Source organism: Rosettibacter primus, assembly GCF_036860675.1.
Lineage (GTDB): Bacteria > Bacteroidota > Ignavibacteria > Ignavibacteriales > Melioribacteraceae > Rosettibacter > Rosettibacter primus.
The window spans coordinates 57,672-173,014 of sequence record NZ_JAYKGK010000002.1 but is presented as its reverse complement, the minus strand read 5'-3'; the positions used below and the strand labels follow the sequence as shown (position 1 = coordinate 173,014).

115 protein-coding genes, 2 tRNA genes, 1 pseudogene and 2 riboswitches (2 of these 120 cut by a window edge) are annotated in these 115,343 nt (G+C 30.9%); of the genes and pseudogenes, 90 read left to right on the top strand and 28 right to left on the bottom strand.

Going from position 1 to position 115,343, the window contains the following annotated elements:
* Positions 1-77 carry the 3' portion of a Dps family protein gene (locus VJY32_RS03910; protein ID WP_353676581.1) on the top strand. Its footprint begins 409 nt before the window's first position, so only the last 77 of its 486 coding nucleotides appear in the window; the start codon falls outside the window, past its left edge; the stop codon is at positions 75-77.
* Positions 78-230: 153 nt separating this feature from the next.
* The gene (locus tag VJY32_RS03905) at positions 231-881 is read left to right on the top strand and encodes a peroxiredoxin (RefSeq protein WP_353676580.1); all 651 of its coding nucleotides are present in this window, start codon (positions 231-233) and stop codon (positions 879-881) included.
* A gap of 160 nt (positions 882-1,041) precedes the next feature.
* Here VJY32_RS03905 and VJY32_RS03900 read toward each other — a convergent pair whose 3' ends face one another.
* The 15 genes from VJY32_RS03900 to VJY32_RS03830 form a co-directional block, all read right to left on the bottom strand.
* On the bottom strand, positions 1,042-1,413 hold the full coding sequence (locus VJY32_RS03900; RefSeq protein ID WP_353676579.1) for a NifB/NifX family molybdenum-iron cluster-binding protein: 372 nt from the start codon (positions 1,411-1,413) through the stop codon (positions 1,042-1,044).
* A 20-nt stretch (positions 1,414-1,433) separates the two neighbouring features.
* Positions 1,434-3,314 carry an FAD-dependent oxidoreductase gene (locus VJY32_RS03895; protein WP_353676578.1) on the bottom strand — a complete coding sequence of 627 codons (1,881 nt, stop codon included), beginning with the start codon at positions 3,312-3,314 and terminating at the stop codon, positions 1,434-1,436.
* A 7-nt stretch (positions 3,315-3,321) separates the two neighbouring features.
* On the bottom strand, positions 3,322-3,933 hold the full coding sequence (locus VJY32_RS03890; protein ID WP_353676577.1) for a class I SAM-dependent methyltransferase: 612 nt from the start codon (positions 3,931-3,933) through the stop codon (positions 3,322-3,324).
* Positions 3,934-4,126: 193 nt separating this feature from the next.
* Positions 4,127-5,020, bottom strand: a complete 894-nt coding sequence (locus tag VJY32_RS03885) for an EamA family transporter (RefSeq protein ID WP_353676576.1) — start codon at positions 5,018-5,020, stop codon at positions 4,127-4,129.
* Between the two features lie 46 nt (positions 5,021-5,066).
* Positions 5,067-7,439 (bottom strand): TonB-dependent receptor, encoded by a 2,373-nt coding sequence (locus VJY32_RS03880; RefSeq protein ID WP_353676575.1) that lies wholly within the window; start codon positions 7,437-7,439, stop codon positions 5,067-5,069.
* A 44-nt stretch (positions 7,440-7,483) separates the two neighbouring features.
* On the bottom strand, positions 7,484-7,912 hold the full coding sequence (locus tag VJY32_RS03875) for an acyl-CoA thioesterase (protein WP_353676574.1): 429 nt from the start codon (positions 7,910-7,912) through the stop codon (positions 7,484-7,486).
* Positions 7,913-7,943: 31 nt separating this feature from the next.
* Positions 7,944-8,513 (bottom strand): class I SAM-dependent methyltransferase, encoded by a 570-nt coding sequence (locus tag VJY32_RS03870; protein ID WP_353676573.1) that lies wholly within the window; start codon positions 8,511-8,513, stop codon positions 7,944-7,946.
* A complete protein-coding gene (locus VJY32_RS03865) occupies positions 8,513-9,352 on the bottom strand; it encodes a putative manganese transporter (protein WP_353676572.1) in 840 nt (279 codons plus the stop codon). The genes VJY32_RS03870 and VJY32_RS03865 overlap by 1 nt, the downstream gene beginning before the upstream one ends.
* Positions 9,353-9,402: 50 nt before the next feature.
* On the bottom strand, positions 9,403-9,948 hold the full coding sequence (locus VJY32_RS03860; RefSeq protein WP_353676571.1) for a pyruvoyl-dependent arginine decarboxylase: 546 nt from the start codon (positions 9,946-9,948) through the stop codon (positions 9,403-9,405).
* Positions 9,949-9,998: 50 nt separating this feature from the next.
* The gene (locus tag VJY32_RS03855; RefSeq protein ID WP_492008316.1) at positions 9,999-10,274 is read right to left on the bottom strand and encodes a NifB/NifX family molybdenum-iron cluster-binding protein; all 276 of its coding nucleotides are present in this window, start codon (positions 10,272-10,274) and stop codon (positions 9,999-10,001) included.
* Positions 10,275-10,321: 47 nt separating this feature from the next.
* A complete protein-coding gene (locus tag VJY32_RS03850) occupies positions 10,322-10,822 on the bottom strand; it encodes a nucleotide-binding protein (RefSeq protein ID WP_353676569.1) in 501 nt (166 codons plus the stop codon).
* 51 nt (positions 10,823-10,873) lie between these two features.
* On the bottom strand, positions 10,874-11,185 hold the full coding sequence (locus tag VJY32_RS03845; protein WP_353676568.1) for a 4Fe-4S binding protein: 312 nt from the start codon (positions 11,183-11,185) through the stop codon (positions 10,874-10,876).
* Between the two features lie 15 nt (positions 11,186-11,200).
* Entirely contained in the window at positions 11,201-11,587 is a 387-nt protein-coding gene (locus VJY32_RS03840; protein ID WP_353676567.1) for a NifB/NifX family molybdenum-iron cluster-binding protein, read from the bottom strand.
* A gap of 36 nt (positions 11,588-11,623) precedes the next feature.
* Positions 11,624-12,025, bottom strand: a complete 402-nt coding sequence (locus VJY32_RS03835; protein ID WP_353676566.1) for a NifB/NifX family molybdenum-iron cluster-binding protein — start codon at positions 12,023-12,025, stop codon at positions 11,624-11,626.
* A 31-nt stretch (positions 12,026-12,056) separates the two neighbouring features.
* Positions 12,057-12,278, bottom strand: a complete 222-nt coding sequence (locus tag VJY32_RS03830; RefSeq protein ID WP_353676565.1) for a DUF5320 domain-containing protein — start codon at positions 12,276-12,278, stop codon at positions 12,057-12,059.
* Positions 12,279-12,465: 187 nt separating this feature from the next.
* Here VJY32_RS03830 and VJY32_RS03825 point away from each other — a divergent pair, with 187 nt between their 5' ends.
* The 19 genes from VJY32_RS03825 to VJY32_RS03735 all read left to right on the top strand — a co-directional run bounded on the left by VJY32_RS03825 (position 12,466) and on the right by VJY32_RS03735 (position 30,230).
* Positions 12,466-14,241: a sigma 54-interacting transcriptional regulator gene (locus tag VJY32_RS03825; protein ID WP_353676564.1), complete on the top strand. Its 1,776-nt coding sequence runs from the start codon at positions 12,466-12,468 to the stop codon at positions 14,239-14,241.
* Positions 14,242-14,375: 134 nt separating this feature from the next.
* Entirely contained in the window at positions 14,376-14,801 is a 426-nt protein-coding gene (locus VJY32_RS03820) for a hypothetical protein (protein ID WP_353676563.1), read from the top strand.
* Between the two features lie 60 nt (positions 14,802-14,861).
* On the top strand, positions 14,862-15,995 hold the full coding sequence (locus tag VJY32_RS03815; RefSeq protein WP_353676562.1) for a hypothetical protein: 1,134 nt from the start codon (positions 14,862-14,864) through the stop codon (positions 15,993-15,995).
* An 88-nt stretch (positions 15,996-16,083) separates the two neighbouring features.
* The gene (locus VJY32_RS03810) at positions 16,084-18,087 is read left to right on the top strand and encodes a sensor histidine kinase (RefSeq protein WP_353676561.1); all 2,004 of its coding nucleotides are present in this window, start codon (positions 16,084-16,086) and stop codon (positions 18,085-18,087) included.
* A 7-nt stretch (positions 18,088-18,094) separates the two neighbouring features.
* The gene (locus tag VJY32_RS03805) at positions 18,095-19,453 is read left to right on the top strand and encodes a sigma-54-dependent transcriptional regulator (RefSeq protein ID WP_353676560.1); all 1,359 of its coding nucleotides are present in this window, start codon (positions 18,095-18,097) and stop codon (positions 19,451-19,453) included.
* 89 nt (positions 19,454-19,542) lie between these two features.
* The gene (locus VJY32_RS03800) at positions 19,543-19,947 is read left to right on the top strand and encodes an ArsR/SmtB family transcription factor (RefSeq protein WP_353676559.1); all 405 of its coding nucleotides are present in this window, start codon (positions 19,543-19,545) and stop codon (positions 19,945-19,947) included.
* 90 nt (positions 19,948-20,037) lie between these two features.
* Entirely contained in the window at positions 20,038-21,339 is a 1,302-nt protein-coding gene (locus VJY32_RS03795) for a permease (protein ID WP_353676558.1), read from the top strand.
* Positions 21,340-21,397: 58 nt separating this feature from the next.
* Positions 21,398-21,769 (top strand): GxxExxY protein, encoded by a 372-nt coding sequence (locus tag VJY32_RS03790; protein ID WP_353676557.1) that lies wholly within the window; start codon positions 21,398-21,400, stop codon positions 21,767-21,769.
* Between the two features lie 63 nt (positions 21,770-21,832).
* Positions 21,833-22,261, top strand: a complete 429-nt coding sequence (locus tag VJY32_RS03785; RefSeq protein ID WP_353676556.1) for an arsenate reductase ArsC — start codon at positions 21,833-21,835, stop codon at positions 22,259-22,261.
* A gap of 106 nt (positions 22,262-22,367) precedes the next feature.
* The gene (locus VJY32_RS03780) at positions 22,368-22,610 is read left to right on the top strand and encodes a thioredoxin family protein (protein ID WP_353676555.1); all 243 of its coding nucleotides are present in this window, start codon (positions 22,368-22,370) and stop codon (positions 22,608-22,610) included.
* A 50-nt stretch (positions 22,611-22,660) separates the two neighbouring features.
* Positions 22,661-23,776, top strand: coding sequence for an ACR3 family arsenite efflux transporter (gene arsB / locus VJY32_RS03775; RefSeq protein WP_353676554.1), 1,116 nt, complete (start codon positions 22,661-22,663; stop codon positions 23,774-23,776).
* Positions 23,777-23,806: 30 nt separating this feature from the next.
* Positions 23,807-24,361 (top strand): thioredoxin family protein, encoded by a 555-nt coding sequence (locus VJY32_RS03770; RefSeq protein WP_353676553.1) that lies wholly within the window; start codon positions 23,807-23,809, stop codon positions 24,359-24,361.
* A gap of 115 nt (positions 24,362-24,476) precedes the next feature.
* Entirely contained in the window at positions 24,477-24,785 is a 309-nt protein-coding gene (locus VJY32_RS03765) for a DUF2703 domain-containing protein (protein WP_353676552.1), read from the top strand.
* A 2-nt stretch (positions 24,786-24,787) separates the two neighbouring features.
* Positions 24,788-25,033 carry a thioredoxin family protein gene (locus VJY32_RS03760; protein WP_353676551.1) on the top strand — a complete coding sequence of 82 codons (246 nt, stop codon included), beginning with the start codon at positions 24,788-24,790 and terminating at the stop codon, positions 25,031-25,033.
* Between the two features lie 71 nt (positions 25,034-25,104).
* Positions 25,105-25,479, top strand: a complete 375-nt coding sequence (locus VJY32_RS03755) for a thioredoxin family protein (RefSeq protein WP_353676550.1) — start codon at positions 25,105-25,107, stop codon at positions 25,477-25,479.
* 102 nt (positions 25,480-25,581) lie between these two features.
* On the top strand, positions 25,582-26,283 hold the full coding sequence (locus VJY32_RS03750; RefSeq protein ID WP_353676549.1) for a cytochrome c biogenesis CcdA family protein: 702 nt from the start codon (positions 25,582-25,584) through the stop codon (positions 26,281-26,283).
* A gap of 88 nt (positions 26,284-26,371) precedes the next feature.
* A complete protein-coding gene (locus tag VJY32_RS03745) occupies positions 26,372-27,253 on the top strand; it encodes a substrate-binding domain-containing protein (RefSeq protein WP_353676548.1) in 882 nt (293 codons plus the stop codon).
* Between the two features lie 6 nt (positions 27,254-27,259).
* A complete protein-coding gene (locus VJY32_RS03740) occupies positions 27,260-28,771 on the top strand; it encodes an ATP-binding protein (protein ID WP_353676547.1) in 1,512 nt (503 codons plus the stop codon).
* Positions 28,772-28,874: 103 nt separating this feature from the next.
* Positions 28,875-30,230 (top strand): sigma-54-dependent transcriptional regulator, encoded by a 1,356-nt coding sequence (locus tag VJY32_RS03735; protein ID WP_353676546.1) that lies wholly within the window; start codon positions 28,875-28,877, stop codon positions 30,228-30,230.
* A gap of 80 nt (positions 30,231-30,310) precedes the next feature.
* On the opposite strand, the gene VJY32_RS03730 is transcribed toward VJY32_RS03735, so the two are convergent.
* Complete coding sequence (locus tag VJY32_RS03730) at positions 30,311-30,652, bottom strand: hypothetical protein (RefSeq protein ID WP_353676545.1); 342 nt, start codon at positions 30,650-30,652, stop codon at positions 30,311-30,313.
* 221 nt (positions 30,653-30,873) lie between these two features.
* Here VJY32_RS03730 and tatA point away from each other — a divergent pair, with 221 nt between their 5' ends.
* The 39 genes and pseudogenes from tatA (at position 30,874) to VJY32_RS03535 (ending at position 64,747) form a co-directional block, all read left to right on the top strand.
* On the top strand, positions 30,874-31,032 hold the full coding sequence (gene tatA / locus VJY32_RS03725; RefSeq protein WP_353676544.1) for a twin-arginine translocase TatA/TatE family subunit: 159 nt from the start codon (positions 30,874-30,876) through the stop codon (positions 31,030-31,032).
* 23 nt (positions 31,033-31,055) lie between these two features.
* The gene (locus VJY32_RS03720; RefSeq protein WP_353676543.1) at positions 31,056-32,153 is read left to right on the top strand and encodes a porin family protein; all 1,098 of its coding nucleotides are present in this window, start codon (positions 31,056-31,058) and stop codon (positions 32,151-32,153) included.
* A gap of 57 nt (positions 32,154-32,210) precedes the next feature.
* Positions 32,211-33,119 carry a 4Fe-4S dicluster domain-containing protein gene (locus VJY32_RS03715; protein ID WP_353676542.1) on the top strand — a complete coding sequence of 303 codons (909 nt, stop codon included), beginning with the start codon at positions 32,211-32,213 and terminating at the stop codon, positions 33,117-33,119.
* Between the two features lie 8 nt (positions 33,120-33,127).
* Positions 33,128-34,285, top strand: coding sequence for an NrfD/PsrC family molybdoenzyme membrane anchor subunit (gene nrfD, locus VJY32_RS03710; RefSeq protein ID WP_353676541.1), 1,158 nt, complete (start codon positions 33,128-33,130; stop codon positions 34,283-34,285).
* Complete coding sequence (locus VJY32_RS03705; protein WP_353676540.1) at positions 34,282-37,527, top strand: molybdopterin-dependent oxidoreductase; 3,246 nt, start codon at positions 34,282-34,284, stop codon at positions 37,525-37,527. Before nrfD ends, VJY32_RS03705 begins: the two co-directional genes overlap by 4 nt.
* A 19-nt stretch (positions 37,528-37,546) precedes the next feature.
* A riboswitch (molybdenum cofactor riboswitch) is annotated at positions 37,547-37,814 on the top strand.
* Positions 37,815-37,997: 183 nt separating this feature from the next.
* A complete protein-coding gene (locus VJY32_RS03700) occupies positions 37,998-38,315 on the top strand; it encodes a carboxymuconolactone decarboxylase family protein (protein WP_353676539.1) in 318 nt (105 codons plus the stop codon).
* Positions 38,312-38,836 (top strand): chromate transporter, encoded by a 525-nt coding sequence (locus tag VJY32_RS03695; RefSeq protein ID WP_353676538.1) that lies wholly within the window; start codon positions 38,312-38,314, stop codon positions 38,834-38,836. Before VJY32_RS03700 ends, VJY32_RS03695 begins: the two co-directional genes overlap by 4 nt.
* 108 nt (positions 38,837-38,944) lie before the next feature.
* Positions 38,945-39,940 (top strand): GTP 3',8-cyclase MoaA, encoded by a 996-nt coding sequence (gene moaA, locus VJY32_RS03690; RefSeq protein ID WP_353676537.1) that lies wholly within the window; start codon positions 38,945-38,947, stop codon positions 39,938-39,940.
* Positions 39,937-40,416 (top strand): cyclic pyranopterin monophosphate synthase MoaC, encoded by a 480-nt coding sequence (gene moaC, locus VJY32_RS03685; RefSeq protein ID WP_353676536.1) that lies wholly within the window; start codon positions 39,937-39,939, stop codon positions 40,414-40,416. Before moaA ends, moaC begins: the two co-directional genes overlap by 4 nt.
* Positions 40,417-40,599: 183 nt before the next feature.
* The gene (locus tag VJY32_RS03680; RefSeq protein ID WP_353676535.1) at positions 40,600-41,097 is read left to right on the top strand and encodes an MOSC domain-containing protein; all 498 of its coding nucleotides are present in this window, start codon (positions 40,600-40,602) and stop codon (positions 41,095-41,097) included.
* A gap of 86 nt (positions 41,098-41,183) precedes the next feature.
* The gene (locus VJY32_RS03675) at positions 41,184-42,386 is read left to right on the top strand and encodes a molybdopterin molybdotransferase MoeA (protein ID WP_353676534.1); all 1,203 of its coding nucleotides are present in this window, start codon (positions 41,184-41,186) and stop codon (positions 42,384-42,386) included.
* Entirely contained in the window at positions 42,371-42,979 is a 609-nt protein-coding gene (gene mobA / locus VJY32_RS03670) for a molybdenum cofactor guanylyltransferase (RefSeq protein WP_353676533.1), read from the top strand. The genes VJY32_RS03675 and mobA overlap by 16 nt, the downstream gene beginning before the upstream one ends.
* 525 nt (positions 42,980-43,504) lie before the next feature.
* Positions 43,505-43,798, top strand: a complete 294-nt coding sequence (locus VJY32_RS03665) for a permease (protein WP_353676532.1) — start codon at positions 43,505-43,507, stop codon at positions 43,796-43,798.
* Positions 43,725-43,976 carry a permease gene (locus VJY32_RS03660; protein ID WP_353676531.1) on the top strand — a complete coding sequence of 84 codons (252 nt, stop codon included), beginning with the start codon at positions 43,725-43,727 and terminating at the stop codon, positions 43,974-43,976. Before VJY32_RS03665 ends, VJY32_RS03660 begins: the two co-directional genes overlap by 74 nt.
* Before the next feature lie 43 nt (positions 43,977-44,019).
* The gene (locus VJY32_RS03655; protein ID WP_353676530.1) at positions 44,020-44,232 is read left to right on the top strand and encodes a thioredoxin family protein; all 213 of its coding nucleotides are present in this window, start codon (positions 44,020-44,022) and stop codon (positions 44,230-44,232) included.
* 8 nt (positions 44,233-44,240) lie between these two features.
* Entirely contained in the window at positions 44,241-44,648 is a 408-nt protein-coding gene (locus VJY32_RS03650; RefSeq protein ID WP_353676529.1) for a thioredoxin family protein, read from the top strand.
* 26 nt (positions 44,649-44,674) lie between these two features.
* Entirely contained in the window at positions 44,675-45,109 is a 435-nt protein-coding gene (locus tag VJY32_RS03645) for a cytochrome c biogenesis CcdA family protein (protein ID WP_353676528.1), read from the top strand.
* Positions 45,110-45,330: 221 nt separating this feature from the next.
* A complete protein-coding gene (locus VJY32_RS03640; protein WP_353676527.1) occupies positions 45,331-45,621 on the top strand; it encodes a NifB/NifX family molybdenum-iron cluster-binding protein in 291 nt (96 codons plus the stop codon).
* Positions 45,622-45,902: 281 nt separating this feature from the next.
* Positions 45,903-46,292: pseudogene (locus tag VJY32_RS03635) on the top strand (class I SAM-dependent methyltransferase).
* Between the two features lie 217 nt (positions 46,293-46,509).
* Positions 46,510-46,797, top strand: a complete 288-nt coding sequence (locus VJY32_RS03630) for a rhodanese-like domain-containing protein (protein ID WP_353676526.1) — start codon at positions 46,510-46,512, stop codon at positions 46,795-46,797.
* Between the two features lie 98 nt (positions 46,798-46,895).
* A complete protein-coding gene (locus VJY32_RS03625) occupies positions 46,896-47,810 on the top strand; it encodes a patatin-like phospholipase family protein (protein ID WP_353676525.1) in 915 nt (304 codons plus the stop codon).
* Between the two features lie 35 nt (positions 47,811-47,845).
* Positions 47,846-47,922, top strand: a riboswitch (Fluoride riboswitch).
* Positions 47,923-47,947: 25 nt separating this feature from the next.
* Positions 47,948-48,331: a fluoride efflux transporter CrcB gene (crcB, locus tag VJY32_RS03620; protein WP_353676524.1), complete on the top strand. Its 384-nt coding sequence runs from the start codon at positions 47,948-47,950 to the stop codon at positions 48,329-48,331.
* Position 48,332: 1 nt separating this feature from the next.
* Positions 48,333-48,686, top strand: a complete 354-nt coding sequence (locus VJY32_RS03615; protein WP_353676523.1) for a DUF190 domain-containing protein — start codon at positions 48,333-48,335, stop codon at positions 48,684-48,686.
* Positions 48,687-49,261: 575 nt separating this feature from the next.
* Positions 49,262-50,695: a Fe-S cluster assembly protein SufB gene (gene sufB, locus VJY32_RS03610; protein WP_434968526.1), complete on the top strand. Its 1,434-nt coding sequence runs from the start codon at positions 49,262-49,264 to the stop codon at positions 50,693-50,695.
* Between the two features lie 30 nt (positions 50,696-50,725).
* Entirely contained in the window at positions 50,726-51,490 is a 765-nt protein-coding gene (gene sufC / locus VJY32_RS03605; RefSeq protein WP_353676522.1) for a Fe-S cluster assembly ATPase SufC, read from the top strand.
* An 18-nt stretch (positions 51,491-51,508) separates the two neighbouring features.
* Positions 51,509-52,855, top strand: a complete 1,347-nt coding sequence (gene sufD / locus VJY32_RS03600; RefSeq protein ID WP_353676521.1) for a Fe-S cluster assembly protein SufD — start codon at positions 51,509-51,511, stop codon at positions 52,853-52,855.
* Positions 52,856-52,883: 28 nt separating this feature from the next.
* Entirely contained in the window at positions 52,884-54,134 is a 1,251-nt protein-coding gene (locus tag VJY32_RS03595; RefSeq protein ID WP_353676520.1) for a SufS family cysteine desulfurase, read from the top strand.
* Between the two features lie 3 nt (positions 54,135-54,137).
* A complete protein-coding gene (locus VJY32_RS03590; protein WP_353676519.1) occupies positions 54,138-54,452 on the top strand; it encodes an SUF system Fe-S cluster assembly protein in 315 nt (104 codons plus the stop codon).
* Between the two features lie 20 nt (positions 54,453-54,472).
* Positions 54,473-55,006, top strand: coding sequence for a BrxA/BrxB family bacilliredoxin (locus tag VJY32_RS03585; protein WP_353676518.1), 534 nt, complete (start codon positions 54,473-54,475; stop codon positions 55,004-55,006).
* A 141-nt stretch (positions 55,007-55,147) separates the two neighbouring features.
* A complete protein-coding gene (locus tag VJY32_RS03580) occupies positions 55,148-55,618 on the top strand; it encodes an RrF2 family transcriptional regulator (protein WP_353676517.1) in 471 nt (156 codons plus the stop codon).
* 258 nt (positions 55,619-55,876) lie between these two features.
* Complete coding sequence (gene panB / locus VJY32_RS03575; protein WP_353676516.1) at positions 55,877-56,665, top strand: 3-methyl-2-oxobutanoate hydroxymethyltransferase; 789 nt, start codon at positions 55,877-55,879, stop codon at positions 56,663-56,665.
* Entirely contained in the window at positions 56,665-57,429 is a 765-nt protein-coding gene (panC, locus tag VJY32_RS03570; protein ID WP_353676515.1) for a pantoate--beta-alanine ligase, read from the top strand. The genes panB and panC overlap by 1 nt, the downstream gene beginning before the upstream one ends.
* A complete protein-coding gene (gene coaBC / locus VJY32_RS03565) occupies positions 57,416-58,675 on the top strand; it encodes a bifunctional phosphopantothenoylcysteine decarboxylase/phosphopantothenate--cysteine ligase CoaBC (protein ID WP_353676514.1) in 1,260 nt (419 codons plus the stop codon). The genes panC and coaBC overlap by 14 nt, the downstream gene beginning before the upstream one ends.
* Positions 58,659-59,447: a type III pantothenate kinase gene (locus VJY32_RS03560; protein WP_353676513.1), complete on the top strand. Its 789-nt coding sequence runs from the start codon at positions 58,659-58,661 to the stop codon at positions 59,445-59,447. Before coaBC ends, VJY32_RS03560 begins: the two co-directional genes overlap by 17 nt.
* Entirely contained in the window at positions 59,444-59,809 is a 366-nt protein-coding gene (panD, locus tag VJY32_RS03555; protein WP_353676512.1) for an aspartate 1-decarboxylase, read from the top strand. Before VJY32_RS03560 ends, panD begins: the two co-directional genes overlap by 4 nt.
* A 43-nt stretch (positions 59,810-59,852) precedes the next feature.
* Positions 59,853-60,545, top strand: a complete 693-nt coding sequence (gene cmk, locus VJY32_RS03550) for a (d)CMP kinase (RefSeq protein WP_353676754.1) — start codon at positions 59,853-59,855, stop codon at positions 60,543-60,545.
* A 104-nt stretch (positions 60,546-60,649) separates the two neighbouring features.
* Positions 60,650-62,485: a 30S ribosomal protein S1 gene (gene rpsA / locus VJY32_RS03545; protein WP_353676511.1), complete on the top strand. Its 1,836-nt coding sequence runs from the start codon at positions 60,650-60,652 to the stop codon at positions 62,483-62,485.
* 154 nt (positions 62,486-62,639) lie between these two features.
* The gene (mtaB, locus tag VJY32_RS03540; protein ID WP_353676510.1) at positions 62,640-63,989 is read left to right on the top strand and encodes a tRNA (N(6)-L-threonylcarbamoyladenosine(37)-C(2))-methylthiotransferase MtaB; all 1,350 of its coding nucleotides are present in this window, start codon (positions 62,640-62,642) and stop codon (positions 63,987-63,989) included.
* Complete coding sequence (locus VJY32_RS03535) at positions 63,986-64,747, top strand: hypothetical protein (protein ID WP_353676509.1); 762 nt, start codon at positions 63,986-63,988, stop codon at positions 64,745-64,747. Before mtaB ends, VJY32_RS03535 begins: the two co-directional genes overlap by 4 nt.
* 43 nt (positions 64,748-64,790) lie before the next feature.
* On the opposite strand, the gene VJY32_RS03530 is transcribed toward VJY32_RS03535, so the two are convergent.
* A complete protein-coding gene (locus VJY32_RS03530; protein WP_353676508.1) occupies positions 64,791-66,029 on the bottom strand; it encodes a RagB/SusD family nutrient uptake outer membrane protein in 1,239 nt (412 codons plus the stop codon).
* Between the two features lie 17 nt (positions 66,030-66,046).
* Complete coding sequence (locus VJY32_RS03525) at positions 66,047-68,950, bottom strand: TonB-dependent receptor plug domain-containing protein (RefSeq protein ID WP_353676507.1); 2,904 nt, start codon at positions 68,948-68,950, stop codon at positions 66,047-66,049.
* 249 nt (positions 68,951-69,199) lie between these two features.
* Here VJY32_RS03525 and truA point away from each other — a divergent pair, with 249 nt between their 5' ends.
* From truA to VJY32_RS03500, 5 genes are read left to right on the top strand one after another with little or no spacing between them, the layout of a single operon-like run.
* Complete coding sequence (gene truA / locus VJY32_RS03520; protein ID WP_353676506.1) at positions 69,200-69,934, top strand: tRNA pseudouridine(38-40) synthase TruA; 735 nt, start codon at positions 69,200-69,202, stop codon at positions 69,932-69,934.
* Complete coding sequence (locus VJY32_RS03515) at positions 69,934-70,683, top strand: SDR family NAD(P)-dependent oxidoreductase (RefSeq protein ID WP_353676505.1); 750 nt, start codon at positions 69,934-69,936, stop codon at positions 70,681-70,683. Before truA ends, VJY32_RS03515 begins: the two co-directional genes overlap by 1 nt.
* 35 nt (positions 70,684-70,718) lie before the next feature.
* Positions 70,719-71,174, top strand: coding sequence for a DUF2231 domain-containing protein (locus VJY32_RS03510; RefSeq protein ID WP_353676504.1), 456 nt, complete (start codon positions 70,719-70,721; stop codon positions 71,172-71,174).
* 6 nt (positions 71,175-71,180) lie between these two features.
* Positions 71,181-71,774, top strand: a complete 594-nt coding sequence (locus VJY32_RS03505; protein WP_353676503.1) for a hypothetical protein — start codon at positions 71,181-71,183, stop codon at positions 71,772-71,774.
* Positions 71,775-71,826: 52 nt separating this feature from the next.
* A complete protein-coding gene (locus VJY32_RS03500; protein ID WP_353676502.1) occupies positions 71,827-72,891 on the top strand; it encodes a hypothetical protein in 1,065 nt (354 codons plus the stop codon).
* A 2-nt stretch (positions 72,892-72,893) separates the two neighbouring features.
* Here VJY32_RS03500 and VJY32_RS03495 read toward each other — a convergent pair whose 3' ends face one another.
* Genes VJY32_RS03495 through VJY32_RS03485 form a run of 3 tightly spaced genes read right to left on the bottom strand, consistent with a single transcriptional unit; the run spans position 72,894 to position 76,761 of the window.
* A complete protein-coding gene (locus VJY32_RS03495) occupies positions 72,894-74,261 on the bottom strand; it encodes a M16 family metallopeptidase (RefSeq protein ID WP_353676501.1) in 1,368 nt (455 codons plus the stop codon).
* A 2-nt stretch (positions 74,262-74,263) separates the two neighbouring features.
* The gene (locus tag VJY32_RS03490; RefSeq protein ID WP_353676500.1) at positions 74,264-75,538 is read right to left on the bottom strand and encodes a M16 family metallopeptidase; all 1,275 of its coding nucleotides are present in this window, start codon (positions 75,536-75,538) and stop codon (positions 74,264-74,266) included.
* A gap of 8 nt (positions 75,539-75,546) precedes the next feature.
* On the bottom strand, positions 75,547-76,761 hold the full coding sequence (locus VJY32_RS03485) for an alkaline phosphatase family protein (protein WP_353676499.1): 1,215 nt from the start codon (positions 76,759-76,761) through the stop codon (positions 75,547-75,549).
* A gap of 299 nt (positions 76,762-77,060) precedes the next feature.
* Between VJY32_RS03485 and VJY32_RS03480 the strand changes: the two genes are divergently transcribed.
* Complete coding sequence (locus VJY32_RS03480) at positions 77,061-80,276, top strand: TonB-dependent receptor (protein ID WP_353676498.1); 3,216 nt, start codon at positions 77,061-77,063, stop codon at positions 80,274-80,276.
* A gap of 80 nt (positions 80,277-80,356) precedes the next feature.
* On the opposite strand, the gene VJY32_RS03475 is transcribed toward VJY32_RS03480, so the two are convergent.
* Entirely contained in the window at positions 80,357-80,854 is a 498-nt protein-coding gene (locus VJY32_RS03475) for a YajQ family cyclic di-GMP-binding protein (protein ID WP_353676497.1), read from the bottom strand.
* Positions 80,855-81,056: 202 nt separating this feature from the next.
* On the opposite strand from VJY32_RS03475, the gene VJY32_RS03470 reads away from it, so the two are divergent.
* Together VJY32_RS03470 and VJY32_RS03465 are read left to right on the top strand one after the other, a co-directional pair.
* Positions 81,057-82,268, top strand: a complete 1,212-nt coding sequence (locus VJY32_RS03470) for a YjbH domain-containing protein (RefSeq protein ID WP_353676496.1) — start codon at positions 81,057-81,059, stop codon at positions 82,266-82,268.
* A 25-nt stretch (positions 82,269-82,293) separates the two neighbouring features.
* Positions 82,294-83,622 carry a hypothetical protein gene (locus VJY32_RS03465; RefSeq protein WP_353676495.1) on the top strand — a complete coding sequence of 443 codons (1,329 nt, stop codon included), beginning with the start codon at positions 82,294-82,296 and terminating at the stop codon, positions 83,620-83,622.
* Positions 83,623-83,820: 198 nt separating this feature from the next.
* On the opposite strand, the gene VJY32_RS03460 is transcribed toward VJY32_RS03465, so the two are convergent.
* A tRNA-Pro gene (locus VJY32_RS03460) sits at positions 83,821-83,895 on the bottom strand.
* 70 nt (positions 83,896-83,965) lie between these two features.
* Here VJY32_RS03460 and VJY32_RS03455 point away from each other — a divergent pair.
* From VJY32_RS03455 to VJY32_RS03410, 10 genes are all read left to right on the top strand, one after another.
* Positions 83,966-85,057: an OmpA family protein gene (locus VJY32_RS03455; protein ID WP_353676494.1), complete on the top strand. Its 1,092-nt coding sequence runs from the start codon at positions 83,966-83,968 to the stop codon at positions 85,055-85,057.
* 179 nt (positions 85,058-85,236) lie between these two features.
* A complete protein-coding gene (gene pyrR / locus VJY32_RS03450; RefSeq protein ID WP_353676493.1) occupies positions 85,237-85,785 on the top strand; it encodes a bifunctional pyr operon transcriptional regulator/uracil phosphoribosyltransferase PyrR in 549 nt (182 codons plus the stop codon).
* A gap of 10 nt (positions 85,786-85,795) precedes the next feature.
* Positions 85,796-86,719, top strand: coding sequence for an aspartate carbamoyltransferase catalytic subunit (locus tag VJY32_RS03445; RefSeq protein ID WP_353676492.1), 924 nt, complete (start codon positions 85,796-85,798; stop codon positions 86,717-86,719).
* A gap of 10 nt (positions 86,720-86,729) precedes the next feature.
* Positions 86,730-88,019, top strand: coding sequence for a dihydroorotase (locus tag VJY32_RS03440; RefSeq protein ID WP_353676491.1), 1,290 nt, complete (start codon positions 86,730-86,732; stop codon positions 88,017-88,019).
* Between the two features lie 139 nt (positions 88,020-88,158).
* The gene (locus VJY32_RS03435) at positions 88,159-88,986 is read left to right on the top strand and encodes a fibronectin type III domain-containing protein (protein WP_353676490.1); all 828 of its coding nucleotides are present in this window, start codon (positions 88,159-88,161) and stop codon (positions 88,984-88,986) included.
* A 120-nt stretch (positions 88,987-89,106) separates the two neighbouring features.
* On the top strand, positions 89,107-89,553 hold the full coding sequence (locus VJY32_RS03430; RefSeq protein WP_353676489.1) for a DUF4783 domain-containing protein: 447 nt from the start codon (positions 89,107-89,109) through the stop codon (positions 89,551-89,553).
* Between the two features lie 7 nt (positions 89,554-89,560).
* Positions 89,561-93,349: a sensor histidine kinase gene (locus VJY32_RS03425; protein ID WP_353676488.1), complete on the top strand. Its 3,789-nt coding sequence runs from the start codon at positions 89,561-89,563 to the stop codon at positions 93,347-93,349.
* A 2-nt stretch (positions 93,350-93,351) separates the two neighbouring features.
* A complete protein-coding gene (locus tag VJY32_RS03420) occupies positions 93,352-96,888 on the top strand; it encodes a UvrD-helicase domain-containing protein (protein ID WP_353676487.1) in 3,537 nt (1,178 codons plus the stop codon).
* Positions 96,855-97,937 carry an N-acetylmuramoyl-L-alanine amidase family protein gene (locus VJY32_RS03415; RefSeq protein WP_353676486.1) on the top strand — a complete coding sequence of 361 codons (1,083 nt, stop codon included), beginning with the start codon at positions 96,855-96,857 and terminating at the stop codon, positions 97,935-97,937. The genes VJY32_RS03420 and VJY32_RS03415 overlap by 34 nt, the downstream gene beginning before the upstream one ends.
* Positions 97,938-97,981: 44 nt before the next feature.
* The gene (locus tag VJY32_RS03410) at positions 97,982-98,998 is read left to right on the top strand and encodes a guanosine monophosphate reductase (protein WP_353676485.1); all 1,017 of its coding nucleotides are present in this window, start codon (positions 97,982-97,984) and stop codon (positions 98,996-98,998) included.
* A 20-nt stretch (positions 98,999-99,018) separates the two neighbouring features.
* Here VJY32_RS03410 and VJY32_RS03405 read toward each other — a convergent pair whose 3' ends face one another.
* From VJY32_RS03405 to VJY32_RS03385, 5 genes are all read right to left on the bottom strand, one after another.
* Positions 99,019-101,241, bottom strand: coding sequence for a heavy metal translocating P-type ATPase (locus VJY32_RS03405; RefSeq protein WP_353676484.1), 2,223 nt, complete (start codon positions 101,239-101,241; stop codon positions 99,019-99,021).
* A 2-nt stretch (positions 101,242-101,243) separates the two neighbouring features.
* Positions 101,244-101,447, bottom strand: coding sequence for a heavy-metal-associated domain-containing protein (locus VJY32_RS03400; RefSeq protein WP_353676483.1), 204 nt, complete (start codon positions 101,445-101,447; stop codon positions 101,244-101,246).
* A 94-nt stretch (positions 101,448-101,541) separates the two neighbouring features.
* Positions 101,542-102,129: an AraC family transcriptional regulator gene (locus tag VJY32_RS03395; RefSeq protein ID WP_353676482.1), complete on the bottom strand. Its 588-nt coding sequence runs from the start codon at positions 102,127-102,129 to the stop codon at positions 101,542-101,544.
* Positions 102,126-102,629 (bottom strand): hypothetical protein, encoded by a 504-nt coding sequence (locus VJY32_RS03390; RefSeq protein ID WP_353676481.1) that lies wholly within the window; start codon positions 102,627-102,629, stop codon positions 102,126-102,128. Before VJY32_RS03390 ends, VJY32_RS03395 begins: the two co-directional genes overlap by 4 nt.
* Before the next feature lie 135 nt (positions 102,630-102,764).
* Entirely contained in the window at positions 102,765-103,247 is a 483-nt protein-coding gene (locus VJY32_RS03385; protein WP_353676480.1) for a hypothetical protein, read from the bottom strand.
* Positions 103,248-103,523: 276 nt separating this feature from the next.
* Between VJY32_RS03385 and VJY32_RS03380 the strand changes: the two genes are divergently transcribed.
* The 12 genes from VJY32_RS03380 to VJY32_RS03325 form a co-directional block, all read left to right on the top strand.
* Positions 103,524-103,826, top strand: coding sequence for an HU family DNA-binding protein (locus tag VJY32_RS03380; protein ID WP_353676479.1), 303 nt, complete (start codon positions 103,524-103,526; stop codon positions 103,824-103,826).
* Positions 103,827-103,838: 12 nt separating this feature from the next.
* Positions 103,839-104,564: a tetratricopeptide repeat protein gene (locus VJY32_RS03375; protein WP_353676478.1), complete on the top strand. Its 726-nt coding sequence runs from the start codon at positions 103,839-103,841 to the stop codon at positions 104,562-104,564.
* 117 nt (positions 104,565-104,681) lie between these two features.
* Positions 104,682-104,754: transfer RNA gene (locus tag VJY32_RS03370), tRNA-Thr, on the top strand.
* 614 nt (positions 104,755-105,368) lie between these two features.
* On the top strand, positions 105,369-105,818 hold the full coding sequence (gene mraZ / locus VJY32_RS03365) for a division/cell wall cluster transcriptional repressor MraZ (protein WP_353676477.1): 450 nt from the start codon (positions 105,369-105,371) through the stop codon (positions 105,816-105,818).
* On the top strand, positions 105,815-106,735 hold the full coding sequence (gene rsmH / locus VJY32_RS03360) for a 16S rRNA (cytosine(1402)-N(4))-methyltransferase RsmH (protein WP_353676476.1): 921 nt from the start codon (positions 105,815-105,817) through the stop codon (positions 106,733-106,735). Before mraZ ends, rsmH begins: the two co-directional genes overlap by 4 nt.
* Before the next feature lies 1 nt (position 106,736).
* Positions 106,737-107,057, top strand: a complete 321-nt coding sequence (locus VJY32_RS03355) for a hypothetical protein (protein ID WP_353676475.1) — start codon at positions 106,737-106,739, stop codon at positions 107,055-107,057.
* Positions 107,050-109,080: a penicillin-binding protein gene (locus VJY32_RS03350; RefSeq protein WP_353676474.1), complete on the top strand. Its 2,031-nt coding sequence runs from the start codon at positions 107,050-107,052 to the stop codon at positions 109,078-109,080. The genes VJY32_RS03355 and VJY32_RS03350 overlap by 8 nt, the downstream gene beginning before the upstream one ends.
* Entirely contained in the window at positions 109,077-110,555 is a 1,479-nt protein-coding gene (locus VJY32_RS03345; protein WP_353676473.1) for a UDP-N-acetylmuramoyl-L-alanyl-D-glutamate--2,6-diaminopimelate ligase, read from the top strand. The genes VJY32_RS03350 and VJY32_RS03345 overlap by 4 nt, the downstream gene beginning before the upstream one ends.
* A complete protein-coding gene (locus VJY32_RS03340) occupies positions 110,543-111,931 on the top strand; it encodes a UDP-N-acetylmuramoyl-tripeptide--D-alanyl-D-alanine ligase (protein ID WP_353676472.1) in 1,389 nt (462 codons plus the stop codon). The genes VJY32_RS03345 and VJY32_RS03340 overlap by 13 nt, the downstream gene beginning before the upstream one ends.
* Entirely contained in the window at positions 111,931-113,040 is a 1,110-nt protein-coding gene (gene mraY, locus VJY32_RS03335; RefSeq protein WP_353676471.1) for a phospho-N-acetylmuramoyl-pentapeptide-transferase, read from the top strand. The genes VJY32_RS03340 and mraY overlap by 1 nt, the downstream gene beginning before the upstream one ends.
* Positions 113,037-114,389: a UDP-N-acetylmuramoyl-L-alanine--D-glutamate ligase gene (gene murD, locus VJY32_RS03330; RefSeq protein ID WP_353676470.1), complete on the top strand. Its 1,353-nt coding sequence runs from the start codon at positions 113,037-113,039 to the stop codon at positions 114,387-114,389. Before mraY ends, murD begins: the two co-directional genes overlap by 4 nt.
* On the top strand, positions 114,386-115,343 hold the 5' portion of the coding sequence (locus VJY32_RS03325) for an FtsW/RodA/SpoVE family cell cycle protein (protein WP_353676469.1). Its footprint extends 161 nt past the window's final position; 958 of the gene's 1,119 nt are visible here — the first part of the coding sequence; the start codon lies at positions 114,386-114,388; its stop codon lies beyond the right edge, outside the window. Before murD ends, VJY32_RS03325 begins: the two co-directional genes overlap by 4 nt.

Below are 115,343 nucleotides of genomic sequence, written 5' to 3'. Positions count from 1 at the left end.
TATACAGTGTTGCTGAACGATATGAAAAACATGTATGGTTATTAAAATCAATCTTAGAGAAGGAGGAAAGCCAATGATTTGTGATTGCAGCTATGGTCGTAAATTATTTTTAAAAAGTATTTATAAATTTTTTAATGTTATATTTACAAAAGTTTCTTCTTCATTCTTTTCTGAAAGACAAATTTCACAATTAGCAAAAAAATAATCATTAAAAATCAAAAGGAGAAAATATGGAAGAAGTAAAAAGAGGAATTCCATTGCTCGGTGAAAAGATGCCAAGTTTGGAAGTTCAAACTACACACGGATTGAAAAAAATCCCGGAGGATTATGCAGGAAAATGGATTGTATTATTCAGCCATCCTGCGGATTTTACTCCAGTATGCACAACTGAGTTTGTTGCATTTGCAAAAAGAAATGATAAGTTCAAAGAACTAAATGCAGAATTAATTGGACTTTCAATTGACCAGGTATTTTCTCATATCAAATGGGTTGAATGGATAAAAGAAAAAATTGGTGTCGAAATTCCTTTCCCGATTATAGCCGATGATATGGGAAATGTTTCGAAAGCACTCGGAATGGTTCATCCAGGAAAAGGAACAAACACAGTTCGTGCTGTATTCATAATCGATCCAAAAGGAATTATCAGATTAATGGTTTATTATCCACAAGAAGTAGGTAGACAGATTGATGAAATCCTGCGTGCATTAAGAGCTCTACAGATTTCTGATATTAATAAAGTTGCTATGCCAGAAAATTGGCCTAATAACGAATTGATTCATGATAAAGTAATAATTCCTCCACCTAAAGATATTGTTGAAGCTGAAAAAAGAAAGAAAGTTGCTGAAGGATACGATTGGTGGTTTACATATAAGTCATTGTAATTTATAAAGAGGCTGACTAAAAAGTAAGATTATTGACCGCTGATGACTAAGATTTGAACAGATTTACACGGATTTAAAATTCAAAAATTACTTTTTTAGTCAGTCTCTTAGTTATCAAATAATTAATAAGCAAATTTAACTTAATTCTTCTTAATTAAGCTTATTTATCGTGATGTATATTACTATGTCCTATACTTTTTTTTACTGTTGGTTCATTTAATTGTAAAAGTCCACCCTGCAAAAATTTATCAATTGCTTCCTGAACCGACATTTTTCTTGCAAGAAATACTTTGCTCTTTTCTGTATTAATTACTTCAAATGCGTGGGGACCAATATTGCCAACAATAAAAGTCTCGATGCCTTTTTTAGTAAGTTCGTTAAGATTCTCATGATGATGTCTTCCTTTTATATTTTCTATTGCTTCAAAAGATTTTGTTTCAGTGTTATAAACAATGTAATAATTTGCATGCCCGAATCTTTTAGCAACAGGAGAAGTTAAATTATTTGAGTCAGCTCCAATTAGTATTAACATAAAACCACCTTTTATTTTGTTTATAATTCTTTTGCAATAAAATATCCACTTTGAATTGCGGAAACTGCATCACCTATATTATTTGCATCACCAACTGTATAAATTGGAATTTTCCCCTCAAGTTTTTCAATTAGTTTTTTATCTGGCAGCATTCCAGCTGCAATAACATAAAAATCAATATTTTTTAGCATAATTTCTTTCTCAGTTCCACTTGTCTGAACAAAATAAAGTTTGTCATTTTCAATCTTTGTTACTTTTGAATTTGTGAAAATCTGGACATTTGCTTCCTTAAGTTTCATCAAGTTTAATTTTCGAGTAACCATTTCCATATCTCGTGCAATATCTTCGCGCATTTCTATAATTGTTACTTTGTTGTGATAATCAATCAAAGTGCTTGCAATTTCAACTCCAATTAATCCTCCACCAATTATTACTACATTTTTATTTCGAGGGATATTAAATTCATATAGAATTTCAGCCCAGTGATAATCTTTTAATCCATCAATTTGTGGAATGAATGGTTGAGAACCAGTTGCAATAATCACTCCATCATACTTGTCAATTAAATCATCTTCGGTTGCTTCTTTATAAATAACTTCAATGTCAGCATCATTAATTTCATCAACAAAATAATCAATTTGCTTTTGCAAAGATTGTTTTTGTGATGGAAGTGGTGCGAAATTAAATTGTCCTCCAAGTTTATCTTTCTCAAATAATGTAACTTTATGGCCACGTAGTTTCAAAGCTAAGGCAGTTTGCATTCCAGCTAATCCACCGCCAACTACTGCATAATTTTTCTTTTGATTTGCAGGTGTAATTTCTTCAAGCTCTCTACCAACAAGCGGATTGATTTCGCACTGAAGTCCTTTTCCAATTTTTATTCTTCCTAAACAGCCGGTTAAACAAGAACTGCACGGACGAATTCTTCCTTCTACTTGTTTTAAATATTTCCCAACAAAATCTGGGTCTGCAATTAGTGCTCTGCCTATTGCAATAAAATCTGCAGCATTATTTGAAAGAATTTCATCAATATCTTGTGGTTCATTAATTTGTCCGACTGTAATAATTGGGAGCGAAACATGTTCTTTAATCTTTTTTGATAATGCCCATGTTTTCTTTTTTGGTATGAAATGATGTTGATAATACCATGCAGGGCTCATACATACATCACCACTTGTTATGTGTAAAGCTGCAATATCTTCCTGTTCAAGAATTTTTGCAATTTGAATTGTGTCATTAATCGTTAATCCGCCTTCATACTTTTCATCGCTGCTTAATCTTACAATTACAGGTAATCTTACAGAGGATTTTATACCTCTTAAAATTTCTAATCCAAAACGCAAACGATTTTCAAAGCTCCCACCGTACTCATCATTTCTTTTATTTGTGATTGGAGAAATGAATTGAGCAATTAAGTAACCAAGTCCAAATTGAAGTTCAATAAAATCATAGCCTGCTTTTTCTGCACGAATAGCTGCATCAATATATTGTTGTTGAACAATTTTAATTTCATCGAGAGAAAGAGCTTTTGGTTTTTGTCCACCATTCGGGCATTCTATATCTGATGCCGATAAATAAACATTGCCGGGCAATTTTGGATTAGCCATTCTGCCAGGATGATTAATATGAGCAACAGCTTTTGCGCCATTACGATGAACTGTTTCAACTAATTTTTTATGACCATCAATTTTGTTGTCCTCTTCAATTCCTATTTGAGTGGGAAGTTCTCGAACTTTCTTATCAATAAAAAATGGTTCAAAAATTATTGCTGCAATGTGTCTGGAACGTCTTTCCCAGAAAGCAATGTGGCGTTCGGAAATATTACCTTCAGAATCCCCATAACCAGTTTTAACTGGCGACATAAAAAAATTATTTCTCAATTCAATGTTTTTTATTTCCATAGTTAACTCACTTAGTTAAAACAATAATGTGACTTGTTAATGGTTCGTTCTTAATTTCTTTGATGATTTTTAATGAAGACTTTTCAGCTAAATATTTCAAGCCACCATTTTGAACATAGTTTTTATAATTTCTGAAATGCTCTTTTCCTGCAGCAAATTCAACTACTTCATTTAATATACTCCAAAATCCAGCTAATCTGGGGACAAGATAATCACCAATGATTATTTTATTTGCAATCACTGATAAATCATTGATTAACTTTAATCTTTCATCTTCGTTAACTTCATGTATAACATAAGTCACTACTGCATAATCAAAGTGAAAATTTTTTGAGATTATTTCTGAAATGTTTGTATGCAAAAAAGAAATTTTATCAACTGGAATTTTTTTAAGATTTCTGTTTGCTTTCTCTATATTTTTTGATGATAAATCAATTCCAAGAATAAACTTACATTTGTCTGCAACTGAGAAAGAGAATCTTCCTGTTCCACATCCAACATCAATAATTGAAGAATTTGGTTCTATAAGATTTTTTATTTGAGAAAATAATCTATCCTGGTTTGGGGCAATAAAAATATCATAAAACCAGCCGTCGTACCAGTGAGTTTTGTTAATCATCTTATATTAAAATTATTTTGTCAATTAAATGAAGTGGAATTATAAAAGATTCCATTGAGAAATGTAATTTATATAGTCTGAATGAATGAAAATTATATTAAAATGTTGCAAGAAGAAAAGTTATTATATGTTCAAGAATTGCTTCAACTACAGAAATGATTTCTTATTAATAAAAGTTCTGTGACAGAGTTTTTTATTCTCGTAATATCAAAATAGCTCCAATAAGAATGAAAATAACTGCAATTGTCTTCTTGAGCAAATTTGAGTCCTTAAAAATCTTTCCCCCGATTATTGTAGCCCATAAGACAGAAGTTCGTTTGACTGCAAGGGCTAAAGCAACAGATGCAAGTTTTACCGAAACTACTTGAGTGAATCGATAACCAATTGTAAGAAATGATATTAAAATTATCCAACCCAAATCTTTCTTTTGAAATATAGCTAAAGTATTTTCATATATATTTTCATTTTTGTAAAAAAGAAACACAACATAAACTATGGTAAAAAGTATTGCAAAGAATAAATGCTGAATTGCTGTTAAAGAAATTGGTGAAAGATTCAATTTAACAAGAAGTAATTTATCGAGTATCGATGAAGCTGTAAAAAGAAGCAATGCAAGTAAGATATAATGATGATACTTTGATTTTAAGAATACAACGAATGGGGATAAAATTTCTTTTAGATTTTTACTTTCAAGAATGTATGTACCAACAATTAATGAAATTAAACCTAACACTTCCGTAGTTTTTAATGATTCTCCAAGAATAAAAAATGCAAAAACGGCAACAAAGCCAGGTGTTAATGCAAGCAACGGCAATGCATTGCTTATTTGAAGATTTTTTAATGCAGTCATAACACACAAAAATGCTGCAACTCCAATTATTGATTTTAAAAAAAGAATGGTGATATTAAATGTGTTGATTGTACTAAAGTCGATCAAAAAGAATAATGGGATTGAAAGAAGAAAGTTGATAATCGAAAGCAGAAAAGAAAATTCCAGTGCATCTCTATTATAAAGAACTTTCTTTTGTGTTATTGCTGCAAATGCTGAAAGCAAAGAAGAAAGCAGGGCAATAGAAAACCAGAGCATATAATAATTTTTGATTAGTTAAAAATAATATGTTGTTAATATAAGATTAAAAATCAGCTATTAAATTTATAAAGAAATTTCTTCCTGGTTCTATTGTTATGCTTCCTCTTGTTGTTGATAAATGATTGCGATAATTCTTGTTAAAAATATTTTCTACACCAGCATATACGCGCAATTTTAAAGATGAAAATTTTAGAGTATATGTATTTAATGATAAATTAAATACAGCATAACCAGGCGTTGTCATTTCATTAGCTGCAACTTTATTTTGTGCTGTAAAAATTGTTGAAGAAAAATCAGCTTGAAGTTTTTCAAATAAATCAATTTTGATCCCGATAATTCCATTCAATGGTGGAATTGCTGGCAAATTTGAGTTAGCAGTAATATCATCTCCTTTAACATAAGATGCAGTTGCATATAAAATATGATTGTGATAAAAATTATAATCTGCATTAAAATCAAATCCATAAATTCGTGCTTCGCCGATGTTTGTTTTTATGAAAGCATTTCTCCCTTCAAATTTTCCAGGCATTTCTGAAACAAGATTGTTAAAATAATTGAAGAAAATGCTTGAAGTAATTTTCAAGTGAGACGAATAATAACGTAATCCAAAATCAATTGATTTTCCTTTTTCAGATTTAAGATTTGGATTGCCAACACGCACATAACTACCCTGATCTATGTATTGAAATCTTTCTTCGAGTGAAGGTGAACGAAAAGATAAACCAAGACTTAATGTAAAGTCGAGATTCATATTTGTTGAATATTTTAATCCAACATTTCCACTATAAGAATCATCATTTGCATCAGTTTTATTCCAGATTATTTTTTGACCCGAAGGGGAATAATTAATTACACCGTTTGTAATTTCATAAACTGGATTTAAAGTTTGTTCACCACTAATATTAATTTTGTCATAACGAGCTCCTATTGAAAGAGATAATTTGTTTTTAATCAATTCTGCATCATCCTGAACAAAGATTCCAAAACTTTTGTACTTTGAATCGGGCAAAGGTTTTTCTCCAATAATTTTGTTAGTGGTGTTTACAACATTACCCTGTGCATTTAGGACTTCTATCAGTTGATATTTTTCACGATGACCTTTGTAACTTCTATCCCAGTAATCTATACCGAGAATAAGATTATTATTTTTTGTTAATAAAAGATTTCCCTGAATTTGAGCATTATTATTTTTATGGTCAGCTCCGGGAGTGATTTTAAGAACACTAACTCTTCTTGCAGGTGTTGTTTCACTTGCTGGAATATTCTGAACGGTATGAGGTATATTTTCAACGTTTCGTTTTATGTATTGATACGAATATTTTGCCGAAAGTTTGTAAAGGATCTTAGAAATATTTTGTATTTCATAACCAACTGAAATTAATTCTCTTTTCTCATCGGGATAACGGACATCTGCATTGCTCGGGAACACTGATGCCCCTGGAATACCAACATCTTTTGCTTTGAATAATTGGTAAACGATTTTAAGAGTGTGATTATCAAACGGCAAAACATTCAAAGCACCTGAAAAACTATAATCTTCAAATTGACTGTTCTTTAATTCTCCAATGGGAGTTTGAACATTTTGAGCTTTTCTGTAAGAACCGGAAAATTTTGAAGACCAAAATGAACTGCCGCTATAAAGTGATGCAGATAAAACAGATAAATTGTTGACCGAGTTATAGCCAGTCGAAATATTACCGTTAATAGAAAATTTATTATAAAACTGAGGAGCTTTTGTAATAATATTTACAATACCGCCTGTAGCACCAGAACCGTAAATAGAAGAAGATGCTCCTTTAATGACTTCAATTCGATCGATATCATTTAAATCAATCAATGATAATCTTGCAGCAATATCGGTTGATGTAACAATTCTATTTCCATCAATAAGAGTAACAACATTTTCGCGGTTGAGTCCGCGAATGCTCACTTCGGTTCCCCAGATGCCATCGCGTATAAGTGAAATTCCAGGTTTTTCTTTTAGAATATCCGATAGAGATTGAAATGGTTTGTTTTGAATTTCTTCTTTTCCAATTAGCAATTCAGAGTAAGGAGAATTGCGAAGATATTTGTCGGTTCTATTGGTGCTTACAATTACTTCATCGAGTTCAATTGGTGATGGTTCTAAAATGAAATCTTTCGTAATAGAAGCGGAATCAATCTTAATATTTACTGTAATAGGTTTATAACCGAGCCTGGAAATTTTTATAGTATAATATCCTTTCGGTATTTCTTTAATTGTGTAGCTGCCATCATTGTTTGTATATGCCATGTAATTGTAATTAATAAAAACTATAGCCCCCTGAATGGGGTTCCCGTTTTTGGAATCTGTTACCTTTCCTTTAAGGATTAATGTTTGTCCCGTTGTATTGATTATTATTAATAATGAGAACAGCAAGAAAAATTTAATCTTCATAGTATCACCTTGAAATGAATTTCATTCTTAATTTATTTTTTTAATTAATAATTTACTAAACTCAGAATTAATTCATTGTTAATCATCTTAGAAATTTTGAGGTCCATAATAACACATTTCTGCTCTGCTGTAGCATAAATTTGTTCCCCAACTTTTATTTGAGCATTCAAAGTTATAACTCCATGCTTAAGATTATCAAATTTCATTATACCCGTTGGTGAATCAAATAATTTTAGTTGCTTTTTATAATTTATAAATGTTGAAATAACAACTGGATAGAAACCATTTTCGAACACTCTCTTAGAATCACATATACTCGAAAAAAGTTTTGTTCTCAAATCCTCAAGCCAGCGGATATAAACAGTATTGTTAACATGACATGCAATTTTTATATCATAAGTATTTATCGACAAGGGGATTTCAATTAAAAGAGACTTAATTTTATCTAATTGCGATTCTTTATCGTTTTGCATTTCTTTTCCCCCATGCAGTAAATCCTTTATTTTATTTTGTGTTAATTATTTTTATTCCACAATAATTCCTGATTAAAACACTTTCTAAGTTTGTTAATGATATTTTTCCTCTTGTGTGTGGTTTGTTGTATTTAATTTTATATAGTTTATCCATCACATCAAAGTCTTTAGAATTAAAATCGGCAATCAATAATTTTCCATTGGGAGAATGAATGCGAATAATTTCATTTAAACATAAGAACGGATTATTAAGCTCGTGAAATGTATTGATACATATAATATTTTTAACAGAGTTATCCTTGAAAGGAATTTTTTCAAGATTAAATTTGATATAGTTTACTTTATTGAGATACTCTTTTGTAATTCTGTTTTCGCTTTCATATTTGAAATCATAATTATAATCACCAGTAATAACATTGTATCCCATTCTTGATAATTTAGATGCTGCTCTGCCTGTTCCTGTAGCAATATCAAGCACAAAATATTCGGCTGAAAATTTTGTTGCATTAATCAACTCAAAATATTCTTCCATTAAATCATAGCCCCACTCACTTAGAATAAAATCATTTTCATTTTTTGGAATAGATTTATAATTAATCATCAATACCCCAATAAGTATATTATCAGTCCAATTGTTAATCCAAAGAATAGATTAAAAGTTTTTATAAGCAAAGAATCTTTGACTGAGTAAGATAGCATAGGCAGCATACCGTGACCATCTTGAACAATCGAACTGGTGAATAGAACTGAGAAGGGAATTAATCCTTTTGCAAAAAGCATTACAAAAATTAAATGGGGACCGGATTCTGGAATAATTCCTATTAGTGCACTAAGCAGCAAAATCCAAATAGTATATTCAGCAGTAATGTTTTTGAGGTCTACAAAGCTCATTGCATATTCTATGATTAACAATGCACCGAAGGTCCAAAGAAATACTTTTATGAGATGTCCTTTAATAATGTGTGACCAGATATGGTCCTTAAAATAATGTTTGTAACCTTTTTTTTCCGGATGATATTGTTTGAACTCACAATCAGTACAAGTTTTTATGTTGAATTTTTGTATGAGGTAATCGGTTAAATACCCGGCAATAATTCCAAGCAGAAAAAGAATTGCAAACATAATCAGTGCTGTTTTGGGAAACATAGCAAGCATAATAAATTGTTCATCACCTGCAGTTGAAATCATTAATCCAGTCAATGCACCGAAACTAATCATTCCATGAATATAAAGAGAAACACCAGCAAAAGAACCAAGACAACCTGGCGCAGCGCCAAGCAGAGAAGCAACAATATACTGTTTCCACTTTTTGCCGCTTTTGAGTATTAATTCTAATCTACCTTTTGTTTTAACATTTATATAATCAACAGCAACCATCATAATTAGAACAAAGAGTGTAATTCTAAATGATTCATTAAAAACATGAAATAAAATTTCCATTGGAATTACTCTTATTAATATTACTAAACCTATTAGATTCAAAAATTTAATTAAGGTAACAAAATTGCTGCAGCAACAACAGTTGTCCATAAACCATTTTTATCACCTTCGGCAGTTTGAGTAATGTTAAATGTTTTTACAATTTTACCGGACATCTTAAAAACTTGTTCACGCTCATTCCAATTGGTTTCAGAGTCGAATTCTACTCCAAGTGTTGTGGCAAGCATTTGAGCAGCTAAATCTTCTGCATAATCGCCGGCAATTTTTTCCTTTACGCCAAATGAATGATATTCAGATAGATAACCATAGTGATGGCCATCTGCAGGGATTGCCACACCAATTGATGCTGCTATTAATCGATTTGGTTCGTTTGTAGAGTTTCTTGCCATAACTGTAAAGGTAATTTGTCCGGCTTTTATTTCTTTTAGCCCCTGTTGTTTAGAAATTATCTTGCAACCTGGAGGATAAATGCTGCTGACATTTATCAAATTACATTTCTCAATCCCGGCTTTTCTAAGAGCTAATTCAAAAGAGCTAAGATAATCTTTGTGTCTACCGACACCTTTTGTAAAAAATATTTTTGTTGGAACGTACATTTTTACTCCTCTTTATTTTGACAGGTAACTGGTAACTGCTTCCTTAACTTTTATCGTTCCTTTAATCCGTCAACGATTTTAATGCCTGCTCTTTTAAGAACTTCCTCAGCTCTATCACCAACATGTCCAGTGAGCAAGACTTCAACACCTTTACTTATTATTAATTCTGCTGCTTTAGGACCAGCTCCGCTTTGCATTTGCTCACCTAAATTTGATATTGCTTCAAACTTCATAGTTTTGGGGTCAATAATTAAAAAATATTGGCAGCGTCCAAACTGTTCACTTAAAAGCGCATCCATAGAGCCGCCTGTTGATGTAACTGCAATTTTTGCAGTTTTATGGGATTTTGTTTCATTTAACTTAATTACTCCTGTTAGTTAATTGATATTTCAATTTGTAATTCGAGCTGCTGCCAAATTGTTTTAATCTCTTTGCGAATTCTTTCATTAGTATCTACAGCATTTTCTTTATTAATAAGAGCGTTTACAAATTCAATATCAAAAGGAATTGACCCGATAATAGGTATATTTTCACTATTGGCGTATTTAATTATTTGTGAAGTTATGTTTTCATTTAAATCATATTTGTTTATTATGATTCCTGCATGGATTTTAAATGCAGTTAAAAGCTGGACAAACCGCTTCAGATCATGAATCACTGATACAGTCGGTTCAGTAACAATAACGGCATAATCTGCTGAAGCAATACTTGCATTTACAGGACATCCAACTCCAAGCGGTCCATCAACAATAATCCATTCAATTTCAGATGAAATATTTTTAAGTGCTTTTCGTTTTATTTCACTTACAAGTTTGCCGGAATTTCCTTCGCCTGGTAAAAGTTTTGCATAATAAAATTTGGATTTATCCGGCAATTCGCATTCAAAGTAGTATCCTGATTTTTTAGTATTGAATTCGATAGCTCCCTAAGGGCAAATTCTAAAACATAAACCACACCCTTCGCAACTTAACTGATTGATAGTATAATTATTAATTGCATCGAAACGGCATATGGTCTCACATAATCCGCATTCCTCACATTTGCTTCTGTCAATTGATGCTTTTTTGCCACCGTAAAATTCATAACTGTGTATTATTTCTGGCTTAAAAATTAAATAAAGATTTGCGGCGTCTACATCGCAATCGATAATTGCTTTTTTGTCTATTAAACTTGCCAATGCAGCTGACAATGTTGTCTTACCAGTTCCGCCTTTACCTGATGCAATAGATATTATCAAATCAAATTCCTGCTTTTAATTTCGATGATGTTCGTGTCTATGTCCGTGAGAACATGCTTCATAACCATTAAGTTTTCCTTGAATAAAAAGATTTAATGCTTCTTCATATAGTAATCCAGGAGCTGTAATGACATTGATACCATAATCAAGAAAATGTGAAACTGCTTTTTGTCCCATTCCGCCTGTGATTATTGTATTTACATTGAACTGTTTGACATAAGCAGGCAGCTGGCAAGCTCCGCCGTGTTCTCCCGCAAGCGGATTAAAGTATGTTTCAGTTTTCAATACTTTTTTTTGTTCGTCAAGTTCACATACATTGAATTTTGTACATCTGCCAAAATGTTCGGCTACTCTTTCTACATTACCAATTTCTTCGATTGCAATTGCTAGTCGATGATTCATATTATCTCCTTTTTTTGTATTACTGAGAATTAATATTTAAAAATTATTATTCCATCTCCATCCTTTTCTCATGTGTCTTTTTCTTCCAAAATTCATCATAGTTTTTTGTTCAACTATCATTAGTTTATTTTCCATAAAATCCTTTACGGCTTCTATGACTTGTTTTTTAGAACAGGAAAAAACTTTAATATTAGCAGAAATTAAAAGGCGAAGAGGGTTTAATCCAATGTCAATTGTAATTACAGCATCAACATTTTTTTCAATGATTAATTGAGAAGTTTGAATTCCGGCTCCACCAAATAAATTAGCATAAGGGTTGCGGAGAGATTCGAAAGTATTTTTCTCTGTTTCATAAAAAATTAAGAAAGGAGTTCTTCCTAATTTCTCCGCAACCAACGAAGTCGGCTCCATACCTTCGGAAGTAATTGCAATTAACATAGATGCACTTTATTTAGTTTTCGAATTCTCTTCAGCGAGATCTACCTAAACCTCTGCGACCGCCAAAGCAATATCCTCTTCCGCCGCCGCGTGGTCTTCCGCCACGACCAACTCCATAGATAACCTCTTTATTTTCTGCAGATTGTTCCGAAGTTTTTTCTGTTTGAGTTGTTTGAATATCGCGGCAGAAACCTCTTCTTCTGCCTGTTAAAGGATCTTGTCCTAATGGATCTGTTCTATCGAAGCCTGGCATATTGACCTCCTATAATAATTATTTCAATGCATTACAAGATTAAAGCCAATTATAAAATTAATTTTTTAATCTATTTTTTATGGTTTTAGTTATATAATTATTGCATCCTTGCAAGTATATATTGCATTGTATTTCATTAATGCAATAGTTTGTATAGATTTGCAATAATTAATTGGAGTTTATAGAAATGAAAGAAGTTCAGCAAATAATAGATAATAACAAGGAAGCGTTTATAATTCCAGATGGAATTGCTGTTATCGGAAAAGATTTGAAAGTTATTGTTTTTAACGAAGCTGCTTCAAGGATTAGCGGTTATGAAGAAGATGAAATTATTGGAATAGATTGCAAAATTATGTTTCGTGAATGTCTAGGTGATATGAACTATATTATCGAATCCTTAAATGATAACCGCACTTTTACAAATCTTGCGATAAACATCACAGATAAAAAAGGAAATATAAAAAATGTCCTTGCCTCGATTACACCAATTAAGAGAAATGAAAATGTTTTAAGTGTAGTCTTCGTTTTTAGAGATACTAAAGAGATGCTTACGCTGGCAGAAGAGATTCAACAAAAAACTTTAGAGTTGATAGATCAGAAAAACAAGCTTGATGCTATTTTTAATAGTAGTATTGAAGGCACATTTACGATTGATAATGATTGGAATGTAACTTCTTTTAACAAATCAGCAGAAAAAATTACAGGCTACAAAATTTCAGAAGCAATAGGAAAAAAATGCTGGGAGATATTTAATTCGTCGTTGTGCAGAAATGGTTGTCATATGGAACAGACTCTTAAAAAAGGGAAAGCTATGATAGGTAATGAATTAGAAATATTGCATAAAAGTGGCAGGAAAATTCCTATAAGAGTTAATTCCAATATTTTAATTAATAACAAGAATGAAAAAATAGGCGCAGTTGAAACTTTTATGGATATATCAGAAATAAAAAATTTGTCTGCACATTTAAGTGAGTTTTTTAAGTATGAAAACATTGTCGGCAGAAATAAAGAAATTAAACAAATTATTTCTGTGCTTGAAAGCGTAGCACAAACAGATAGTTCAGTTTTAATTACAGGCGAAAGCGGGACTGGAAAAGAATTAGCCGCACGTGCAATTCATTTAAATAGTTCAAGAAAAACAGGTCCTTTCATAGCAGTTAATTGCAGTGCGTTTGTAGAATCACTTATTGAAAGTGAATTATTTGGACACGAGAAAGGCGCATTTACCGGTGCTATAAAAACTAAAATTGGAAAGTTTGAACTTGCTCAAGGAGGCACTTTATTTCTTGATGAAATTGGAGATTTATCTATTGCTGTTCAAACTAAATTGCTTAGAGTTTTAGAAACAAAAGAGTTTGAAAGAGTAGGTGGAAATAAAACTATTAAAATGGATGCAAGAATAATTGCGGCTACCAATAAAAACCTTTTAGAAGAAATTGCTGCTAAAAGATTTCGTGAAGATTTATTCTATAGAATAAATGTTATTCATATTCATCTTCCTCCATTAAGAGAAAGGATGGATGACTTGCCATTGTTAATAAATCATTTTATTGAAAAATTCAATGCGAAATTCAATAAAAACGTCAAACAATTTTCTTCAGCTGCATATGAACTTCTTATGGAATATAGTTGGCCTGGCAATATAAGGGAATTAGAAAATGTTATTGAACATTGCTTTGTTCTTTGCACCAATGATATAATTGATATTGACTGCTTGCCTAAAAGATTAAGAAATGTTCAAATCAAAAATAATTTTACAAATGATACAAATATTCGGAATAGTATTGAAGAAACTGAAAAAGAGTTAATTATTTCTACTTTGAAAAAGAATATGTGGAATCGAACTAAGACTGCCAAGGAATTGAATATTAATCCTTCAACACTCTGGAGAAAAATGAAAAAGTATGGAATTTTAAACTCCAATGGCTTATTCGACTCAAAGGGCGAACTATTCGACTTATAAGTTCAATTACTCCTTATAAATCTTTAGATTTTTTTGAAATTCTTATGAAAAACTTAGTTTTTACAATTGGCATAGTTTTTAATACTTATGTTGCGAACTAATGATTACTAACAAACAACATAAGGAGTAATAAAATGAAAAAGTTAATAGTTTTCTTCGCAGCTACACTTTTATTGAGTTATATCAGTGTAAGTGCACAAACTCAAGACCAATCAAAACCAAATCCTCCGGCACAGCATGGTAAAAACTTTATTGATAACAATGGTGACGGTTACAATGATAATGCACCAGACCATGATGGGGATGGAATTCCAAACGGTTTAGACCCTGATTATACAGGACCAAAATTACAAAGAAATAAATTTGTAGACCTTGATGGCGATGGAATTAATGATAATGCTAAAAAAGGAAGGTTAAATAATAAAGGCGGAAAAGGTGGATATGGTTCGGGTAAAGGAATGAAAAACAATGTAAATCAGGGTACACAAACTGGAACACAAACAGAAACTCAGACTGGAACTCAGACCAAAGCAGGACGAGGTTACAGAGGCGGTAAATAAAATTATTGGGACTCTTCGGAGTCCCTTTTTTAATAATGTTACAGAAATAGCGAGTCCTATATGCCATCCAGAAAAATAATTTTTACATTAATCATAATTTTATTTTTGTCAATTAATGAGTACGCACAATTATCTTCCAGTATAACAACAGAATATGAATATAATGATAATCCATTCAGAACAAAGTATGCATTAAAAACATCTATTTTTTTATTGAATTATGAACTTGCATATGACTTTGATATAATGGCAATTAATTACTCAGGGAACTATATTTCTTTTGGCTCTGATGCTGCAAGAAATTTTTATGTTCATCAATTATCAGTTTTAAAAAGTTTTGAAAAGTCTTATTTAGGAGCTTATATAGAACAACGATTTGGGAAAGATATTTATAACTATTTTGATTATACAAATGCATTCATGTTTTATTCCTATAACACAAATTTCAAAGATTTTTATATTAGACTTTCATCTAATTTAAGCATTGCAAATTATCCCAATATTAATATCCTTAATAATTTGAAATACTCTGCAAATGTTTTTTTGAATTATGGTTTTGAAAGCGGGACAACATTAATTATCGGGAGTAGTTTTAATTATAAAAAATATTTAAATCCAACTCAGTCAGGTTCTTATTCTTACTTTGATGAACATAATCAATTAATAACCGAGTCGTATCTTGATAAAAATATTTCTTATGTAACACAATTCTTAAATTATTTTAGAGTTGCACAATCAATTACTCCCAAAACAGGAATTGCATTACAATTTACAAACAGAAGCATTTTGAACAGTGGTTTTAATAGTTATGTAAAAGATGTCAATATGATTTATGGTGATGAATCTGAAATTTTTGATGACCCGGTTAATTATGAAGGTAATAGTGTACTTGCAGAACTTACAAAAATCTTTTCAAATGATTTTACAATAAAAACAGGTTTTTATTATAATAGAAAATTTTATCCTTCTCAGGGCATTTATGATGAAGAATTAGAATATCATAATAACTATATGCGAAATGATAAGCAGAAAATTTTTAGTTTCATGATAAAAAAAGATTTTGTTCTTGGTTATGCAGAAAATATGAATTTGTCATTATTGTTTAATTATCAATATATGGAAAACAAATCAAATAGTGATTTATTTAATTATAGAAATAATTCTATAAGCATTGGTATTCGGTTTAGCTTTTAACAAAGATTATTAGAATCCTTTTGGAATTATATGCTTCTTACTGGGCAGACAATTTTTTATTTTCCATTAACATTTAATATGGTATGCTATGGTTAAAAACTTTTTAATACAGCCGCGCATTTTAATTTCAATTTTTGTTGTTATTGTAATTGTTGTATTTACTTCAGCTTGGGTTGAGTTGAATCAAAGCAAAAAAGAAATGCTCGAACTTCTTGAAGAAGAAGGTTATTCGCTGCTTGAAACAATTTTATCATCATCAAGAAACGCTTTGATTTCCTATAATAAAATTGAAGAAGAAGTAAAAAAAAGATTATTGAATAATGCAAATACAATCAAAATTATGGAAGAAAGAGGAATGATAACTAATTCATTCCTTGAAAAATTTGCTGAAGAAAATAATATCTATCGAATCAACATATTTAATCCAGAAGGTAAAAAAATTTATTCCAGTCATAAAGATATTCATCATAAATATTTATCAGCAGATACTGTTAAAAAATATTTAAAACCAATATTTACAGGAGAGGAAGACACATTAATAATTGGAATTAAACAAGCCAGGTTTCTTGGTGGACAACGTTTTGCAATCGCAGTCTCTACAAAAGATAAAAAAGCTATAGTACTAAATATTAATGCTGAAGAATTATTCAAATTTCGTAATGAGATTGGTTTTGGTGTATTATTAAAAAATGTTACACAAAATCCACAAATTATTTATGCGGTATTACAAAATGAAGATGGTATAATAGCTGGGTCAGGTGACATGGATGTGATGAATAAAATTGAAACTGAATATCCTCTACATCAAAGAACAAATGACAATTTATATAGATGGGAAATTAAGAAATATAATACATCAGAGGTATTTGAAATTATTCATCCCTTTATATTTGAGAAAGATACTGTGGGAATTTTTCGACTTGGACTTTCTCTTGAACCAGTGAATAATATTAATGATAGAATAATTCGCAGAATTATAATAATTACTGCTTTATTATTTGTGTTCGGGTTTGTTACAATTACATTAATTTTTGTAAGCCAAAATTTTAATCTGCTTTCCCAAAAATTCAAAGTAGTAGAATCTTACTCTAAAAAAATAGTTGATAATGTTAGTGATGGAATTATAGTTGTTGATTCAAAAGATAAAATTATTTTAATAAATAAAGCTGCTAAATCAATATTAAATATTACAGATGAAAAAATTGGATTGGATGCCAAAAATATTTTTAGTGATGAAAATTGTAGTGACATCCTTAAAGGTGAAAATAAAGTTTTTGAAAAAGAATGTATTATTAATGGAACAACAAAAATATTACTATTCTCTATCAGCAGATTCGAAGATAATAATCAGAATTACAATTTAATAATTGTGTTTAGAGATTTAACCGAACAAAAGTTGAAAGAAAAACAAATATTTATTAATGAAAAAATGCTTGCAATGGGTCAATTAGCTTCGACAGTTGCACATGAAATTAGAAATCCTCTTAATACTATCGGGACTATAGCACAACAAATCGGAAAAGATTATGAAGTTAAAGAAAACCAGGAAGAATTTAAGAATTTAATTACAATAGTTTATAACGAGGTAAAAAGAATTAACGAATTAATTGAAGCATTTTTAAAATTTGCTAAACCTCAACCAGTCAGAGCAGAAGAATTTTTATTAAAAGATTTTTTTGATGAATTATTAAACCAATATAACTGGCAGTTAAAACAAAATAATGTTTCACTTGTAATTGACATGGAATATTCCGGGAAAGTTGTTCTTGATAAATCACAATTAAAGCAAGTATTTATTAACTTAATTGAAAATTCATTGGATGCAATTGAAAAAGAAGGATTAATATCAATTCATGTTTATCAGGAAAATGAAAAATTAAATATTATTTTTAAAGATAATGGGAAAGGAATTGAACCAAATAAGCTAAAAAAGATATTTGACCCATACTTTACTACAAAGAAAAAAGGCAGTGGTATTGGACTAAGCATTGTTCATAAAATTATTACAGAACATAATGGAAATATTTTTGTCCAAAGTAAACTAAATGAAGGAACAAGTTTTTATATTAAATTACCTTTAGAATATAAATGAGAATATTATGACTCAACTTAAAATATTAATCATTGATGATGAAGAACCACAGTTGCAGTCACTAAAAAACTTTTTAACCAAAAGAGATTATAAAGTCTTTACAGCAACTGATGGCGAAAAAGGTTATAACATTGCCAAAGATGAACAAATTGATATAGTTCTAACAGATTATAGTATGCAAGGATGGGATGGTTTTAAAGTATTAACGGAAATCAAGTTATTAAATCCTTCCATTGAAGTAGTAATAATGACAGCTTATGGTACAATAGAAAATGCTGTAGCTTTGATGAAAAATGGTGCATATGATTTTCTTACTAAACCTATAAATCTTGATGTTCTGGAAAGTACTTTAAATAAAATTAAAGAAAAAAAATTTCTACAAAACGAAAACAAATTATTAAAAGAACAACTTCAGGAAAAATTTAGATTTCAGGAAATTATTTCTCAAAGTGAATTGATGGAAAAAGTCTTAAACATAGCTGGCAGAGTAGCATCAACTAAGACAACTGTTTTGATAAGAGGTGAAAGTGGAACAGGGAAAGAATTAATAGCAAAAGCGATTCATTATTCAAGTCCAAGAAAAGATAAACCCTTTGTTATTGTTAATGTTGCCTCTTTGTCAGAGAATCTTTTAGAGAGCGAACTTTTTGGTCATGAAAAAGGGGCATTTACAGGAGCCATAAAAGAAAGAATTGGAAGATTTGAAGAAGCAGATGGTGGAACTTTATTTATTGATGAAGTTGGCGATATACCATTAACTGTTCAAGTAAAATTATTACGAACAATTCAATTCGGTGAATTTCAACGAGTAGGGAGTAATCAAGTAATTCATACTGATGTGAGAATAATTGCAGCAACTCATAGAAATCTTGAAGAGATGATATCAAAAGGAGAATTTAGAGAAGATTTATTTTACAGATTAAATGTTGTTGAAATAAGATTACCATCTTTAAGAGAAAGAAAAGAGGACATTCCTTTGCTAATAAATCATTTTATAAGAAAGTATGCTGCAGTAATTAATAAAAATGTTAAAGGTATCGAAAACGAAGCAATTGATTATTTGATGAAATATAACTTTCCCGGAAATGTTCGAGAACTCGAAAACATAATTGAAAGAGCAGTTGTGCTTACAAGAAATGAATTTATTACAAAAGATGACTTACCACAATTTAGAAAAATTAGTGAGCTTGACAGAAAATTAGATGCATTCAATCTTGATGATCCGTATGAAGAAAAATTAAGAACATTTGAAAAAACTATTATTAATGAAGCATTAAGCAGAACTAATGGAAATAAAAGCGCAGCTGCCCGCTTGCTGGGAATAACCGAAAGGCATCTTAGATCAAGACTCGAAAGATTAAAGTAGTTCCTGCCTCAAAATATATCTTGCAAAAATTTATTTGCTTATATGCAAAAACAAGCATATATTTGCATGCAAAAATTGGCATGTAATGTATGAATAAAATAATAGATAAATTCAAAGCACTATCTGACGAAACTCGGCTTAGAGTTATTAATCTCTTTATTAAAAGTAGTAAGAATCTTTGTGTATGCGAACTAATGGATGCTTTATCCTTGCCACAATACACAGTATCAAAAGCTCTGAATGTATTAAAGTCTGCGGGATTCTTTACAACAGAAAAAGAAGGGACATGGATTTATTACAAACTGAACAAAGATTTGGGAGAAATAAAACCTATTATAAATTTTCTTAAAAGTTACTTACACTCTGATACATTTATGAAAGATGAAGAAAGGTTACAAAAGAGACTGGCACTTCGAGAAAATAATAAATGCGTGGTCGGAATAATTTCTGAAAAAGAGTTATTGAAACTAATCAAAGAAAAGGTCGAGAAGTAGCTGTTGAATCTCTTACGTTAAAACACTTCATAAAATGATTATAAGAAAACTCAATAGAATTTTGCATGTTAAATTAAACACTATAACAATATGAACTGGAAAGAAGAATACAAATCATTTTTGTGGGTAACAGGATTTTTTCTGTTTGCTTACTTTTTACCAATCGAAACGGAAACTTTTCGAAATGCGATTATTGATGCATTTGCACTCGCAAAATGGTATGCGCAGGAACATGTGCTTTTATGTCTTGTGCCTGCATTTTTTATTGCCGGTGTAATAGCTGTTTTTATAAGTCAAGCTTCGGTTGTTAAACATTTTGGTGCAAAAGCAAAAAAATGGAAAGCATACTTAATTGCTTCTGTATCAGGAACAATTTTAGCTGTTTGCTCATGTACAGTTTTGCCATTGTTCTCGAGCATTCATAAAAGAGGAGCAGGATTAGGTCCCGCAATTGCTTTTCTTTATTCAGGTCCTGCAATAAATATTCTTGCAATTATTCTTACGGCAAGAATACTCGGACTGGAATTAGGAATTGCAAGAGTAATTGGAGCCGTTTCATTCAGTTTAATTATTGGTTTGATAATGGCTTTCATCTATCGTAAAGAAGAAAAAGAAAGAGCAGATGCACAACTTGCTTTGCCTGAAGTAGAAGAATCCCGTCCGTTGTGGCAAACATCTTTACACTTTTTTATTCTCGTTGCAATTTTGGTTTTCGTTAATTGGGGAAAACCAATAGAAACAGATGGTTTCTGGTATTTTATGTTTGCAAACAAATGGTATATAACTTCTTTGTTCGGAATTGGTTTTGCAATTTCAATGATATATATAATTGGTGTGAAGAAGTTATATGTTTTATTGGGAGTTTTGGCTGTAATCCTCTCCGCAATATTTTTCTATCATACTCCAACTGTTCCGTTTGTTATTGGAGTTGTTGCAACTACTTTAGCTTTAACTTTTACAGAAGGCGAACCAAATCAGTGGCTTGGTGAAACCTGGGGATTTACAAAGCAGATAATGCCTTTGCTTGGTGCAGGTGTTTTAGTTGCAGGATTTTTACTCGGCTCAGCTGAGGGTAATGGCGGAATAATTCCTAAGGATTGGATTTATACATTGGTTGGGGGTAATTCCTTGTTTTCAAATTTCTTTGCATCAATAACAGGGGCGTTTATGTATTTTGCAACTTTAACCGAGATACCAATTCTACAAGGATTAATAAATAATGGAATGGGTAAAGGTCCCGCGCTTGCATTATTACTCGCTGGTCCTGCTTTATCATTGCCAAATATGCTTGTAATTCGTGGTGTAATTGGAACGCAGAAAACAATTGTTTATGTTACTCTTGTTGTAATTATGGCTACAATAAGTGGACTTATTTATGGGTACCTATTTTAATCAATAAATTATTTACACAGAGAACCACAGAGTATTCACAGAGAAACTCGGAGAGTTTATGGAATATGAGGATTTAACAAGAACTATAATTGGATGTGCGATTGAAGTTCATAAAGAATTAGGTCCTGGATTATTAGAATCTGCTTATGAAGAATGTTTAGCATATGAATTAACAAAAGTTGGATTAAAAGTCGAACGACAAAAGCCAGTTCCAGTTGTATATAAAGAAATTAAACTCGAGTGTGGATATAGAATCGATATTCTTGTTGAGGATAAAGTTGTTCTGGAATTAAAAACTGTTGATGAATTTAATCCAGTCCACGAAGCACAAATATTAACTTATCTAAAATTTTCCCAAAAGAAAGTTGGACTTTTAATGAACTTTAACGTGCTTAAAATGAAAGATGGAATTAAAAGATATATTAAATAACTCTGTGGTTCTTCGTGTATTCTCAGTGGTACTCTGTGTAATAAAATCATTAACGGAGGTTAAATGAAGAAAAAAATCTTAATACTTTGCACAGGAAATTCCTGCCGAAGTCAAATGGCAGAAGGATTTTTAAAATCATTTGATTCGGAATTGGAAGTTTATTCTGCAGGAACAAAGCCAGCAGAAAAAATAAATCCAAAAGCAGTTCAGGTAATGAAAGAAGTCGGAATAGATATAAGCAATAATTACCCAAAAGATGTTGAACAATTTATTAATCAATCTTTTGACTTTGTAATAACTGTTTGTGATAATGCAAAAGAAACTTGTCCTGTATTTATCGGTAAAGTTGGAAAACAGTTGCACATTGGATTCGAAGATCCTGCAGAAGCAACAGGTACAGAAGATGAAATTCTTTCTGTATTCAGAAAAGTAAGAGATGAAATCAAAGAAGAATTCTGGAAATTTGCCCAAATATTGAAAATTGAGAGTTGAATACTGAAATTTTTTTGTTTTATAATGTTAAGTAATCAATGTTCAATATTCAATAAACAATGTTCAATGCTAAATTAAGTAATAGCTAAATAAAGGAGGAACAAAAATGCTTGATATCAAAGTTCTTGGTCCTGGTTGCATAAACTGTGAAAAACTTTACAAGCTTTGCAATGAAGTTGTATCTGAAAACAATTTGCAGGCACAAATTGAAAAAATAGTTGACCCAAATAAGTTCTTAGAATACGGAATTATGCTTACACCAGCTTTGGTTGTAAATAATAAAATTTTAGTACAAGGAAAAATTCCGACAAAATCAACACTAGCGCATTGGTTAAAAGATCTTATCTAGTTAAAATCAACTTGTGTAAAATTATTTTATCAAATTATTGAGAGATAAATATGAGCATTTCAGTTTCAAAAAAATTATCATTTTTCGACCGTTTCTTAACACTCTGGATTTTTCTTACAATGTTTCTTGGGGTTGCTGCTGGATCATTATTCCCTTACCTTGCTAAATTTTGGGACTCATTAAGTGTAGGCACTACAAATATTCCTATTGCAATCGGATTGATATTAATGATGTATCCGCCGCTTGCAAAAGTTAAATATGAAGAACTTCCAATTGTATTCAAAAATGTCAAGTTGTTAACTATCTCATTAATACAGAATTGGATTGTTGGACCGCTTGTAATGTTTTTCCTTGCGCTTATTCTTTTACCAGATAAACCTGAGATGGCAATTGGAGTAATACTTGTTGGCCTAGCAAGATGTATTGCAATGGTTTTGGTTTGGAACGATTTAGCAAAAGGTGATTCGGAATTAGCTGCTGGACTTGTTGCATTCAATGCAATCTTTCAGGTAATTTTTTATTCGATTTATGCTTACATTTTTATAACGGTTCTTCCTCCATTATTTGGAATGCAAGGAGCGTTAGTCAAAGTTTCAATTTTGGAAATTGCGGTAACTGTTTTTATTTATCTTGGAATTCCATTTATGGGGGGAGTTTTAACCCGTTTGGTTCTTGTTAAATCGAAAGGCAAAAAATGGTATAATACGAATTTTATTCCCAAGATTTCTATTCTTACACCAATTGCTTTGCTTTTTACAATCTTTGTAATGTTCTCTTTGAAGGGTGAAAAGATTGTCGAACTTCCTTTTGATGTTCTGAGAGTTGCGATACCATATACATTTTATTTTACTATTATGTTCTTTGCAACATTCTTTTTTGTTAGACAACAAGGAATTTCTTACGAGAAAACAACTACAGTTGCATTTACAGCAGGAAGCAATGATTTTGAATTAGCTATTGCTGTAGCAGTGGCTGTTTTTGGAATAAATTCTCAAGTTGCTTTTGCAACAGTAATTGGTCCATTAGTAGAAGTGCCGGTGTTGATTATGCTTGTAAATGTAGCGCTAAAATTAAAGAAAAAATATTCTGAACCATCTGAACCTGGAGTTATACCTATTCCGGTTTCAGTTGAAATTAAAAGTGAAGAGAACAAATGGAAATTGTAATTCTATCACTAATAATCTCGTGAAATAACTATGAAATGGTTAAATAATCTTGAACAAGCAAAAGAAGAATCATTAAAATCACATAAACCAATTCTTCTTCAATTTGAAATGGATGGATGTGGCGGATGTAAAAAACTTGAAGCCACAACTTATAAAGATCAAAAAGTTATTGATGAAATGAATGAGTGGTTTGTTCTGCTTAAACTTGATTTGATAAAAGACAGAGAAGTTAGAAAATTACTCGGTGCATATTGGACACCGGCAATTTATTTTCTTGATCAGAATGGAAACTCGTATTACCATTTTAATGGTTATCTGCCGGCTGATGAATTCCGGGCAATGTTAAGATTAGGAATTGCAGAAACGATTATGCCTCGCGGAAGATACGATGATATTATTAAAATCATAGATAAAGATATTGATGAGTTAAATAAAACATCTTTATATCCAAAACTTTTGGTAGTCAGAGAAACTGCTCGTTATATTAAAATAAAAGACAACTCTCAGTTGAAAAAAACATTAAAAGAAATTCAAAGTAAATATCCTTATTCAACTGAAGCCAAAATGTATTTCTGGGATGAATAACATTTTAAGATAAATCTCTTTACTTTCTTTGAGGTCCTCTGTGTAACGAAAAAAATTACACAGAGAGCCACAGAGATAAACGGAGAGTCACAAGGAAAAACAAGGAGAAAAATAAATGAAACTAAAACTTGAATTCCAATACTTCGAAGGTTGTCCGAATCATATTAAAATGTGGAATAACTTGGAATCGGCTATAAAAGGTTTGGAAAGCGAAATTGAAATTGAAAAAGTTCTTGTTGAAGATGAAGTAACTGCAATGCAGGTTAAGTTCAGAGGTTCTCCAACCTTACTGATAAACGGAGAAGATTTGCTCGGAATGCCAGCTCCATCAGAACCATCTCTGGCTTGCAGATATTATCCCAAAGGAATTCCAGCTTCAGAGGAAATAAGAAAAATCATTTTACAGAAATTAAAGGAGGTATAATTATGATTTCAATTAAAGTTCTTGGTCCGGGATGCAAAAAATGTCAAACTCTTGAAGTGAAGGTTAAAGAGATAATTGCAAAAAATAATATTGAGGCAATTGTGGAAAAGATAACTGATATTCAGGAGATGATGAATTATGGGATAATGATGACACCTGCACTAATAATAAATGAGCAGGTTAAAAGTTATGGGATTATTCCAAAAGAAGATCAGATTCTTGAATGGTTAAAAGAACATCATGGATAATCAAAGCTTATGCTGTTAATAAGATTTCTTTAAAAATAATCATAAGGATTTCTTACTAAAGTGGAGGAATAATGAAAAATGTTATTTTGTTCCTGATATTTTTTAATGCGCTTTTTAATAATGATTACACTTTTGCTCAAAAAAACGAAATAAAACCCAAGGTTACATTTATTGAACTAGGTTCAGTGAATTGTATTCCTTGTAAAATGATGCAACCCGTAATGAAAAATATTGAGAAGAAATATGGTAATCAGATAAAAGTAATTTTTTATGATGTATGGACTCAGGAACAAAGGAAATATGCAGATATTTATAAAATAAGAGTTATCCCGACCCAGATTTTTCTTGATGAAAACGGAAAAGAATTTCACCGACACGAAGGATTTTATCCTGAAGCGGAAATTGATAAACTTTTACAGAGCAAAGGATTAAAACCAAAGAAATAATCTCAGTGGCTCTCTGTGATTTCTCTGTGGAACTCTGTGTAATACTCAATTACACTACAGTCAAGCAGAGAAGACAACCAGCACTTCGGAGAAAGAGAAAAAATGATAGAAAATATATTCAACACTCTCAGTACAGCACTTTATGATAACTTTTGGATGGCAGCTTTTGCCTCTTTTGGTTGGGGCGTACTATCAATACTTCTTTCGCCTTGTCATCTTTCGAGCATTCCGCTTGTTATTGGTTATATAACTTCACAGGGAAAAATTTCTCTAAAGCGAACTTTCTATATTTCTATGATTTTTGCCATCGGAATTCTTATTACTATTGCAGCAATTGGAATAATTACTGCATCCCTTGGCCGACTAATGGGGGATGTAGGGACAATCGGAAATTACTTTGTTGCAGGAATTTTCTTTTTAGTCGGCTTATATCTCTTAGATATAATTAAATTCGATTGGAATGTCGCTGGATTTAGAAGAACAAATTCCAAAGGATTACTTGCAGCATTAATACTTGGTTTATTATTTGGGATTGCTCTTGGTCCCTGTACCTTCGCTTATATGGCACCGGTACTAGGAATTGTTTTTCAAACCGCACAGACAAATTTTGCTTCTGCTTCAGTTCTGCTTCTTGCGTTTGGGCTTGGACATTGTTCAATTATTGTTGGTGCAGGAACATTGACTAATAAAGTTCAGAAGTATCTTGACTGGTCAGAGGAATCAAAAACAATTTTGTGGATTAAAAGAATTTGTGGTGTGCTTGTTATACTCGGAGGAGTTTATTTAATCTATACTACTATTTGAAATCTCTGATTGAAATCTTCATATTCCAACAACTGCGTCATTTTCAATTTTCATATATTTGATTTAGAAATAAATATAGAATAGTGAAATGAAAACACTGCAATACCTTTTAACCTTATTGATAAGTTTAACATTATTTTTTTCTTGCAACTCAAATCAGGATGTAAAAGAGATAAATCTTCAGGATGATAAAACATCTGTTGATTCAACACAAACATCATCACAGCAAAAAATTTATGTTGCAATATCAACAATGATTTCGCCGGTCGAAACTTTCAACCTTTATAAAGATTTGATTGATTACATCTCATCTAAACTTGGTGTTCAAATAGAATTCAAACAAAGAAAAACTTATGCTGAAGTAAATGAATTACTAAGTCAGAATAAACTTGATTTTGCTTTCATCTGTACAGGAGCATATCTCGAAGCAAAGAATAAAATGCCGATTGAAATTTTAGTTGTACCGGTTGTTGAAGGGAAACCTTATTATCAGGCATATGTAATAGTCAATGAGGAAAGTAATATTAATTCCATTGATGAGCTTCAGGGCAAATCATTCGCGTTCACAGATCCGCTTTCGAATACAGGATATGATTACATTATAAATATTCTGAAAGACAGAAAAACCACACCGGAAAAATTTTTCAGCAAGACAATCTTTACTTACGCACACGATTATTCAATTCAGGCAGTAAAAAGAAAAATTGTTGATGGAGCCACCGTTGATGGATTAGTGTATGATTATTTAAAGCACTTTCAGCCGGAGAAAGTTGAGGGAATAAAAATAATTAATAAATCAAAAGAATTTGGAATTCCTCCCTTTGTTGTTCAGAAAAATTTAGATCCTAAACTTAAGTTAAAATTGAAAAACATAATGTTATCTATGCATCAAGATTTTGAAGGAAAAAAACTCCTTAATAAAATTATGATCGATAAATTCATCGAAGCAGATGATTCACTTTATAATTGAGATTCTATGAACACAATAAAATTTAAATTGCCTCTGTTCTGGAAATTCTCTATTGCGATAATTTTTATTGTGATTGTCTTTGGCTCTATAAATTCAATTCTAATTTATAATAATGTGCAGTCGGCACTTCAAACTGAAACCGAAAAACGAGCTTTATTTATTGCTAACAGTATCTCTCATCAGATTGTTTCCTCTCTATTATTTGAAGATTATGTCACACTTCAAAATGTTATTAATGGAATAAAGGAAATTGATCAGAATATTGAATACATTTTTATTGTTGATAGCAAAGGTAATGTTGTTGTTCATACATTCCCGTTAAATTTTCCCGCTCAACTTTTAGGTGCAAACAGAATAGATGAAAATCAGAAATTTAAAACTCAGCTTATCATTCTTAAAAATAAAAACGAAGAGTTGATTCTTGACATTGCAGTTCCAATTCTGGATGGTAAAATTGGTAATGTTCGAGTTGGATTAAAAGAAAGTTCAATTCAATCTGATGTTCAAAAAACAATTAATGTATTCTGGATTATGGTTGCGGTGTTTTTAACATTTGGAATTATTGGCGCACTTGTGTTTGCTAATTTTATTACGAAGCCAATTAAAACAATTCAGAATGTTGCTGATAATATTGAGCTTTCACAAATTGGTAAAGAACAATTGCCTCAAATCAGAATCAGAGAAAAATTTCTTGACAGAATTAAAATGCTTTTTCGTGCCGAAGATGAGATTGATATTCTTGCAGATCGTTTTAATCAAATGATTTTTCGTTTAGATAAAGCTTATCGTGATCTCCAGAATGCACAAAGCAACTTGATTCAGTCAGAAAAACTTGCCACCGTTGGAATTCTGACTGCAGGACTTGCACACGAAATTAATAATCCGGTTGCAGGACTTCAGAATTGTATTAGAAGAATTAAAAATGATCCCGCAAATATTGAACAGAATAAAAAGTATCTCGTTATGATGGAAAATGCAGTAGATAAGATAGAGAAGGTTGTTGGTAATCTCCTTAACTTTACAAGAAAACAGAGCGGCGACTTTATTAGTCTTTCCATCAGTGAGATTGTTGAAAACTCTTTAATCCTTGTCAGTCATCGGCTTGAAAAACTGAGAATATCTGTTACTAATAATATTCCGACAAATCTTCCAATGATTAAGGGGAATAAAAATCAACTTGAACAGGTTCTATTGAATTTGTTTATCAACAGCATTGATTCAATTGAAGAAAAGATCAGTAAACATCCGGATTCGGAAAGAAGATTAATTGTATCTGCAAATCGTGAAAGCGATTTTGTGAAAATAAAAATTGAAGACACAGGTATTGGTATTTCAGAAAATATTTTGGATAAAATTTTTGATCCGTTCTTCACAACAAAATCTCCGGGAAAAGGAACCGGATTAGGATTATTTGTTGTGTATAACATAATTGAAGCTCATCAGGGGAAAATATATATTGAAAGTAAAGAAGGAAAAGGAACGAGAGTAACTTTACATTTTCCAATTATTAATAATTAAAACTCCGTGGCTCTCTGTGCCTTCTCTGTGTGTTTCTCCGTGTAACCAAAAATAATTACACAGAGAGCCACAGAGACAACATAGAGAACCACAAAGGAAGAAAATGAAAAAACTAAATATTTGTATTGTAGAGGACGAAGAAATTTTAAGGGTATCACTCAAAGATGATTTGCTTGATGCAGGATACTCTGTAACTGATTTTGAAAATCCAGTTAAAGCTCTCGAGCATTTCAAAAAGAAAAAATGTGATATTATTATCTCTGACATTCGTCTTCCCGAAATGAATGGACTTGAACTGCTCTCAAAGATTAAAGCAATTGACCCAAATGTATTTGTTATTATGATGACAGCATTTGGTTCGGTTGAAAGCGCAGTTGAGGCAATGAAAAAAGGTGCTTTCGATTATATCACAAAACCATTTGATAAAGATGAACTTCTTCTGATCATTGATAAAATTAAGGAGATAAAATCACTCAAGACAAAAAACTTAGAATATCAGTATTACTTTCAGGATCAGTTTAACTTTGATGCTTTCATCGGAAAAAGCAGTTATGTTGATGAATTGAAAGAAACTCTAAAGATTATTTCTCAATCAAACTCAACAGTTTTAATTACAGGCGAAACAGGAACCGGCAAAGAGCTGATTGCAAATCTTATTCACTACAACTCACCACGAAAAGATAAACCGCTTGTTAAAGTTAGCTGCGGTATTTTATCTAAAGAAGTAATTGAAAGTGAATTATTCGGACACGAAAAAGGCGCATTCACAGGTGCAGATAAACTTCGCATTGGCAGATTTGAAAAAGCTGATCAAGGGACAATTTATCTTGATGATATTGATGATGTTCCGCTTGAAGTTCAGGTTAAATTATTGCGAGTGCTTCAGGAACAGGAAATTGAAAGAGTCGGAAGCAGCGAGTCAATTAAAATTGATGTTCGAATAATCGCATCAACAAAAGCTGATTTGAGTAAACTTGTAAAGGAAGGAAAATTCAGAGAAGATTTGTTTTACAGACTTAATGTTATACCAATTCATCTTAAACCCTTGCGCGAAAGAAAAGAAGATATCGTCCCTTTGTTCAATTATTTCTTGAATCAGTTTTCTAATCAAAAGCAATATGTTGTTGATGAAACTGTTTTTGAAATTCTCAAAAATTATAATTGGCCGGGAAATGTTCGTGAATTAAAAAATTTAGCAGAAAGATTAACAATTCTTTGCTATGATTGTAAAATTACTGCAAGCAGACTTCCGCAAGAATTATTCTCAGCAGAAATGGATTACAGTCAATTGATTAGCAATCAGAATAAATCATTAAATGAAATTATTGAAGAAGTAGAAAAACAATTAATTAAAAATGCGCTGCTTAAAACAGCAAACAACAAAGCAAAGGCAGCAGAACTGCTTGGTCTGCCTCCTTCAACGCTCAAAAGTAAAATTGAAAAATATGGAATATCTTAATTCTTGGTGTACCTTTGTGGTAAAAAAATATTTAACCACAAAGTACACAAAGGTATTCACAAAGTATCACGAAGGAGTGCTCAATCAAGTTTAATTCTTAAACAGTTTCCTCGCTCTATATTTAATTCTTTCTGAACAAGTTGACCATTTAAATTCCGATAGAAGATTGTATACTTCCCTTCGCTAAGTTTTATTTTGGCTGCATAGTCAAAGACTTCTCCGCAAGAAATTATTTTATTTCCCGCTTCATCAACTACATAAAATGATGAAAACTGAGTTCTATAAATTCCATCATCATATATTTCTTTTGCCGGAGTAACAACCTCAACCACAGAAAAATTATTCTTTTCGCCATTTGAAGCTAAAGAATTATTTTGAAAGAGTGCAGCTAAACCGAAAATAACTAAAAGAACTTTCTTCATAGGATTCTCCTTTTTGCCACAAAGCTAAACAATCGATATTAAGTTATTATTAAGTAAATGTTAAATAATTATTAAGAAACGAAATCTCGTCGAATGCGACAAGTTTTAGTCCAGCTTTTTAAATCACTTTTCATTAAGTCTTTGATTATTAGCGAATTTTGGGTATTCGGTTTCCGGCATTTTCATTGCAACATACTAACAACAATTTAATGGAGAAAAATATGTTTGGTAATTTCGGTGTAACGGAAATTTTAATAATAGTAGCAGTTATTACTCTGCTGTTTGGTGCTAAAAGAATTCCCGAAATAGCAAAAGGAATTGGCAAAGGAATTCACGATTTCAAAAAAGAAATTAAATCAGTTGAAGAAATAACTAAATAATATTACTTGAGAAGGAGAGAAAAATGAAAAAAAATCTTTTTGTTTTACTGCTTGTTTTAACATCAATTAAGCTTTTGTTTGCTCAGGAAGTAACAAACAAAGGAAGAATTTCCGGTTATATGTTCGGCGATTATTTTTATAACGCAGCAAGAGATACTGGAATTGCATCTCTTAGTAATGCGGTTAATAACGGAAAGAAAGATTTAAACGGAATTCAGTTAAGACGAATTTATTTTACTTATGATTATGATATTTCAGAATCATTCACAACAAAATTTCGTTTAGAAGCTGATCAAGTTTCAAATACCAACGATGGTAAAATAGGGGTGTTCGTTAAAGATGCTTATTTACAATGGAAAAATATCTTTAAAGGAAGTGATTTTATTTTTGGTATTCAACCAACTCCAGCTTTTGAAGTTTCTGAAGGAATTTGGGGAAACAGATTTCTTGAAAAAACAATTATGGATTTAAGAGGAATAGTTTCTTCAAGAGATTTGGCTATAACTCTTAAAGGTAAAATTGATTCAGAGGGAATGTTTAAATATTGGTTAATGATTGGTGATGGCTCAGGCAATAAACCAGAGACCGATAAATACAAAAGATTTTATGCACATATTCAGTATTCACCAATCAAACAATTTACAGCCACACTTTATGCTGATTTAAAAGCTCGTCCAAATATTAACGATCCGGCAAGTACAACAACTCCACCAGCAACTGTTGCAAACAATGATTTGACTTATGCATTATTCCTTGGTTACAAAGAAAAAGATGCTTACACTTTTGGAGTTGAAGGATTCTTAAATCCGAGACAAAATGGAATGATTAAAAACGGAGAATTAAAAGATAAAACCGGAATGGGTTTCTCTGCATTTGCATCATATAATTTCTCTAAGGAATTAGCAGTCGTTGGAAGATATGATTACTACGATCCTAACACCGACTCTGATACCAAAGGCGATTCGCGTAATTGGTTTATCTTCAGCTTAAATTATAAACCAGACGAAAAAGTTACTATCAGTCCAAATGTTGTGATTGAAACATATGAATCAATTCCAAACGGAAGAAGTATTGATGCATCAATAACACCAAGAATAACATTCTTCTATTCATTTTTATAAAAAATATTGTAGCACAGATTAATAATCTGTACTACGGATAATAAACGGAGAAAAAATATGGCAGAAGAAAAAAAGGAACAATCAGTTTTATCAAAAGAAATTAGTCGAAAAGATTTCTTAAGAACAGCTGGAGTTGTTGGTGGTGGCATTGCATTATCTGTTGCAGCTGTAACAGTTTCAAGATTAAGTCCACCACCAGAAACACCAACTGGTAAAGAAACAATTCGTGATATCCCCGAATTCAAATCAGTTGAAGTAAATGAAAAATCTGATTTATTGATTCGAATGCAAGCTGAATTAAAAAAAGCTCTTGCAAAACCCGTTGAAGAAAGAAAATGGATGATGGTAATTGATACAAGAAAATGTGTTGGCTGTCACGCTTGCACAGTTGCTTGTATTGCAGAAAATAAATTGCCTCCGGGAGTTGTTTATCGTCCCGTTGTTCAAGAAGAGTTTGGAGAATATCCAAATACACAGTTAAGATTTTTTCCAAGACCTTGTATGCAATGCGAAAATCCGTCTTGCGTTGCTGTTTGCCCTGTTAATGCAACTTGGAAAAGACCTGATGGAATTACACAAATTGATTATGATAAATGTATTGGCTGCCGGTATTGTTTATCAGCTTGTCCTTACGGCGCAAGAACAAGTGACTTTGGTGAATATTACACTGAAGATACTCCGGAACTTCAACCGTACGAACTGTTATCTAGTAATGAATATGGAAAAAGCTGGAATCGTGAAGGACACAATTCACCAATTGGTAATGCACGCAAATGTCATTTCTGTTTGCATCGGTTAAATGAAGGTGAATTGCCAATGTGTGTATCAACTTGTATCGGCAGAGCAAATTATTTTGGCGATGCAAACGATCCCGATTCATTAGTGTCTGAAATGGCTCGTCAGCCAAATCAAATTAAGCTGCTCGAAGAAAAAGGCACTAAACCAACAGTAATTTATTTAGTGTGAGGTGAATGATGTTAGAAAAAACTTATAAAAATTTATCAAGAATCTGGCTGATAGTATTTGCAGTTGGATTAATTGCATTAGTATTAAAATTTGCAACTGGCGAAAGGCTTGCTGGCTACGGAAGTTATGTCCCCTGGGGTTTGTGGGTTGCGTTGTATTTTCATTTTGTTGGAATTGCTGGTGGTGTATTTGCAATCGGTACAATTGGTTACATCTTCAATCTTACAGGATTCCGGGAAAATTTCAGAGTTATAATTGTTGTTTCAGTTGCTGCAGTTATAACCGGACTATTTGCAATATGGTTAGACCTTGGGCAGCCATTCCGATTTGCAAGAATTTTATACGCTCCTAACTTTGGTTCGATGATGGCTTTTAACGCCTGGATGTATTCATTATTTATAATTACTGCTGCACTCATTTTTTATCTCACAATGAACAAAGAAAAACAAACTGATTTACACGATAGAAAAAGATGGTTGCTTCCACTAATGGCTTTAGCTTTTTTATTTTCAATTGCATTCCCAAGTCAAAGCGGCGCTTTCTTCGGAGTTGTCGATGCAAAACCATTCTGGAGCTCGCCATTACTTCCGATTTTATTTTTAGTATCAGCTATAACTTCAGGCGGTGCAGTTTTATTATTGGTTTACACTTTTCTTCACTATGAAGAATTTGATTTAACACATCAACCATTTAAGATACTTCGATATACAATTATTGGCGGAATAATTTTTTATTTCATTGCCGAGTTTGCTGAATACAGTCTGGTATTTTGGTCGCCCAACTCACACATTCGAGAAGCAGTAGAACTCATCCTATTTGGCCCATTCTGGTGGGTATTCTGGGTTGTCCATTTTGGCGGAGCGTTGATCGCACTTTATCTTTTATTAAAAGGAAAAACTTATCAAACTGTTGGAACCGGTGCTTTTATTGTTGCTGTAACTTTTGTTTCCGCAAGATTAAATATACTTATTCCTGGTCAGGCAGTTGCTGAACTTAAAGGACTGAAGGAAGCATTCTATCACGAAAGATTAAAGTTTGATTACTCAGCAACTTTGAATGAATATCTGATTGCATTATTCATTGGTGCATTTGGAGTAGCATTAGTTTATTTCGGAATTAAACTTCTTTCTCAATTCACTAAAAAGAAATTAGGAACAGAATTATGAAACAAGAATTAATTGATAAGTCAAGAAGAAGTTTTTTGGCAAAAGGAGCATTACTCGGCGGTGGTGCTCTGGCTGCTATCTTTGGCGGCGAAAAAGTTTCCGCTCAAACTCAGCAGATGATAATAAAAAGTAAAAGACCTGATGTTGATTATCCATTTAATAATCCCGAGAACATAATTTACTCTGCTTGTCTTAATTGTAATACTGGTTGCGGCATCAAAGCCAAAATTCAAGATGGCGTTTTGGCAAAGATTGATGGCAACCCATATAATCCTTGGACGATGGTTCCTCATCTTTCAATGAAAACTGATATTGATGAAGCTGCAAGAATTGATGGTGCACTTTGTCCAAAAGGCCAGGCCGGTTTGCAGATTGCTTATGATCCATACAGAATAAGAAAGGTTCTTAAACGTGCCGGCAAACGCGGCGAAAATAAATGGATAACAATTTCTTTTGAAGATGCAATTAAAGAAATAGTTGAAGGCGGAAAACTTTTTGCAAATGTTCCCGGCGAAGAGAACAGAGTTGTTGAAGGGTTAAAAGATATTATGGCTTTGCGTGATGCTGAAGTGGCTAAAGCTATGGCAGACGATATCAAAGCAATTTGGGATGAAAAAGATAAAGCAAAGAAAAAAGAATTGGTTGCCGCATTCAAGGAAAAACATAAAGCTCATCTTGACAAACTGATTGATCCGGAACATCCTGATTTAGGTCCTAAAAATAATCAGTTCGTAATTGCCTGGGGAAGATTAAAGAATGGAAGAAAGGATTTCCTTTCAAGATTTGGTTCTGTTTATGGCACCACTAATCTTCACGGACATACAACCGTTTGCCAAGGCTCACTCTATTTTACCTGCAAAGCAATAAGCGAGCAATATCAAGGTGGTAAGTTTACCGGTGGACAGAAGTTTTATTGGCAAGCAGATCTTGAACACGCTAAATATGTTTTGTTTGTTGGTGCAAATTTATTTGAAGCTAACTACGGTCCAACTAACCGAACAGTGCGTTTAATTGAAAATCTGGCAAAAGGATATACAAAAATAGCAGTTGTCGATCCTCGATTTTCCAAACTTGCAAGCAAAGCACACAAGTGGTTACCGATAAAACCAGGAACTGATACTGCACTTGCATTAGCAATGATCCAATGGATAATTAATAATAATCGTTATGATGAAAAGTTTCTAAGAAATGCTAACAAAGCTGCTGCTAAAGAGACAAATGAATCTAGTTGGACTAATGCAACCTGGTTAGTTGAAATTAAAGACGGCGAACCCGGTAAATTTATTCGTGCAGCTGATTTTGGTTTGAAATCTGCTGAAAAAAGAAAAATGATTGATCCGAAAGACAAAACCAAAGAGATTGAGTATGAAGAAAAGTTTATGGTTGTGATGGTAAACGGCAAACCAACCTGGGTAGATCCTAATGATGAGAAAAATCCTGTTTATGGTGATTTATTTGTAGATGCTGAATTAACGAATAAAGAAGGAAAGAAAGTAAGAGTTAAATCCGGTTTGCAAATCCTCAAAGAATCCGCTGAAGAAAATTCAATCAGCAAATGGTGTGAAATAGCCGGAGTAAATGAAAAAGATGTAATTGAAGTTGCCCGCGAGCTAACAAGCTATGGTAAACAAGCTGCTGTTGATATTCATCGTGGACCGGCTCAACATACAAATGGGTTCTATAATGTTTTAAGCTGGATGTCGTTGAATATGCTTCTTGGTAATTTCGATTGGGCGGGTGGACTATCAAAAGGTGCAACCTATAAATATGATGGTTCAAAAGGTGGAGTATTTGATTTAACAAAAGTTAAAGGAAAGATCCCAACTTTTGGAATAAGTCTGATTCGTCACGATGTTGATTATGATAAGACAACAATCTTTGAAGGTTATCCTGCAAAACGAAACTGGTACCCACTTTCATCAGATATTTATCAGGAAATAATTCCAAGTATCGGTGATGCTTATCCATATCCGATTAAAGCTTTATTCTTCTATATGGGTGCACCGACATATGCTTTACCGGCAGGACACACTAATATTGAAGTGCTTGCAGATGTAAATAAGCTTCCGTTGTTCTTCTGCAGCGATATAATAATCGGTCCAACTTCAATGTATGCTGATTATATATTTCCCGATTTGTCATTCCTTGAAAGATGGGAATTTCAGGGCACACATCCGAATATGCCGGCAAAAGTTGAAAATGTTCGTCAGCCCGTTATTTCGCCTATTCCGGAAAAAGTAAAAGTTTATGGCGAAGAAGTTCCTATTTGTCTTGAATCTTTGATTATGGCTTTGAATGAAAAACTCGGTTTAAAGGCATTTGGTAAAAATGCTCTCGGTGATGGAATTGATTTCACACGTCCGGAAGATTTTTATCTAAGAGCTGTTGCTAATATTGCTTTTGGTGAAGAACCCGGCAAAGAAGTACCAGATGCAAATGATCGTGAACTTGAAGTATTTTCTAAAGCAAGAAGACATCTTGATAAATCTGTTTTTGATGAGCAGAAATGGAAACAAATTGTTGGTGATGATAAATGGCGTAAAGTTGTTTATATACTTAACCGCGGAGGAAGATTCGAAGAGCATCATAAATCATTTGAAGGAGATAAATTAAAAAACAAATATGCTGCATTGCTAAATTTGTATCAGGAAAAGACTGCTACTAAAAAATATTCAGCAACCGGTAAGCACTATTTCGGATATGCTAAATATATTCCTATAATGACCTATGCCCAGCAATCAGTGGATAATCTTTCAGAAGGTTATGATCTGCATTTGATAACTCACAGAACAATCACACAAACTAAGTCCCGTACTATAGCTGCATATTGGCTTCAACCTATTATGCCTGAAAACGGAATACTGATTAATCCAAAAGATGCTGAGAGGTTAGGTTTAAGAAAAGATGATTTGGTAAAAGTTATCAGTGCTACCAATAGGGAAGGACAATGGGATCTTAAGAATGGAAAAACTAAAGACATCGTTGGTAAAGTAATTCCTACTGAAACAATAAGACCAGGCGTTGTCTCTTTTGTTCTCGGATTTGGGCATTGGGCAACCGGTGCAGATGACTTTTATGTTGATGGTGAAAAAATTAAAGGTGATGCCAGAAGAGCAAAAGGTGTACATGCTAATGCAGCAATGTGGACTGATCCATCATTACGCAATAATACTTGTATGCTCGATCCAGTTGGCGGCAGTGTTTCGTTTTATGATACTAAAGTAAAGTTGGTTAAAATTTAGTTAGTTTTGTCTTGTTCTTTCAAAATATTTTCTCCGAGTTGATGAGACTAAAAAGATTTATTTAACCACAAAGTTCATCACAAAGGAACACGAAGGTTTAAACTTTGTGTTCTTTGTGAAATATCCTTTATGCAACTTTGTGGTAAAAGAAATTTCAAATCTTTATGTTTCATCAACCGACTTGTCTGGCTTCAGACAGATAGGGTAAGTTTGGAAACGAACTTGCCTGCCAGTTCGCCGATTTAATTCGGTGGGACGCTTTGCAAAGGAGAGTTTACAATTATGATTTTGAAAATAAATCACAACTTTAAACCCCGCTATGCAAAGCGGGGTTTTTTTATAAATATTGAAAACCACGAAGGTCACGCAGTTCATTCACAAAGGTTTAATTTTTGTGTTCTTTGTGAAAATCCTTTGTGCGACTTTGTGGTAAAATAATTATTGTCAATCATTAAATGGAGAGAAAAACGATGTCTCAAATACCAAAACGATTTCAAAAATTCACAGAAGATTATCCGGAAGTTGCTAAAGCTTATGAAGCACTTGGCACCGCTGTTCACGCAGCCGGACCATTAGATGAAAAAACACGCGCACTAATCAAGCTTGCAATTTCAACCGGTGCTCGATTAGAAGGTGCAGTTCATTCACACGCACGAAAAGCATTAAAAGTTGGTTGCTCTCCCGAAGAGATGCGACAAGTTGCTTTGCTTTCTCTACCGACAATAGGACTTCCTTCAATGATGGCTGCATTAAGTTGGATTGATGATATTATTGAGAATAAAAAATGATTGAGAGTTTAATAAATCTTTTCTGGGCTTTCGTTAAAGTTGGTTCGTTTTCTTTCGGCGGAGCTTATTCTTTAATTCCATTGATTGAAAAAGAAGTTGTTAAAAATCATCAGTGGCTAAGTCAAGATGAATTTTTCAAAATACTTGGAATGGTTGAAATATTTCCCGGTGCAATTTCTATAAAGTTTGCAACATACACGGGATATAAAACTGCCGGAATTCTTGGAGCAGTTGCAGCAAATCTTGGAAACATTTTTACTCCTGCAATATTGATTTTGCTCAGTACTTACATTTATTCCATTTATGAAAAAAATGTATTTGTAACTAAAGCATTTAATGGTGTTAAGTATGCCGTTATTGGAATGATTGCAGCAATAATGTATCAGTATGCTGTGAAGAATGGAAATCATTGGCAAGAATTTTTGTTACTCGCAGTTGGTGCAGCATTGATAATTTTCTTTAAACTTCATCCGGCTTATGTTGTACTGATTGCAGCAGTAATTGGAATTTTAATTTTATGAAGAAAGAAACTAACCATAAAGAGCACAAAGGTATTCACAAAGTTTCACAAAGTAGAATCTTCGTGTTGCTTAGTATTGGACTTTGTGGACTTAGTGATAAAATAAACTATGAAATTAATCGATAACTTCAACCGAATACACGACTATGTTCGTATCTCTCTGATTGATAAATGCAATCTGAATTGTATTTACTGCAATCCATCAAATTCTTTTGCACGATTCGAACCTAACAAATCAATTCTCACATACGAAGAATTGTTTCGATTAATAAAAATTCTTGTGCGCGATTTAGAAGTAAAAAAGATTCGTTTTACTGGCGGGGAGCCGCTGATTAGAAAAGATGTAATGAAATTTTTTGAAATGATATCATCACTTAAAAATCAATACAATTTTGAAATTGGCATTACAACAAACGGCACACATCTGATAGATAAACTTGATCCGCTCCACAACTTTGGAGTTGAACGATTAAATATTAGTCTCGACACTTTGAATAAAACAAAATTCATAGCAATAACCGGCAGCAATTATTTTGATGAAACACTCACCGCAATTCAAAAAGCAGTTTTAATGAAATTCAAATCAATAAAAGTAAATATGGTCGTGATCAAAAACATTAATGATGATGAGTTGAGTGATTTCGTTGAATATTTCAAATCATATCCAGTCACACTAAGATTTATTGAATATATGCCCTTCACCGGAAATCAATGGGATGATTCGAAATTTTTAAGCTGGAAGGAAATGAAAAACAAAATAGAAGAAAAATTTTCCTTAACAGAAATTCAAAGCGATGGAAAAGTATCTAAAGATTTTTTTGTAAATGGTGCAAAATTAAAAATTGGATTTATTAGCTCTATCTCAGATCATTTCTGTGATAGTTGTAATCGTCTTCGCATCACCGCAGCAGGACAAATAAAAAATTGTCTCTTTTCAAATCCATCAGACTTGAGCTTAAAATCTTTATTAGCTGATGAAGCTATACCAGACGAAATGATCATTGAATTCATAAAAAATTCTTTGCAATCAAAATGGTTAAAGCATCCAAGTGCGGATGGATTATTACAACTAAATCAAAACAATATGATGAGTATTGGCGGATGAAGAATAAATTATCACATATTAACAGTAAAGGCAAAGCGGAAATGATTGATGTTTCTGAAAAAGAAATATCAACACGCACAGCCGAAGCGTATGCCGAAGTCAAAGTATCGAAAGAAGTTTTTAACGCAATCAAAAACAATTCTATAAAGAAAGGTGATGTTCTTTCAATTGCAAAGTTTGCTGCAATTCAAGCTGCGAAGAAAACGAGTGAGCTGATTCCACTTTGTCATAATATATTCATATCTAAAATTGATGTTGAATTAGAATTGAATCCTAAAAAGAAAACTGTCGAAATAAGATCGTTTGCAAAAACTAATTCACAGACTGGAATAGAGATGGAAGCATTAACTGCCGTTTCGATAGCAGCGTTGACTGTCTATGATATGTGCAAAGCGATTGATAAGTCAATGGTCATCAGTGAAATTAAATTGTTAAGTAAAACCGGAGGAAAAAGTGGAAGCTATTTTCTTAAATAACTTAGTGGTTCTCTGCGTAATAAAAGAAATTACACTGAAGGACAATTAATTTAAGTTTGTGCGCCTTCTTGATTTACTTGGAGTTCCTTTGTGGTAAAAAAACCTTAACCACGAAGTATCACAAAGTATTCCGTCAGCTGACGGACACAAAGGGTATAAAGAATAATACAGAGAGAAATATTTATGAACAACATTGACACAAAAGAATTACCATTAGAAGTTGAAACAAAAAATGTGAACGGCAAAGTAGTTGCAATATCTATCAGCAAGAAAAAAGGAATACCAAAGACAAATGTTCAATCAGCAAAATTGATAGAGAACTTCGGAATTGAAGGAGATGTTCACGCCGGTAACTGGCATAGACAAATTAGTTTTCTTGCACTTGAAAGCATTGATAAAATGCGTGAGAAAGGATTGCCAAATCTTCGTCCCGGTGCATTTGCTGAAAATATCACAACAGAATTTCTTGAGTTGCCTGATTTAGAAATTGGTACACGAATGAAAATAGGAAAAGAGGCTGAACTGGAGATTACGCAGATTGGAAAAGAATGTCATAGCAAGTGTGCAATCTTTTACAAAGTTGGTGATTGTGTTATGCCGCGCGAAGGAATTTTTGCAAAGGTGATTCGTGGTGGAGAAATATTCGTCGGAGATGAAATTCAAATACTTAGTGCTCCTTAGTGATGAACTTCGTGTCCCTTTGTGGTAAAAAAAAGCTTAACCACAAAGTTCACAAAGGAAATCACAAAGTCGCACAAAGGAGAAATATGATTAACTATAACAAAGCACTGGAAATAATTAAAAACGAAATTGAGAAATTAACTCTTCACACTGAAGAAGTTGATTTGCTCGAATCCTTCAACCGCATACTTGCTGAAGATGTAATTGCTGATGTTGATCTGCCACCATTTGATAATTCAGCAGTAGACGGTTATGCAATTAAATTTTCAGAAAGAACACAATGGAAAATAATTGGTGAAATCTCTGCAGGGAATTTTTCCTCATTCACTTTAACTGAGAATGATGCAGTACTTATTACAACCGGAAGTAAGCTCCCACCGAATGCTGATACAATTATTCCAATTGAAGATATAGAAGTAAATGGTTCAACTCTTTTCCTAAAGCAAAATTCTTTTTTCAGAAAAGGAATGAATATACGCAAACAAGGAAATGATTTAAGAAAAAATGCAATTGCAGTTCATTGCTTCACAAAAATTGATGCAAAGACTATCGCAGTACTTGCAAGCTGTGGAAGAGAAAAAGTAAAAGTTTATTCCAAACTCAAAACAGCAATTCTTGCAACCGGCGATGAACTAATTCCAATCAATGAGAAACCAGAAGATGATAAACTTCGCGTATCAAACATTTATTCTCTTTATACAGCAGTGAAAGAAATGAATCACACAGCCATCAATCTTGGTTTCATAAAGGATGACAAAAAACTAATTTCTGAAAAGATTAAAGCAGCTTTAGCATTGAATATTGATTTGCTTATTACAACCGGCGGAGTATCGGTCGGAAAATATGATTTTCTGAAAGAAGTTTTTGAAGAGCAGGGTGTAAAAGAAAAATTCTGGAAAGTAAATATCAAACCCGGTAAACCGATTTACTTCGGATTGTATGAAAAAGATGAAAGAAGAATTTTAGTATTTGGTTTACCAGGCAATCCGGTTTCATCGCTTGTAAATTTTTATGTTTTTATCAAGCCGGCAATCGAATTCTTATTCAGACAAAATGAAATTAAAAGTGTAACAGCAATCTTACAGAATGATTTAAAGAAGAAAGATGGAAAGCGGCATTTCCCGCGAGGAATATTATTTGAAGAAAATGGCGAATGGAAAGTCACTTCAGAGTTTTCTCAGTCATCCGGCAATCTTGTTGAAATGAGTCGCGCAAATTGTTTAATTGAAATTGAAGAAAATAAATTGAATCCGAAAAAAGGAGAAAGAGTGAAATGTATTCTGATATAACTGGAGTAATTCTTGCTGGCGGAAAAAGCTCACGAATGGGCGTAAACAAATCTTTTTTGAAATTAGGTAATCAAACAATCATTGAACGGATTGTTGATTTAATGAAATCAATTTTTTCTGAAGTTATAATTATCACAAACACTCCAGATGAATATAAATTTCTCAAACTTCCTTTATACGAAGATATTTATAAATGGAAAGGACCACTTGCCGGAATTCATTCAGCATTAACTCATTCGCAAACAGAAAAAATTTTTATTCTTTCGTGTGATGTTCCACTTATGTCTGAAGCGATGATTAAGTATATCATCGAGCACAGAACTGATAAATCAATTGTTTTCTGTGAAGCCGCCGGATATCATCAACCCTTAGTTGGAGTTTATTCAAAAAAGATTTTAAGAGAGATTGAAAAATTTATATCGGATAATGAAATGAGTGATAAATCATTTCATAAGTTTATAAAGACAGCAGAAGCAGAAATTATTCATCCTGAAAAATTATCTTTTTATAGGGATGAAATTTTTTTTAATGTGAACAGACCCGAAGATTACGATACGGTTTTATTTTTGAAAAATGAAAATAATATGACATGACACTCATATACTCATAGACTATATTTGGTCTGAAATTATATAAAATAAGTTGGATAAAAAATTTTACGCGGAATACAAAAACAAAGGAAGATTTGCAGTCGGAAATTTTATCTGCTATTTGTCATCCAAGCAGAATTAAAATTTTGAAATCACTCCAAAAACAAGCAATGTGCAATTGTGAGACAATGCCTTAATCGGACTTGAGCAATCAAATCTTTCTCGTCATCTCAAAAGTCTTGGAAAAAGTGGAATCCTTGATGCGTGGAAGGAAGGTTTAAGTGTGAACTATCATGTTGCTGATAAAAGGATTTTTCAGATTCTTGATCTTGCTGAAAAATTGCTTTAAAGAATATTGAGACAGTAAAAAAATTGGTCGGAAGTTAAATTTTTTTATCCAACTATATGATTAAGTGCTCATATATTCATAATTCAAATAAATTTATTCTCATAATTATTTCATTAACAAAACTTTAAAAGGTATTTATTGACTGGAAAGAACAATACAAATCGTTTTTATGGATAACAGTGTTTTTCTTATTTGCATACTTTTTACCAATAGAAAACGACACTTTTCGTAATGCAATAATAGATGCATTTGCTTTAGCTAAATGGTATGCTCAGGAACATGTTCTGCTTTGTCTTGTACCGGCATTTTTTATTGCTGGGGTGATCGCTGTTTTTATAAGTCAGGTATCAGTTATTAAACACTTTAGTGTTAAGGCAAAAAAATGGAAAGCATATTTAGTTGCCGCAGGTTCAGGAACAATTTTTGGCAGTTTGTTCTTGTATCGTTCTTCCGCTTTTTTCTTCGATACATAAAAGGGGTGCAGGTCTCGGTCCTGCAATTGCACTTCTTTATTCAGGTCCTGCTTTATCATTACCAAATATGCTTGTTATTCGTGGAGTTATTGGGACACAGAAAACAGTAGTGTACGTCTCTCTTGTTGTAATAATGGCAACGATCACGGGTTTAATTTATGGATCGATTTTTCAATAGAAATCATTATAATAATAAACACACAGTAAAAAAGGAGGATTGAATGTTAGACATCAAAGTTCTTGGACCAGGATGTGCAAATTGTATAAAACTGGAAAATTTAGTCAAAGAAGTGGTCACTGAAAATAACTTAGAAGCAAACATTGAAAAAATCACCGACAGAGAAAAATTCATGGATTATGGAATCATGATGACTCCAGGATTGGTAGTGAATGAACAAGATAAAAGTTTTGGAATTATTCCTAAAAAAGAATAAATATTAAATTGGCTAAAAGAAGGAACAAACTAAAGAAAACAAAGATTTTATTAACCATATCAATCATACTTTTGTTAGTTGTTACAGAATTTGTTCCAGCTCAATCAAAAAAGAACAAAGAAATTACTAATTCACCTAAAGTAACATTTGTTGAAATTGGCTCAGTTAATTGTATTCCTTGTAAACAAATGCAACCTGTTATGAAGGCAATTGAATCAAAATATATTGATCAAGTTAAAGTTATTTTTTATGATGTTTGGACAAAAGAACAAAAACCATATGCTGATAAATATAAAATTAAATTAATTCCAACCCAGATTTTTCTTGATGAAAATGGAAAAGAATTTCACCGACACGAAGGATTTTATCCCGAAGCAGATCTTTTACAGAGCAAAGGATTAAAATCAAAGAAATAATCTCAGTGGCTCTCTGTGATTTCTCTGTGGAACTCTGTGTAATGCTCAACTACACTACAGTTAGGCAGGGAAGACAACCAGCACTTGCCTCTTTTGGTTGGGGCGTACTATCAATACTTCTTTCGCCTTGTCATCTTTCGAGTATTCCGCTTGTAATTAGTTACATTACTTCACAAGGAAAAATTTCTCTGAAACGAACTTTTTATATTTCTCTGATTTTTGCCATCGGAATTCTTATTACTATTGCAGTAATAAGAATAATTACTGCATCACTTGGCAGATTAATGGGTGATATTGGTGCAACCGGAAATTATTTAGTAGCAGGAATATTTTTTCTTGTTGGTCTTTATCTTTTGGATATTATTAAACTTGATTGGAACACAACTAGACTTAGACAAAGGAAAATTCTTCTTGCTCAAAAGGAATATATAAGTAGAATAATTAAACAAGGAATAAACTAGGGAGTCTGGGATAAATCACTTAATGTAGAAAATGTTGCAACTCTTGATATGGGAATCCCAATTTCATTGAACATAGATGATGATATTAGAGCCAGGCACAGTTAAGCAAGAAAAATTTTGCGAATGAATGATTGGTTTAATAAAAAGGGCTTTAGAAAAAAGATAAAATTTTTTTATCTGAATAAGTAAGTAATTGTTTACTTAATGTAAATGAAAAATAAATGGAAACCAAAATAACCAATATCGCAGTAGTAACAGATGATGGAGTAACAATCAGTCAGCATTTTGGAAGAGCAAGATTTTACAAAGTACTTTCGGTTCAAAACGGTAAAGTAATAAAAAGAGAACGCCACGAAAAACCTGGTCATCATAATTATGCGCAGGAAGAACATCATAATTCAGATGACCAGCACGGACTTGATGAACATTCACATTCCAAACACGTTAGTATGGCAGAAGTGATTAATGATTGCCAGATTTTACTAGAACGTGAAATGGGAAATGGCATTTAACGAAGAATGCATCAACTTAAGATTAAACCGGTTGTAACGGAAAAAAAAATATTGATGAAGCTGTTCAGGCTGTTATTAACGGTTCAATAATAGATCACACTAAAAAATTGAAGTTAAGCGAAATCTTAAAATAGATTTTCAACTTGCTGGATTTTATTTAATAAATATGCAAGCGAAAAGACGGGCCTTTATAATTGGTAAAAGACATTGCGATTTAGGTAACGGTCTTTTCAAGAATGTGCTTGGTAGAAGAATGAACTATAGTTGTGCTTAATGGTAGAATGCTGATAATTTATATGAAGTTCAGGAAAATAAACTTGATTTGTAAAAAACTTTATCTCAAACCCGGGATGCGCGTGCTTTATGTCGTCTGCATCTGGGGAGCATTTGGGAAATATACCGCTGAAAAATATGGTGTTGAAGTTGTTGGAATTACTGTAAAAGAACAAGTTGCTCTTGGAAAAGAATAGTGCCAAGGTTTATAAGTTGACTACAGATTGCAGGATTACAGAGAAGTTAACGAAAAGTATGATAAAATTGTAAGTGTTGGAATGATTGAAAACGTTAGATACAAAAATTACAAAAAGTATTTCCAATTAGCAGAAAGAAACTTAAAAGATGATGGACTATTTTTACTTCATACAATATGCAGTAATAATTCTGTCTGTTGAGTCTCAACAATAGCTAATCCGATGAATTGGAAAGAAAGAGTCATTAAGATGAAGTGAGATTATTTTTTATTGATTATTTTTGATTTGCATGTATTGGGGTTATATTGGACTTTTTGTATCCCATATTGAAAAAATTTACTTTTAGATATCTCCATTAAAGAAAACATTTGACACCTTAATTATAAATTTATATTCTTATTTTAAAAGAGAAATTAAAATGGACTTAGAAAAATACTTGTCAAGTTTCGATTACGAAGCTCAGAAGAAAATAAAAATACAAATTCCAGAATTAATGGAAATACTGAAGAAAGGAGAAATTCAATTTATTGATGTTCGCTTCAAAGAAGAAATTGAACTTTGGAATTTTATATTTTCAAAAAATATTCCTCTTAATAATATGCCGTATAGATTGAATGAAATCAAAAAAGATAAATTAGTAGTAACTGCTTGTCCTCATTACGATAGAGCGATTATAACCAGGATGTTTTTAATAAAATGGATTTAATGCAAGATATTTAGTCGAAGGTCTTTTAAGAATAGCTGATTATTTATGTGGTGATAATGCAAAACATTTTTATTATTCATTAATAATAAAGAGGAACAATGTCAAACTTAGGTTTAGCATTTGGCGGCGGTGGCGCAAGAGGTTTAGCTCACATTGGTGTGCTAAAAGTTTTCGATAATGAGAATATAAAAATTGCTGCAATTACTGGATGCAGTATGGGTGCGATTGTTGGTGGCCTATATGCATACTTTGGAAATGCAAAAGATGTGGAAGAATTTATTCTAAATGCTATGAAACATCCAAAGTTCAAAGAACTTGGAATTGAAAAGCTAAATGAGAATTCAAAAAATGCAGATAAAAATTATTTCAATAAATTTCTTGATTATATTGAACTCAGATTGCAAGCAATTAAATCATTAACAACTTTATCATATTTTGATGAGGAAACAACAAAAAAAATTTATGATTTGCTTCCAGATATTTCATTGGATAATCTTAAAATAAAATTTTCAGCAATTTCAACAGATTTAATTACAGGCGAAGAAATAAATTTTGTTAAGGGAAATCTGAGGGATGTATTGCGTGCAAGTTCTGCAATTCCCGGTATTTTCCCGCCGGTTAAATTAAATGGGTATTTACTAATTGATGGTTATACTTCGGAAAATGTTCCTGCATCTAAAGTTCGACAAATTGGTGCATCAAAGGTTGTGGCTGTTAATGTTTCAAAAACATTAAATATAATTGAACCGCCCAAAAATTTAATTGATATATTATATCGGACTGAAGATATTACTTCATATCATTTATCAATGATGAAATTAAAAGAAGCAGATTTAATTATTTATCCTGATGTCATGAATTACTCATGGACAGATTTCGATAAAGCAAAAGAAATTATTGAAGCTGGTGTAAAAGCAGCAGAAAAAAAATTAAATGAAGTAAAAGAATTGTTACATGAATATTCAATTTTTAGAAGAGTAAAAAATTTTTTAAGAAATACGGTTAGAATATAATTACAAACTTTATTTAAAATAATTTCTTTTGTAATTTTGCATAGGGCTATGGAGTTAGCCTGTAATAAAATGTCCAAATTAAACCTATCGGACTGATAACTCCTACCTTTAGAAACAATAATCAATTTGGGTAAATAATGCAGAACTATATAATTGTATTTATCGGTGCAGGAATCGGAGGAGTACTTAGATATTGGCTTTCCGGTTTTGTCTATAAATTTCTGCCTCCAACTTTTCCGTATGGGACATTGTCAGTTAATGTTTTGGGAAGTTTTATAATTGGTATTGTCATGTATTATCTTGATGCCAATGAATTAATCAGCACTCAATTAAGATTATTTTTAACAATTGGATTTTGTGGTGGATTAACTACATTTTCTACTTTTTCTTATGAAACAATTAACTTTCTAAAAGAAAGAGAATATTACTATGCTGGATTAAATATTCTATTAAATCTTCTCCTTACTCTTTTTGTACTTTTTGTTTCATATAAACTTTCTAAAATAATTTCTGGAGAATAATATGGAAATTAAAGGGGAGGCAAAATTAGTCCGCATATTTGTTGGTGAAGACGACATACTTCATCACATGCCGGTTTATGAAAAAATTGTTTTAGAAGCAAGAAAAGCTGGATTGGCTGGAGCTACAGTTTTTAAAGGAATTATGGGATTTGGAAAAGCAAGTCGAATTCATACTTCAAAAATTTTAAGACTTTCTGAAGATATGCCAATAGTAATTGAAATAGTTGACGAAGAAGAAAAAGTAGAAAAATTTTTGTCAATACTTCACGACATATTTGAAGAAGCAAAATGCGGCGGATTAATTACAATAGAAAAAGCTGAAATTATTAAATATGTAACTGGTTCATCAAAATAAGTTTAGAAAGTATCTTGAATTATTTACAAATTTATTTCAATGGAACAAAATTTTTATAATCTGATCATTGATGTAAAAAATTTTTTTATTTCACTAAAAATATTGATAAAAAAGTATCCATGGATGTTTTTAACATCAATTATTATGTAATTTTCATTTTTTTGATAGACGAACCAATTAGAAATTTATTCTTAAAATTACATAATAGCACATTCGATTTTATTTTAGGCAAAGCCCATTGTTATGGCAAACCATATTTAACATTAATTTCTTTTCTGCTTTTATATTTGTCAGGAAGTCTTTTTAACAAAAATAAATTAAAAGAGTCCAGCTGGAAAATATTTGAAGCTTTTGCGACATCGGGAATAATTTCTATTATAAAAAATTAGAACTAATTTATTTGATAAAATATTTATAAATAATGAACAATTTTTATAAAAGATATGTTTTCAATTATGAATCTTGACAAAATAATCAAGATTCAATAGTTTTACATTAACAATTCTTAAAAGGAAGTAAAAATGAATGAATTGAAAGAAAACATAAATAAGCCAAAAGAAGAAATTTCTGATGATATGAAAGTTCTTGATGATTTAACTAAATCAGAATACAAATGGGGATTTGTTACTGATATAGAATCTGAAATTGCTCCAAAGGGTTTGAATGAAGATATTATCAGATTAATTTCCTCTAAAAAAGGTGAACCTGAATGGATGACTGAATGGCGTCTCAAAGCATTTCGATATTGGCAAAAAATGGAAGAACCGAAATGGCCTAATGTTACTTATCCGCCAATAGATTTTCAGGATATAAGTTATTACTCGGCTCCAAAGAAAAGACCTCAAAAAAAGAGTCTTGACGAAGTTGACCCTGAATTACTCAGAACATTTGAAAAATTAGGAATTCCTCTCGAAGAACAAAAAGTTTTAGCAGGAGTTGCTGTTGATGCTGTATTTGATTCTGTTTCTGTTGCAACAACATTTAAGGAAACTTTGAAAGAAAAAGGAATAATTTTTTGTTCTATTTCAGAAGCTATAAGAGAACATCCTGATTTAGTGAAAAAATATTTAGGCTCAGTAGTTCCTTACACAGATAATTTTTATGCTGCATTAAACTCCGCAGTATTTAGTGATGGTTCATTTGTTTACATACCGAAGGGTGTTCGTTGTCCGATGGAACTTTCTACATATTTTAGAATTAATGCTCAGGAAACAGGTCAATTTGAAAGAACTCTCATTATTGCCGATGAAGGTTCTTATGTTAGTTACCTCGAAGGATGCACAGCACCAATTCGAGATAATAATCAGTTACATGCAGCTGTGGTTGAATTGATTGCTCTCGATTATGCCGAAATAAAATATTCCACAGTTCAAAATTGGTATCCAGGTGATAAAGAAGGAAAAGGCGGAATTTATAATTTCGTTACTAAAAGAGGAGCTTGCAGAGGAAAACATTCCAAAATTTCATGGACTCAAGTCGAAACTGGTTCTGCAATTACATGGAAATATCCAAGTTGTATTTTGCAGGGAGATTATTCAGTAGGCGAATTTTATTCTGTTGCTGTAACAAATAATTATCAGCAAGCTGATACTGGCACAAAAATGATTCACCTCGGTAAGTACACTAAAAGCACTGTTGTTTCTAAAGGAATTTCTGCAGGCAGAAGTAAAAATTCTTATCGTGGATTAGTGAAAGTAGGACGAAATGCAATTGGAGCTCGTAATTTTACTCAATGCGATTCAATGCTTATGGGTGATAAATGCAGTGCAAATACATTTCCTTACATTGAAGTCGAAAACGATACGGCAAAAGTTGAACACGAAGCCACAACTTCTAAAGTTGGCGAAGACCAGATTTTTTATTTGAACCAGAGAGGAATTTCTACTGAAGATGCAGTTAATATGATTGTCAATGGATTTTGTAAAGAAGTATTTAAAGAACTTCCAATGGAATTTGCAGTAGAAGCACAAAAACTTCTTGCAATAAGTCTTGAAGGAAGTGTTGGATAAAAAATTTTATAACAAAAAAGAAGGAATAAAATGTTAGTAATAAAAAACTTACATGCTAATGTTGAAGGAAAAGAAATACTTAGAGGAATAAACCTTGAAGTAAAAGCCGGAGAAATACATGCAATCATGGGACCGAATGGTTCCGGCAAAAGTACTCTTGCAAATGTTCTTGCAGGAAATAAAAGTTATGAAGTAACCGAAGGAGAAATCTGGTTCGAAGGAAAAAATTTACTTGAAATGGAACCAGAAGAAAGAGCTCGCGAAGGTGTATTCTTAGCTTTTCAATATCCAATTGAAATTCCAGGAGTTACCAATGCAACATTTTTGAAAACAGCAATTAATGAAAAGCGAAAACACCTTGGACAGCCGGAACTAACTCCAAAAAAATTTTTGGACTTGATGAAAGAAAAATCAAAAATACTTGGCATGGATGATACATTAATCAGCAGGTCTGTTAATGTTGGATTTTCCGGCGGCGAGAAAAAACGAAATGAAATTTTTCAGCTTCTTATGTTGAATCCAAAACTTGCTATACTTGATGAAACCGACTCGGGTCTTGATATTGATGCACTTAAAATTGTTTCTAATGGAGTAAATATATTTCACAATGAACAAAATGCAGTAATTGTTGTAACTCATTATCAAAGATTACTTAATTATATTGTGCCGGATTATGTTCATGTTTTGTCAAAAGGTAAAATTGTAAAATCGGGTGGAAAAGAATTAGCATTATTGCTCGAAGAAAAAGGTTATGATTGGATTAATTCAGAAGAACTTGAAACACAAAAAGCTTAATTGAAGAGGAATGAATTTATGAATCAAATTAGCATACGTAATAAAACTAAAGATTGGTATCTCTCTAATCTTGATATTATGTTGAAAAAATTGAATGGCAAACAAAATAAATTTTTTAACGAATTTAGAGAAGAAGCAGTTAGAAGATTTAGAGAATTAAATTTTCCTACAAGAAAAGATGAGGAATGGAAATACACCGATGTTTCTCCAATTCTCGAACAAAATTTTGTTCCATCTGTTTTTTTGAAGAATCCTACTTTAACAATTGATGACATAAAAAAATATTTATTTACTGGATTCGATTTTTATCTTGCAACATTTATCAATGGAATTTTTGTTGAAGAATTGAGCGATTTGGATAATCTTCCCAAAGGCGTGATTGTTGGGAGTCTTAATAAATTAGTTAATGAGAATACCGAATTATTAAAAAATTATCTTAATAAAATTTCGAATATTGATAATATCTTTAATGCACTAAATAATATTTATGCATTGGATGGTATTGTAATATTGACTGATGAGAAAGTAGTTGTTGATAAACCAATTCAGATTTTGTTTTTGAATGGAAATACTGAAAACCAAATTCTTTCTTCTCCTAAAAATCTAATTATTGCAGGTAAGAATTCTCAATTAAGCATAATTATGAACTATAAAGGATTTGGTAATTTCAGATATTTTACAAATTCTGTTACAGAAGTTTTAATTGATGATTATGCTGCCGTTGATTATTACAAAATTCAAGATGAAAAAGATGATTCTTTTCATATCGAAAAAATTCATGCTGTTCAAAAGAATAACAGCATATTCAATCAATTTAATTTGAGTTTTGGTGGAAACCTTGTGCGGAATGATATTAACTCATATCTAAATGGTGAATACAACGAAACACATTATTATGGATTGTATCTTGCAAAAGGGAAACAGCATATAGACAATCATACATTTGTTGACCATGCTAAGCCAAATTGTATGAGTAATGAACTATACAAAGGTATTCTAGATGATAATGCTCGTGGTGTTTTTAATGGAAAGATAATTGTAAGACCAAATGCACAAAAGACAAATGCATATCAACAGAATAAATCAATTCTGCTTTCAGGCAGCTCAAGAGTTGATACAAAACCACAACTCGAAATTTTTGCAGATGATGTAAAATGTACTCATGGAGCAACTGTGGGTCATCTTGATGAAGAAGCAGAATTTTACATTCGTTCCCGCGGTGTTCCACAAGAACTTGCCAAATCAATTTTAATCAGAGCTTTTGCTTATGATGTTGTTGAAATGATTAAGATTGAAGAACTGCGAGAGCAGATTAATCATATGATATTTGAACATTTGCATCGTGTAGAAATTCAAAATCAATAAATTCTTCTGAAAAAATTTTAGGTGAATTGTGATTAATTCTATTACAGAAGTAAAAAGAAAATTTAATGTCGAGGAAGTTCGCAACGATTTTCCAATTCTAAAAAGATTGGTCAATGGAAAACCTCTAATCTATCTCGATAATGCTGCAACTACTCAAAAACCACAAACTGTAATTGATGCAATTACTCACTATTATACTTATGATAATGCAAATATTCATAGAGGATTATATTTCTTAAGTGAGCTTGCAACAGAACAATATGAAAATGCTCGATTAAAAGTAAAAGAATTTATTAATGCAATTAGTGCTTCTGAAATTATATTTGTAAGAGGAACCACAGAAGCAATCAATCTTGTCGCTTCTACTCTTTGCAGGACAAAATATTTCAAAGAAGGAGATGAAATTATAATATCAAATATGGAACATCACTCGAATATTGTTCCTTGGCAATTAATAAGAGACAGAAAAAATATTCAATTGAAAGTTATTCCAATTAATGATGCTGGCGAACTTGATTTAGATGCTTTCAAAAAATTAATAACAGAAAAAACAAAACTTGTTTCAGTTGTTCATATTTCTAATACTCTCGGAACCATAAATCCAGTAAAAGAAATTATTAAAATTGCTCATTCACATAACATTCCAGTTTTAATTGACGGTGCACAGGCTATGTCGCATTTAAAAATTGATGTTCAAGAACTTGATGCAGATTTTTATGTTTTTTCAGGACATAAAGTTTTTGGTCCAACTGGTATTGGTGTTTTATACGGTAAAACAGAATATCTCGAAATGATGCCTCCTTATCAAGGCGGTGGTGATATGATTCGTACAGTAACTTTTGAAAAAACTACTTTTGAAGATATACCTCGCAAGTTCGAAGCCGGAACCCCAAACATTGCAGGTGGTATTGGACTTGGTGCTGCAATTGATTATTTAAATCAGTTCGATAGAAGTGAATTAATTGCTTATGAAAATTCATTACTTGAATATGCTACTCAAAAATTATCTGAAGTAGAAGGTTTGCATATAATTGGGACTGCAAAAAATAAAGCATCTGTAATTTCATTTATAATTGATGGGATTCATCCTTATGATATTGGAACAATTATCGATACTGATGGTATTGCAATCAGAACCGGGCATCATTGCACTCAACCTATCATGAAAAGATTTAATATTCCTGCAACTGCAAGAGCATCATTTTCTTTTTATAATACAAAGGAAGAGATTGATAAATTTGTAGAAAGTTTGAAAAAAGTAAAACAAATGTTTGCATAAATTATGATTGATAAAGGAAAACTTGAACAAGATATTATTGCAGTTTTAAAAACATGCTATGATCCTGAAATTCCAGTTGATATATGGGAATTAGGATTGATATACGAGTTAAAGATTGATGATGAAGGAAATGTTTACATTAAGATGACATTGACTTCGCCGCATTGTCCAGTTGCAGAAAGTTTACCTCCAGAAGTAAAACATAAAGTACAAAGTGTTAAAGGTGTGAAAGATGTTTATATTGATTTAGTCTGGGAACCACCGTGGTCTATGGATAAAATGAGTGAAGAAGCAAAGTTTGAATTAGGGTTTCTATAAACAATAAGAAAGGGAATATCATGTTTGAAATAAATATGAAACCACCATTGTATGATCCAGAAGCTGTTCAACCAATGCGGGATGAATTAATTTATGTCGGCTTTCAAGAAACAAAAACTCCGCAGGAAGTTGAAGATGTATTATCACAAAAAAATGGTGAAACTGTTTTTGTAGTTATAAATTCTGTTTGTGGTTGTGCTGCAGGCAGTGCACGTCCTGCTGTTACACTTGCTTTACAGCATAATACAATTCCAGATAAATTTATTACAGTTTTTGCGGGGATGGATAGAGATGCAGTAGATTTTCTTCGAGAAAAATATTTAAGTCAATATCCGCCTTCTTCACCTTCAATGGCTTTATTTAACAATGGCGAACTTGTATATTTTTTACCACGCCATAAAATTGAAGGAAGATATGCAGAAGAAATTGCTGAAGAATTGAAAAATGTTTTTAATAAGTATTGTAAGAGAAAAGGTCCTTCAATATCACCGGAAAAATATGCAAAACTTGTTCATGCAATAGCCTGCGGTTCTAAGATACAAATTGATTCATAGATATTATTTTGATAATAAATAAGATTCTCGATAGTAAAAGTTATTGAGTAATGGAACACAGATAGAACAGATTTTCACAGATAATATAAAGTCTATTGTGAAATGAAATAAATATGTATAAAAAAGATAAAAGAGGTGAATGTGAAATTCAGTACACAAGAAGAATATGGATTAAGATTATTATTGAGAATCGGGAAATTTTATCAGGTTGGTAAAACTCTTACAATCCCAGAAATTTCAAGAGCTGAAAAAATGTCGCAGCATAATGTGGGAAAGATTTTACGAATTTTAAGATTGGGAGGATTTTTAATTGCAGAAAGAGGACAGGCAGGTGGTTACACACTTTCAAAACCACCTGAGCAAATTAAAATTCGTGATGTGTTGAATGTTCTTGGCGGAAGATTATATGATGAAAATTTTTGCCAGCATCATTCAGGTATATCAGACTTTTGTACTAATTCAATTGATTGTTCAATACGCTCTTTATGGAAAATTATTCAAGATGCAATTGATGTAATTGTTGATAACCTCACACTGAAAGATTTAATGGCTTCAGAAAATTATCTTTTTGAAGTCGTGCACGATGTTAAAGGCATTGGATTGAGAAATTAAATTTATAGAAATATTCTTTCTCAATTGTTATTTTTGCTGCATCAAAATGAACCGATTCTTTAATTAGAACGGTTACAATTTAACTCGAACAAAATAAATACGATAAAGGACTTGATCGATGAGACAGGTACCAGACCAAGTTGTTAAAGTCATTCCTTTTTTATATCACATTATAATGCCTGCTTTATTTTATCCGTGGTTTAATTCAATTCTATCTGTTAATCAATTTAAATCATTCTATTCCTGTGGTGCATAAAAATGAAAACTGTAAATGAATTTAAAAAACTGAAAAGTCAGAGTAAGAAAATTTCAATGGTTACTTGTTATGATTATTGGTCAGCAAAAATAATTGATGAAAGTGATATTGATGCTGTTCTTGTAGGAGATAGTGCAGCAATGGTTATGCATGGTTTTGAAACAACAATAAATGCAGAAATTGAAATGATGTGTTATCATACAGCAGCAGTAAAGCGAGGATTGAAAAATAAATTACTGATTTCGGACCTTCCATTTTTATCGAATCGAAAAGGTATTAGTTTTTTAATGGAATCAATTGATAAATTAATGAAAGCAGGCGCACAGGCTGTTAAAATTGAAGGAGCAGATGATAATCTTGAACTAATTCAATATGTGATTAATTCAGGAATTCCTGTCATGGGACATATTGGATTGACTCCTCAATTTGTTCATCAATTTGGAGGATACAAATTGCAGGGAAAAGATGAAAAGGCAGCAGAAAAATTTCTTGATGATGCAAAAAAACTTGAAGATGCAGGTTGTTTTGCAATCGTTCTTGAAATGATGCCTTCTGAATTATCTGCAAAAATCACGAAAGAATTATCAATTCCCACAATTGGAATTGGTGCAGGACCTTTTACTGATGGACAAATTTTAGTGCTGCAGGATTTGCTTGGCATGTCAAAAGATTTTCAACCAAAATTTTTGCGAAAATATCTCAACGGCTTCGAGCTGATTTTAAATTCACTAAATAAATTTAATGATGATGTTAAAAATCAAAATTATCCTAACAAAGAAGAGAGTTACTGATGACCAGAATAATTAAAAAAATTTCTGAATGGAAAGAAATTAGAAATTCTGATGAGCTCAAAAATAAAACAGTTGGTTTTGTGCCAACTATGGGAGCTCTTCATAAAGGACATATTTCATTAATTGAAAAATGTGTAAATGAAAATGATATTTCAGTTGTAAGTATCTTTGTCAATCCAACTCAATTTAATGACCCGAATGATTTAAGAAATTATCCTCGAACTTTTGAAGAAGATTTGGCGATATTAAAAAATCACAATGTGGATTTTCTGTTTTATCCAGAGTATGAAGAAATTTATCAGGACAATTACAAATACAGAATTGTAGAAACAGACTTCAGTAAAAAATTATGTGGTGCATTTCGTCCCGGACATTTCGAAGGAGTTCTAACTATTGTAATGAAGCTTTTTAATATTATTCGTCCTCACAAAGCATACTTTGGAGAAAAAGATTATCAACAGCTCAAATTAATTGATGGGATGTGTAAAGCATTTTTTATGGATATTGAAATAATTCCATGTCCAATTGTTCGAGATGAAGATGGACTTGCACTAAGCTCAAGAAATCTTTTATTATCTAAGGAAGAAAGAGAATTTTCTTTGAACTTCCCGAAACTTTTAGCATCAAATAAAACTAAAGAACAAATTAAGAAAGAACTTGAGGAACTCGGTTTCAAAGTAGATTACATTGAAGAATTTGAAGGACGCAGATTTGGAGCCGTTCATGTCGGAAAAGTGAGGTTGATTGACAATGTCAAATTATAAAATTCTTTTTGGAATAACAGGCTCGATAGCAGCATACAAAAGCGCATACTTAATTTCAAAACTTGTTCAAAATGGTTTTGAAGTTAAAGTTGTAGCAACAGAAAGTGCATTAAAATTTATTGGGGAAGCCGCACTCGAAGGTTTATCTAATAATAAAGTTTTTACAGATACTTTTGAAAGCGGTGAAATGATGAGTCATATCAATCTTATCAAGTGGGCTGATTTGATAATAATTTGTCCTGCATCTGCAAATACAATTAACAAAATTGCTGCTGGCATTGCCGATAATTTAATTACATCACTTTTTCTTGCTCATGATTGGAATAAACCATTTTTGATAGCTCCTGCGATGAATACAAATATGTATAATCATTTTGCCACACAAGAATCTTTGAAAAAATTATCCGAATGGGGTATAAAAATTTTACCAACAGCTGAAGGTTATTTGGCTTGCGGCGATATTGGAAAAGGAAAACTTTTAGAACCAGATGAAATCTTTGAACATATTTTAATTGCATTGAAAAAATTGAACGAACCTGAAAAGAAGTTAAAAATATTATTGACTGGTGGCGGCACTAAAGAAAAAATTGATAATGTTCGTTTTTTAACAAATTTAAGCACAGGCAGAACAGCAGCAGAAATTGCCAATTATTTTATCAGAAGAAATCATAATGTTACTTATCTTTATTCTTATGATGCTAAAATTCCATCAGCACCATGTCGATTAATTTCATTTACTGATTTTAATGATTTGAATGAGAAAATCCAGAACCTATTACAAAATGAAAATTATGATATTGTCATTCATAATGCAGCTGTAAGCGATTTTACACTCGATTTTATTGAATTAAATGATGAAAAAATAGAATTACCATTTAGAAAAAAAATTAATTCAGAAGCAGAAAAAATTATTCTTCATCTAAGAAAGAATTTTAAAATTTTAGACAGGCTAAAAGATTATTCACTGAATAAAAAATTAATTGTAGTTGCATTTAAATTCACAGATACTCCTGTTGAAGAAGAAAGAATTAATGAGGTTAGAAAAATTTTTGAAAGGTCAAAATGCGACTTTGTTGTTCAGAACGATTTGAGTAATCGTGATGAAAATAATATTCAGAAAAACTTTTTTATTTTTAATAATGAAATGAACTCAGTTGCAGCTGAAACAAATTTTGATTTGTCAATAAATTTAGAAAAATTAATTTTTCAAAAATTGGAGAATAAGAAAAATGATTCTATGTATTGATGTCGGGAATACACAAATTCATGGAGGTGTATTCGAAAAAGATGAATTAGTAATTCAATTTAGAAAAACTTCGCGTCAGGAATTTTCTTCTGATGAGATTGGAATATTTTTAAGAAATGTACTTAGAGAAAATAAAATTGAACCAGAAAAAATAAAAGGAATATCAATATGCAGTGTGGTCCCAGATTTGAATCATTCATTGAGAGCAGGTTGTGTGAAATATTTTAATATAGAACCATTTTTTTTAAGACCGGGTGTAAAAACAGGATTAAAAATTAAATATCGAAATCCAGTTGAAGTTGGAGCAGATAGAATCGCTAATGCAATTGCAGCAACTCAAATATTTCCAAACAAAAATTTAATTGTAATAGATTTCGGCACTGCCACTACTTTTTGTGTTATAAATAAGAATAAAGAATATCTCGGTGGAATAATTTTGCCGGGAATAAAAATTTCTATGGAAGCTCTTGAAAGCAAAACTGCTCAACTTCCAGCAGTTGAAATAAAAGAAATGAATGAGGTAATTGGCCGTTCCACAGTAGAAAGTATTCAATCTGGGTTATACTTTGGTCAAATCGGAATGGTTAAGGAATTAAAACAAAGAATAAAAGAAGAAGCTTTTCAAGACGAAGACCCAATTGTAATTGGCACAGGAGGTTTTTCCAGATTATTTGAGAGTGCTAAATTATTTGATATTATGATTCCAACTTTAGTATTAAATGGTTTACTTATTGCATACAATATGAATAAAGAAAAAGAGGTGACAGCATGATGAGAGAAATGTTAAAATCAAAAATTCATAGAGCTGTTGTTACTGATGCTAACTTAAATTATGAAGGTTCAATAACTATTGATAAATCTTTGTGCAGGCAAGCAGATATTCTCGAATATGAAAAAGTAGATGTTTATAACATCAATAATGGAGCTCGATTTTCTACATATGTAATTTATGGAAATGATGGCGAAGTAATTATAAATGGAGCTGCTGCACGTATGGTTCAAATCGGGGATTTGATAATAATTGCCAGTTATGCAAATTATACAGAAGAAGAACTCAAAAATTATTCGCCCAAAATCATAAGTGTAGATAGTCAGAATCATATTATTAAATCCGAAGAAAAAATTATGTTTTAAATTTGCGGCGTCTATACTCTTTTCCTATTTTTGTAACCCAATGTTGAAGAAAATTATAATAGCAATAGACGGTCCTGCTGGTTCAGGCAAATCCACTGCTGCTAAAAATCTGGCAAAAAAACTTGGATTTAACTATCTGGATACTGGCGCAATGTATCGTGCTATAACTTTTATGGCACTTCAAAAAGGTATTGTTGATGATGTTGATGCAGTCATTGAGATGACAAAAAAAATTAATTTGAGCTTAAAATTCGAAGATGGGATAACTCGAGTTTTTGTTGATGGCGAGGAAGTAACGGATAAAATCCGGAGTGCAGAGGTAAATTCAAAGGTCAGTGAAATCAGTGCAATACCTGAAGTAAGAGAAGAAATGGTAAAAATTCAAAAGTCAATTGGAAGCAAAGGAAATATTATTGCAGAAGGAAGAGATGTTACAACAGTTGTGTTTCCAGATGCAGATGTTAAAATTTTTTTGACTGCTTCGCTGGATACAAGAGCACAAAGAAGACTAAAAGAATATCAAGAAAAAAATATTCCAATTACTTTTGAAGAAGTTAAAGCAAATCTCGAAAAAAGAGACAAAATTGATAGCGGACGTAAAGTTTCTCCTCTTAAAAAGGCAGATGATGCAATTGAGTTTGATAATACAGGCTTTACTCCAGAACAGGATTTAGAATTTTTACTGAAGAAAGTTAATGAAGTTTTACAAAGCAAAGGAATTGAAATTAATTATTAAATTTTTGCCATCAGTAAATAACTAATGTGTAATTAAAAAAATGCTGCAACGACTTTCTTTGATGGCGGAAAGGCGTGGGCAGTAAAATTAAAGTAGGAGGACTAATGTCCGATTTACAAAAAGATACAATGCAAAAACTTTCAGAACAGGCTAAGTTCGTAAATGCTGAAGAATATTCATCAGAAGAACTTGAACTATTGTCAAAACTTTATTCTGAATCCTTCCGTGATATCAAGGAAGGTGAAATTATTCAAGGTACTATTGTAGGAATTGATGGCGATAATGTTGTTGTTGATGTGGGTTTCAAATCAGATGGTACAATTCCCAAATCAGAATTCAGTTCAACAGAAGAAATCAAAATCGGTTCTAAAATTGATATTGTAATAGAAAGTGTTGAGGACGAAGAGGGAAATTTAGTGCTCAGCAAAAAGAGAGCAGATTTCCTTAAAATCTGGGCTAAGGTTATGGATGCTTATAAAAATGACAAAGTTATTCCAGGAAAAATTCTTAAAAGAATTAAAGGTGGAATGGTAGTTGACTTGATGGGTGTCGAAGCCTTTTTGCCAGGTTCACAAATTGATATTCGTCCAGTTAGAGATTTTGATGCTTATGTTGGTAAAACAATGGATTTCAAAATTGTTAAAGTTAATGAACCAGCAGAAAATATTGTTGTATCTCATAAAGTATTAATTGAAGAAACTATTGCAGACCAGAGAAAAGAAATTCTTGAAAAGCTTGAAAAAGGCCAGGTTCTTGAAGGAACTGTAAAAGCAATTACTGATTTTGGTGTATTTGTTGACCTCAATGGTGTTGATGGATTAATTCATATTACTGATTTAAGCTGGGGAAGAATTAATCATCCGAGCGAAGTAGTTAAACTCGATGAGAAAATTAAAGTAGTAGTGACAGATTATGATAAAGAAAAGAAGAGAATATCTCTTAGCTTAAAACAACTTCAGCCTCATCCATGGGAAAATATTGATGAGAAATATAAAGTTGGAGATAAAGTTTCAGGCCGTGTTGTTTCTCTTACAGATTATGGTGCTTTCATTGAAATTGAAAAAGGTATTGAAGGATTAATTCATATTTCTGAAATGAGCTGGACTCAACATATAAGTCATCCTTCACAATTTGTATCAATGGGCCAGGTTGTCGAAGCAGTAATTTTAAGTCTTGATAAGGAAGAAAAGAAAATTTCTCTTGGAATGAAACAATTAACTCCTGATCCATGGCAGGACATTGTAAAGAAATATCCTGTTGGTTCGCGTCATACTGGAATTGCAAGAAATCTTACAAATTTCGGCGTATTTGTTGAACTTGAACCTGGTATTGATGGACTAATTCATATTTCAGATTTATCATGGACAAAGAAAATTCGTCACCCCGGTGAAGTTGTTAAGAAAGGTGAAAAAATTGATGTAATTGTTTTGAGTGTTGATACAGAGCAAAGAAAAATATCTTTAGGTCATAAACAAATTAATCCAAATCCATGGGACGGTTTTGAATCTGTTTATGCAGTTGGAAAAGTTACAGAAGGTAAAGTTGTTCGAATTATCGAAAAAGGATTAATAGCAGAACTTCCACTTGGTGTTGATGGATTTATTCCTGCTACTCAATTATCAACTTCGAAAATAAAAAATTTATCATATTGCTTCCCGATAGGCACTAAACTCGAACTGAAAGTAGTAGAATTTGATAAAGAAAATAAAAAGATAGTTTTAAGTGCATTAGCTGTATTAAAAGAAAAATCTGATGAAGAAATTGCTGAATACATAACCAAACATAAACTTGATAAAGTTACTGTTGAGGATATAAGACAGGCTGATGCAGGTAAATTTGATTCATCGGACTTTAATTTATATGATGATAAAATTCCACCAGCACCTCCTCAGCCGCCACAGACTGAAACTCCAAAACAGGAAGAACAAAAGTCTGAATAAATATTCAGAGTTAAATTTAATTCGGGCTGTAGATTTATTCAGTTGTTGAATAAAACTCAGCCCGTTTATTATTTTAATAATGTATGAACTTGTTTTGATTCAACTGTAAAATTAATTTTCTAATTGCTTTAATAATTTTAAGAAAGTATTTCTTATGAATAAAAAAGTTGCATTCTACACATTGGGATGTAAATTGAATTTTTCTGAAACAACAACAATTAGCGAACAATTTTTGAAACGAGGCTTTGATATTGTTGATTATAATGATTCAGCAGATGTTTATGTAGTCAACACTTGCAGTGTTACTGAAAATGCTGAAAGAGAATGCCGGCAGATAGTACGTAGAGCTTTGAGAAACAACCCTGATGCTTATATTATTGTTACAGGATGTTATGCTCAATTAAGACCAGAAGAGATTGCAAAGATTGAAGGTGTAAGCGCTATTTTGGGAAGCAACGAAAAATTTAATCTCTTTAACTACATTAATGATTTTGAAATTTCAAACAAGGTTGGCACAACTGACAGAGAAGAAAAGAAAAATCTTTCGTGTATTTATGTTACACCTACAGAAGAATTGAATTCTTTTTATTCATCTTTTTCGGCAGAAGCTAATGATAGAACCCGTGCATTTTTCAAAGTTCAGGATGGTTGTGATTACAAATGCTCGTTTTGTACAATTCCCCTTGCACGTGGAAAAAGTAGAAGTGCAAAACCAGATGAAATCATAAATGAATTTAAGCAACTGCTGAATTCAAATTATAAAGAAATAATTTTAACCGGAGTTAATGTTGGAGATTATGGAAAATCTTTCGGTTATAATCTTTATTCTTTGTTGAATGATTTATTAAAAATTGATGGAGAATATCGAATTAGAATTAGTTCTATTGAACCAAATTTGTTGAATGATGATTTAATTGATTTAATAGCAAGCACAAACAAAATTTGCAACCATCTTCATATTCCACTTCAAAGTGGGAGTAATAAAATATTGAGATTAATGCAGCGGCGTTATAAAGCTGAAGATTATCATAATTTAATTCTTAAAGCAGTCACTAAAATTAAAGAGCTTGCGATTGGTGTTGATGTAATTGTTGGATTTCCAGGAGAAACATACGATGATTTTCTTGAAACATATAATTTCTTAAAAGATTTACCAATTGCATATTTGCATGTGTTTACCTATTCAGAAAGACCAAATACAAAAGCTATAAATTTACCAGGTAAAGTTGATACAGCTGAACGTAAGAAAAGAAATAATATGCTAAGAATTTTGAGTGACAAAAAAAGAAATGAATTTTATCGTTCAATGATTGGCAGAGAACAAACAGTACTTTTTGAATCTGAGAATCACAATGGATTTATGAGAGGATTTTCATCAAATTATATAAGAATAAAAGTCCCTTATGACAAAAATTTAATTAATCAATTTATAACTGTAAAAATAACGGGGGTTGATGAGAATATTGCTACTGCAGAACTATCACTAAAACAGGTTGAATTATGAAAAAATTATTTTTCTTATTCTTAGTCTCATCAACAATTTTTTCTCAGATACCGCAAAGAGAAAATTTCTTTGAACTTCGTTTACAGTTGCTGAGAAATAATTCTGAGAAAATGCAAAACGAAAGTTTCTCACAGGCTAACTTTGAAAAGATTAGTTATAATTATCTCGTGGAATTAAAAGAAAAAAAGAGTCCTGCTCTGGGAATTTTATTTTCTATGTTAATACCAGGAATGGGGGAATTATATGCAAACAATTATGAAAGCGGGAAATATTTTACAATTACTGATGGTGTTCTCTGGGGTGTATTTGCTGGATTTAATATTTATGGGAAATGGAAAGAAGATAATTACAAATCATTTGCTCAATCAAAAGGTGGTGTTAACCTTGAAGGAAAAGATTCAGATTATTTTGCAACAATAGGAATTTATATTAGTGTGGATGAATATAATCGCATTAAAGAATTGAATCGGGAATTTTATAATGTATATGACCCAAATACAAATTTCTGGAAATGGGAAAGTGAAAATCAGAGAAAAGAATATCGACAAATGTGGTTTTCAAGTGAACAGGCATATAATAATTTAAGATTTGCAATCGGAGCATTGATCTTGAACAGATTAATCAGTGCTATTAATGCAGTAAGACTTATTTCTGCTTATAATAAAAATATTTCAAGTGAAGTTAGTTGGGTAATTAGTAGTTCTACAAATTCAAGTTTACCTGCAACAATATCGATTAATTTTAAGAAAAGTTTTTAGGAATAAACAAAAAAGGCTGACCAGATGGTCAGCCTCTTTTTTTTTAGAAGTTTGGATTTTCGTTTCTTTCACCTTCAGGAATAGGCAGATATTGCCATTTACCTGGTAAATGCCATATTCCAAATCTTCTCTGGTCTGGTAATCTCACGCCCTGGAAGCAAAGTTCTTTATCACGTTCTTCAACAATACTTGGCTTTGATGGGTCGTTCAAAGTAATTTCTGTTAATGGGTCAATCTGATGTGAAGCTCTAACTTCATTTACTAAAGCAAGTGCATCACCTGTTGCTGCTCCTCTTAAAATAAGTTCGGCTAACATTAAATTATTTTCCTGCCATGTCATCAGAGGAATACCAGTAATTAATCCGGTTCCTGCGTCTAGTTTATACTTGTACTGATAGTAGAAAGTACCTGTAGCTCCAGTTGCAAGCGAAGCTTTTTTAAATGGAATTCTGTTAGCTTCTTTTGGGTCTTTTGTTACATAATCTACCATTCTTTGTGTAAGTACAAATTGCGAACGTAATTCACCTGCTTGAACACGATAGTTATTGTCATTTAGTGTATTATATTTTGCATCAAATACTGCATCACCATTTTTCATTCCGTCTTTTGCATAAGTAGCAGCATTTGCATAATCTCCTTTAAAAAGATAAGCTCGAGCAATAAGAGAATTTACCAATCTTTTTTGAGCATCAGTTGCAGCAAAATTTAATGCATTTTTCCATTTCTCAATAGCAAGGTCGTATAATTGAGCTGAAGGAATAATTGCACTTCTATTAATAGCATCACCGCCTGATTCTTGTGTTAATCCAAAATATGTAGCACTGAAATAACGAGCCAAACCTCCATATAGATATGCATTAAATAAACCATTCTTTTTAATACTTTCATCTTTAAATGTAATTCTATCAATTCGAGCAATTAAAGTATCGGCATATTTTCTAAAACGATGTAATGGAGTATAAGCTGCATCAACTGAATTGTTATCTAACAAAATATCACCTAAATCAATTTGTTCATAAGTTGGATAGGTAGCATTTCGAACTGCTCTTGTAAAGAATAATTGGTCAGATAATCCATCTGCAGCGATGAATAAATCATCTACACAAAATGCTGCAGCATCTTGAACACCAATTACAAGAAAATTAACCTGGTCTTCTCTATCAAGAACAGCATCTTCTACTCTATCAATAAAAGGGTCAACACTTGTTACATAATCTTCACAGGCAAAAACTGTGAGAAATACAAGTAGTGGGACGAATTTTAATATTTTTATTTTTTTCATATTCATTTCTCCTTCAATTAAAATCCAATTTGGAACCAGAAGTTGAAAACTTTAGGATTCTGAAGAGTTAAGAAATCCTGTCCACGTGATAAGCTTCTGCTACCAGCAAAGTTAACTTCAATATCTGCACCTGTGTATTTAGAGAACTTAAACATATTGTAAGCTGAGAATCCTACAACAAAATTGCGGATGTAATTACCAGGAATAAATTCTGAAATTAAATCTGTGAAATCATAACTCAAGCTTAATTCTCTTATAACAAGGAAATCTGCATCTTCAATAAAGTTTCCATCGTAAACATAGTTCATGCTTGCGTATTGTTCTGCAGCTGCTCTATATTCAGCTGAACCAACTTCTAACCTTTGAATTTCTGGATATTTTGTTGTAAGACCTAATTTAGCTTTTAATTCTTCATAAGTTGTATTATTGCTGTATTGAATTGCAAATTGTTTAGTAAGATTATAAACTTTATTATTTAATCCGTATTCAGCCAATGCATATAAGTTGAAGTTCTTTAAGAATCTAAAATTAACTGTGAAAGAACCATAATGGTCTGGATATGGATTTCCTAAATCAACTCTGTCTTCGGTAGCTTCAACGCCAATATATTTACCATTTGCATCAAATTTAGCTCCTTTTGTTTTCCATGTATAGAATTCATGTTTTCTCATACCTTCTTTTATAACATTGACATCAAAGCCGTCAAATATGGGTTGTGCACCGCCTAAATCAGTTACTTCGTTGTTCTGGTAGTTCCAGATGAAGGAGAATGATAAATTATAATCTTTTCCTCTAATTGGGTTAAATTGTAACAGAGATTCAAAGCCCCAGTTTTTCATACCACCAATGTTAAATGGAACAGCACTTGCAGTAAGACCTGTTGAAGGAGCATTCTGTTTGTCGACAATTGAGTTGCTTGCATTTTGTCTGAAATAAGTAAATTCAAGAGAGAACATATTTAAAAACTCTGTTTCGAATCCAACTTCAATTTCTTTTATTTCTTCTGGTTTTATTGATTCATTTCCAATTGCATTTAATACTGCACCGATTCCATGGCCAGCATTTACAGCAGACCATAGCAATGGAATACCATCATCATTAGCTGGTAATTGACCACTTACACCATAAGCTGCTCTTAATTTCAATAAATCAATTTCTTTTGGAAGTTCAAACATTTTATCAAGACGTAGAGCAAAGCTGGCTTTTGGATATGTAATTGCTGGAGCTTCACGTCCAACTGCACTTGCATAATCTCTTCTAACTGCCAATGTCCAGAAATAAGTATCTTTATAAGAGAAATCATTTTCGAAGTAAATACCAGCATCACGATTATGAGCTGCGCCTTCGTTATATTCTCTTATTGTAGCACCTGATCCGATGTTCATTATGTATTGAGAACCAAACTGTTCAGCATTCATATAACTTGTTTGAACTCTACGGTCTGAAATTTGTGTACCAATAATTGAGGTACTTCTTAATCCTTCAATTATATCGTAGGAATAACGAGCATTCAAATCATAAGTGAAACCTCTATAGTGTCTGTTATAAATTCTTTTTGAACCTTTATTGATTGTTCCATATCTATATTGTGCTGGATAGATTTGGTCCTGTCTCCAATCCGAATCTTCCATACCCACAGAAGCATTTACGTCCATGTTCGGAATAGGTGACCATGTAATACTGTAAGAACCAAGAAATTGGTTATTATTGTTTTTATCTTGGAAATTTGCAACTGCAGCACTATCTGTAAAAGCCCATAATGCTAAAAGTGTATTACCGAGATACCCGTAAATGTTGTTGTCGTTATTTGGTGCTTGCATGTAATTATATGCAAAGCCAGTATTAAATTTCATGCTTAAATTATCTGCAGGATAAGCTGCTACATTAACTTTGAAAGTTTTACGATCTCCCTTAATTGGGTCAAGTATTCCTTCTTCAATACGATTCTGGAAAGATGCATAATATCTTAATATTCCCGTACCGCCAGAAGCACTAATAAAGTGGTCTCTTATGAAGCCATCTTTATAAATTTTATTAGCTCTGTCATTATCTTTCACTGAAAGAAAATCTTCAGCTTTATATTTGAATGAAGGAGTGTTGATTCCAAAGTTATATTTGTAATCAATAGAAACAGCTCTACCTAAACCAGGTATTAGCTTTCCTGATTTAGTTGTAATCATAACAACACCGTTGGAAGCATTTGTACCATACATTGCCGCTGCGGCTGGTCCTTTTAATACTTCAATTTTTTCAATGTCCTGAACATTTAGATTAGCAAGAATGCTAAATCCCTGTCCGCCTCTTCCATAGCCAATAATTTCTGTATTATCAACTCTAATTCCATCAACAAAAATCATTGGTTGTTCATCACCGTTTAATCCACCTCCACCACGAACAAAAAAGCTGAATCCACCACCAACATTTCCAGAAGTTGGTTTTAGTTGAACGCCAGCTACTTTGCCACTTAATAATTGATTAATACCTTGATAACTTTGAACTGCAGTTAATTCAGCTGCAGGAATTCTTGAGACTGCAATTTCTGACACCGATTTTGAAGTCCTTGATGCAATACCAGTTACTACAATTGTTTCACTTTCAAAAATATCTTCTTCTAATTGAAAGTTTTGTTCAATAGAATTTCCTGTAAGAATGATATTAACTGATTGTGATTTGTAACCAACGTAAGTTACACTTAGAACAACCTGCTGACCTTTCGCGAGGTCTTTAGACACTTCAAATGAATATTTTCCATCAAGGTCTGTTGCTGCTCCAATATTGAAAGCTTTAATATAAACATTTGCTCCTACAAGCGGCTCCCCTTGTGTGTCTGTTACCCTTCCCATTATTCTGAATGTGTTTTGAGCTAAAAGAAGGGTTGGTATTAGAGCAAATAGCAATAAAAGTGGTATTACTTTTTTCATACACACCCCTTTTTGGTTAATGGAATTAGTTAATTAAATTAATTTGGTAGAGTAATTATTATTAATAAAAATATGATTATCCATTGATTCGAATAATCAACCTAATTGTTATTAGTCAAACAACAATCTAATTTTTCGATTTTTAAAAAACAACAAAAAAATTTAATCTTCTCACTTTTTAAAAATATTTTTATAGAATATGATTAATAAATTTTTTCTGTAACTTTTGTAATAAAATTCAAATTTATTATGAATAATTTTCTTCTTCATATTCAATACGATGGAACTAATTATGCAGGTTGGCAGATTCAACGAAATGCAGTAACTGTTCAGGAAAAAATAATTGGTGCGATTGAAGTAATATTGAAGGAAAGAGTAAATTTAATTGGTTCAGGAAGAACAGATACTGGCGTTCATGCTCTTGGTCAAGCCGCAAATTTCAGGACAGATAAAGAAATTGATCTAAATAAATTTCAATACTCCTTGAATTCTATTCTGCCTGATGATATATCAATTAAAAAAATTGAAAAAGTCCATGAATCATTTAATGCACGATATGATGCTAAGAATAGAAGTTATATCTATATTTTTACACACAGTAAATCTCCATTTTTTAATAAATATTCTTATTTATATCCGCCAATTGAAAAAATTAATATTGGCAGATTAAATGAAATGAGCAAAGTTTTTTTAGGTGAACATGATTTTACTTCATTTTCCAAAGTAAATGAAGAAATTAGAAACAAAATTTGTTTTGTAAATGAAATTCGATGGCGCAGAGTAAAGGATTTAACATTATTTTATATTTCTGCTAATCGGTTTCTTCATGGTATGGTTAGAACTATAATTGGAACACTTCTTTATGCATCAGAAAAAAATTTGAATGAAAATTATTTGATGGATGTTCTTTCTAAAAAAGATAGAAAAATTGCAAGAGAATCTGTACCAGCAAAAGGTTTATTTCTCTATAAAGTGAGGTACTAATGATAGATTTAAAAAATAAAGTAACAATTATAACAGGAGGTTCTCGTGGTATTGGAGAAGCCTGTGTAAGATATTTTGTAAAAGCAAATTCAAAAGTTGCTTTTACTTATAAGAATTCTAAACAAAGAGCAGAACTTCTTGAAAAAGAATTTCCTGATATGGTAAAAGCTTATAAGGTTGATATGGAATCAGAAAAAGAAATTTTTGATATGGTTGATAATGTCGTAAAAGATTTTGGTAAAATTGATATTCTTGTTCATAATGCTGGAATTTGGAATGATGGAACTCTTGAAAAACTGACCCTTGAAGGCTGGGATGAATTAATGAGAATCAATTTAACTTCCACATTTTTATTTGCTAAAGCCTGTTTGCCATACATGAAAAAAAATAATTTTGGCAGAATGATTTTTATATCATCAACCGCAGGTCAGCGTGGAGAAGCATATCACTCTCATTATGCAGCATCAAAAGGCGGTATAATTTCATTTACAAAATCTCTTGCGGTTGAATTAGCTCCTTTTAATATCAATGTAAATTCAGTTGCACCTGGATGGGTAGATACAGAAATGTGCAGTGAAGTATTTTCGGATTTAGAATTTAAGGAAAAAGTGCGTAAAGAAATTCCTGTCGGAAGAATTGCTACTGCAGATGATATTGCCGGTCCTGTTCTTTTTCTTGCTTCGGATTTGGCTAGACATATCAATGGTGAAATACTGAATGTTAATGGAGGCAGTGTGCTTTGTTGTTAAATTAATTCTTAATATTAAAAATAATTGAAAAACTAATGGAATTACTTTCAAATCTGCATCCTAAGGTTGTTCATTTTTCAGTATCGCTATTTGTAATTTATTTTGTTTTTGAATTTTTTGGTTTCATTTTTAAGAAAGATTATTTAACCAAAAGTTCTTACATATTATTAATACTTGGAATATTAAGTGCAATTTTATCTGTGCTTACAGGAAATCAAGCGTATCAATCAGTAATTAACAATATCACAAAAAATGAATTATATAAATTAATTGAAAGACATCAAGATTATGCTAATATGACCGTCTGGTACTTTACAGCACTAATTACTATTAGAACTTATTTGTTGATTAAGAAAAAATTTTTTAGAAAATATCAATTAATATTTGTTTTGCTTAGTTTTATTGGTGTAATTATTGTTTTATTAACAGCTCATTTTGGCGGTGAACTTGTTTATAAACATGGAATAGGAACTAAATTATTTGGTAAATAAAAATTTATGATTAAAAAAATTTTCATAATATTTTTTTTATTTTTTGCTTCAATATCAAATGGACAGATTATAAAATTTGGTGAAGCAAAAGGCTTGTTTATGGCAGTGGGAGTTGGTCCAAAGTTTCCTGTTGGGACTCTTAATAAAAACAGCAACATCGGTGTTGGTTTTGATGTAACTTTCTCTTATACAGATAATATTTTCATGCCATTTTTTTTATATACGACTGTTGGATATGGACATTTCCCTGGCAGACAGGACCTTTATAAAAAATCAGATTATTCTTCATTCTCAAGCAATGTAATTTTAATTTCTTCAGGTGTCAGATATTATTTCCATCCTGTACTTGAAAATGTGGTATTACTTATGCCAATTGTTGATGCCGGGATTGAATATGCATATTTCGAAAATTTACATCAATTCAAAATTGATAGAAATAAACAAAATTTTTTGGAGGACTTTGGAAGATTTGGATTTCAAGTTGGTGCCGGGTTTTCGATGTTTATACTTGATGTGATAACATATTATAATTATTTGCCAAGTAATCAACACATATCGTTTGTGATAAAAGCAAATATTCCAATCTTTGTTAAAATATAAAATCGTAAATGACTTTTCTTATTCTGAAATCTAATTAATCTGTTGTCAATCTATGCAGTTTAAAAAGAAAATTACAAAGTATTTAATTGCATCAGCTATTCTGCTTTTAATAATAAATGTAGCTTTAGATTTTTTTACAATGCGAAAGAAAGTTGAAAATAATGAGCAGGAATTTACATGTCGTCAACTCGATTCAATTTTTTATGATGTGCTGAGCGATTTTGGAATTGAATCTGAGTGGATTTCTTTTGTAAAAGTCAAAATTGCTGATGAAGATTCAATCGAGAAAAAAATTGTTGTAAAACTCCCTGCAGATTTACCAATTCCTCTGATTATCAGAGATTTTCACAAAAAAATTGAAAATGATATTACAAGTTTTGTCTCAGAAGAAAAAAAATTTTTTGGCACAACAGAAATTAGAATTTATTCAAATGAGTATCTCAAGCAATTCATTCAATTAATACCGGATAATCAAATAGTAAGAAAAAGAAATGACCTTTGTTTTATTATCTCAAACGCATTTGATTTGAACGAGAAAGATTTTAATTCTTTTTTGTCAATTCCTTATCCATTTTCAGCGGTGGTAATTCCTGAAGAGGATGTAATTATGAAAGCAAATGAACTTAAAAATTATTCAAAAGAATTTATTGTTCTATTAAATGATGATGTTACGGATATGCCATTTAAGCTAAATCCAAAATCTCATAAATATATTTTGAAAAATTCTATTAAAAATATTACTACTTCATTTAGCAATGCTAAACTTTTTATAGTCGATGAATCTTCAGAATTGTATAATTCAACGACATTCAATTTTATTAGAGATGAATTCAAAAAAAGAAAAATTAATTTAATCAATCTGTCTGAGTTTATTCATTTGAATTCAGATGACGAAAACGAACTTATATCAAAATTCAGGTTTCATGCAGAAGATAAAAGTGAGAGTGATAAAATTAAATCAACTGACCAAACACTACAGTTAAATCAAAAAATATTTTGTTTATCTTATGAAAATTTTTTAAAGATAAAAGATGAATTTGACAGAATGAGAAAAAAGGGAAATAAAATAATTCCACTTTCATCTACATATCTTGTAAAAAATAATTTTGGGAAGTAAGCTTATAAATTTAATTTCTCAATAAAACTACCGTAAATATCGAGTTCAATTAATTCATTTGTTAGCATTTTAAGCTGCGGAAGAATTTTATTTTTATCACCAACAACAAGAACAGTCAATTCATCAGTATGTATATTTCTTTTAGCTGCATTTATTATTTCATCTTCTGTTACAGACTGTATGTTATTAATATATTCGTTATAATAACTTAATGGAAGATTATGAATTATTAAAAGAGCTATGCTATGGGAAAGTTGTGTATAAGATTCAAAATTAGAGGGAAAATGTTTTATTAAAAATGATTTTGCGAGATTAATTTCTTCCCGAGTAATATTTTGTTTAATGTTATTTAACTCATATAAAATTTCTGATATTGATTCGCCAACATTTTCAATGTTGACTGCTGTTCCAATCTCGAAATACCCAATTTTTTGAAAATAATTAAATGAAGAATGAGCGCCATAAGTAAAACCTTTCTTTTCTCTGAGATTAAGATTAATTCTGCTGAAGAATTCACCACCAAGTATTGAATTCATTAATTTATTTGCAAAATAATCGGGTGATTTTCTTAATCCATCAAGATGACCAATTCTAATTTCTCCCTGAGCAGAATTTTCTTTGTGGACAATAAAATATTTTGTTGAGGATTTCTCAGGAAGTTTTAATTCTAATTCTGGAAGAATAATTTCTTTTGAAGTGAAATATTTATCAATTAGTTCAGAAATTTCTTTCTGGAATAAACAACCAGCTGCAATAAATTTCTTTTTAGAATTTTTAATGTATTTATTATAAAATTCTTTAACATCATCAATCGTAATGTTATTAACAGTGTTTTCATATCCAATGGAAGGATATGAATAATAACACTCTTGAAAAATTTGTTTGTCAAATGCAGTAGAAGCAATATACGAAGGTTCGTCTTTAAGCTGCTTTATTTTATTAATAAGTTTTTTCTTTTCACGCTGAAAATCTTTTTCATCAAATCGAGGTTCATTTAATATCATTGAAAGCAGCTCAAGTGAACGCTCAAAATTTTCTTTGAGTGATAAAATAGAAAATGAAAATGTATCATGATTAACAGTTATACTGAATATTGTGCCCAGTTTTTCAAATTCATTACTTAATTGAAATGCATCGTATTTGCCAGCTCCTTCATCAATCATAAAAGAAGTAAGAAGTGCCAGACCTTTTTTATTTTCAGGGTCATATTTACTCCCGCTGAAAAGAACAATATTGAAACTTACTATTGGAAGTTTTTCTTTGCTAATATAAAATATTTCGTATCCTTTCGAAGATGTGAAATAATCAATCTTTGGTATTTCAAATGAAATATCTTCTGAGGGAACAGGTGCTTTGGTTCTATCTATCATATTTATTTACTCTTTTTTGGAATAATGTTTAATTCAACATAAGGATTCGCTAAAAATTTTCTCGCTGTTTCAATAACATCTTCTTTTGTTACATTTTCATATCGCTTTAAATCAAACATAAAAGAATCAGGCTCGTTCAAATAAAAATTATAATGATTAATATGGTCAACAATTACATCCAGCTTTTGAAGAGAATAAATGTAGTGAGATTTAATACTGTTTTTTGACCTTATTAATTCTTCATCTGAGATTCCATTGTCGATTAGAAAATTAATTTGCTCAAAAATTTCTTTCTTAATTTCTTCAAGAAGTATCTCCGGTTTAGCAGTTGAGATAATTAAAAACATTCCTGCATATTTACCTGAGTATTGAAAAGCATTAACATCCTGAGCAATTTGTTTATCATAGACAAGTGATTTTGTGAGTCTTGAATTTTTCGATGAAGTTAAAATGTCGGAAAGAATATCAAGCGATGCATCGTAGTTCCCAAAAATTTTATCTGAATGCCATGCTAAATAAATTCTCGGCAGTTGAACATTATCCTCATGAATTATTTTTTTTGAATCTTCTAATTTTTGCTCAGGTGTTTTAACTTCAGGAATTGAATTATTTGATGGGAATTCCCCGAAATATTTTTCAACTAATTTAATTGCATTGTCAAATTCGAAATTTCCGCCGATTACAAGCGTTGCATTGTTGGGGCTATAATAAGTTTTAAAAAAATTTATTACATCATCGAGTTTGAAATTTTTAATGTCTTCCATCCAGCCAATAGTAGGCCATGAATAAGGATGATTTTGTGCAAATAAATTTGATAGAAGAATTTCCCATGCAAGTCCATATGGTTGATTTTCATACCTTTGTCTTCTTTCATTCATAACAACATCTTTTTGATTATTCAATTTTTCTTCTGTTAATGCAGGTAGTAAAAATCCCATTCTGTCTGACTCTAACCATAAAGCTAATTCAAGATAATTAGAAGGAATTGTTTCATAATAATTTGTTCTATCAAAGGAAGTGGAGCCGTTAAGAGAACCACCAGCTTCTTGTATTAATCTAAAATGTTCTCCTTTAGGAATGTGTTTAGAACCCTGAAACATCATGTGTTCGAATAAATGAGCAAATCCAGTTTTACCTTTTGATTCATTTGCCGAACCAACACGATACCAGATATTTACTGCAACAATCGGAAGACTTTTATCTTGATATAAAATTACTTCCAAGCCATTGGCAAGTTTGTGTCTCTCGTAATTTATTTTGAGAAGTTTATCGTTCATGTTGATGCTTAATTTTCTTTTAAAATAAATTCAATCCTATCGAGTTTTCCATCAATGTTTGAGCGCGGCTGAATATTAAATATTTTACATAGCAAAGGATATAAATCAATATTCCATAGAGTTCCTGTTTTATAATTTTTTTTGAATTTTGGACCGGTTGCAAGAAAAATTCCATGCATGTCAATCTGATTATTGTCATAACCATGATTTGCTTTTGCTGTATTCAGCCATTCAGATTTTGAATTTCGTATTAATGACCAGCCTAAATCTGCAACAATAATTATTGAAAATATAAAAGGATTTTTATTGTAGTGATAATATTCAGGCATTTCGTCTTTCAAATATACTTTATAGTGGTTTTCATTTTTTTTAAGAATATCATAAACTTCTTTTAAAAATTGTTTGGGAGGTTCAATCATCATAACTGGACCATCATCTTCAAATCTACAATTATAGTTTTCTAATAGCTTTTCAATGTTAATAGATTTCTCTTTTGAAATGTCAGTCATTCCATGGTCCGATACAATAATTATGTTTATGCTATCAATCATGTTAATATTTTTTAGTTCGTTCAAAAGATATCCAGTTACATTATCAAGATGCTTAATTGCATTGTTAATTTCTGTTGAATTTGTTCCATAGTCATGGGCATAAGTATCGGTTTCATGAAAATATAAAGTAATGAAATGAGGTCTTTCAGCAGGTGGTAATTTTAGCCAGTTAATTACCCCTTTAATTTTTTCCTGAAAGGAACGATTATGGTCGTAGAATTCATAATAAGATGGATGTCTATAAGGGATTCTTATTTCAGAACCAGGCCAGAAATAACTTGCTGTTTTAATACCATTTCTTTCGGCTGTTTCCCAGAATGCTTCACCAAGATACCATCTGCCATCGCGAACAGCATTAGTATCTCCCATTCTATATTTTTGATTGTTAAATGGGTTTACGAAGCTGTTACTAATGATTCCATGATTTTCTGGATACATACCTGTAATTAATGAAATATGATTTGGAAAAGTTTTAGATGGAAATACAGGTCTGAGAGAAATGGCAGATACTCCTTCATTGCGAATATTTTCCAGATTTGGTGTGATACCGCGGTTCAAATAATCCCATCTAAAACCATCAAATGAAATTAAAATAACATATGGTTTTTGAGCAAAAACCGATATCTGAATTAAAATCAGAAGTAAAAAAAGTTTATTAATTAATTTTTTCATAGTAATTGCCATGATTTTGATATTACAAATATAGTTAAGTTAAAATTCAACACATAAGAAAGAATTAAAATTCAAAAAAAATAAAAAATTCTTTTGCTATTAAAAGTATTTTCCTATTTTCTGTTAGGAAAAAAATCTTATTTAGGATTTTGTCAGAGTATTAAAAAATCATTAACTCTGAATTAAAACTTGTATATGAAATTAAATCCCCTGATATTTAGCCGCATAAAAAAATTTTTTATCTACACAAAAAGCATATATCTTTTAATTAAAAATCTACAAACCAATGAGGAGTGTATATGAAAAAAATTCAACAATTATTTTCTCTAATAGCTTTATTTTTAATTATGATGGGAACGTCTTTGTGGGCACAAGGCGTTACATCAGCCGCTCTAAATGGCAAAGTGGTTGACCAGAATGGAAATCCTTTGCCAGGAGCTAATATTATAGCAGTACACCAGCCCTCAGGAACTCAATATGGAACTACTTCAAGAGAAGACGGAAGATATAATCTGCTTGGCTTGAGAGTAGGAGGTCCTTATAAAGTAACAGTTTCTTATGTTGGATATACTACTCAGGTAGAAGAAGGTTTTTCACTTGAGTTAGGTCAAAATTTAAGAATTGATTTTAAGCTACCCGAACAAGCAGTTGAATTAAGCGGTGTAACAGTTACTGCAGAAAAGGGAGCTATTTTAAGCCAGGCAAGAACTGGTGCTGCTCAAACAGTTACTCCTCGTGCTATAGAATCTATGCCTACCGTTAGCAGAAGTTTTCAAAGTTTTGCAAAACTATCACCATTATTCTCAGGAACAGATTTAGGTGCAGCGGGTCGTACAAGTCGTTATAACAACATACAAATTGATGGAACTCAGTATAATGATTTGTTTGGATTAGGCAGCACAGGAACTCCAGGTGGTCAAACATTCACAAATCCAATAAGTCTGGATGCTATCAGTGAATTTCAGGTTGTTATAGCCCCTTACGATGTTCGTCAAAGTGGTTTTACAGGTGGTGGTATTAATGCAATTACAAGAAGTGGAACAAATAATCTTTCTGGTTCAGTATATTTCTATGGAAGAAATCAAGATTTAGTTGGAAAGTATAAAGTTAACGGGGTTACTTCTAAGGCTGTAGATGAATTCAAAGATTATCAATATGGCTTTAGAGTTGGTGGACCAATCTTACGAGATAAATTATTCTTCTTTGTAAATGGTGAATTAACTGCTTATGATAATCCCGCTCCAAATATTTCTTTAATCAGTGGATACGGTGGAAAAACGCCAGCTGAACTAAAAGCACTTGCTGATCAAGTTAAAGCTGCTCTTGCAGCAAAGGGATTTAATGCAGGAACTTATAATGATGTTACACTTCATCAACCAAGCACAAAATTATTCTTAAGATTTGATTATAACCTTGCAGCTAATCATAAATTAACATTAAGACATAATTTTGTTGATGCTTCAGCTGATAAATTTTATAATTTTCGCCAGGTAAATACTTTGCTGTTTGATACACAACCTTATAAAATGAGCAACACAACAAACTCTACAGTTTTAATATTGAACAGTACATTTGGCAATACAATGTCAAATGAACTTATTGCTGGATATACAATGATTCGCGATAAAAGAAAAGGAATTTCTGCAGATGCTCCAGAAGTATTAATTAAAGAATTAAATGGAACATTTAATATCTATGCTGGTCCTGATAGATTCTCTTCTGCAAATAGATTAGACCAGGATATTATTGAAATTACAGACAACTTCAATATCTTTGCTGGAGATCATACATTCACAATTGGAACTCATAATGAATTTTTCAAATTCTCAAATCTTTTTGCTCGTTCAGCATTTGGTTATTATGAATATAATAGTTTAGCAGATTTTATTGCAGATAAAGTTTCATTCTATCAAAGAGTATATTCAAGAAAAGGGGATCCACGAGATCCAAAAGCAATTCCAGCAGCTGAATTCTCTGTTCTTCAATTTGGTTTCTATGTTCAAGATGAATGGACTGTCTCTTCAAGATTAAAACTAAATTATGGTTTGCGTATTGATATCCCAGTATTCCCCGATACTCCAGATGAAAATCCATTGGTTCCGCAATATTTCCCGGACTATAAAACTAACAGAGTTCCAAGTGGGAATCTGCTCTGGTCACCTCGTATTGGGTTTAACTGGGATGCATCAGGTGACAGAACAACTCAAGTCCGTGGTGGCTTAGGTGTATTCACAGGACGAATTCCATATGTATGGATGTCGAACAATTTTGGTAATGCAGGAACATTTACTGCAGAAGTTAGAAATCAAGGAACAGGATTACAGTTCAGAGCTGACCCATATAATCAATATGTTGCCGGCGACCCAGGTACTGGAGCAGCAAGACTACAATCAGAAATTAACTTAGTTGACCCAGATTTAAAACTTCCTCAACTCCTAAGACTTAATGTAGGTATAGACCAACAATTACCATTAGGTTTTATTGGAACATTTGAAGTATTATATTCCAAGAACCTAAATGAAATGCTTTATCGAAAAATTAATTTGAATCCACCAATTGCAAAAATTTCTATGATTGGAACTGGTCTTGATGGTCGTCCAATTTATGGCGGAACAAATTCTGGCGGCGGTAATTTCTTTGATGTTCTTGAATTATATAACACAAGTTCTGGTTATCAATATAATTTAGTATTCCAGATTCAAAGAAATGTAGCTCGTGGATTTTCAGTTAATGCTGGCTATACATATGGACAAGCAAAAGATAAGAACAGTTTGAACTCTTCTCAAGCTCAATCACAAATGAGATACAATCCTATTGATATTGACCCGAATAGTCCAAAGTTAACTACTTCTCAATGGGAAGTTGAACATCGTGTATATGCTTCTGTTTCTTATACAGAAGAATTCTTTAAGAATGCTCCAACAACTATTTCATTATTCTACAATGGTCAAAGCGGTTCCCCATACTCATACATTGTTTACGGTGATTTAAATAATGATGGATTTGACCAGAATGATTTGTTCTACATACCGAGAAATAAATCTGAAATATTGTTGGGTACAATTTCAAACAAACAATATGTGCCAGCAAATTCAAAAATGTACGATGATTTAGAAGCTTTCATTAAGAATGATGATTACTTAAATGCAAATCGTGGTAAAATTGCTGAAAGAAATGGTGCAAAAGAACCATGGCAGCAATATTTAGATTTAAGAGTAACACAGGATATCCCAGATTTATGGGGCATTGGCAGATTCCAGTTATCAATAGATATTCTTAATGTTCTTAATTTACTTAACAGCGAATGGGGCAAAGTTGAAAGTGTTGGTAGTTCCACTTATCGTCTAGTTACATATCAAGGTAGAGTTGATGAAAATGGAAATGTAAACTCAAATGCTGCATTAAATACAAGACCAGTATTTACATTCTCTAAACCAAATAACAATAAAGCCGCTCAAGTAAGTGATATGGCATCTCGATGGAGAATGCAGATTGGTTTAAGATACAGTTTTTAATCTGATGTGAAGTAATTGTAGGAGCCTTCAGAATTTCTGAAGGCTCTTTTTTTATTATTGGGCAGGACTTGATTCGTTTATTATTTATAATTAGTAAACTGAACAGGAAAATCTAAATCAGCATCTTTAATTAACTTTATTACAGCTTGAAGGTCATCAATTTTTGGGGAAGTAACTCTAATTTGTTCATCCTGAATTTGTGCATTTACTTTTATCTTACTTTCTTTAATCAATTTTGTTATTAGTTTTGCATTGTCTTTTGATATCCCGTGTTGCAATATAATTGTTTGTTTTATTCTTCCACCTGCAGCAGGTTCTGGTTCATTTAATTTCATTGCTTTAATAGATAATCCTCTTTTAATAAATTTTGAGTGAAGAATGTCAATAGATTGTTTTCTTGAATATTCATCTTTCGTATTTAATGTAATTATTTTTTCTTTTTTGTTAAGTATCAGTTCTGTTTTAGAATCTTTTAAGTCATAGCGTTGCTGTATTTCTTTTAAAGCTTGATTGATTGCATTATCAACTTCTTGAAAATTAATTTCTGAAACAATATCAAAAGAGTGATTGGCTGCCATATTAAATTCTCCTGAAAATTTTCAGTTATTTATGTGAAATTGAGCTTAAATAAAATTAACATAAATTTTTTTTATTCCATAAAAAAATCTTTGATATTAAATAATTAATAACTTATATTTCATATGTGTTAGAGGGTTTCTGTTTGTTTTTGTTCCCCTTATTAAAAAATTAATGATTGCAAGTAATTGCAATAAGAGTTATATGAGGCAATTACTCATAAGGGCAATAATTTTATTTCTTCTTTTGAATTTAATTACTTTCGGAAAAATTAAACCTGAAAGTAAAATTGTTGATTTATTAACTCAAAAAGGTTTTGAGAATGTATATGTAAGAATTGATTCTTCAAAACTTTTTATCTTGTTTGAAAATCGTATATACAGATATAATGTTGAAGCATTAAGAAAAGTGATGAATATATTATCTGAATTTAATGAGATTAAAATGATTGAGTTAATTGTTATGCAAAATAAAGTGCCTCTTATTTCTTTTGAATATAATAATGAAGACTATCAGAAATATCAAAAGGGTATTATTAACAGTGAACAATTAGAAGATAGAATAACAGCTTCATATTATATTGATAAAGAATTATTAAAAGAAAAATTTTTATTTAAGAATGAATCAGATTATAGATTTGATTTAGTACTCAATCCAGGTTTTCGAGGACAGTTTGGGGATTACTCAAATCCAGTCAGAGCTCAAATAAATTTTATACCTGAAATTAATACTACTTTATGGAAAGGCATGAACATAGTAACACAAATGTTAATCCCGATTTATAATGAATTCCCAGGAGAAGGTGATTATGTTCGACCGGGAATAATTTCATTAAATCAAAATTTTAGATTACCAGAAAATTATTTCCTCTCATCTTCGGTGGGATATTTTACTGAGAACAGATATGGCTTTGATTTATCTATAAAAAAAATTTTTTACAACGGCAATTTAATAACTGGAGTGAATACAGGTTACACAGGTTATATGTCGGTTATGAATAAAAAAATTTTTTATTCAGATTTATACTTATGGACAATCAATATGAATGTTGAATATAGAATTAATAAATATGATTTAACAATTGGAATTACAGCCGGTAAATTTTTATATGGTGACAAAAGCATAAGAATTGATATTAACAGGCAATTTGGTGAAATTGAAATTGGATTTTTTGCTGTGCGTTCAAGTAATAAACAATCTAATGGTGGTTTTAATTTCAGTATACCATTGTTCCCTTCTTCATATAGTTATCCATCAATAATAAGAATTAGAACTGCAGAATCTTTTCGATGGGAATATAGAGTGAAAGGGGAAATACCTGCAATGATTGGGGTGGTTTATAATACCGGTAATTCATTTTTTAGAACATTAAAAAAATATAATCCAAATTTTTTATTAAAGAGAATAAACAATTAAATATTCATAACAAAAGGAGTAATGTATGTTAACAAAAATCAAATTATTAACAAGTTACCTTGTTATAATTAGTATTATTCTTTCGGGTACAATATTTATCAGCTGTGAAAGTACAAAGACAGCTCCTATTGTACCAGCACCTCCTACGCCTGTTACGTCCCCAGCCCCGCTGGTTCTTACTGGTTATGTGAAAGATGCTGTTACATTAGCTGGAATTCAAAGTGCTACAGTAATTCTTGCAAATGAAAATGGGGATATACTCACTACACTTGCCACTGATGGATCAGGAAAATATCAATATGATGTAACAAATATTCCTGGAGCTAAATTAAATATCAGTGCGTCTGCAGCTTCTTATAGTGCAAAAAGAGTTGTTGCAACTTTAAATAAGTCAAACTACACTTCTACTGTTCCGGTAGCTTATTTAACAAAAATTACTGGAACAACTCAAAATGTTGTAGCAGCAAGTGGTGGACAAGTTAATAATAGTTCAACCGAATCTGTTTCAGGTAGGCCTCTAACATTACAAATTCCTGCTAATGCTCTATCTCAAAATACTTCAATTACAGTTTCATCAATTTCTGTAAACAATGCAGTATCACTGCCAGCATCGTTAAATAAAATGATAGCATCTGCTGGTAATTTTGAACCAACAGGATTGAGGTTCCTTCAACCGGTAACAGTTTCATTCCCACTACCTTATACTACAACTCCTGGTAAGCAATTAACATTATTCAAGCTAAATCCTAATACTATAATTTGGGAAAATCAGGGTACAGCAATAGTTGATGCAGATGGTAAATCAGCAACAGCACAATTGACTGGTTTTTCTTCTTGGTGTGTAACAGATAATGGTACTTTTACACAAACAAGCTTTAATGATACTCAAGCTGATGCGACTGAACAAACTGTTCCTAATGGGCAGACAGTTCAACATTCATATACACCTATAGTTAATGTTATACAAAAAACAGGTGATTTAAGTGATACATGGATAAGAAATATTATTGGCAGTATTGATGCATTTTCAGCATATGATTATAGATTGAATTCCCAGGGCCAAATTCAGCCTGTTACAATTACTTACACGGCAACTCCACAACCAGATTTACCAAATGAATATAAGAAAGATCTGGATGGGGATGGAAATCTTGACCATTATAATCCTAATGCACCAAATGAAAGAGGTACATGGGTCTGGTCTGCTGTAGTTCAAAGATTTTTGGTTTCTATTTCAGGGATAGTAACAATTGGTGACCAATCCGCTCAAGTAACAGTTAATTTTAAAGTTTATAAAAAGGTACGAAATAACTGGACTTGGGTCAAAAAGCATGATCAGGGAATTGGAGGTTAAGATAATTTAAGAATGATTATTCAATTTTATGAAGAATGCTTTTTGAAATAAAATATGGAGTTGAACAAATAGTGAGTTGATTTGATGTTGTAGAAATTTCGCTTTGATAAAAAAAATCATGAATTTTGTTAATAATAGGGAAGAATAATTGTGCAGCTTTTTTACAATTTTATAATAGTTTTTGGAATCGAATCATTGTCGGGGTGGAGAGATTTGAACTCTCGACCTCTTCGTCCCGAACGAAGCGCGCTAACCGGGCTGCGCTACACCCCGATTCATGCCTGCAAAAATATTGTTTTTAATTCTGATATAAAAATGCATTTAAATTAAATAGGAGGGTAAGATGAAAAAATTTATTTTAATGATTTTATCAATTCTTTTTATAACAATTACGATACAAGCTCAACTAGCTAAAAGTAGCTGGTCGCTTGGAGCTGGATTTACTTATCCACGCTTTGTTAATGTTAATGTCACTGCTACTAACAAGAACTTTGGTGGATTTTTATCCCTGCAAAGAAATTTTTCTGAACATGTTGGACTTCGTTTGACAGGTTCATATCTGCATTTAGAAGGTGAATGGGGAACTCCTGTAAATACATCCGAGACAAATGTAATAATGGGTAATCTCGACGCATTGTACTATGTAGTTCCTTGTGAATCAGTTTCTCCATATTTGTTTTTAGGAGGTGGACTTGATTATCGTATGCTTACTAATAAAGCAACACCTACATTGGATGATAATGCATTAGCCGCTCAATTTAATGGTGGTGTAGGATTGGAGTGGGAATTAACTTCTTGCTGGAAATTAATATCTGAAGCAAGTTATCATCTCGTTACTAATTCTGAATTTGATGGAGCTTTAGGTGTGGGTGAAATAAATGGAAAAGATTCTTACATGACAGTAAAACTTGGTGTACTATATTACTTCTCTAAAGGAGAACCTTCCAAACTATGTCAACTTTATTCAGGATTAAGTGTGGAAGGTGCACCGAAAGTTGATTATGAGAGAATTGAAGAAATTGTAAAAAGATACATTCCACGTGAAGTGGTAAAAGAGGTTGTTGTTGAAAAACCAGTAAGCGCTACTGCTGCTAAAGCAGAAAAATGGGTACTCGTTGGTGTCAATTTTGAATTTAATAGTGCCAAGATTACTCCTGAATCATATCCAATTCTTTTTGATGCTGCTAAAACTTTACTTGAAAATCCAAACCTGAATGTTGAAATTCAAGGTTATACAGATAATATAGGTTCGGAAGCATATAATAAGAAACTGTCTCAGAAAAGAGCTGATGTTGTTAAGAACTATTTAATCTCGAAAGGGATTAGTGCTAATAGACTTAAGGCTGTAGGTTATGGTGAATCAAATCCAATTGCTGATAATAATACTGCTGAAGGTCGAGCAATGAATAGAAGAATTGAGTTTAAAATTCAGTAATTTGAAATTAATATGCCTCTTTACTTTAAAGAGGCATTCTTATAAGTTTGCATTAAAAATTATCCTTTAATTTTATCCAGAGAGATAAAAAGGAATGCTTATAAAGAAATTTTTTAATTAAAGATTCCTCGGTGACCATATGTCAACGAGGATTTTTTTTATATAGAAAGAGGGAAATTATGGATATAAAAGCAAAAATAGTTGACGAAGAAGGATTGAATAGAACAATAACTCGACTTGCTCATGAAATTCTTGAAAGAAATAAAGGCTCAAGAAATATTGTTTTAATTGGAATGAGAACTCGAGGTGAATTTATTGCCAACCGAATAAAGTCAAAAATAAAAGATATTGAAAATTATGAACCTGATTTCGGTATACTTGATGTTACACTTTATAGAGACGATTTTAGAACAAGGTTAAAACAACCAGAAGTTTCTGTTACAAATATTACATTTGATATTAATGAAAAAGATGTAATACTTATTGATGATGTTTTGTACACAGGCAGAACAGTTCGTGCGGCTCTTGATGCTATTATGGATTTAGGAAGGCCAAGTACAATACAGCTTTGTGTTCTGGTTGACAGAGGTCACCGCGAATTGCCTATTAAAGCTGATTTTGTCGGTAAAAATATTCCAACTTCAATTAATGAAGAAATTCGTGTTAGACTCAAAGAAATTGATGGAGAAGATGCTATATATTTAGTAAATGTTCCAAGTAAAAATTAAAAGGTAAAAAATGGCACTATCAAGCAGACATTTGCTGGGTTTATATGGGGTACCAAAAGAAGATATTCAATTAATTTTGGATACTGCAACAACATTTCGCGAAGTACTTGAAAGACCAATTAAAAAGGTACCTACACTTCAGGGCAAAACAATTGTAAATCTATTTTATGAAAATTCAACTCGTACGAGAATTTCTTTTGAACTTGCTCAAAAGAGATTATCGGCTGATACTATTAATTTTTCAACATCAACAAGTAGTACAAAAAAAGGAGAAACATTTAAAGATACTGTAAGAAATATTGAAGCTATGAAAGTTGATATGATTGTAGTAAGACATCAATCTGCAGGTGTGCCACAATTCTTAACAAAAATTACAAAGGCAAATATTATTAATGCAGGTGATGGATTGCACGAACACCCAACTCAAGCTTTACTCGATATGTATTCAATAAGAGAAAAATTTGGAACTTTGAAGGGATTAAATGTTTGCATTATAGGTGATATTGCTCACAGCAGAGTTGCGATGTCAAATATCTTTGGTTTGAAAACGATGGGAGCTAATGTCTCTGTATGTGGACCGGCAACAATGATTCCAATGGGAATTGAATCACTTGGTGTTAAAGTATTGCACAATATTGATAAAGCTATTGCGAATAATGATGTATTAAATGTACTTAGAATTCAGCTTGAAAGAGATGCAGGAAGAAGAATTCCTTCAACAAGAGAATATCATAATTATTTTGGGATAACAGCTGACAGAATTGAAAAGAACAATAAAAATATTGTGATACTTCATCCAGGCCCAATAAATAGAGGTGTTGAACTCTCATCTGAAGTAGCTGATGGACCTTATCAGATAATTTTAGATCAGGTTACAAATGGAGTTGCCATTAGAATGGCAGTTCTTTATTTACTTGGTACAATGATAAATTAAAAGGTGATAAATGAAAATAATACTGAAACAAGTAATCCTCCTTAATCCTTATCAAAATCTTAATGAAAAAAACGATTTATTGATTGAAGATGGTATTATAAAAAAAATAGGAAATCTTACTGAAGAAGATTTCAAAACTTCGGAAGTTTTTGATTTTGAAAATAAATATTGTGTACCTGGATTATTTGATATGCATGTTCATTTAAGAGAGCCTGGCAGAGAAGATGAAGAAACAATCGAAACAGGCTGTATTGCTGCTGCCGCAGGTGGATTTACAGAGATTGCATGTATGCCCAATACAAATCCAAATATTGATTCAGCTGAAGTAGTTAGATATATAAAAGATAAATCTAAAGATCTTCTTGTTGAAGTTTACCCAATTGGAGCAGCAACACTTGAGAGGAAAGGTGAAGCTATAGCTCCAATGTATGAACTGGTTGAAGCAGGAGCTGTTGCATTTTCTGATGATGGAAATTCTATAAAGACTGCTGGCATACTAAGACATGTAATGGAGTATGCTCGAATGTTAAATGTTCCAATAATAGAACATTGCGAAGATGAATCTTTAGCATGTGGTGCAATGAATGAAGGTGTGGTCTCTACAATTCTTGGGTTACCTGGAATTCCGAATGTTGCTGAAGATTTAATTGTAATACGAGATATTTTAATGGCAGAGTTTACAGGTGCAAAAATTCATATTGCGCATATAAGTTCAAAAAATGCTGTTGAATTTGTTCGGCAAGCGAAAAAGAAAAATATTCAAATTACAGCTGAAGCAACTCCACATCATTTTACACTTACAGATGAATCTCTTAAAACATACGACACGAATTTTAAAATGAGTCCCCCACTTCGTACAGGGGAAGATGTTCAAGCAATAATTGAAGGATTAAAAGATGGTACAATTGACTGTATAGCAAGCGACCATGCACCACATTCTATAGAAGAAAAAGAGATGGAATTTATTTATGCACCAAACGGTATTGTAGGATTGGAAACTCAATTAGGTTTAGCATTGAGCGAACTTGTTCATAAAAAGCATCTTACATTATCACAATTAGTTGAGAAATTTTCTATCAATCCAAGAAAAATCTTAAATATTCCTATTCCATTAATTAAAGAAGGAGAAAATGCAAATCTTACAATTTTTGATAAAGATTTAATCTGGACAGTTGACATTTCCAAGTTTAAATCCAAATCAAAAAACTCGCCTTTTGATAAACATCTTCTTACCGGGAAATCTGTTGCAGTGATTAATAAAAGGAAAATGTTTTTTGATGATAAATTTTTTAGCATATAAAATAATTCTGAAATAATAATCAATAGTGTATAAAATTAGATACAAATAACTTTTCTATAATTCATTTTTGTGAAATTTTATGGTTATTATTGCTGGCATTTCAATTGAACTATTTTCTCCAACATTTATGGAGAAAAAAATGAAAAAGCTGATTTTTTTAGTTACTGTAATAATTACAACAATTATTCTTACCGGATGCGATATTTATATTAATGACCGGTTTGATGATACTCCGCCTTCACCTCCTACAAATATTAGAACAATAACAGGTGATAAACGAGTTGATATTTACTGGGATCATAGTCCTGAAAGAGATGTTGCTGGCTATAATGTTTATTATAGTTATTCTTATAATGGGAAATATACTTTAATCGGAAGCACAAGCAATAATTATTTTATTGATGATGGATGTGAAAATGGAGTTACTTATTATTATGCTGTAACAGCATATGATTATAATAACAATGAAAGTGAACTTAGCAAAGATGTAGTTTATGATACTCCGCGTCCCGAAGGATTTAATCAAGCAGTTTTTGATTACAACATTTCACCAAATAATTCGGGTTATGATTTCAGCAATTATCAGGTTGTAGCTTACAATAGTGATAATGCAGATTTCTTTTTTGAAAATTATAACGGAACTTATTATGTAACTGTCTGGGAAGATACAGATATTCAAGATATGGGAGAAACAAGAGATATTTATGATGTAAGTTATGCACCCCTTGATGGCTGGGTTACTAAAAAATCAGGAGAAAATATTAAATATACAGAAGCAATAATTGGTCATACATACGTAATCTGGACATGGGATAATCATTATGCCAAAATTAGAATAAAAAATATAACAAGAGAAAGAATGGTATTTGATTGGGCATATCAGCTTGCAGAAGGAAATAGAGAATTAAAAAGAAGTGCAACTGACTTTAATCGAAATAATATGCTCAAAAATATTCTTCGGAAATAATATGTATTTCACTTTTAGTCTGTCAGAAGCATATTCCATAAAAGGGATATGCTTTTTTATTTCTTTTAATTTATTTTATTGATGTAGATTATTGTTGCAAAAATTTTTAAAGGTATTGAATTGAAAAATTTTATTCAAAAAGCTTTTTGTTATTTAGCTTTGATTCTTTTCACACTATTAATCTTTTTTTATACAGAAGAAAATTATTCCCAGAATATTAAACTTTCAGATGTAAACAAAATATTTATTCATATCGAAGATGGATTAAATAATAATGCAATTGATAAGTTTGCAAGTTACTTCTCAGAAAAAAATTTCATAAGTCTGAAAAATGGCAACTCGGGATATTTTAGTGCAAATCAATCATATTATGTCATAAAAGATTTTTTAAGTATTTACAAACCACTATCTTTTAAGCTGACAAATATTGTAACAGATTCAACAAATCCATTTGCATCAGGTGTTTTGAGATATAATAATAACGGAATTAGAGGAACAGCAGTAGTATTTATATCATTACAATTGGTCAATAATCAATGGCGAATTTCACAAATCACAATTAACTAAGTTCTAAATGAGATTTTATTTATCAAGAATTGGTATAAAAGGAATTATCTTAATTTGTTTAATGATTATATTGTTACTATCAGGAATAATATACTCCATATTTTTAAGAAGTAATAAATACAATTGGGAAAATCTTGTTAAAGAAAGAATAAAGAGAAATGAAAGTTTGATTCAAAATTCTTTTAATGAAAAATTAGAATTACTTTTTAATAATGCTGCAAATATAAAAAATGATGTTCGTTCAATAATTATTAATAATAAATTTATATCTGATACTCGTCAATATACTTCTTCGATTTTGCAAATTTATGATGAACAAAAAAATTTATTATTCTGGGATTCAAAATCATTTTTAGAGCAAACACAATATTTCAATTCTGAATTTGTAGGCAAGCCATTCTTTTTTGATAATGACTTATTTGTATACTTAACTGTGATTGATACACTTCAACATGGTCATAAATTATTTTATCTGTCAGTTAATATTCCAGTAGAAAAAAAATATAGTCTTGGAAAAAATAAGAATTTTACTAACTGGTCTGAATTGCTCTCTCAAATACTAAATACTAATGTTGAAATTATTTATAACAAAGATGAAGCAATAAAAAAAGATGGAAGATTTCACTCCTATGATTTAATGAATAACAATAACAAAATTGCTACAGTAATTTTTGAAAAACCTGCAGTTGATTTTATATTGAATGAAATGAGTAACTCAGTTAAAACATTTCAGCTAATTTTACTGTTTTTAATTTTTTTTGATTTAATCTGGATATTGTCCCCTCGAATAAAAAGTCTTAAAAATAATTTAATAAGGTTTTTGCTATATACATTAATAGCAGCATCAATTAGATTATTGCTGTTTATTTTTAACTTTCCTTCATCATATTTCAGAAATTCGTTGACAAATGCTTCATATTTCTCATCAACATTTGCATTTGGAATAGTTCGTTCACCTCTTGAATTTACAATTACAGTAATTACAGTTTTGATTATTGTATCGATAGGATTTAGTTATGCATCAAAATATTATTTGTCAAATAAAAGTTTCAAAAACTCGTGGAAAATATTTATTGCTTTGTGGTTAATATTTTCATTTTTGATATTACTTATCTGGCGAGGATTGGGTGCTTCGCTGCGAAGTGTAATTTTTGACTCTACAATACGTTACTTCAAAGAATTTAATCTTATCCCGGATACCCCAACTTTTTTAATGGACTTAAATATTTTACTTCTTGGAATCTCAGCAATTTTATTTTCTTTAATATTATTAATGTTACTCTATTCTTTTAATCCATTTAAAGGAAATAAAGATTCATCATTAAAATTATTTGCATTGTTATTTGTTCTTTTACAAATATCTGGCTGGGCATTTGACAATTTTCAAAAACAACCTCAAGGGACTCCTGCAATTCGTTTTGTTTATATTAGTGTGATTTTTCTTCTTACATATCTATTATTATTTGGAAATTTCAAAAACTTTCTTAAATACATATACATTGCATTTGGAGCTTCAATAGCAACTGTGAGTCTGCTGACATATTACAATTCTGAAATAGAAAGAGAGTCATTAAAAACTACTGCTCAGGATTTAACACGAGCCAATCAAAATATTTATCAGTTTATGATTTATCAAACATTGAATGAAATACGAAACAATAAAGATGTTTTTGATGCATTCGAGAAGTATAAAAATTTTTACTCATTAGCTTTTGTTACATGGACTAAAAGCCTGCTGCATAATGAATCAATACCTTCATTTATTAATTTTTATGATAAAGAAAAAAAATTGAAAGGTTATTTCTCCTCATTCAAACAAAATATTTCAATAATTGAAAATGAATTGAAAGATTATAATGTTACTAATGATATTACAATTAAAATACTGCCAAATATCTTTGGTGACAAAACTTTAATTAAAGGAATAACAGCAATAAAAAATAATGATAGTATTTTGGGTTATGCAGTAATAGGAGCATTATTCGAAGATATTAATTTTAGATTTCTAAACATGCCAGCATATTTCCTATCTGAGCAGCAAGGAATCTCTTCAGCAATAAATTTAGAGAGAGTTAAGATATTTTATTTTCATAACAAAAAAATATCAAAAGCTTATGGCTCAGTTATTTTATCCCAAGATGATATAAAAAAATTTATTTATGCCGACTTTTCAAAATTCAACGAAGCATGGTTATATTTTAACATAGATAAAGAAAAATATCTTTTTTATGTTCTTAAGTTGAGTGATGATTATTCCAAGATATTAGCTGTTGGAAAAGAGGAAAGAGATTACACCTGGAGTTTATCAGACTTTTTCAAAGTATTTTTTATTCATTCTTTAATAATTCTTCTATCGGTATTCATTGCAGCTTTGTGGAATTATAAATCATTATTAAAATTCCTACAGAGTTACAGGACAAAAATTGCAGCTGTATTTGTAGTAGTAGCTATTGTCCCTTTAATAATATTTTCAGTTTACTTTAAGAATATTACAGAAATCAATAACGAAGAATTTAATTACAATAATTTGTTGAAATTGTCTGAACAATTGAAAGATTATTTTCATAATTATGAAAAAAATAATTTGAAAAATAATTTGTTGATATTTTCAAAAGCATCAGAAGATTTAGGATTGAAATTCACAGTATTTCGTGATAAATATTTGTTATTCAGCACCAATGAAAATTTATATCAATCAAAATTATTTTCTGCAGTTATTCCGGCAAAAATTTATTATGATTTGCAAAGCAAAGGCTACGATAGAGTTTTAATCAAAAATGAATTTGAAAAAATAAATTATAATTCACTTTATTTTAAAATAATTTTTTCGGGTGAAGAATATATTGTTGAAGTGAATGATTTATTTAATGAATTAGAAAATCTTACTCCAGAAAGAGATATAAATGTTTTTATGTTTGGAATAATTTCTCTTGCAGTAATAATGTTGATAATTTTTAGTACGATATTAGCAAATCATATTTCAATGCCTATCAGAAGGCTAACTAATGCTATGCGGTCAGTAGGAATTGGTGATTTGAATATTGAAGTAAAAGGGAAATATTCTGGTGAAATCTATGAACTTGCAAATGGATTTAATAAAATGGTTGCGCAATTAAAGAAAAGTCAAATTGAACTTGCAAGAATTGAAAGAGAAGCAGCATGGAAAGAAATGGCTAAACAGGTAGCTCACGAAATTAAAAATCCTTTGACCCCAATGAAATTATCGGTTCAGCAATTAATTGCAGCTTATAAAGATAAATCTCCAAAATTTGATGATATATTTGATAAAGTTACTTCTACGGTAATCAATCAAATTGAAGTATTAAAAAATATTGCTACCGAATTTTCTAACTTTGCAAGAATGCCAAAATTAAATGTTGAAAAAATTGATTTGAAGAAAGTGACAGAAGAATCAATAAATCTTTTTGCGGATGAAAAGTTATCCATAAAATATGAGATGAAAAATGAAATATATGTATATGCCGATCGTGACCATCTAAGCAGAACAATTATTAATCTTATTCGGAATTCTATTCAGGCTGATGCAAAAAATATTTTAATTACTGCGGAAACTGAAGGTGAATTTTGTTTTCTTAGAATTACAGATGATGGAACTGGAATTCCTGAAGAAAATATTGAAAAAGTTTTTGATGAAAATTTTACTACAAAAAAACAAGGAATGGGATTGGGTTTAAGCATGGCTAAGAAATTTCTTGACAGTATTGGCGGCAGTATTGAAATTGAAAAAACATCAGAAAATGGAACAACTTTTTTAATTAAAATTCCTGTTGCATAAATATGCTTACTCAATATCAACAAAAAGCTCTTGATTACAATAGCCACATTTTGTTGTCAGCAAATGCTGGCTCAGGAAAAACATTTGTTCTTGCAAAGAGATTTGTAAATATTTTACTAAATGATGATGTTCAGCTTGAAAATCTTGTTGCAATTACATTTACTGATAAAGCAGCAGGCGAGCTTAATAAAAAAATTGCAAACGAAATCGATGAACGAATTCAAAATGAAAATGATGATATAACAAGAAAAAAATTAGAAAGTATAAGACGTCAACTCGTTTCGGCTAATATTTCAACTATCCATTCATTTTGTGTTAATGTTCTAAGGGAATTTGCTCCTGAAGCTAAAATAGATGTTAATTTTAATCCAATAGACCAAATAACGGCAGATGAATTATTAGAATTATCAATAGATGAATCACTGAACAATTTAATTTTAGATAAGGAATATCAAGATAAATTAAAGTATTTAATCAGGTTCTTTGGTTCTAAAAAAATTCTTGTTCAACATCTTAAAACTGCAATAGCATCAAGAAAAATTATTGAACAACATCTAAAAGATTTATACACAAGAACAGAAAATGAAATAGCAAATTATTTCGACAAAAAATTTGAAGAGTTATTTAATCAATTATTTGATAAAAAGATTGAAGAATTAATAAGTATTGTGAGAATAATTAATGATGCAGCAAAAAAGCAAAATGAAAATTGCCAAATTGCAATTGATGTTGTAGCAATACTTTCAAAATATCCGAAAGCAAAAAAGATTAAAGAAAAAATTACTCTAATAAAATTAATTGATGAAAAAATAATTACTGATAGCAGCCGAACAGTCAGAAAAACAGGTTACTTAAACAAGAATCGAGATGATTACAGTAAAGAAATAAATACTGCTGAAGAAATATTTTCAATAATGAAAAATTTTTATGATATACAGAATGACAATAAACTGCATTTCGAACTTGCAAGATTCGGGAAAAACTTTATTGATATTTATAATTATGTACTCAATGTTTATTCTGAAAAGAAACATCAAAGAAGCTATCTTGATTTTGAAGATATTCTTTTGTTTACACAAAATATCTTGAAACTAGATGATGTAAAATTATACCTGCAGAAAAAATATAAATACATTATGATTGATGAATACCAGGATACAAACGAGCTTCAATATAAAATATTTATGCCAATACTGGATGATTTAAAAACAGGAAATCTTTTTGTTGTTGGAGATGAAAAACAAAGTATTTATATGTTTAGAGATGCAGAGCTTGAAATATTTAATAGAACTAAAGAAGAAATTAAAAGAAGTGAGCCAGAAGGGAAATTATTGAATCTTCCACACAGTTTTCGAATGGCTCCTCAAATTATACTTTTTACGAATAAGCTTTTTTCAAAATTATTTACAAATCCTGAGCCATTTTATAATGAAGTTGAATATAGTGAATTGATATGTACTAAAGATGAAACAGAAGAAGGAACGGTTGAATTTATCCTTGCAGATGCTGCAAAAGAAATAACCGAAGCCGAAATGGTTGCAAATAAAATTATCGAAATTACTTCAGGTGCAAGTAAAAAAGTAGAATTTAGAGATATTGGAATATTATGCAGAAAGAGAGACTATTTTGAAGAACTGGAAAAAGAATTTATTAAAAAGAAAATTCCATATATAATTGTTGGAGGAAAAGGATTTTATCAGCAGCAAATTATATATGACATTTATAATTATCTTTCATTTTTAATAAATCAAAACGACGATGCTGCATTAATTGGAATCTTGCGTTCTCCTTTTTATACTATTTCAGATACAGAACTATATGAGATATCACTTGAAGAGGGAAAAAATTTTTTTGAAAAGTTTATTAACAAATCCAGTCAAAATGAAAATTACAAAACAATAGTAAATCAGATTCTGAAGCATATAGATATGGCAATCAGTTCTGAACTTTATGCTTTAATAAGGCAAATATTATTGGATACAAATTATTGGGCTGTAATTGCTTCTAAGAGAAATTCAGAACAAGAACTTGCAAATATCAATAAGTTAATTTCGTTAGCAAGAAATTATTCGAAAAAAAGTTTTAAGAATCTTTATGATTTTGTATTTGCACTGAAGAATTCCATAAAAACAATTGAAGATGAGAGTCAAGCACAAATTGTTAAAGATGAAGATGCAGTTAAGTTGCTAACAATTCATCAAGCAAAAGGATTGGAATATAAAGCAGTATTTATTTATGGCTGCAATGGTTATACAAAAGAAGATTCTGTTAGAACAAGAGGTATGAATATTGATAAAGTTTTTGGTTTCCTTGTTAAAGTTCCATTAAATAATGATTATTACGATGGCTATTATACACCTCCAGTAGCTGCTCTTTATAATTATATTAATTACAAAAAAAATATAGCAGAAATAAAAAGATTAATTTATGTGGCTGTTACAAGAGCAATGAATTATCTTTATATAAGCTTGACACATAAAGATTTTAAACCACAACGCGATTCATTTTTTTATTTTATTAATGAAGGACTGAAATTAGATTTTTCGGCTGATGAACTTATATTGAAAGATAAGGTCAAATTTATGAAGAAAGATGAAAGCGGATATAATTTTTATGATAAAGATTATGAAATGAAAGTATTATTTATTAAAGAATTAATACCAATTGAGTTATCAACTCAAAAGAAAGAAAAAAATTTTATTAAGCATGAATTTTTAATTGATAAAATAAAAGACCAACCAGAAAAGGAAATTATATCTGCCACAAAAATTTCAATGTATAATCAATGTCCAGTAAAATATGAACTGACATACGAACTTGGATACACAACGATTTATGATATGATAAAAAAATACAGGAACCAGTACGAATTTAATTTAAAAGAAGATTATGAAATGAAATTTTATTCTGATGTTAAAGGAAAAATAATTCATTCAGTATTAAAAGAAAATCCTGCAATAGATAATCTTGAAAATCTTATAGAAAAAGCGATTGGTGAAGAGTCAATTAAGGAAGAAGAATTAAAGATTAAGTTGAAAGATAAATTATTAGAGGAGCTAAAAAAATTTTGCTCTTCAAATGAATATAAAAATCTGTTAAATTCTAAATCAAAAAATGAAATTGAAATTTATTGCGAAGAAGGGAAACATTATCTCTATGGAATCATTGACAAATTAATTTTTGAAAATGATAAATTGATAATAGTTGATTATAAAACAGATAGTATCAAAAAAGAAGAAATTAATAATCGAGCTGAAGAATATTTCATTCAGCTGAAGTATTATGCTTACATTTTGAAAAAATATTTTACGGAATATGATAAATTTGTTATGAAAATAATTTTTATAAATTATCCTGATGATTTTGTTCAAAAAGAAATATGTGATGAAGAACTAAAATTATTCGGCATAGAATTAAATGAATTTATTGACAGGATGATAACAGGAAATTTTAATCCAAATCTAAATCACTGTAAAAAATGTCATTTCGCATTAGATGGGGAAAAATGTATAAAAAGCATTTCTTCAGAACTCTCTTAAAATATTTTTCAATTATTGTGTTTGTCTTTTTGTGGACATCCTGTTCAACCTGCAAATTCCCTCTCTATGAAATTCCACCAGACTGGAAAGATTTATCGAGAAGGGACAGCGTTATTAAATTATACTCAAAATATCTGAGTGGCAAAAAAATATTTTTAGACCCTGGACACGGAGGGGAAGACCGTAAAAATAAAAGCAGAAATGGTGAAATAATTGAAGCAGATGTAAATCTAAAAGTTGCATTATACTTAAAAGATTATTTAGAAAAAGCAGGGGCTATTGTTTTTATGTCTCGACAAAATGATGAAACAGTTCCACTAACATTAAGACCTGAACTTGCAAATAACAGTAATGCAGATTTATTTATCAGTATTCATCATAATGCACCTGCAAAATGGGAAGATGATTATACAAATTACACTTCAACTTATTATCATGCTAAGGAAGAAAATTATGAATTTGAACCTTGTGAGAAAGATTTGGCAAAATATATTCAGCGTGATTTATCATATGTTATGGGAAATCCCGGTGGATTAGGTTCTTTTGACGGCACTTATTCTGACTATAACATTTATCCCGGTGAAGGATTTTATGTATTAAGAAAAACAAAAATGCCCTCAGTTCTTGTTGAATGTGCATTTCATACAAGCAGATTAGAAATATTACGATTGAATGACGAAACTTTTAATCAAATTCAGGCATGGGGCATTTTCAGGGGTATTGCAAAATATTACAGAGCTGGAATACCACAAATCGAAATTATGATGGATAGTTTGTCTTACCAGAAAAATATTTTAAAAGTGGTTGTATCTTTAAGAGATTCAGCTCAAATAAATCCCAAATCAATTGCTGTATATTTTGATAAAAAGGAGATAGATTATTCATTCGATAAGCTGAATAACATTTTATCTTTTTCAGTTGAAGTAACTGAAAATAAAGAACATTTATTAAGAATTGTTTGTGCTAATAAAAATGGAAATCATTCTTTACCTTTTCATAAAAAAATATCAGTCAGAGAAAATGAGATTAATATTTATCCTTTTGAATAAAAAGTGATTACAGAAAATTTTTAAAAAAATTGAAGGAGCAATAAATGAAAATTTATTCCAAACAAGAATTGAACAATTATTTTTTATCACTTACTTATGATGATATAAGCTTAGTTCCAACAGAAATATCTCATGTAAAAACAAGATCAAGTATTAATACAAAGTCAAAATTTCTTGATATGGAATTGTCTCTGCCAATAATTTCAAGTCCAATGGATACAGTAACTGGAATTGAGATGGCAAAGGAATTATCAAATCAGGGTTGTCTTGGAATTGTTAATCGCTTTGATTCATCATTAAAGGAAATATTTAGTAACGGCAAAGTTGTTGAAGGAGTTAAAGCTGTATCAATCAGCTTAAATGCTGATGGAGAATTAATTGAAAAGATTGCAGAAAATAATTTAATTATATGCATTGATACTGCAAATGCCAATAATGCATTTGTTCTTAAAAAGTGTGAAGAAATTAAATCAAGGTATAATGTAAAAGTGATAGTTGGAAATATTGCTTCGGGTATAACCTTGAGAGATATATCAAATGCTGGTGCTGATGCAGTTCGAATTGGGATTGGAGGGGGAAGTGTATGTACTACTTCAATTCAAACAGGAATTGGAATTGGCCAGATTTCTTCATTGCTCGATGTTTATTTTGTAAGAGAAGAACAAAAAATAAAAATAGATTTAATTGCAGATGGAGGAATAAAAAATCCTGGCGACATTACAAAAGCATTAGCTTGCGGTGCTGATGCAGTTATGCTTGGAAGAATGCTTGCTGGCACTAAAGAGACTCCTGGTGAAGTTATAAAATACAATGACCAGCTCTGGAAAAAGTATCGAGGCTCAGCTTCTTTTGGAGTTAAAATGAAAAATGAATTTATTGAAGGTGAAGAAACATTAATTCCTTATAAAGGAACTGTTAAAAATGTCATTAATGCAATTTCGGATGGTTTGAGAAGTGCAATGAGTTATTTAAATTGCAACAGCATTGATGAATTAAAGAAAATAAATTCTTTTGCAGTGCTTAGCACTAGTTCTTACATAGAAAGATTGCCAAGAAAATAATATAGGATTCGAAACAAAATTTATTTTTTTCTGAATTTGTAATTGAGTCTTAATGAATTTGTTACTACAGAAACTGAACTTAATGACATAGCGAGAGCTGCAAACATAGGATTTAATATACCGAATGCAGCGAGTGGAATTAAGATTGTGTTATAAATAAAAGCCCAGAACAAATTTTGTTTTATTGTTTTGATTGTTTTGCCTGATAATTCAATTAATTTCACTACATTGATTAAGTTGCCTTTTAGCAATGTTATATCAGCTGTTTCAATTGCTATATCAGTTCCGGTTCCAATAGCTATACTTACATCTGCTTGAGCAAGAGCTGGTGCATCGTTAATTCCATCTCCAATCATAGCAACTATGTTTCTATTATTCTGATATTGTTTTACAATATTTGCCTTTTCTTCAGGTAGAACTTCAGCTTTAAATTCATTTATACCTATTTTTTTTGCAATAATCTCAGCTGTTAATTTATTATCCCCGGTTAACATAACAGTGTGAATATTCATATCATTCAATTTTGATACTGCTTCAATAGCAGTAGTCTTTATTTTATCTTCTATCAATATGAACCCTTTTAATGTATTATCAATTGCTATGCTAACAATTGTTTTTCCTTGATTTGATAATTCTTCATACTTACTTTCTAAATTGTTTAACTTGATTGAATACTCTTTCATTAAATTCATCGTTCCAATTATAACTGGTATGTTATTTACTATTCCAGCTATACCAAATCCAGAATGATTGGTAAATGTTTCGGGAGATGTTAAATTAATTTTTAGTTCTTTTGCTTTTTCAACAATTGATTTTGCAAGTGGATGTTCTGATTTTGTTTCAAGTGAAGCAGCATAAAAAAGAAGTTCATTTTTATCAATATTAAAAGGATATATTTCTGAAACTTCTGGTCTTCCTTCTGTAATGGTTCCAGTTTTATCAAAAATAATAGTTGAAATTTTATGTGCTAATTCTATTGCTTCACTGTTTTTAAATAAAATCCCATTAGATGCTCCAATTCCAGTTCCAACAATAATTGCAGTTGGAGTTGCAAGACCCAGTGCACATGGACAGGCTACAATTAATACCGCTACAAAATTTATTAAAGCATTGCTGAATGAATGTTCAGATGAGAAGATTAGCCAGCTTATGAATGTAATTAAAGCAATTACAATAACTGATGGTACAAAAACACCAGCAATTTTATCAACTAATTTTTGAATAGGTGGTTTTGTCGCCTGGGCATTCTGCACCAATTTAATTATTTGTCCTAAAACAGAATTATCACCTGTTTGTGTTACCTTGAAGTTGAACGTACCATTAATATTAATTGTACCACCAATAACTTTTGAATTAATATTTTTTTCGACAGGAATAGTTTCACCTGTAATCATTGATTCATCAACAAAAGATTTTCCATTTATGATTATTCCATCTGCTGGAATTTTTTCCCCGGGTTTTATAACAACTATATCTCCAATCTGTAAATCTGTAATTGGGATTTGAATTTCTTTATTATTTTTTATCACAATAGCTGATTTGGGTTTTAATTCAATTAATTTTTTAATAGCATCATTTGTTTTTCTCTTAGCTTTGTGTTCTAACAATTTTCCCATCAGAATAAGTGTGATTATAACCGCAGCAGTATCAAAATAAACATGGGTTTCTTTTTGTGATGAAATGAATATCTCAGGAAATAATGTAACTATACTGCTATATAAGTAAGCTGAACCTGTTCCAATGGCAACAAGAGAATTCATATCTGCTGTAAAGTGTTTAAGATTATTCAAGGATGCACTAAAAAATCTTTTACCCGAAATGAAAATTATTGGAGTTGTAAGAATAAAAAGTATTTTTTTTATCTGCTCAGAATTTAATGGTAAAATTTCATTGAAAAATTTATAATCCATAAACATATTGATAATAAAAACAGGCAAGGTAAGAATTAATGCAAGAGCAAATTCTTTTTTTAATTTTGTATAATAATCATTTTCTGATAGTATGTTTTCATCTGCTTCTTTTTGGGTAGATTCATTAATTTTTAATTCATAACCATATTCCTTTAATGCTGCAGAAATTTTTTCAAGATTTATTGTATTGCTTTCGGCTTCGAATCGGACACGTTCAGTTGCAAGGTTGACATTGACATTTTTTATCCCTTCAAAGTTGCTTATAATTTTTTCAACTCGAGTAACACAACTTGCGCATGTCATCCCTTCAACAGGTAAATCAAATGTTTTCATGGCTAATTCTTTCTTACTTTGTATCCTGCATTATTAATTGCTTTTTCAATTTCTTCTTCTTTTATGTTTGATTCGTTAAATGTAACTTTTGCTGAACCAATTTTTACTTCAAATGACTCAAGATTTAACCTAGATAATTCTTTTTCAACTGCCATTACGCAATGATGGCAACTCATTCCATCTATAATGAATTCTTTTGTTATCATTTTTTGCTCCATTTTTTAATTATAAAAATAGATAATGTCAAACAAGAATGTTTATATATTATTAGAAAAAAATTATAAAATTATTTGATAATTTTTATGAAGTGATTTTATCTAATGGCTTTCTAATGTTTTTTGTTATCTTTTTGAATTCACTTGCAGAAAGACCTGTTATTTTTTTGAATTGATTTGACAAATGCTGAACGCTGCTGTATCCTAATTTGAAAGCAATTTCACTTAAAGTAAGTTCATCATATTTTAATAATTCTTTTGCTCTTTCAATTTTTTGCAAGATAATAAATTGCTCAATAGTAATGCTTTCTAGTGAGGAGAAAAGTGAACTTAAGTAATTGTAATCAAGCCCAATGTTTTCTTCGATAAGTCTGGAAAAATTTTTATTGCCAATTAAAAAATCTTCATTACTATAAATTGTAGAAATTATAATGCTTTTAATTTTTTCAACAATTTTTGCTTTTCTATTTTCAAGCAATTCAAATCCATTTTCTTTTAGGACTTTTTTGATTTCATTTAACTTATTTTTATCAATATCTGAGGTGGTTTCAACTTCTCCAAGAGAAATTTTATTTACGACTACACCAATATTTTCTAATTCTTCCTTAACAACTTTTATGCATCGATTACAAACCATGTTTTTTATGTAAAGAATAGTCGTTTTAGAAATCATTTTTTATTGTTGTTTTTCTTTTTTGTATCGGGGCTGTATAAATATTTATCATCCTCGGAATATTTACTCAGAATATCATGATTATTTTTGTCTTTGAAATCTTTTCTGCTTTTTTCGTGATTATATTTTGGGGTTTGAATTTTTTCATGATTCATACTGCTCTTAGAATTATTGTTCAAAATCTCAATCCTTTTGTTTTTATTATTTCTTTCTGCATTTATGTTGTATTTAATTTCCGCTTTAATAATCTTTTTATTTTGTTGTAGATTTTGTTTTGAATTTGGTAATGAATAATTATTTATGTTTTGTCCTTGAGCTAAGTCTATTTTATAATCCGGAATTTGATTTAATGATTCTTTTTTATATGTGTTTTTAATCTCTTGTGCTGCCGGTTTTTCCCCTGGTTCTTTCTTGTTAACAATTTTAGAAATAACAATTGTTAAAATTGTCAATATGACAGTTACTTCCAGAATTATGTATATGATTGGTATTAATTCCATAAAACAAATAAATAAAAAAATTTCTTTGGTTACAATTATGATGTGTAAAATAATTATATAAATTGATACAGAAAAAAATGAATTTTTTTAGTGTGAGTTATAACAAAAAGTATAGAGATGATTTTGTAAAATCAATTACCTTGCAACAGGCATAATTTTGAGTTCTACTAATTTCTCATCATTATCAGTATAATAATTGAGCAAATTAATATTTGTTCTGTCAGAAGAGTATGTTCTATCAGATGAATTTTGATTATTAAGATTATTTGAATTATTACTTCTATTAATTTCATTTTTGAATTTGTTCAGTGATTCACTTTTTCTGAATACAGGATTAGAATTCATTATTTCTATTCTTGGTTTCAAATTTTTTGTTTTATAATATGTTGTTTTTTTAGTTCTATAATTTTGTGAATAAGAATTATTTCTGTATTGATTCTGGTTATTTACTGGTTCATTTCTTTCTATTTTTGTGGTGTAAACATTTACCACTGGTTTTGGGTTAATTATCCGTTGAGGAATATTTAGTTGATTAAATTTGTTTTTCTCTTCTTCTATGATTGGATTTTTCTCGGCTTTAATTTTATATGAGATGTAAGAAATTATAATTACTATCATCATTAATCCGAAGAAGAGAATCAAACTCGTATATATAATAGGTAATAAACTCATTTTTTATCCTTTCATTTTTGACTTTAAGATACAAAACATATACCAGTAAAAACCTTTGGTTTTTGAAGAATATGAGAATGGTTGATAGAAATATTTATCTAAAAAATAGAATCTGTTTAATTATGAAACAGTATCAACGATCGAATCGTATCTCTAAATTGGATATAAATTTAAGATTTGATATTTTTTCAACTGTAATTTATAACTTAGGGGAAAAATGTTATGACAAAAGCCGATATAGTTGATAGAGTTGCTCTCGGAACTGGGCTTACAAAGCTTGAAACCGAAGCTATTATTGAAGGATTTTTGAATACTATAATTGAAGCTCTTAAAGAAGGGAAAGGAATTGAAATTAGAGGTTTTGGAAGCTATAGAGTAAAAAAGAAAAAAGCTAGATATGCAAGAAATCCAAGAACTGGCGAAACTGTTTTTGTAGATGAACATTATGTTCCGGTTTTTAAATTTTCCAAGGATTTTAAAACAGCAGTTGATAATGGAATGAAAGAAAAAAATTCACTTAAATAATTTATGAATGAAATGGAAAAAAATAATAGATGTACTGTTTGCGGCGAGCCAGTTGAGCCTGATTATAATTTTTGTCCAAGTTGTGGTGCAAAAATTGGTGAAGCTGTAAAACGATCAAATATTTCTGAAAAAAAGATAAAACAAAAAAATCCAAAATCAGAAGAACAAATTCAGGCAAAAAAAATTTCAACTGCAAAAATTATTTACGTATTAATTTTTCTTGTTGCAATTGGTGGAATAATAATTTATTCATCAGGGATATTTGATAAACCGATACAAAATATCAAGACAAATCAAATGCCAGATGATGAAATTCATCGTGGGATTAATTTACAAAGCATACAACAAATAAATGAACTTGAAGAAGAGTTAAAAGCCAATCCAGAAGATAAATCAAAATTGTTAACACTTGCTCATCTTTTGAATGATTCTGGATTTAAGGAAAGAGCAATTGAGAAATACAAAGAGTACTTGAAAAGTGATTCAAAAAATTCTGATGTGCTTGTAGATATGGCTGTTTGTTATTATGAATTAGGAAATAATGAAGAAGCAATAAAGTTGATGAAAGAAGCATTGAAATATCAACCGAAACATCAAATAGCATATTTGAATTTAGGAATTGTTTCTCTTGCAAGCGGGAATCACGATGAAGCAATTTCCTGGTGGAAAAAAGCAGTTGAAATAAATCCTGATAATGAAATTGGAAAAAGAGCACAAGAGTTAATTAAATCACATTAAAAAAAGGAGAGAACTATGCCTTGTGGAAGAAAAAGAAAACGCCATAAAATGGCAACTCATAAGCGCAAAAAAAGATTGCGCAAGAACAGACATAAAAAGAAATTAAGATAATCTAAAGCCATCTTAGCTCAGCTGGTAGAGCAGCGCATTCGTAATGCGCGGGTCGGGGGTTCGAGTCCCCCAGATGGCTCAATTGTTTATTTTAGTTTTCTATAAAATATCTCATATTAAAGTCCCCCAAGTTATAACTTAGAAACCACTGAAAAATAAATTTTGAATTAACTGTCATTCAAGTTTCCACTGGTATTCCAATATAAAAACAGAAATCTCTTTCATAATCAATAGATTCCTGACTGCCCATAAAGAGGTTCACACAGGAATAACACATTGAATTTTCCAGTACTCTTACTTAATTATATTAACTTCATTTTCTTCAGATTATTCGATAACAAGTTATTATTTCTTTTATCTTTATATAACCCTTCTCCTAATGTTTGAAGTTGTGTGAATTTATCAGAAAATATTTCAACTCAACTCTATTACCTCGCCAGAGTTCAATGAAGTCTATGGAATTTCTGTTTAAAGTGAAGAGAAATTTCGTTTTATCTTTATTATTAATTCCCTCTTATATTAATAGCAGTATTTAAGGTGAGTTTTATAATAAGTTAACTTCCCCATAATCTTTTCATACTAAAAAAGTGAATTAATTTCAAAAAAAATCTTGACAATCCCATATAAAAACAGTTATTTTGCACCCAAGTGGGAAAAAGTGTTTAATTGTGGCAAATATCGGGAAGAATTATCATGTTCATGGGGAGTTTCAAATATTCAATTGATTCAAAAGGAAGAATTAGTATTCCATACAGATTTCGTAAATATATAAATCCTGAAGCAGATGGAACATTCATAATGACTCGAGGCTTGTATAGGAATATTGATGTCTATCCTCTTGATTTCTGGAAATCCGAAGTGTTAGTTCGAATAGACCAGCTTGATGATTATATTCCAGAAGAAGCTACATTTAAAAGAATGCTTTTTGAATTATCTGCAGAAGATAAACTTGATTCACAGTCACGTTTACTAATTCCTAAAAATCTTCTTGAATTTGCCGGCATTGATAAAGAAGTTTTTATTCTTGGACAAAACAAAAAATTTGAACTCTGGAATCCAAACATTTATGAAGAATACAAAAAAGAAATTAATGTTCCTTATGCTGAATACTCAAAAAATATTATGCAGCAAAAGAAGAAATGAATTTGCATACTCCAGTTCTCCTGAAGGAGAGCATAAATTTATTAATAACAAAAAATGATGGAGTTTATTTTGAAGGCACTGCAGGTTTTGGTGGACATACAGAAGCAATTCTTAAAAATCTTAATCAAAGAGGTAAATTAATTGCAACAGACAAAGATGAGAATGCATTTAAATACTGTAAAGAAAAATTTCAATCTGACAAAAGATTTTCAATTTATAATACAACATTTTCTAATATCGATATTATTTCCAAGATTGAGTTCATTGAAAAGTTTGACGGCATCTTTGTAGATCTCGGGGTTTCTTCTTATCAGCTCGATAATAGTGAAGCGGGCTTTACATTTAGAGAAGACTCACCCCTTGATCTTAGGATGAATAAAAATGAAGGTATTACTGCTGCTGATGTTCTAAATAATTTATCAGAGAAAGAAATTGCTGATATCCTGTTCAAATTTGGGGAAGAAAAAAAATCGAGACTTATAGCTAAGAGAATAGTTGAAGCCAGAACAAAGAGAAAATTCGAAACCACTTTTCAACTAAAAGAAATTATTGAAAAAATTGTTCCGCCAAATTATTTGCTTAAATCATTGTCGAGGGTTTTTCAGGCATTGCGAATTTATGTGAACAATGAACTGGAAGAGCTAAAATTATTTTTAGATAAATCAATTAATCTGCTTAATAAAAATGGCAGAATAGTGGTATTAACTTATCATTCGTTGGAAGACAGAATTGTAAAAGAAAAATTTAAGTATGAAACTCTAAAATGTGTATGTCCAGCTGGAACTCCGGTTTGTATTTGTGGCAAAGAGCAGCGTTTGAAATTAGTTAATTCAAAACCAATTGTTCCTTCTGAAGATGAAATTAAAAAAAATAAAAGAGCAAGAAGTGCAAAACTAAGAGCTGCAGAAAGAATTTAATATGAAAATAGGTTCATTAAAAAATTTTATAATAATTGTATTTATAACAGCATGTTTACTCTTTATTCATGTTGCTACTGTATCTGAAATAAAGAATATGAAAAAAGAAAAAATAAATAAAATTGAACAGCTTAATGAAAAGTTAAACAGAATAGAAATGAAAATTGTAGAGAGACAAAAGTTAATGGCAGAAGATAGAATAGTATCAATAGCAAAAGATTCACTTGGTTTAGTATTGCCTGCAGAAAATTTAGAAACTATCAGAGTATCAAAAGAACAAATAAAAAGAATAGAAAAATTAGTTAAAGAAAAATATGATTAACTATCGTGCACTAATTATTCTTGGCTTATCGTTTTTGTTTTTTATTGCACTGCTTGTGAAGTTGTATACAATTCAGGTAATTAATAATGAGTTCTATTTGCTTAAAGCACAGGCACAACAAAATAAACCTCAAATTGCAAAAGCTGAAAGAGGAATTATTAAAGATAGAAATGGGGAAATACTCTGCTTTACTCGTGATAATATTTCTTTTTATGTAGATACAAGAATGATGAACGAAAAAAGAGTTGATACTATCGCAAAAGTATTTTCTAAAGTTTTTGGGAAAAGTCAAAAATATTATAGAGATATAATTGAAAATGGGGTTAGAAATGTTTGTCTTGAAAAAAAGGTTCCAATGGATAAAGCTCTCATTCTTAAAAAACTTGTAGTAGATGGACTTTATTATACAGAAGATTTTTCAAGAGTTTATCCCTACGGGAAATTAGCATCACATATTCTGGGATACGTTGATAGAGAATTAAATGGTGTTGCAGGAATAGAGAAATTCTTTGATACAACTCTTAGAGGAATTGACGGGTACTTTGTATTTCAAAAAGATGTTCTGGGAAGAATAATTTCTTTAGATGAAAAAAATTCTAAACCACCAAAACCAGGGAAGGATCTTATTCTAACAATAAATAAAATTTATCAAAATATACTTGAAGAAGAATTGGAAAAGGGACTTCAAAAATATGAAGGAGAGTCTGCAGTAGGTATAATCATGAATCCTAATACAGGAGAAATTTTAGCTTTATCGAATATTCCTGATTATGACCCGAATAATTACAATGATTTTTCAATAGAAGTTTTAAGAAATCGTGCTATTACAGATACTTATGAACCCGGTTCAACTATAAAATCACTCGTTCTCTCAATTTTATTTGACTTAAATCTTACAAATGAAAATGAAGTAATTAATACAGAAAATGGTAAGTATATTTTTAGAAATGTCAGAATAACCGATTCTCATCCTTTTAACAGTTTAACTGTAAGACAAATTCTTGAACAATCGAGCAATATTGGAATGTCTAAGTTATCGGCGAGAATTTCTGATGAAATTTTTTATAAGTATTTGAGAGATTATGGATTTAGCAATTACACTTCGATTGAATTACCGGGAGAAGCAGATGGGACTTTAAAAAAGCCGGTTAATTTTACTCCATACACAAAAGCATTTATGTCTTTTGGATATGAACTTTCTGTAACACCACTGCAAATGATTACAGCTTACAGCGCTTTGATAAATGGCGGTGTGCTTATGAAACCATTTCTTGTGAAAACAATTACAGATAATAAGAATAGTGTAATTGAAGAAATAAAGCCGGTAAAAATTAGAAATGTTATAAACCAGAGGACATCAGAATTAATGAGAAATTTACTTGTTGGAGTAGTTGAACATGGCACAGGAAAAGAGGCTCAACTTGAAAATGTTTTAGTTGGTGGTAAAACAGGTACATCACAAAAATTAGTTAATGGAAGTTATAATAGTGCTAAACATAATTCGTCATTTATTGGATTTTTTCCTGCTGATAATCCACAAATAATTTGCTTAATTCTTGTTAATGCACCTAAGGTTGGAAAATATGGTGGCTTTGTTGCAGCTCCAATTTTTAAGAATGTTGCTAAAAGAATTCTTGATGCAGATTTGAATTTAGTTCCAGTAAGAAAAAAAATAAATCGAACAAATAACTTGATTGAAGAATTAATAACTAAAGTGGATGAGAAACCTGTAGAAGAAAAAGCATTCTTTAATCTATCAGAAAATAAAAACGAGAATAAAGAAAGGAAAAAACTTTTATTAACAAACAAAAATATAATGCCAAATTTAATAAATCATTCGATGCGCGATGCAATCGCAATCTTAAATGAAATTGGCTTGAATTATAAAATTATTGGCACAGGAAAAATTGTTTCACAAAGCATTGAACCTGGTACAACTATAGATAAAAATTCTATCTGTTATTTAAAATGTTCTGTTTCAAAAAAAGTTGATGCAATAAAAAAAATTGAGGAAAGAGATTGAAATTATACGAATTATTGAACAATGTTAAAGTAATTCAGGTTGTTGGCAATGCTGAACTAAAAGAGATTGAGGATATTACTCATAATTCTCAATCTGTGAAAGAGAATACTATGTTTTTTGCTATCGAAGGATTTAAGACAGATGGACATAAATTTATTCCTGATGCAATTAATCGAGGTGCTGCTGCTGTTGTTCTTTCTAAAGTTAATGCTGTGCCTGATCAGTTATTTTTACATGCCAATTGTGTAAAAATAGTTGTTGAAGATACAAGAAAATCATTAGCTGAATTTTCACATATTTTTTATGGTAAACCTTCTGAAAAACTAAATTTAATTGGCATTACAGGAACAAAAGGAAAAACAACAACTGCATTTTACATTAAGAATATTTTTGAAACAGCTAAATATAAAACGGGACTTATCGGGACAATTGCTAATTACATTGGTGATAAAGAAATTAAAACAATGCTTACCACTCCTCAATCTAATGAGGTAAATTCCTTACTTGCTCAAATGCTAAATGAAGGATGTTCTCATTGTGTGATGGAAGTTTCTTCTCATGCACTTCATTTGCACCGCGTTGATTATCTTAATTTCAAGTATGGAGTTTTTACAAATATTACTTCTGACCACATGGATTATCATAAAACATTTGAACATTATCTTAATTCAAAAAAAATTTTATTTGATATGCTTCCATCAGATGCTTTTGCAGTTGTAAATGCTGATGACGAAAACGTTGACAAATTACTTAAAGATTCTAAAGCAAAAAAAATTTTTTATGGAACTTCTTCTGATTCAGACTTCAGAATTAAAGATATTGAATTCACACTTGATGGGACTAATTTTACCATAATTAATAAAAAAGAAGAATATAAGATTGACACAAAACTTGTTGGACATTTTAATGCATTTAATGCAACCGCAGCATTTTGTGTTGCAGTAATGTCCAATTTAGATATCGATACAATTATCGAAGGAATAAAAACAACCCCACAAGTTCCAGGAAGATTTGAGGTAATTTCAAGAAAAAATAAAAAAGTAATAATTGATTATTCTCATACAGCGGATTCTCTTAAGCAAGCTTTAATTGCTATTCATCATATTGTAAAGAATAAAAGACCAGTTTACACAGTTTTTGGATGCGGAGGTGATAGAGACAGAACAAAAAGACCAATCATGGGAAGCATTGCATCGGAAATGAGCAAAAAAGTATTTGTTACTTCAGATAATCCAAGAACTGAAAATCCTCAAAAAATTATAGAAGAAATTTTATCAGGAATTAAACAAAACAATTTTATTGCAATTGAAAACAGAGAAGAAGCAATAAGAACGGCAATATTTGAAAGTGAAGATAATGCTGTCATTTTAATTGCTGGTAAAGGACATGAAAACTATCAAGAAATTAATGGTGTGCGAAAGTATTTTTCAGATAAAGAAATAGCAACTAAATATCTAAAAGAATGGGCAAAATAAAAATAACAATTGAAGATTTGTTTAATCTTAACGGCTCGGTAATATATAATCCCGACAGTTATAAACCTCTTTCTGTTGTAGAGATTGATACGAGAAAAATAAATAAACCATGTTTATTTGTTGCAATTAAAGGTGAAAAATATGATGGTCATAATTTTATTCAGGATGCGATTGATAAAGGAGCAAAAGCTTTAATAATTAACAGAAATAAATTAGAGAAGTTTAGTTCGTTGAATATTCCTTTTATTACCGTGCCTGATACAATTAAAGCTTATGGTGAACTCGCAAATAGATGGCGACATAAACTTAATGCAAAAGTGGTTTCTATTACTGGGAGTAATGGCAAGACTACTACAAAAGAAATGATTGCAACTTTACTTGAAGAAAAATTTAATGTTGTAAAGTCAGAAGCAAATAATAATAATCATATTGGTGTACCACTTACCATTTTTTCTGCTGACGAAAATTGTGAAATGCTTATTCTTGAACAAGGAACAAATCATCTTGGTGAAATTCCATATTCGGCAAAAATTTCTGAACCTGATTATGCAATTATTACCAACATTGGCGATTCACATCTTGAATTCTTGAAAAGCAGAGAAAAAGTATTCAAAGAAAAATCTGCTTTGTTTGATGAAGCAGAAAAAAGAGGAGGAATAATTTTTATAAATGTTGATGACCCAATAATAAATAAAAATAAGAAAAGGTATAAAAATATTGTTACATATGGTTTTAAGCATGATGCAGAAGTTAAAGGTAAAATTCTAAATTATGATGATTTAGGAAGAGCAACAATTTTTATTCAATATCATGAAAGAAGTTTTGATTTGGTTCTTCCTTTATCGGGCGAATCAAATGCAAAAAATTTTTTAGCTGCAGCAGCAGTTGCACTAAAAATAGGATTAAACGAAGATGAGATAATTAATGCATCAAAAAAAATAAAACCAGTTCATGGAAGACTTGAAATTAAAGAATATCCAAAAGCCATATTAGTTGATGATACATATAATGCAAGTCCTGCTTCTGTTGAAGCAGCATATAAATTTTTGAAAAAAGTAAAAAGGTATAAAAATAAGATTATGGTTTTGGGAGATATATTTGAATTAGGAAAATCTGCTCCCAAATTTCACAAAGAACTTGCAAATATTTTCAGTGAAGATAAAAATATTACAGTACTCACAATTGGAAACTTAATGAAGTATTTACATCGCGAATTAAAAAAAATAAAAATAAAAACAATACACTTTGACACACGCGATGCCTTAAGTCTATATCTCAAATATGAAGATATAGATAATTCGGTGATTTTAGTAAAAGGCTCTCGTGGAATGAAAATGGAAGAATTTATCAACATTTTGGAGCAGAGATTTGAATAATGTTCTACTATCTATTTAATTATATTAACGAAACATTTAATCCGCCAGGTTTTGATGTTTTCAGATTTTTATCATTTCGTTCAGCTCTTGCTGCAATAACTGCATTGACAATATCATTCATTTTCGGTCCTAAAATAATTGCAAAGCTGAAAGAAAAACAGGTAGACCAGCCTATTCGTGATGATGGACCTCAAACTCATAAAAAGAAAGCTGGCACCCCAACTATGGGTGGAATAATAATTTTAGTTTCTGTTATAATTCCAGTTCTTCTGTGGAGCAACTTAAAAAGTATCTACATTATTCTTGCATTATTTGCTACAGTAGTTCTTGGTGCTATTGGTTTCCTTGATGATTATTTGAAAGTGATAAAGAAAATTCCAACGGGATTAATAGCTCGATATAAATTAATGGGACAAATTTTTGTTGGTTTAATTATTGGTTTAAGCATTTATTATTTACCTGAATTTTCACAATATAATACACAAACTACGCTTCCTTTCTTTAAGAATTTGAACTGGGATTTTTCTTATCTATACATCCCATGGGTAATTTTTATTATTACTGCTACTTCGAATGCTGTAAACTTAACAGATGGATTGGATGGACTTGCAATTGGAACGATTATAATTGTTATGCTTGCTTTAGCAATAATTGTTTATGTTACTGGAAATGTTATTTATGCGGATTATCTCAATATAATTTACTTACCAGGAAGCGGCGAACTTACTGTTTTTATAGCTGCTTTAATTGGTGCAGGATTGGGATTCCTCTGGTTTAATTTTTATCCAGCAGAAGTTTTTATGGGAGATACTGGCTCGCTTGCTTTAGGAGGTGTATTCGGTGTTATCATGATTATCGTTAAAAAAGATTTATTAATTCCAATACTTGGGGGAATTTATTTTATTGAAACTCTTTCGGTGATTATTCAAAGACTTTATTTCAAATACACAAAGAAAAAATATGGTGAAGGCAGAAGAGTATTTAAAATGGCACCAATTCATCATCACTTTGAACAGCTCAATTGGGCTGAACCAAAAATTGTAATTAGATTTTATATTGTAACAATTATTCTTGCAATAATAAGTTTAGCCTCATTTAAGATTAGATGATGGATATAAAAAATAAAAAAATATCGATTGTTGGTGCTGTAAGAAGTGGAATTGCTGCAGCACTTCTTGCTAAAAAATTAGGTGCAATTCCTTTTGTAAGTGATTCTGCTTCGAAAGATAAATTGCAAAAGTCAATTGAGATTTTTCAATCAGAAGGAATTGACTTTGAATATGGTGCTCATTCAGAAAGAGTTTATAATTGTGATTTTATTATTACAAGTCCAGGTGTGCCATCAGATTCAGAAGTTTTATCAAATGCAATTAAAAAAGGAATAAAAATTATAAGTGAAATTGAATTTGCATCATGGTTTTGTAAAGGGACAATAATTTCTATTACTGGAACTAATGGCAAAACAACAACAACAAGTTTGATGAATCATACATTGAACGAATGTGGATTAAAATCATACTCAGCTGGAAATATTGGAAACGCCTTTTCAGAAATAGTTCTCGATATAAATGAAAATGAATTTGTCTCACTTGAGACATCAAGTTTTCAACTTGATTTTATTGAATCATTCAAACCAAGATTTTCTGTGATTTTGAATATTACACCAGACCATCTCGATAGATACAACAATAATTTTGATGAATACATTGCTTCTAAATTTAAAATCATAAAAAATCAAGATGAAAGTGATTTCTTTATTTACAATGCTGATGATTCTATCATATCTAATAAATTAACAAATATACGTGCACATAAAATTGGCTTTTCCCTAACTCAACAATTAAATGTAGGAACTTACTTTAATGATGGGAAATTGTTTTTTGCATGGTATGGAAAGCACGAAGAAATTTGCAAATCAGCAGATTTATTTATTAAAGGAGAACATAACATCGCAAATGCTCTTGCTGTGCTTGCAATAGCAAAAATATTGAATCTGCCCAATAAAAAAATTCGAAGTGCTTTTGCATCATTCAAAGGTGTTGAACATAGAATCGAATTTGTACGAGAACTTGATGGAGTTGAATATTACAATGATTCTAAAGCAACAAATGTTGATTCTGTCTGGTATGCGTTAAAAAGTTTTGATAAACCAATTTATTTAATACTTGGCGGAAAAGATAAAGGAAATAATTATGACAAAATTCGTGAATTAGTTATTCAGAAGGTAAGAAAAATTTATGCAATAGGTTCATCAGCAAATAAAATTTATGATTACTTCAAAGATATTGTTCCAACTGAATATAAACAGACAATAGAAAGTTGTGTTGATGCTGCACGCATTGAAGCTGAACCTGGTTCAGTTGTTCTTCTTTCTCCAGCATGTGCAAGTTTTGATATGTTTGATAATTATGAACATAGAGGAAAAGTATTTAAAAATGCAGTGAGTAAATTAAAATGATGAGATTAATGGTAAAAATAATGATAACGATTGTTGTTGCTCTTATGTTTCTTGGAGCAATTATGGTTTTTACAGCAAGCGGAACATATAGTTTGAGCAAGTTCAATAATTTCTACTTTTTGTTTAAATCACATTTGTGGAAAGTTTTTGCAGCAATAATTCTAATGTTTGTTTTTGCAGCTATACCCTATGATTACTATCGTAAACTAAGTAAATGGCTGATGATTATTACAATAATTTTACTCGTCATTACTTACTTCTGGGGTGTTAAAACTAAAGGTGCGGGACGATGGCTAGATGTAGCGGGACTTTTTAAATTCCAGCCGTCTGAATTAGCAAAATTTTTGTTGATCATTCATCTTTCTGCATTGATTGAAAGAAAGAAACATCTGATAAAAGATTTTAAAAATGGCTTCTTGTATGCATTGGTATGGATAGGGCTTACTGTTGGCTGGATTATTATTCAACCACATGTGAGTGTTTCCATTATAATTATTTTAACATCATTTGCAATACTGTATGTCGGTGGAGCTCAATTCAAACATATTGTAAGTGTATTTGCAGTAACAGCAGCTATTTTTGTTCCCGTAGTTTTATTGTATAATCATGCAAGACAAAGAGTAATGGACTATATAAATAGTTTAATTACTGGAGGAGATATAAATATTCAAGTTACCCAAGCTAAGATTGCACTTGGCAGCGGCGGCTGGAGTGGACTTGGATTTGGTAACAGCAGACAGAGTGATTTATTCTTGCCAGAATCTTATGGTGATTTTATCTTTTCAGTAATTGGAGAGGAAATTGGATTTATAGGCACATTAGTAATTCTGATTCTTTATTTCACTTTGTTTTTTGCATGCCTGATGATTGCAAAAAAATCACAGGATAAATTTGGTCAACTTTTAGTATTTGGATTAAGCTTTCAAATTCTAATCAGTGCATTTATAAATATCG

Excerpts from the sequence above, each read along its gene's own strand:
- moaA (WP_353676537.1), top strand. The coding sequence starts at position 38,945 with ATGAAATTAATCGATAACTTCAACCGAATACACGACTATGTTCGTATC.
- VJY32_RS03340 (WP_353676472.1), top strand. The coding sequence starts at position 110,543 with ATGGGCAAAATAAAAATAACAATTGAAGATTTGTTTAATCTTAACGGC.
- VJY32_RS03515 (WP_353676505.1), top strand. The coding sequence starts at position 69,934 with ATGATAGATTTAAAAAATAAAGTAACAATTATAACAGGAGGTTCTCGT.
- VJY32_RS03435 (WP_353676490.1), top strand. The coding sequence starts at position 88,159 with ATGAAAAAGCTGATTTTTTTAGTTACTGTAATAATTACAACAATTATT.
- VJY32_RS03895 (WP_353676578.1), bottom strand. The coding sequence starts at position 3,314 with ATGGAAATAAAAAACATTGAATTGAGAAATAATTTTTTTATGTCGCCA.
- VJY32_RS03780 (WP_353676555.1), top strand. The coding sequence starts at position 22,368 with ATGCTTGATATCAAAGTTCTTGGTCCTGGTTGCATAAACTGTGAAAAA.
- truA (WP_353676506.1), top strand. The coding sequence starts at position 69,200 with ATGAATAATTTTCTTCTTCATATTCAATACGATGGAACTAATTATGCA.
- VJY32_RS03800 (WP_353676559.1), top strand. The coding sequence starts at position 19,543 with ATGAATAAAATAATAGATAAATTCAAAGCACTATCTGACGAAACTCGG.
- VJY32_RS03705 (WP_353676540.1), top strand. The coding sequence starts at position 34,282 with ATGAAACAAGAATTAATTGATAAGTCAAGAAGAAGTTTTTTGGCAAAA.
- rpsA (WP_353676511.1), top strand. The coding sequence starts at position 60,650 with ATGTCCGATTTACAAAAAGATACAATGCAAAAACTTTCAGAACAGGCT.
- VJY32_RS03415 (WP_353676486.1), top strand. The coding sequence starts at position 96,855 with ATGTATAAAAAGCATTTCTTCAGAACTCTCTTAAAATATTTTTCAATT.
- VJY32_RS03740 (WP_353676547.1), top strand. The coding sequence starts at position 27,260 with ATGAACACAATAAAATTTAAATTGCCTCTGTTCTGGAAATTCTCTATT.
- VJY32_RS03770 (WP_353676553.1), top strand. The coding sequence starts at position 23,807 with ATGAAATGGTTAAATAATCTTGAACAAGCAAAAGAAGAATCATTAAAA.
- VJY32_RS03500 (WP_353676502.1), top strand. The coding sequence starts at position 71,827 with ATGCAGTTTAAAAAGAAAATTACAAAGTATTTAATTGCATCAGCTATT.
- sufD (WP_353676521.1), top strand. The coding sequence starts at position 51,509 with ATGAATCAAATTAGCATACGTAATAAAACTAAAGATTGGTATCTCTCT.
- VJY32_RS03505 (WP_353676503.1), top strand. The coding sequence starts at position 71,181 with ATGATTAAAAAAATTTTCATAATATTTTTTTTATTTTTTGCTTCAATA.
- VJY32_RS03680 (WP_353676535.1), top strand. The coding sequence starts at position 40,600 with ATGAACAACATTGACACAAAAGAATTACCATTAGAAGTTGAAACAAAA.
- VJY32_RS03810 (WP_353676561.1), top strand. The coding sequence starts at position 16,084 with ATGGTTAAAAACTTTTTAATACAGCCGCGCATTTTAATTTCAATTTTT.
- VJY32_RS03700 (WP_353676539.1), top strand. The coding sequence starts at position 37,998 with ATGTCTCAAATACCAAAACGATTTCAAAAATTCACAGAAGATTATCCG.
- panD (WP_353676512.1), top strand. The coding sequence starts at position 59,444 with ATGATGAGAGAAATGTTAAAATCAAAAATTCATAGAGCTGTTGTTACT.
- VJY32_RS03410 (WP_353676485.1), top strand. The coding sequence starts at position 97,982 with ATGAAAATTTATTCCAAACAAGAATTGAACAATTATTTTTTATCACTT.
- VJY32_RS03805 (WP_353676560.1), top strand. The coding sequence starts at position 18,095 with ATGACTCAACTTAAAATATTAATCATTGATGATGAAGAACCACAGTTG.
- VJY32_RS03355 (WP_353676475.1), top strand. The coding sequence starts at position 106,737 with ATGAAAATAGGTTCATTAAAAAATTTTATAATAATTGTATTTATAACA.
- VJY32_RS03715 (WP_353676542.1), top strand. The coding sequence starts at position 32,211 with ATGGCAGAAGAAAAAAAGGAACAATCAGTTTTATCAAAAGAAATTAGT.
- pyrR (WP_353676493.1), top strand. The coding sequence starts at position 85,237 with ATGGATATAAAAGCAAAAATAGTTGACGAAGAAGGATTGAATAGAACA.
- VJY32_RS03470 (WP_353676496.1), top strand. The coding sequence starts at position 81,057 with ATGAGGCAATTACTCATAAGGGCAATAATTTTATTTCTTCTTTTGAAT.
- VJY32_RS03905 (WP_353676580.1), top strand. The coding sequence starts at position 231 with ATGGAAGAAGTAAAAAGAGGAATTCCATTGCTCGGTGAAAAGATGCCA.
- VJY32_RS03465 (WP_353676495.1), top strand. The coding sequence starts at position 82,294 with ATGTTAACAAAAATCAAATTATTAACAAGTTACCTTGTTATAATTAGT.
- arsB (WP_353676554.1), top strand. The coding sequence starts at position 22,661 with ATGAGCATTTCAGTTTCAAAAAAATTATCATTTTTCGACCGTTTCTTA.
- VJY32_RS03400 (WP_353676483.1), bottom strand. The coding sequence starts at position 101,447 with ATGATAACAAAAGAATTCATTATAGATGGAATGAGTTGCCATCATTGC.
- VJY32_RS03860 (WP_353676571.1), bottom strand. The coding sequence starts at position 9,948 with ATGTACGTTCCAACAAAAATATTTTTTACAAAAGGTGTCGGTAGACAC.
- VJY32_RS03720 (WP_353676543.1), top strand. The coding sequence starts at position 31,056 with ATGAAAAAAAATCTTTTTGTTTTACTGCTTGTTTTAACATCAATTAAG.
- panB (WP_353676516.1), top strand. The coding sequence starts at position 55,877 with ATGAAAACTGTAAATGAATTTAAAAAACTGAAAAGTCAGAGTAAGAAA.
- VJY32_RS03900 (WP_353676579.1), bottom strand. The coding sequence starts at position 1,413 with ATGTTAATACTAATTGGAGCTGACTCAAATAATTTAACTTCTCCTGTT.
- VJY32_RS03825 (WP_353676564.1), top strand. The coding sequence starts at position 12,466 with ATGAAAGAAGTTCAGCAAATAATAGATAATAACAAGGAAGCGTTTATA.
- VJY32_RS03745 (WP_353676548.1), top strand. The coding sequence starts at position 26,372 with ATGAAAACACTGCAATACCTTTTAACCTTATTGATAAGTTTAACATTA.
- VJY32_RS03455 (WP_353676494.1), top strand. The coding sequence starts at position 83,966 with ATGAAAAAATTTATTTTAATGATTTTATCAATTCTTTTTATAACAATT.
- VJY32_RS03495 (WP_353676501.1), bottom strand. The coding sequence starts at position 74,261 with ATGATAGATAGAACCAAAGCACCTGTTCCCTCAGAAGATATTTCATTT.
- VJY32_RS03390 (WP_353676481.1), bottom strand. The coding sequence starts at position 102,629 with ATGGAATTAATACCAATCATATACATAATTCTGGAAGTAACTGTCATA.
- VJY32_RS03830 (WP_353676565.1), bottom strand. The coding sequence starts at position 12,278 with ATGCCAGGCTTCGATAGAACAGATCCATTAGGACAAGATCCTTTAACA.
- VJY32_RS03480 (WP_353676498.1), top strand. The coding sequence starts at position 77,061 with ATGAAAAAAATTCAACAATTATTTTCTCTAATAGCTTTATTTTTAATT.
- VJY32_RS03445 (WP_353676492.1), top strand. The coding sequence starts at position 85,796 with ATGGCACTATCAAGCAGACATTTGCTGGGTTTATATGGGGTACCAAAA.
- VJY32_RS03425 (WP_353676488.1), top strand. The coding sequence starts at position 89,561 with ATGAGATTTTATTTATCAAGAATTGGTATAAAAGGAATTATCTTAATT.
- VJY32_RS03625 (WP_353676525.1), top strand. The coding sequence starts at position 46,896 with ATGTCAAACTTAGGTTTAGCATTTGGCGGCGGTGGCGCAAGAGGTTTA.
- panC (WP_353676515.1), top strand. The coding sequence starts at position 56,665 with ATGACCAGAATAATTAAAAAAATTTCTGAATGGAAAGAAATTAGAAAT.
- VJY32_RS03885 (WP_353676576.1), bottom strand. The coding sequence starts at position 5,020 with ATGCTCTGGTTTTCTATTGCCCTGCTTTCTTCTTTGCTTTCAGCATTT.
- VJY32_RS03750 (WP_353676549.1), top strand. The coding sequence starts at position 25,582 with ATGATAGAAAATATATTCAACACTCTCAGTACAGCACTTTATGATAAC.
- rsmH (WP_353676476.1), top strand. The coding sequence starts at position 105,815 with ATGAATTTGCATACTCCAGTTCTCCTGAAGGAGAGCATAAATTTATTA.
- VJY32_RS03870 (WP_353676573.1), bottom strand. The coding sequence starts at position 8,513 with ATGATTAATTATAAATCTATTCCAAAAAATGAAAATGATTTTATTCTA.
- VJY32_RS03790 (WP_353676557.1), top strand. The coding sequence starts at position 21,398 with ATGGAATATGAGGATTTAACAAGAACTATAATTGGATGTGCGATTGAA.
- VJY32_RS03375 (WP_353676478.1), top strand. The coding sequence starts at position 103,839 with ATGGAAAAAAATAATAGATGTACTGTTTGCGGCGAGCCAGTTGAGCCT.
- VJY32_RS03405 (WP_353676484.1), bottom strand. The coding sequence starts at position 101,241 with ATGAAAACATTTGATTTACCTGTTGAAGGGATGACATGCGCAAGTTGT.
- VJY32_RS03655 (WP_353676530.1), top strand. The coding sequence starts at position 44,020 with ATGTTAGACATCAAAGTTCTTGGACCAGGATGTGCAAATTGTATAAAA.
- VJY32_RS03535 (WP_353676509.1), top strand. The coding sequence starts at position 63,986 with ATGAAAAAATTATTTTTCTTATTCTTAGTCTCATCAACAATTTTTTCT.
- VJY32_RS03835 (WP_353676566.1), bottom strand. The coding sequence starts at position 12,025 with ATGTTAATTGCAATTACTTCCGAAGGTATGGAGCCGACTTCGTTGGTT.
- VJY32_RS03875 (WP_353676574.1), bottom strand. The coding sequence starts at position 7,912 with ATGCAAAACGATAAAGAATCGCAATTAGATAAAATTAAGTCTCTTTTA.
- VJY32_RS03560 (WP_353676513.1), top strand. The coding sequence starts at position 58,659 with ATGATTCTATGTATTGATGTCGGGAATACACAAATTCATGGAGGTGTA.
- mobA (WP_353676533.1), top strand. The coding sequence starts at position 42,371 with ATGTATTCTGATATAACTGGAGTAATTCTTGCTGGCGGAAAAAGCTCA.
- murD (WP_353676470.1), top strand. The coding sequence starts at position 113,037 with ATGATGGATATAAAAAATAAAAAAATATCGATTGTTGGTGCTGTAAGA.
- VJY32_RS03640 (WP_353676527.1), top strand. The coding sequence starts at position 45,331 with ATGGAAACCAAAATAACCAATATCGCAGTAGTAACAGATGATGGAGTA.
- VJY32_RS03795 (WP_353676558.1), top strand. The coding sequence starts at position 20,038 with ATGAACTGGAAAGAAGAATACAAATCATTTTTGTGGGTAACAGGATTT.
- VJY32_RS03840 (WP_353676567.1), bottom strand. The coding sequence starts at position 11,587 with ATGAATCATCGACTAGCAATTGCAATCGAAGAAATTGGTAATGTAGAA.
- sufC (WP_353676522.1), top strand. The coding sequence starts at position 50,726 with ATGTTAGTAATAAAAAACTTACATGCTAATGTTGAAGGAAAAGAAATA.
- VJY32_RS03630 (WP_353676526.1), top strand. The coding sequence starts at position 46,510 with ATGGACTTAGAAAAATACTTGTCAAGTTTCGATTACGAAGCTCAGAAG.
- VJY32_RS03585 (WP_353676518.1), top strand. The coding sequence starts at position 54,473 with ATGTTTGAAATAAATATGAAACCACCATTGTATGATCCAGAAGCTGTT.
- VJY32_RS03420 (WP_353676487.1), top strand. The coding sequence starts at position 93,352 with ATGCTTACTCAATATCAACAAAAAGCTCTTGATTACAATAGCCACATT.
- VJY32_RS03530 (WP_353676508.1), bottom strand. The coding sequence starts at position 66,029 with ATGAAAAAAATAAAAATATTAAAATTCGTCCCACTACTTGTATTTCTC.
- VJY32_RS03760 (WP_353676551.1), top strand. The coding sequence starts at position 24,788 with ATGATTTCAATTAAAGTTCTTGGTCCGGGATGCAAAAAATGTCAAACT.
- VJY32_RS03865 (WP_353676572.1), bottom strand. The coding sequence starts at position 9,352 with ATGGAAATTTTATTTCATGTTTTTAATGAATCATTTAGAATTACACTC.
- mraY (WP_353676471.1), top strand. The coding sequence starts at position 111,931 with ATGTTCTACTATCTATTTAATTATATTAACGAAACATTTAATCCGCCA.
- VJY32_RS03735 (WP_353676546.1), top strand. The coding sequence starts at position 28,875 with ATGAAAAAACTAAATATTTGTATTGTAGAGGACGAAGAAATTTTAAGG.
- VJY32_RS03785 (WP_353676556.1), top strand. The coding sequence starts at position 21,833 with ATGAAGAAAAAAATCTTAATACTTTGCACAGGAAATTCCTGCCGAAGT.
- VJY32_RS03765 (WP_353676552.1), top strand. The coding sequence starts at position 24,477 with ATGAAACTAAAACTTGAATTCCAATACTTCGAAGGTTGTCCGAATCAT.
- VJY32_RS03590 (WP_353676519.1), top strand. The coding sequence starts at position 54,138 with ATGATTGATAAAGGAAAACTTGAACAAGATATTATTGCAGTTTTAAAA.
- VJY32_RS03510 (WP_353676504.1), top strand. The coding sequence starts at position 70,719 with ATGGAATTACTTTCAAATCTGCATCCTAAGGTTGTTCATTTTTCAGTA.
- VJY32_RS03490 (WP_353676500.1), bottom strand. The coding sequence starts at position 75,538 with ATGAACGATAAACTTCTCAAAATAAATTACGAGAGACACAAACTTGCC.
- VJY32_RS03890 (WP_353676577.1), bottom strand. The coding sequence starts at position 3,933 with ATGATTAACAAAACTCACTGGTACGACGGCTGGTTTTATGATATTTTT.
- VJY32_RS03525 (WP_353676507.1), bottom strand. The coding sequence starts at position 68,950 with ATGAAAAAAGTAATACCACTTTTATTGCTATTTGCTCTAATACCAACC.
- VJY32_RS03815 (WP_353676562.1), top strand. The coding sequence starts at position 14,862 with ATGCCATCCAGAAAAATAATTTTTACATTAATCATAATTTTATTTTTG.
- tatA (WP_353676544.1), top strand. The coding sequence starts at position 30,874 with ATGTTTGGTAATTTCGGTGTAACGGAAATTTTAATAATAGTAGCAGTT.
- VJY32_RS03675 (WP_353676534.1), top strand. The coding sequence starts at position 41,184 with ATGATTAACTATAACAAAGCACTGGAAATAATTAAAAACGAAATTGAG.
- VJY32_RS03755 (WP_353676550.1), top strand. The coding sequence starts at position 25,105 with ATGAAAAATGTTATTTTGTTCCTGATATTTTTTAATGCGCTTTTTAAT.
- VJY32_RS03730 (WP_353676545.1), bottom strand. The coding sequence starts at position 30,652 with ATGAAGAAAGTTCTTTTAGTTATTTTCGGTTTAGCTGCACTCTTTCAA.
- VJY32_RS03440 (WP_353676491.1), top strand. The coding sequence starts at position 86,730 with ATGAAAATAATACTGAAACAAGTAATCCTCCTTAATCCTTATCAAAAT.
- VJY32_RS03615 (WP_353676523.1), top strand. The coding sequence starts at position 48,333 with ATGGAAATTAAAGGGGAGGCAAAATTAGTCCGCATATTTGTTGGTGAA.
- VJY32_RS03880 (WP_353676575.1), bottom strand. The coding sequence starts at position 7,439 with ATGAAGATTAAATTTTTCTTGCTGTTCTCATTATTAATAATAATCAAT.
- mraZ (WP_353676477.1), top strand. The coding sequence starts at position 105,369 with ATGTTCATGGGGAGTTTCAAATATTCAATTGATTCAAAAGGAAGAATT.
- VJY32_RS03820 (WP_353676563.1), top strand. The coding sequence starts at position 14,376 with ATGAAAAAGTTAATAGTTTTCTTCGCAGCTACACTTTTATTGAGTTAT.
- VJY32_RS03395 (WP_353676482.1), bottom strand. The coding sequence starts at position 102,129 with ATGATTTCTAAAACGACTATTCTTTACATAAAAAACATGGTTTGTAAT.
- moaC (WP_353676536.1), top strand. The coding sequence starts at position 39,937 with ATGAAGAATAAATTATCACATATTAACAGTAAAGGCAAAGCGGAAATG.
- VJY32_RS03350 (WP_353676474.1), top strand. The coding sequence starts at position 107,050 with ATGATTAACTATCGTGCACTAATTATTCTTGGCTTATCGTTTTTGTTT.
- mtaB (WP_353676510.1), top strand. The coding sequence starts at position 62,640 with ATGAATAAAAAAGTTGCATTCTACACATTGGGATGTAAATTGAATTTT.
- VJY32_RS03475 (WP_353676497.1), bottom strand. The coding sequence starts at position 80,854 with ATGGCAGCCAATCACTCTTTTGATATTGTTTCAGAAATTAATTTTCAA.
- crcB (WP_353676524.1), top strand. The coding sequence starts at position 47,948 with ATGCAGAACTATATAATTGTATTTATCGGTGCAGGAATCGGAGGAGTA.
- nrfD (WP_353676541.1), top strand. The coding sequence starts at position 33,128 with ATGTTAGAAAAAACTTATAAAAATTTATCAAGAATCTGGCTGATAGTA.
- VJY32_RS03385 (WP_353676480.1), bottom strand. The coding sequence starts at position 103,247 with ATGATAGTAATTATAATTTCTTACATCTCATATAAAATTAAAGCCGAG.
- coaBC (WP_353676514.1), top strand. The coding sequence starts at position 57,416 with ATGTCAAATTATAAAATTCTTTTTGGAATAACAGGCTCGATAGCAGCA.
- VJY32_RS03695 (WP_353676538.1), top strand. The coding sequence starts at position 38,312 with ATGATTGAGAGTTTAATAAATCTTTTCTGGGCTTTCGTTAAAGTTGGT.
- VJY32_RS03380 (WP_353676479.1), top strand. The coding sequence starts at position 103,524 with ATGACAAAAGCCGATATAGTTGATAGAGTTGCTCTCGGAACTGGGCTT.
- sufB (WP_434968526.1), top strand. The coding sequence starts at position 49,262 with ATGAAAGTTCTTGATGATTTAACTAAATCAGAATACAAATGGGGATTT.
- VJY32_RS03485 (WP_353676499.1), bottom strand. The coding sequence starts at position 76,761 with ATGAAAAAATTAATTAATAAACTTTTTTTACTTCTGATTTTAATTCAG.